Below are 112,787 nucleotides of genomic sequence, written 5' to 3' on the forward strand. Positions count from 1 at the left end.
GCTCGGGGTGGGAGGACTGCTCGATCGTCGGCCGCGGGCGCTTTCCGGCGGCGAGAAGCAGCGGGTCGCGCTCGGCCGGGCGCTGCTGGCGCAGCCCCGCCTGCTGCTGATGGACGAGCCACTTGCGGCGCTCGACGCCGGCCGCAAAGCCGAAATCCTGCCTTATATCGAGCGACTGCGCGACGATCTGGGTATTCCCATCGTCTACGTCAGCCATGCCGTCGAAGAGGTAGCCCGACTCGCCGATGCGGTCGTCGTGCTCGCAGGCGGACGCGTTGTCGCGTCCGGCGATGTTGCCGCGGTGATGTCGCGGCTTGATGTGTTTCCGTCGGCAAGCCCGTTCGAGGCCGGTGCGGTCGTGCCAGTGCGAATCGCCGGTCATGACGACGCCTACGCCCTGACCACGCTTGCCTTCGACGGCGGAAGCTTGCGCGTGCCGCGCATCGAGCGTCCGGTCGGTGATCGCTTGCGCATCCGCGTGCGCGCTCGCGACGTGATGCTCGCCCTCAATCGTCCCGACGGCTTGAGCGCGCTCAATATTCTGCCGGCGATCATCGATGACGTTCTGGTCGAGGAGGGCTGCTACGCCTCGGCGCGGATCGCCGTTGGCAGCGCCCGCCTGGTCGCCCGACTCACCCGCCTGTCCGCCGAGCGCCTTGCCCTAAGGCCGGGCCAGACGGTCTATGCCGTGGTCAAGTCCGTCGCCATCGATGGCCGCGGACTTGGAACTGTCCAACACGACGCCTGACGATCCGGGCAACGGGCGGATGTTTGACCGGCCGGAGCGTGTCCTTCGGTTCGCGGCTATTTGACAATAATCATATAATAGAATATATTCCTATTGCCGCGGATATTCCCGGATTGCGGGCCTGTTGGGGTGAACAGTGGTCCGCGACACGAACGCCCGCAAGGCGAGCGCGGTGGGGGAGGCGTCGCTTTGCTGCACGGTCGAGCAGAGGATGCGTACGATGAGCATGGATCAAGCGCCTTATGTCGACATTCGCAAGATGCTGGCGACCGGCGATCTGTCCGGCGCCCGTGCCGCGCGCATCGGCTCGCTGTTTAATGGCTCGGCACTGATGAACGCCGCTGACGCGGCCGTGGCGCAGGTAAGGGACAGCGTGGTGAACTGGCCGGGGCCGGTTTCCTACTATGCCGACCCGCTGCACCTCTATCTTTGCGTCACCAACATGCGTGGGGTGCCGTATGTCGTGCGCATGGTGGCGGACGAGACGATGCGCGGGCATCGTGTGGTCAATCATGGCGATTATGCTCACTTTATCGTCCACGGCGCCGGTCCGGCGAATGTGACGGCGCCGTTTCCGGGCGCCTTCGATATCAACCGGTCCGATCTGGCCAGCGATGGCTGGGACGTTCTGCGCGACGCTGCGCTGGCGACGTCAGCTTTTCCCGGCGGCTTTCCGGCACGACCGTTTCGCAACACGGTCGATATGTACCGGCAGCGGACGTGGACCGGGCGCGCGCGCAATCGCGCGTCCTGTCCGTCCTCGGTGCTCCTCGATTTGCCCGATGACGTGAGCGACCGCTACGATTTCTGGTGCGTCGATGGTGGTCTGATCTACAACGAGCCGATCGAATATGCCCGGACCGCGCTCCTTGGCTGCGCCGACCAGAGCAGCAACCGGGACGGGCACTCCGCCAATCGCACGGTGCTGCTCATTGACCCCTTTCCGGACGACCTGGAATGGCGTGGCAAGCCGGCTGCCAAGGCCGACGGCCCGGATGTTCTTGATGCGTTGCTTTCCTTGATTCCGATGTTACGGGCTCAATCGGCATTCCGTCCCGAGGATCTGACGCTGGCCCTCTCCGAGGACGTGCACACGCGCTATCTGATCGCGCCAATTCGATCGTCGAAGCTGGCGGGCGAGAGCGACCTCGCGTCCTCCGGCCTCGCCGGTTTCGCCGGTTTCGTTCACGAGCAGCTTCGCATGCATGACTTCCAGCTCGGCCGGCGCAATTGCCAGAAGTTTCTCAAGGACCGCTTCTTCCTACATGCCGACAACCCGGTGTTCGCCGGCTGGCGAAACCGGCTCAAGGCGCATCCGGAGTGGTTCGAGGCGTATCGTCCGGCGTCAGGTTGCACCAGCGGCGCGTCGCGCGGCGGCCAGGATCTCTTCCAGGTCATCCCGCTGGTCCCTGCGGTCAGCGCGCCGATCCGTCCCCGCCCGTGGCCGAAGCTGCGCCGGCAGGAGGATCTCGAGCCGATCGCGCGCCTCGCGCGTGATCGCACCGAACTCGTCGTCCCCCAACTGATCCGCACGCTGCTCCAACGCGCCGGGATCGAGGAGCGGCGCATGCTCTCGCGCATGATGCGCAAGATCGCCTGCGACGTCATCACCCGCAAGGCCGCATCTTCGGCCATCACCGCGGTCGAAAGCGACCTCAGGGCACGCCATCTGATTGCATAGGCCGTCTGCCGGCCAGAGATCGCCGCCAGCGCGTCAATCTTGCGAACAGGTTCCGCAAGGGGTGCGACCTCGGCTAGGATGCGCGGCGACGGGATGATCGGAGCAGGGGACGACCATGACACCGACAATTGCGCAAGGATGGGGACGGACGGCGTGCCGGGCGATGTTCGCGCTGATCTGCACCGCGGTTCTCGCGGGCTGCGGGATCAACGAGATCCCGACCCGCCAGGAACAGGCGAAAGCGGCGTGGGCGCAGGTGCAAAACCAGTATCAGCGCCGGGCCGACCTGATCCCTAATCTCGTCGAGACGGTCAAGGGCGCGGCAGCGTTCGAGCGCGAGACACTGCAGGCGGTCATTGAGGCGCGCAGTCGCGTCGCCCAGACGACGGTCCCGCCCGACGTGACGACCAATCCGGACGCGTTCAAGACCTATGAGCAGAACCAGGCGGCGTTGGGCTCGGCCCTGTCCCGGTTGCTGGTCGTCGTCGAGCGCTATCCCGATCTCAAGGCGAACCAGAACTTCGTTGTCCTGCAATCGCAGATCGAGGGCACCGAAAACCGTATCGCCGTCGCCCGGCGCGACTACATCGAGGCCGTACGGGTGTTCAACACCGAAATCACCACATTCCCGGGGCGGATCTGGGCGATGATTCTCTATTCGGATGCGCAGCCGATGCAGACCTTTACCGCCGCGGAGGACGCTGCCAAGGCGCCGCAGGTCAAGTTCTGAGCCCGGCGATGCGGCGCCAGCTGCCCGTCCCGCCTCCCGGAATGCCGCCTGGGATGCCTTTCATCGCACCTCCGCGCCGGCTGCCGACGCTCGTGTGCGCGGTCCTGCTGATCGTGGCCACGGTTGGCGCGGCGATCGCCGCCGGCCTCGCGTTTCCCGCGCTTTCCGGTCGCGTCGTCGACGAGGCCGGCCTGTTGACGCCGGCGGAACGGCAGAGCCTGAGCGAAGCGCTCAAGGCGCACGAGGATGCGACGGGCAATCAGGTCGTCGTGGTGACGCTGCGCTCGCTTCAGGGCACGAGCATCGAGGACTACGGCAATCAGCTCGCCCGTCAGTGGGGCATCGGGCGGCACGGCAAGGACGATGGCGCGCTGCTGATCGTCGCGCCCACCGAACGCAAGGTTCGCATCGAGGTAGGCTACGGCCTTGAAGGCGTTCTCACCGATGCCGCCTCGCGGCTGATCATCGAGCGGATCATCCTGCCGTCCTTCCGCTCCGGCCAGTTTGGTCCCGGCATTGTCGCCGGCACCCAGGCGATCTTGAAGCTACTCTCGGGCGACGAGGCGACGGCGCCCGACCGGGCGGCAGCCGCACCGGCGGCGAAGGCGACGCGGATCGCACCGCCGATCCTGATGATCCTGGCGTTTCTCGCCTTCGCCTGGATGACCTCCCGACGGCGGGGCACGCGTGCCGCCCGCGGCTTTGGGCGGCACGGCCCGTGGATTGGTGGAGGGATCGGCGGGCTCGGTGGTGGCGGGTTCGGCGGCGGCTCGGGCAGCGGCGGCGGCTTCGGTGGCGGCGGCGGCGGCTTTGGCGGCGGGGGCGCATCGGGCGGATGGTAAGGCGGGGCGACGAACGATGACGTTCCTCACGGCTTCGGATCGCGAGCGGATTGAGGCCGCGGTGGCGGCGGCGGAAGCGCGGACCGCCGCCGAGTTCGTTACCGTCGTCACGCCGGCGAGCGGTCGCTACTTGTACTTACCCACGCTTGCCGCCGCGGCGGCGACGCTGGCGCTATCCGGAGTGGCGCTGCTGATTCCCTGGTCGGAGCCACCGACGCTCGAGGCGTTCTTTCTGGCGCAGGTTGGAGGATTTTCCGCGCTGTTCGCGCTGTTCGCCTGGCGGGTGGTCCGCCATCGCCTGGTGCCGCGCGCGGAGCAGGCCGCCTGTGCCAAGGCGCGCGCCCATCAGCTCTTCCTTGACCTCGGTCTGGCGGCGACGCGGGATCGGACCGGCGTTCTGTTCTTTGTCTCCGTCGGCGAGCACTACGTCGAGATCGTCACCGATGTCGGCATCAAGGCGTTGATCGACGATGCGACGTGGGTGCGGACGGTTGAGCGGTTCACCCAAGCGGTCGGCCACGGGCGCATCGCCGACGGCTTCATCGAGGCGATCGAGGCGTGCGGGCGCGTCCTTGCCGAGCGCCTGCCCGTACGGCCGGACGACCGCAACGAGCTGCCCGATTGCCCGGTCGAGGTGTGATCTTCGCTCACAGGAACCGCCACAGGACGTACACGCAGGCGATCAGCACCTGCCCCAGCATCAGCGGAAACGCCAGCTTGAGAAAACTTACGAAGTGAAACGGAACGCCGCTGCGCTCGGCGATCCCGGCGACGGTGAGGTTGGCCGAGGCGCCGATCAGCGTGCCGTTGCCGCCGAGGCAGGCGCCGAGGGAGAGCGCCCACCACAGCGGCGCAAGGCCCTCCGGTCCGCCGAAGCTGGGCGCCATCGATTTGATCAGCGGGATCATCGTCGCCACGAAGGGAATGTTGTCGACGATCGCCGAGAGAACCGCTGACGCCCAGAGCACGCCCATCGTTGTCACTGACAGGTCTCCGCCGGTCAGCGCGACGAGTTCGTCGGCGAGCAGCAGCAGCAGCCCGGAATGCTCAACCCCGGCGATGACGACGAACAGTCCGACGAAGAAGAAGATCGTGATCCATTCGACCTCGTGAAATACATGGGTCACGTTCTCCGACTGGGTCTCGGCCGCCTTGCCGATGTTGTCGAGTGCCAGCAGGACCGCGGCACCGGTCAGGGCGATGACGCCGGGCTCGATGCCGAGCGAGCGCGATAATGCGAAGCAGACGATGACGACGAAAATCACCGCCAGCGATTGCTTAAGAAGGCGTGGATTGCTGATCGAGCGGCGCGGATCGAAGGCCATCACCAGGGCGCGGGCCCGTTCCGAGGCGTGCAGGCGCCGACCCCAGATCAGGTGCATCGCGGCGACGTGCACGGCGAGTATGATCAGGACCACCGGCGCGAGGTTGGCGACGAACTGATTGAAGGTCAGGCCGACTTGGGTTCCGATCAGGATGTTGGGCGGATCGCCGATCAGGGTCGCGGTTCCGCCGATGTTCGAGGCGAGAATCTGCGAGAAGAGGTACGGATAGGCGTCGATCTTGAGTTCTTCGGTGACGACAAGGGTCACCGGGACGACAAGCAGGACCGTGGTGACGTTATCGAGAAGGGCGGAGAGGATCGCGGTGACGATCGCCAGCATGGCAAGGATGCCGGCCGGGCTGGCCTTGACCTGTTTCGCCGACCAGATGGCGAGATATTCGAAGATGCCGCACTTTCTCGTCACCGAGACGATGATCATCATCCCGATCAGCAGGCCGATGGTGTTGAAGTCGATACTCGCGATCGCCTGTTCCTGGCTCAGGATGCCGAACCAGACCATCAGCATCGCGCCCACCAGGGCGATGATCGCCCGGTTCAGCCGCTCGCTGATGATCACCGCGTAGGTGAATACCAGTACGGCGGTCGACAGCCACAGGGCGTCGAAGCCGAACAGGACATGCTGAGCCACGCTCGCGCCGTGCTCGTGCATTGCTGTCTCCTTTCTTGTCTCTCGTTACGACGGCGCCGCATCGCCGGCGGCCACTTGCGCGCGCGAGGACGCAAAGGCCGGACGGCGCCACCCCTCCCATCGGGGCAAGGGCGGCGCCGTCCGGTCTGGGATCAGCGATCAGAGAAATCGCCAGAGAAGGTAGGCGTTACAGATGGCGACGTGGATGATCATCAGCGGAAAGGCGATCTTGGTAAAGGTTACGAAGCGGAACGGAATACCGTTGCGCTCGGCGATGCCGGCGACGGTGAGGTTGGCCGAGGCGCCGATCAGCGTGCCGTTGCCGCCGAGGCAGGCACCGAGGGAGAGTGCCCACCACAGCGGCACCAGGCCGTCCGGACCGCCGAAGGTGGGAGCCATCGCCTTGATCAGCGGGATCATCGTCGCCACGAAGGGGATGTTGTCGACGATCGCCGAGAGAACCGCCGAGGCCCACATCACCCCGAGGCCGGTGACCTCGAGATCGCCGCCGGTCACCTCGATGAGCTTATGGGCAAGCAGTTCGAGAGCGCCGGTATGCTCGACGCCGGCGATGACCATGAACAGGCCGAGGAAGAAAAAGATGGTGATCCATTCGACTTCGCCGAACACCTTGGTGACATTTTCCGTCTGATGCTCGGACGACTTGCCGAGGTTGTCGAGCAGCATGAGGATCGCCGCGCCGGCCATGCCGATGGCGCCGGCTTCAAGGCCGATGAAGCGCGAGGTGACGAAGGCGGCGATGACCAGCGCGAGCACGCCAAGCGACTGCTTGAGCAACTGGTGGTCGGTAATCGCCTTCTTCTCGTCGAACGCCATGACCCGGGCGCGGGCTTCCGCTGTCGCCTGCATCGAGCGGCCCCAGATCAGGTGCATCGAAATCACGTGCACGGCGAGGATGAGCAGAATGACCGGCGCGAGGTTGACGACGAACTGGTTGAACGTAAGGCCAACCTGCGTGCCGATGAGGATGTTGGGCGGATCGCCGATCAAGGTCGCGGTTCCGCCGATGTTCGAGGCGAGGATCTGCGAGAACAAGAACGGATAGGGTTTGACCTTGAGCTGTTCGGTGATCACCAGGGTCACCGGCACGACGAGCAGGACGGTCGTGACGTTGTCGAGCAAGGCGGAGACGACGGCGGTGACGATCGCCAGCATGGCGAGGATGCCGGCGGGGCTGGCATTAACCAGTTTTGCCGTCCAGATCGCCATGTATTCGAACACGCCGGATTTGCGCGTGATCGAGACGATGATCATCATCCCGACGAGCAGGCCGATGGTGTTGAAATCGATCCCCTTGATCGCTTCCTCCTGGGAGAGGATGCCGAGGATGATCATCAGTAGCGCGCCCAGAAGGGCGACGATCGAGCGGTTGATTTTTTCGCTCATGACGCCAGCGTAGGTGGCGACGAGCACCCCTACGGCGATCAGCATCGAGTTCATGACGGCGTGGTCCTTGGCTCCGGTAAAATCATTGGTCCCGAATGGCTCGCTTGAGCCGGTACGAACGCACCGATTACCGGGCGGGGGGGCGGGCGATTCGTTGCAGAATGTCCCAGGTGGAAACGACCCCCAAAAGCCGGCCGGAGGCTTTCTCGACGACGGGCAGGTAGGTCCGGGTCCGATAGAGGAAGAGCACGGCGTTCATCACCGGCGTTTCGGGATGAAGGACCTGGCCCTCCGTTTCCAGGTATTCGCTGACCGGCTCGCCGGCGACGGCGCGAAATCGCTCGTTGGCGTCGTCGAGCGTATCGGACATGAAGCCGACTTCGACAAGGCGGGCAATTTCGGGGATCTGGCCCTCGAGCGCGACGATCTTCGGCAGCAGCAGGGCGACGAGCCGGCTGCGCAGGAACATGCCGAGATACCGCTCCGCCTCGTCGACCACCGGCAGCGCCAGCAGTTTGTCCTCAAGTAGCCGATGCAGCGCGGTCTCGATGGTGTCCCCGCTCTTGAGAACCGCGGGGGTGGTGGTCATGATGGAACGACAGGTCTGCGACGCGGGTACAGTCACCGCGATCTCCCTTGTCAGAGTGATGGATGGGGCGTCGGCACATCCGTGATCGCGCGCCGTTCGCAAAGAGACGATCGACCGACGTGCGCCGGTCGAGCACCGCCATCGGCGCGATGATCAGGAAGATCGGCGAATCGAAGTCCTACCGCACACACCATCGCCTAGCCCTCCCTGACGCGGCCGCGTCGAGGGTACTTGCGGCGAGACGACAAGCACGGCATGGACGAGTGCCGCGTCGCTCGATGCACGTTTCGGGAAAAGCGCCGTTTGGCGGTCCCTGCCCCTGTCGGCCGTTTGTTTTCGCGTCGGACATTCGTGCCCGATCCGCGCCGACGCTAGCGTCCGCGCGGTGCAATGGCAAGGGCGACAAATGGCGGGTGCAAACGCGCAGCGGACGTGCTCGAAATCAAAGGATGGTCGTCGCCGCGAACCAGGCGACGATCGCAAGGCGTGCCGCCAGTCGCACGCCGGGCGTTACTTCGGGATGTCCCGAGCTGCGCCAGATGCCGACGGTCACGAGGACGCTGTAGGGCAGAGGCAGGACATGGAGCAGAGAGGCCAGCCAAGCGAGCTTGCCGGCTCCGTCATCCCCGGCGGTGACCAGCAGCGCCAGTGCGCCGATGGTGGCGGCGAGGTTGATCAGGACCCCCCAGAAGATCGCATAGTTCCAGAACGCCTCGGCGAGCGGCAGGCGGCCGAACCACAGATCCGAAAGTCGTGACGTCACCGGCCGGTGGGCTCCGTCTTTGGCGGTTGCGCGGTGATCGCCGCGCGGCGCCGAGTGCATCAATACGCATATTGTGTCAGCCTGGGCGCACTTTGCCCGCCAGCGGGGGAACGTGGCGCGGTCTGCTCAGTTTTCCTGATTGGTCGCGGCGCGTATCGAGCAGGCGAATCGCCTACAGCCCGTGTCGACCGTGCGCCACCGATACCGATATGTCAATTTCCCACGCACGGGTGCCTTCGATGTCTCTGTTGCGATCCTTCATGACCGTCACCGTGCTCGGCCTATCCTCGATGCTTGGCGGGTGCGCCGGCCTCGCCGAACTCGCCCCCGAGGCGGCCGGCCTTGGCGCCGGCGCCGGCGCCGGGGTATTGACCGCAAATCCGCTGATCGGCGTCGCCGTCGGCATCGGCGCACGGCTGGCCGCCGCCGAAGCTCTGGATTATGCGAAGGACGAACGCAAACGTCGCATCTATGGGGCAATCGCCCGTGCGGCGGGGCAGTCCGAGACTTCGGCAGCGGTGCCGTGGGCAAGCCGCCCGGATACTCTGTTCGATACCGTGTTCGGCCAGGCGAGCGGCTACGTACAGGTGGTGCGCGCGTTCGGCGGTCGAATTCCCTGCAAGGAAATCATCTATACGCTCGAAGAAGGCACCGACGTCGCCGAGGGCGAGGCATCGTCGCCAAACTCCGGCGACGCCGGCGATGCGCGGGCCGTGCCGCGTGAAGGATCTGAGGATTCCGCGCTGACCGCAGCGCCTGCACCCTCGCCGGCCTCTTCGCCGGCCACCCCGCCGGCGAATGACGGCGACGACGACGGCTGGCCGGAGGCGATCATCGCTCCGATTGCCACCGCCGTTGTCTGCGAGGGTCCCCTCGGCTGGCAATGGGCGGCGGGGCCCGCAGCGCCATCGCGCTGACAAAGGTCCGGCGCGCGGATCATCCAGTCCGGCGAGTTGACGATTGTCGCCCCTGCGACAGTGGGTAATATCGCAGCAAGCAAAAACAAAAAGAACACGCATGGACAAGGAGAGGGACCATGACCAAGGTAACGGTGACGACAAAGCTGACGGCTCCCGCCGAGGAAGTCTGGCGTCTGGTCGGCGCATGGAACGCGCTTCCCGAATGGCATCCGGCAATACAGACCAGCGAGCTGGAGGAGGGGGGGGCGCCGGCGGCGGCTGAGGCTCGTTGATGGTGGCGAAATCACCGAGGAGCTGGAGACGTTCGACGGCCAACGGCGCATGTACTCTTATTCCATCGTCGCCGGTTCGCTGCCGGTCTCGGACTATCGTTCGACTGTCAGCGTCAACCGCGCGGGGGAAGAGTCGACGATCGAATGGACGACGACCTTCAAGCCGCTCGGAGTCGCCGAATCCGAGATTAGTCAATCGCTGGAGGACTTTTACCAGGCGGGGTTCGATAATCTGCGCAAGCTCCTGGGAATCCCGCGATGACTCTCAGGCCCGCCATGCCGGGCATTCACAAAAGGGACGATATTGGCAAGGGGCCACCGGCCTTTCTCGGCTATGGCTTCCGCCCGTTTTTTTTCCTCGCGGGCTTTGCCGGAATCTTCGGCGTCGTGCTCTGGCTGGCGAGCATAAGCGGGGCCATCACCCTGCCGAGCGCGTTCGCGCCGTCACTCTGGCACGCGCACGAGATGCTGTTCGGGTTTGTGACCGCGGCGATTGCGGGTTTCCTGCTCACCGCGATTCCCAGTTGGACCGGTCGGCCCCCGGTGCGCGGCGCGATGCTGGGCGGCCTTGTCCTCTTGTGGATCGCAGGCCGGCTGGCGGTTGCCACCTCCGCGATCATCGGGACGGGGACGGCCGCGGTCATCGACCTTGCCTTCCTCGCGGCCTTGCTGCTTGTCGTTGTGCGTGAACTTGTCGCGGCGAAGAACCGGCGAAACCTGCCCATGGCGGCCGCGCTATTTGTGCTGCTCATCGCCAACGGGCTGATGCACGCCGACGTCCTCTCGCTGGATGTCGTTACCGGCAGCGGCTGGCGGCTCGGTTTTATCGTCGCGACCCTGTTGGTCGTTTTGATCGGCGGGCGGATCATTCCGAATTTCACCGCCAATTGGCTGACGAGGCAAGGTGGCTCCGGCTCCGCGCCCGCACCGTTCGGCTGGATCGATAAGGCGACGCTCGTCGCCACCGCTCTTGCCCTCACCGCTTGGATCACCATTCCCGGGACGATCGCCGCCGTCCTGCTCGGCGCAATTGCCGCCTTTGCCAACGCTATTCGCCTCACCCGCTGGTGCGGCTGGCGGACGCGACGCGATCCGTTGCTGTTCGTCCTCCACGTGGGCTATGCCTGGGTGCCCGTCGCTCTGGTGCTTCTGGCGCTGTCGCAGGCGAACGACCTAGTGCCGGAGAGTGCCGCGGTCCACGCCCTGGGCGCTGGCGTGTTTGGTACGATGATCGCGGCGGTGATGACACGCGCGACACTGGGTCATACCGGCCGGCCGCTGCGGGCGGGAAGCAGCACGGTCGCCCTCTACGTTTTAATCACCATCGCCGCCGTGGCGCGGGTGGGCGCAACGCTGTGGCTCAACGCCGCCGATGGTCTGCTGGACGTGTCCGGGGCGGCTTGGACCGGCGCGTTCGTGCTCTTTATCGGCGTTTATGGCTCCGCCTTGCTCCGTCCACGATCCGACGGCAAGCCCGGCTGACCACAGGTCCTTAGATCCTTCTCCCCCCGCGGGCTGGGTCGCGGGGGGAGAAGGTGCTGTCAAGCCTCCCTGTGGACTTACGGACAGCCTTCTTGTCCTGCCGCGTCCGCCTCTATTGTGACGGATGGGAACGCGCAGGAACCGGTACGGCAAAGCGCGCTGCCGCCCGGATTCGTTATACCGTGCCGCGAACCAGCTTTAGCTGGCTCTTGTGGGTGAACTGGCGGAGCGTCTCCCGTTGCCGATCCCGTGCGTCGGCGCTGGCGCTTCGCCCGAATGAACGCGCCGCCTGTGCTAGGGCGTGCGGATCGGCGGGCACGTAATCGGCAATGCCCGGATGTGTCGCGCCCAGGCTATTGATCCGGCGCAATTCCTTCAGCACCGGGCTGCGCTCCAGCTTGTCACGGTAGAGCGAAAGATGCCGCGCGTTCATCGGCCGGTGATGTCGGGTGAGTTCGGCTATCGTCTCGCCCGCCAGCCGTCCGGAGGTCAGCGCCAGGCTCGAGCCATGCCGGTAGGACGCGTCGCTCAACTGGGTCGCATCGCCGCAGGTCAGCCAGCCATCGCCGTAGAGCCGCGGTCGCACGCGATAGCCGCCTTCGGGCATCAATTGAGCCGCGAACTCGACGACCTCGCTTCCCTGCAACAGGCTGCGGATCGACGGATGCTGTTTGAACGCGGCAAGCAGTTCGGACGGCGTGATATCGCTTTCGACGATTTCACCAACGAGACAGCTGACACCGACCGACAGGGAGTCCCGGTTGGTGTAGATGAACCCGCTGCCGGAAATCGTCGCCGAAAACCATCCCGCAGCCTCGACGACGACGCCCTCGTTCCTGCCGATACCGAATCGCTCGTCGAGCATCTCGGCCGGCATCGAGCGCTTTTCCTTGACGGTCAGCGCCACGTCGCTCGGCTCAAGCGATTCGCGCAGGCCGGATCGGCGGGCGATCATCGCCTCGATGCCGTCGCCGAGGACGACGACGTCGGCGAAGAACTCATCGCCGGCTTCGGTCCGCACGCCGACCGCGCGCCCGTCCGTCTCGCGGACGAGGTCGGCGACGGACGTCCCGTAGAGGACGCGAACGCCGGCCTCCTTGATGACGCCGGCGAACCACGCATCGAACGTCGAGCGCAGAACCGTGTAACGGTCGGCATCGATTCGCCCGGCGGCCCCGGCGGCCCCGGCGGCATAGTCGTCCCCAACCCTGCGGGCCAGGGCGGCGCTGTGGCCGTCCTTATCGAGTGTCCAGATGCGATGTTCGACGATGTGACGTTCAAGGGGGGCTTTGCTGCGGAAATCAGCGACCAGTTCTTCCATCGCCGGCGCGAAGAGGATCGCGCCGTGAGGGTTTTTCGCGCCAGGATATTCGGCGCGTTCGAGCTGCAGGACGCATCGCCCCGCCTGGGCAAGCGTCAACGCCGCCGCGTTGCCCGCAGGGCCAGCGCCGACGACGATCGCCTCGTAATGATCTGACACGGGCAGAACTCCTATTGTCTGTCCTACCTCGGCGGATCTGGGGTCGCATTGGGGAATTGCTCATGACCGTTTTGTGCAACGCACAATCGTCTGTGCAAAACCTAAAGCAATCCGGCCTTGCCCGCCTGCCAACGGTCGTATTCAGTCGTCAGCAGAGCCACGTGTTCGCGCTCCTCTGCCGCCAGTTCGTAATAAAGTTGTCGCTCGACCGATCCGGCCGGAGCTTTCTCGCCTTGTGTCGTGAAGTAGTCCACCGCCCGTTGCTCGAACGAAATCGCGATGCGAATGAGGTTGCCCGGGTCCTCCGGGCGGTTTTCGAGGCCGGCATAGATCGCTGCCCGGTCGAGGCGGAAGTCGTCCGACGGCATCGCCACGTCGGCATGGTAGCGGCGCGACAGCGTTTCGATATGCTCGCCCTCCATTTCGGCGAACCGCTCGAATAGATCACGCAGCGCCGGTTCCTTTGCTTGCAGCGCGGCCCGGCTGTAGAACGCCTGACCGCCGAGTTCGATTTCGAAGGCCGTGCGGATGGCGTCGAGCGCGGCGGCACCTTCGATATCGCGATCGCCGAGCATCTCCAGCTTGCCCGAGCACAGTGGGCACATGCCGTAAGGAAAGGCAAATCCTTCGCTGACCTTGCCGCAGTCGGTGCACCGCCATTGCAACTTCGCGCCGGCGCAGCAGATGTACTGCTCGTCACCCTCGATTGGCTGATGGCACTTCGGACAAACCAGCCCCGCGTCCATATTGACGTTCATCGCCTACCCCTCTTCATTCCGCCGCGGAGGCGGTTACGGACTCGCTCAGCGGCTTCGGTGGTACGAACGCCGCGACATCTTCGGGCGTGATCGGCCACGCCTTGCTCTGCAGGTAGGCACCGATCGCCTTCGCCGCCCGACGGCCCGCGCCCATCGCCAGGATCACCGTCGCGCCACCGGTCACGATATCGCCACCGGCGAACACGCCCGGAAGATTGGTCGCCTGCGTGGCGTCGTCGGCGACGATGTAGCCCCACTTGTTCAAGCCGAGGCCGGTGGTGGACTGACCGACGATCGGATTGGCATTGGTGCCCAGCGCGTAGATCACCGTATCGCAATCGAGTTCGACGAATTCATCGAGCGCGATGGGCTTGCGGCGGCCTTTCTCGTCGGGCTCGCCAAGCATCATCTTCTGCACCTTCATGCCGCTGACGTCACCCTCGGCATTGGTATGGATCTCGACCGGCGTGTGCAGGAAGAAAAATTCGATGCCCTCTTCCTTGGCGTGGCGAAGCTCCTCAATGCGGGCGGGCGCCTCCGCTTCGGAGCGGCGGTAGACGCAGCGGACGGTCGGCGCGCCAAGTCGCTTGGCGACGCGCAGGCAGTCCATCGCGGTGTTGCCGGCACCGATGACGACGACGCTCTTGCCGAGGCTGATCGGCGTATCGAGATAGGGGAACTTATCGCCACCCATCAGGTTGACGCGGGTGAGGAACTCGTTGGCCGAGTAGACCTGACCTGCGAACTCGCCGGGGATGCCGAGGAACGAGGGCGCGCCGGCACCGGCGCCGACGAACACGGCATCGAAGCCCATATCGGTCTTCAACTGTTCGATGGTGAACGTCTTGCCGACAACCTTGTTGGTCTCGAAGCGCACGCCCATGTCTTTCAACCGCTGTACCTCGCGGTCGATGATATCGCGCGGCAGGCGGAAGGAGGGGATGCCGTAGCGCAGCACACCGCCGACCACGTGCAGTGCCTCGTAGACGGTCACCTCGGCGCCGAAGCGCAGCAGGTCGGCGGCGGCGGCGAGGCCAGCCGGCCCTGAGCCGACGACGGCGACCCGGCCCAAGGGGGCCTCGAAACGCAGCGGCACCGCCTTCGGCGACTTCGCGTGATCACCGACGAAGCGTTCCAGGCGACCGATCGCCACCGATTCCATCTTCCGGTTGATCACGCACTGGCTTTCGCACTGCGCTTCCTGCGGACACACCCGCCCGCAAACCGATGGAAAGAGATTGCTCTCGTTGATCACGGAGAGCGCGCCGTCCAGATCGCGAACAAGCAGATGGCGGATGAAGCGCGGGATATCGATCGAGACCGGACAGCCGGACATGCACGTCGGCTTCTTGCACTGGATACAGCGCTCGGCTTCGGCGAAGGCCTCGTGCATCGAATAGCCGAGATTGACTTCCTTGAAATTGCGCGCCCGCTCGCTGGCGTCGCGCTCCGGCATCTTCACCTGGTGCGGAGCAAGTTCGACGAGCTTCTTGTAGCCGCGCTTGCCATCTTCGAAGAGCTGCTTCTCGACGTTACAGACGTGTCCGTAGCTATCGCTGGCGACCGTTTCCTGACCCTTGAAGCGGCGCTGGCGGGTCATCAGTTCGCGGAAATCGACCTTGTGGCCATCGAAGTCCGGCCCGTCGACGCAGGCGAACTTGACCACGTTGTCCACCGTCACCCGGCACGAGCCGCACATGCCGGTGCCGTCGACCATGATGGCGTTGAGCGAGACCATCGTCTTCACGCCGAACGGCCGCGTCGTCTCGACGCAGGCGTTCATCATCGGCAGCGGGCCGATGGCGACGACGAGGTCGGGCGGATCGGTCTCGAGCAGCCGCTGCAGGGCCGCGGTGACGAAACCGGGCGTCCCATAGCTGCCGTCGTCGGTGCAGACGATCAGATCGTCGCAGTAGGCCCGGAACTTGTCTTCCCAGAAGACGAGATCCTTGTTGCGAAAGCCGATGATGCCGGTGGTGCGGTTGCCCGCCTCTTTAAAAGCGCGCAGCTGCGGATAGACCGGCGCCACGCCCAGGCCGCCGCCGACGAGCACCACATGTCCGAACGCGCCGATGTGCTGTGGCAGCCCGAGGGGGCCGACGAAATCCTCGAACTCCGCGCCTTCGGCGTAGCGGTCGCGCATTTCCACCGTCGTCTTGCCCAGCGACTGGATGACCATGGTGATGGTCCCGCGGTCGCGATCGAAGTCGGCGACGGTCAGTGGAATACGCTCGCCGCCATCGTGCAGGCGAAGCATGACAAAATGGCCGGGCTGTGCCGACCGGGCGACGTCGGGCGCCAGCACCTCCCAGAGAAATGTCGTATCGGAGAATGCCTCGCGGCGGATGATTTTATACATTGCCCGTATGGTCCTCGTGGCTTCGTTCAGGTCGGCGTTCTTTGTCCTGGACGGGCGCGGGTTATGCCGCTGCCTTAGGTTTTTGCGCGTACGGGGGTGATCACCTCATCAAGCGGCACGAAGGCGCGGCCGGGAACCGGCTCGGGCCGCTCGGGCGCGTCCTTCAACACCTTGAACACCCGCTCCGTCAGCGGATCGGACCGGACGAAATCACCGTAGGCGCGCTCGAGAAGACCGGCAAGCACCGGCTTGAGCGCGGCTTCATCGCCGGCAAAGTCCTCCGTTTCGAGATACTCGTGAAATCTTTGGAGGATATGCAAACGCGAGACATGCATGACTTTCGGATCGAATGTGACGCCGAAGTAATCAAAATATTCCTCGGCGTCGGTCAGGTCCTTCAGGTCCTTTGGTAGGGTAATCGACATTTAGGCAGCCTCTTCGCGAAGGTGACGGGTACGTTCGTAGAAATGGCGCAGGACATCCGCCGACGGTGCCGCCTTGCGGCGCTCCGCCCAATGACGAATCAGCGCCAGCACCGCGTCCGCTTGCAGCGGCGGCAGTGCAAGGCCCATCTCGCCATACACGTGATGCACGGCGGCGAGGCCCGAATGCTTGCCGAGAACGACGCGGTGTTCACGCCCGACGTCGATGGGATCGAGCGCCTGATAGGTCTCCTGGTCCCGCAGCAGTCCGTGGACGTGCAGGCCCGCCTCGTGGGTGAAGGCGCAGGCACCGACAATGCTCTTGCCCGGCGGAATGGGCCGGCCCGAGGCGCCGGCGACGAGTGCCGAGATGCGCGGCAGATGCTTGGAATTGATGCCGGTCGGCCGGCGGTAAAGCTGCTGCAGGGCGACGACGATTTCCTCCAGCGGCGCATTTCCGGCGCGCTCGCCGAGACCGTTGACGGTCGTGCTCACATGTGTCGCGCCGCCACGCACGGCGGCGAGGGAGGTCGCCGTTGCAAGGCCGAGATCGTCGTGGGCGTGGATTTCCAACTCGATACGGCAGCGGCGACGCAGGTCGCGGAACGCATCGAGCGCGGCGAAGGGATCGAGCACGCCCAGCGTGTCGGCATAGCGAAACCGCACGGCGCCTGACCGTTCCGCGGCCTCGAGCACACGCCACAGGAAATCCGTATCGGCACGCGACGAGTCCTCGCCGCCGATATGCACCCGCAATCCCCTGTAGCGCGCGTATTCGGTGATTTCAATCACCTGACCCAGTAACCAGGCCCGGTCGCGACCAAGTTTGCCGGCGATCTGGCGGTCCGAAACCGGCACGGACACATTCACGGTCTCAAGCCCACAGGCGACGGCCGCATCAACGTCACTGCGCCTGGCGCGGCACCAGCCGATTGCCCGCGCGGAAAGCCCGAGATCGAGAATGGCGCGGATGGCGTCACGCTCTTCCTCGCCCATCGCCGGCATGCCGACTTCCAGCTCGGGTACGCCGGCAGCATCGAGCGCGGCGGCGATAGCGATTTTCTCGCCGAGATTGAAGGCGACACCAGCGGTCTGCTCACCGTCGCGCAAGGTGGTGTCGTTGATGAAGATGGGAGCGTGTCTGGACGCCGCGAGCCGGTCGTTCATGGGAGTGTCAGACCTCGACCGAAAACCGTCAGGAAAACGACTTACCGCAACTGCAGGTGTTGCCGGCGTTCGGATTGTCGAAAACGAAGCCGGAGGTCTCGAGCGAGTCGACGAAATCGATGTTCATGCCCTCGATGATCGGCAGGCTCAACGGATCGACGAACAGCTTCACGCCGTCGAACTCGTAGACCTCGTCGTCGGCGTTGGCGGAGGTATCAAGACCAAGTTTGTACTGCATGCCGGCGCAGCCGCCCTGCTCGACCATGATGCGCAGGCCCGTCGCACCGTCCTTGCTCTGATCGATAAGCCGGCGGATGACGGACTTGGCGCTTTCGCTGATCGCTACCATGGTATCCTCCACGACAAACGGTTGGTTATCGCTATGGGGCAAAGCAATTCGCATGCCAGCAACGAATGCCCTGTTCTAGATGAAATCTACCGCGACGGCCGGTCAAGCGCGCACGACACCACCGTCGGTTTTGTTGGAAAATCGACGCGGCGACAGGCGCTCCTGGCTGCTGGACAGGAGAGCGGACGCTAGGAGCTAGGTGCGCATGTCGGGAAACTGCAGCCGCGCCAGAGGCTCGCCCTGCTCGTCGCCGAAGCAATGGGCGTAATCAGAGCAAACATCACAGACCGGCGACTTGCAGATGAGCACACCCTCGCGCAGGCACAGCTCGCGATAGAAGAACTTCTTCCACTTCATGTCCCCCTGATTGCGGCAGGCAAGGGCTTCGAAGTGGCGATGGAGCAGGCGACTGAGATCCGAGCGGTTAAACAGGCCGAGGTCCTGCCAGAGATGGTTGGGGCGCAGCGAGCGTCGGGCGATGATCGCGGCGAGCCACTGTTCCTCGATCGTGCCCCGGCGGCAGTGCTCAAGCAGCAGGCGGCGCAGATCCGGCTCTTCGATCGAGTCTTCGCCCGGCCCGGCGCTCGGTGGGAGCGGCGGGATGAGACTGGCGCCATCGGGGAAGTAGGCGTTGAACAGACGGGTGAGGTTCGAGGGGGTGAGCCCCAGTGCTTCGGTCAGAGGACGTTCCTGCTCGGCCGCTCCCACCGAGACGGCGCAGGCGAAGACGTGCCGGTCGAACGCATCGCCCTTGCCGTGGGCGACGAGTTCGACATAAAGAGTCCGACCGCCGGATGGGCTGCCGAGCAGGGTCATCACAGTGCAGAGGCTGGGATGTGGTTGATCGCCTTCGATCCGCAGACCATCGAACAGGCGTTGCATCCGATGCACTTGCCCTTCTGGACGACGATGGTTACGATCCGCTCCATCTCCTCGTCACCGACCGGGCAGGTCTCGCCCTCCTCGGTGAGGCCCTGCATGTCAAGCACGCCGTGGGCGCAGACCTTTTGGCAGCGGCCGCAGCCGATGCATTTTTCCTCGTCGACGGATTCGATGTAGAGCGGAACCCACGGTGTTCCGTCTCGGGTCAGTGGTTGTGCTTCCATTAATTCCTCTCCCTTACGCTGGAGTGGTGGCCCGTCAGGCCTGGGCCACTTCCGGATAGGCTTCGATGTTCTTCGCCGCGTCGGCCACGAGTTTCTCGCCCTCGGCGGCGAGCACGGCGAGCGATTCGAAACCGAAACGATTGACGTCGCGCAGCACGCGGCTGGTGACGACGAGTTTGCCGACGATCAGCACCACCCGCCCGAATCCCTCGTGAGTGAGCTTGATGATCGGCGTTGCGATCATGCCGACCCGCTGTTCAAGCGCGAGGCCGACGGCGGCGTAATATTGGTCGATGCGCCACAGCAGCTTGGCGTCCGGATCGCCGATGATCGGCATGGTCCGGCGTTGGGCGCGGGTGACGATGTAGCCGGCGAGGAGTTCGCTGTCCGACTTTCGCTCCCAGAAGCCGGTGGTATCGTGCGCACGCATCTGACGAACGAGCGCGCGAATGAACGGCGTGGCGAGCGCGGCGGCCTCGGAGTCGTCTTCGCTCGAGAGCGGTGCGTCGGGAGTCATTCCTCGTCCTCGTCGATAAAGTCGTGATTGGCCGTAACGCCCCCCTTGAGAGCCTTGCGCAACCACGGCGGCGGGGTGCCATTCAGCATCGTGCGCAGGCGCTCGAGAATGTCGCCAATCGGCTCCGGCTTCGGCAGTTTGACCGGATGGATCTGATGGCTGACGACCTTCGCCGCCGCCGGTCCGCCGATCGCCAGCACGAACAGCAGCGAGCAGCCGTCGATGGCTTCCAGGCGCGATGCCAGTCGGTCGTCGCCGGTCCCGTGCTGGCCGTCCTCGTTGCTTGCCTGATCGAACCGCACCGCCTCGACGAACTTGTACCCCTCTTGCGAAAGGTCGTAGATCGCGAGGTTGCGGGCGCCGCCAAAGTGGGCGTCCATCGTGTGCAGGTCCTGTGTCGCGAACGCGACCTTCATGTGTCCTCCTTGTCCCTCAGCGGTTGGCCGGCTCATCGGCTCCGCGTTTGTGTCAACCAGCTTGAGCCTGAGCATGGTGTTCTTCCTCGAGAAGTTCGTGCGCGTTCCCGCCCACCGCCGCGTGAGCGCCGGCTGCGTGATCGAGCAAGAGATTGGCGAGATCAAAGATCAGGCAGCGCGTCCCGCGATAGCCGACGGAAACGCGCTGCGGGCCGCCCAGTCGGTCGAACACCGGAAAACCAAGGCGAAACAGCGGAAGGCCAAGACGCTCGGCCAGCTCACGCGCGTGGCTGTTGGCGATGACGAGATCGCAGCCGTGCGCCGCCTTCTCCAGGTCGCCCAGGTCGCCGACGAGGACCCGCGCCGCCGGCACGCGTGCCGCCGCCGGTGATGGGCAGGGAATGACAGCCGCGCCGACGTGCGCGCCCATTGCGGCGAGCAAGGCGGCGACGGCGAGCAGCAGGTCGCTCTCCGCGGCGATGGCGATGTGTTTGCCTTCGAAGAAAAAGTGGCCATCGAGCATGGCGTCGATCAGCCGGGAGCGCTCGCGTTTGACCCGTTCCGGCGCCGGCGTTCCGCTCACCTCCATCAGCGCGGCGATGAAGGCATCGCTGGCGGCAAGACCGGTGACGTGATCGAACAGGCGAAAGGGAACCCCCGTCCGGCGGGTCAGGGCTTCGGCCGCCGGGCGCATGTGCTCGCCCATGGCGAAGGTCACGGCTGACCGGCCGAGTTCGCGGATCGCCGCCGGCGGCGTGCCGCCGAGCGACGTCGGGATGTGATGGTCGGGAACGTGTCCATCGAGCGAGCCGGCGAGGTCGGGCAGGATCAGCGGCGATAATCCGAAACTCTCGATGATCTCGCGGATCTCCTCGGCGTCCGCGGGGGTTAGGTGGCTGCCGGCGAGCACGTTGACCTGGCGCAGGGTCCGCGGTCCGCGCTCTTCGGGCACGAGCGTCTCGATCATCGCCTTAACCGACGCGCCCCAGCCCTCCTCGAGGCTGCCGCCATAATCCGGGGTCGAGGCGTAAACGAGGTCGAGATCGTGCCATTCGGGGTGACGCTCGCGCATCGCCTTGAGTTCGGCGCCAATGTCCTCGCCGCGGGTCTCGGTCAGGGCGGTCGATAAGATGCCGATCAGCTTCGGCTGGTTGCGCTCGCGGATGTTGCCGATCGCCGCCTCGACGTTGTCGGCGCCGCCGAGGATCGTCGTCAGCTCGCTCATCGCCGTCGTCTGCAGCGGGATCGCCTCGTGGAAATGGCGGACCATCAGCACCAGGGCGAACGCCGTGCAGCCCTGGCTGCCGTGGAACAGCGGCAGCGATCCGTCGACGCCGAGGAAGGCCATCGCCCCGCCGAGGGCCGGACTCACCTTCAGCGGGTTGACGGCACAAGCCTTCGTGGAGGGAACGACCTCGGTCATGCATGCATCTCCGCCGCAACCGGCTCGGCTTCGCCAGCCGACCCGAAGGCGGCATCCCAGGGCGCCGGTCGGCGGATTTCCGGCCAGACTGGATTGTTCAGCTCGCCGTCGATGCGCCGGACCAGCTCGATCATGCCGTCGTAGCCGGCGTAGGCGTGATGGCGCTCCTGGTTGATGTCGAGCCACGGGGTCTTGGTCTTCAGCGCCACGAACTGCGTGCGGCCGCCCGACATCAGGATGTCGGCCTCACCGTCGGAGAGCATCTTGTACATCTGCTTGGCGGGGATCTGGTCGACCATCGGCGCGTCTTCGCCCATCAGTTCCCTGATCCGCTCCTTGTCCTCGTCGGTCGACTTGCGCACCGAGGTTCCGACGATGACCATGCCGATCTCGTGCAGCGCCGAGACCACCGACCACGACTTGACGCCGCCGGTGTAGAGCAGCACGCGCTTGCCGGCGAGGCGTTCGCGGTAGGGGGCGAGCGCGGCGAAGGCGCGGGCCTCTTCTTCGGCGATCAGCGCTTCGGTGCGCTCGAGCAGGTCCGCCGGCGCGCCGCGGGAAATGAGAAGGCGGGCCAGCGTGCGCAGGCTCATCGATGTATCGGCGATGCCGTAGAACGAGCCCTCGAAATAGGGGATCTCCCAACGCTCCTGCATCTGCCGGGCGAGGGAGACGAGTGCCTGCGAGCAGACCACCATGTTGACGCGGGCGCGATGCGCCGCCGCAACCTGGTGATAGCGGGCGTCGCCGGTAATCGGCGCCAGGATGCGAATGCCGAGGCGGGCGAACAGCGGCTGCACCTGCCAGAGCTCGCCGGCGACATTGTACTCGCCGAGAACGTTGATATCGAACGGAGTGGTCGTCTCCGGCTCGAGCGTGCCGATCACATGATCAAGCAAGGCCTCGCCAGCGAGCTTGTTGCCGAGATTCTTCGAGCCGGCAAAGCCGGGTGCGTTGACCGGGATCACCGGTGTGCCGAGCCGCTCGCTCGCCGCCCGGCAGACCGCCTCGACGTCGTCACCGATGAGCGCGGTCACGCAGGTGACATAGACGAAGACGGCGGGAGGATGACGCTCGTGCACGATCTCCTTGATCGCGCGGTAAAGCTTTTTCTCGCCGCCGTGAATGATGTCGAGCTCGCCAAGGTCGGTGGTGAAGCCGGTGCGGTAGAGGGTGGGGCCGCTGGATGCCGAATTGCGGCTGTCCCAGCTATTGCCCTCGCAGGCGATCGGTCCGTGCACTAGGTGCGCCGCGTCGGTGATCGGCTGCAACGCAATCTTGGCGCCGTCGAAGGCGCAGCCGCCGGCGGCGGCGCCCGGGGTCAACGACTTGGCTGAACATCCGCGCTTGCGTTCCTTCTCCGATTTCTCCTGATTGTGGGAACAGCCGGGCTCGTTGAAGACCTTGGCGAGCTTGTCCTTCAGCATGTGGGCTCTCCCCGGGAAAGCGTCGGTCGTACTGCGGGTCATCTTCCCCCCGCCGCGAGCCTCCCCCGTATACGGGAGAGGGCGGGCGAGGCGGTGGGTTGACGTGGCGATATCAGCGGGTCAGATCGAAGCTGACATCGGTCTTGCCGGCGATGTTGGTCTCGCTGTCCATCACGTCGAACACCTTGTCGAGGATTTGAACGAGAACGCGGATCGCACCTTCGTAGCCGAATTGCGGGAAGCGGTGGTGGTGGTGACGGTCGAAGATCGGGAAGTTGAGCCGGATCAGCGGGATACCGCAATCGCGTTCAAGATACTTGCCGTAGCTGTTGCCGATCAGGAACTCGCTGGGCTCGGTGTGGAGCAGCGAGCGCATCGCCCACAGATCCTTGCCGGGCCAGATTTGGGCGCGCTTGCCGTACGGCGAGGCATCGACGATCGCCTTCATCTTCTTCGCCCAGGGCTTGGTGCCGTTGCTGCAAACGATGTGCATCGGCTCGGCGCCCATCTCGAGAAGGAACCGGGTCATGCCCATGCAGAAGTCGGGATCACCGAACAGGCTGAACGTCTTGCCGTGAACGTAGGCCATCGAGTCGGTCAGCGCGTCGATCAGGCGTCCGCGTTCCAGCTCGAGCTGCTTGGGGATCGGCTTGCCGGTGAGCTCCGAGATCTTCATCAGGAATTCGTCGGTGCCGGCGATGCCGAGCGGGTAGTGGAAGTTGACGACTTCTTGCTCGTTGGCCTTGCACAGCGCCAGGGACTTTTTCGAACAGTACTCCTGCAGGCTCACCGTCGCCTTGGCGTTGATCGCGTCCTTGCACTCGGCGATGGTGGTGCCGCCGGCGTACATGGTGAATTCGCCATTGACCGGCATGTCGTAGACGTCCGACGGATCGCAAAGGATCGTCGCCTCGACACCCATCAGCGCGAGGATGCGCTTGAGTTCGCGGATGTTGCCGACGCAATAGCCGTCGAAGCCGGGGATGATGTTGATCTTCTCAGTCGGCGTCGTGCGCGACTTGCCTTCCCAGAAGTTCTTCAGGATGCCTTCGAGCATGTTGTCGTAGCCGTCGACGTGGCTGCCGACGAACGACGGGGTGTGTGCGTAGGCGACGTCGAAGTCCTCGGGCACAGAGCCTTGCTGCTTGGCCTTGGCGACGAAGGCCTGCAGGTCGTCGCCGATGACCTCGGCGATGCAGGTCGTCGAAACGGCGATGATCTCCGGCTTGTATAGGGTGTACGAGTTCTTCAGCCCTTCGACCATGTTGTTGAGGCCACCGAACACCGCGGCATCCTCGGTCATGTTCGACGATACCGCCGACGACGGCTCCTTGAAGTGGCGTGACAGGTGCGAGCGGAAGTAGGCAGCGCAACCCTGCGAGCCGTGCACGAACGACAGCGACTTCTCGAAGCCGGCGGCACAGAAGACGGCGCCCAGCGGCTGGCAGGCGCGCGCCGGATTGACGGTCAGGGATTCGCGAGCGAGGTTCTTCTCACGATACTCCCAGCCCTTCATCCATTCGGCGACTTCTTGCACCTTCTCTTCGGACGGGCGGCATTCGAATTCCTCACGCTTGCGCGCGAACATCTCCTGATATTCAGGCTCCTTGAATAGAGCGACGTGATCTTTGATCTGTTCTGCATTCTGCGGCATTTAATCTTCTCCTAGCGGCTGTGCTTGCCCGACCTTCCCTCCCGCATCGCGGTAGGGAAGGCGGCCGGTGTGGCCTCAAGGCGGGCAAGACAGTCGAGACGGCGTCTCTCCGGGGGGTTATTCCGCTGCGGCTGCGGGCACCGTCCACGGGGCGTTCATCATCGACCAGGACGGGTTGTTCACGGCCATGTCCATGTCGCGGGCGAAGATGGCGAAGCCGTCGTAGCCGTGGTAGGGGCCGGAATAGTCCCAAGAGTGAAGCTGGCGGAAGGGAATGCCCATCTTTTGCGTCGCGTACTTCTCCTTGATGCCGGAGCCGACGAGGTCGGGACGGATGCGCTTGACGAAGTTCTCGAGCTCGTAGGCGGTGACGTCGTCGTAGATCAGCGTGCCTTCCTTGACGTAGTCCATCGTCCGCTGATAGTCGTCCTTGTGGGCGAACTCGTAGCCCGCGCCGACGATGTGCATGCCGAGGTCCTCGTAGGCGTTGACCATGTGCCGGGGGCGCAGGCCGCCGACGTAGAGCATCACCTTCTTGCCTTCGAGGCGGGGCTTGAAGCGCTCGATCACCGCGTCGGCCATCGGCCGGTACTTGGCGATGACCTTCTCGGCGCCTTCCTTGATCTTGTCGTCGAAGTGCTCGGCGACGGCACGCAGCGACATCTCGATCCGTGACGGCCCGAACAGGTTGAACTCGAACCACGGCGTGCCGTAGGTCTCTTCCATGTGCCGGGAAATGTAGTTCATCGACCGGTAGCAGTGGATGAGGTTGAGCTTGGCCTTGGGCGCCCGCTCCAGCTCGGCGAGGGTGGAATCACCGGTCCACTGGGCGATGACCCTGAGGCCCATCTCTTCGAGCAGGCGGCGCGACGACCAGGCGTCACCACCGATGTTGTAGTCGCCGATCAGAACGACGTCATACGGCGTCGACTCGAAGGTCTCCTCGTGCTTGCTCTTCTCGAAAATCCAGTCGCGCACCGCATCGTTGGCGATGTGGTGGCCGAGCGACTGGGAGACGCCGCGGAAACCCTCGCAGCGCACCGGCACCACCGGCTTTTCGATTTCCTTGTTCTTCTCCTTGGCGACCGACTCGATGTCGTCGCCGATGAGGCCGACCGGGCACTCGGACATGACCGAGATGCCCTTGTTCAGCGGAAACAACTCCTCGATCTCGTTGATCACCGCCTTCAGCTTCTTGTCGCCGCCGAAGACAATGTCCTTTTCCTTGAAGTCCGAGGTGAACTGCATCGTACCGAAGCTGTCGACGCCGGTCGTGCCGACGTAATAGTTACGCCGCTGCGACCAGGAATAATGCCCGCAGCCGACCGGGCCGTGGGAAATGTGAACCATGTCCTTCACCGGTCCCCACACCACGCCCTTGGCGCCGGCATAGGCACAACCGCGGATGGACATGACGCCGGGGATCGACTTGATGTTCGACTTCACGCCGCAATCCGAAGCGCCATCTTGCGCGACGGACAGGTGCTTGGCACGGCGAACCCTGGTCTTCTCCGGATATTCCGCGAGGACTTCTTCAATCAGTTTCTCGTGGAATTCCTTATCGTTCTTGTAATCAATGGTTTTGATGGCGGTCATCCGTCAATCCTCCTGCCTCGGTCGGTGAATCAGACGTTATTCCGCTGCGACGCGCTTGGCGGCGGCGGCGCCGTCGGTTGCCACCCGCTTGGCGATCGCTTCCTTGGCCTCGAGTTCGGCGATCATCTGCTCGTCCGACTTGATGATGCCGAAGTCCATCAGCATCTCTTCGAGTTCGTCCATGCCAACCGGGGTCGGGATGACGCCCTTGCCGGCGTTGGCGTGGATCTTCTTCGCCAGGGTCCGGTATTCCTCGGCCTGCGGATGATCCGGCTGATACTGCAGGACGGTCTGACGGCGCAGCTCGGCGTGCTGAACGACGTTGTCGCGCGGCACGAAGTGGATGAGCGTCGTGCCCAGCCGTTTCGCCATCGCTTCCGAGAGGTCGACCTCGCGGTCGGTCATGCGCGAGTTGCAGATCAGGCCGCCGAGGCGGACGGAGCCGGTCGTCGCATACTTGAGAATACCGCGGGAGATGTTGTTGCAGGCGTACAGCGCCATCATCTCGCCGGACATGACGATATAGATCTCTTGCGCCTTGTTCTCGCGGATCGGCATGGCGAAACCGCCGCACACCACGTCGCCGAGCACGTCGTACGAGATGTAGTCCATGTCGTCGTAGGCGCCGTTCTCCTCAAGGAAGTTGATGGCGGTGATAACGCCGCGACCGGCGCAGCCAACGCCCGGCTCCGGGCCGCCCGACTCGACGCAGCGGATGCCCTTAAATCCGACGCGAATAACCTCTTCCGGCTCCAAGTCTTCGACCGAGCCCTTGTCGGCGGCCATTTGCAGAACGGAAAGCTGAGCCTTTGAATTCAAGATCAGGCGGGTCGAGTCCGCTTTCGGATCGCATCCGACGATGAGGATCTTCTGGCCCATTTCGGCGAGGGCCGCGAGCGCATTCTGGGATGTGGTCGATTTACCGATACCACCTTTCCCATAAAACGCAATCTGACGAAGTCCGGCCATGTAACGCTCCTTTTCGTGCGTGCAATTTCCTGGGCTCGATGCCCTCGACAGGCTACGTACGCAAGTGCTGTGCCAAGCGCCGGCATGCATCGAGCCGATAAATGAAAATATAATGATTTCAGCAAGTTATCGCGGAGCGACACGAATGGCGCGGGGATAGGCAGCCGCTGTAACGAATCCGACAATCCTCGACACGTTGTCGAGTCCGACACAGCGGCGACGGCTTCGGCCGCTATCTTCTGGCATTCCGGCACGTGATTTGCTTCGATGCGCGGAAGATCCGGATCAGGGGCGTGGTGCGTGGCGGACTCGGTGGACGGTTTCTGGCGCCGAGGCGACGGCACCAACCTCGTCGGTGTTCCTTCGGGATTCGTCGGCAGCGCCGACTTCAACGCCCTCGATCGACCGCTGCACATTGCCGGTGTGCACGAGATGAACAGCGGCCTGTTCCGCTTGCTCGAGGCTTCGAGCAGTGCGGCGGAAGCCGAGGGCATTTTCGCCGTCTACATGGCGGCGATGTTCGGCCTCGCACCGCGCGGGGCGAACGAGGAGGAGAAGGGAGCGCGCCGTTCCTATCGGTCCAGCTATCTGCGCCTTCTGCGCGGCTGGGCCTACGACAGCAACTCGCCGGAAGGCGCCGTATTGAAGGGGTGGGTGGAGAGCCGCTTCGGGCTCTATCCGACCTTTCACAAGGCCCCGCTAAAGCGGGTCAGTTCGGAGGCATGGTCGCGCTACATCGAAGAAAAGATGGGGAGTCGCTTCCATAACAATGCGATCTACAGCCAGATCGATCTTCTCTATGAATTCGCGCAATGGTCGTTACGAAGACTGTATCCGGACGCGAAGCCTTTGCGTGTCTATCGCGGAGTTTATGATTTCGACGAGCACCAAATGATCGAACGGATCGATAAACGTCGCGTTATTCTCCGGCTTAACAATCTTGTGTCATTCACGACGGATCGCCACGTTGCAGAATGTTTTGGAGATAGAATACTGCAGACGGATGTCCCTCTGTCAAAAGTAGTATTTTTCCAGAATCTTATTCCGAAACATGCTTTGAAGGGAGAAGATGAGGTTCTTGTGATCGGTGGAGACTATCTCGTTTCGGCATCGTATTACTAACTATAATAGTTATATTTTCTATAACCATTTATTACCGGAGGGCCCGTGCCTGCAGAGCGTATCGATAACCAGGTTTTTGATCGTGCCCTGGGCGCTTTTTTGGGGTTTGCGATTGGCGATGCCTTGGGAGCGACCGTCGAGTTCATGACACCGCGCGAAATCGCCGCCGAATATGGCGTGCACTCGCGGATGATCGGCGGCGGCTGGCTCAAGCTGAAGCCGGGTCAGGTGACCGACGATACCGAGATGGCCTTGTGTGTCGGTCGCGCCATGGTCGCCGCCGGCGGCTGGGACCTCAAGGGCGTGTGCGATGAATTCGCCGCCTGGCTGAAGCGGATACCGGCGGATGTCGGCAATACGACGCGGCGGGGGATTCGCCGCTACATTGTCGAAGGCAATATGGAGTCACCGCCGCATGAAGGCGATGGCGGCAATGGCGCGTGCGTGCGCAATCTGCCGGTGGGATTGGCGAGTCTGCACGACGATCGCGCATTCGAGACATGGACGATCGAACAGTGTCACATCACCCACAACCATCTCCTGTCGGATCATGCGGCGCTGGCGACCGGGCGGATGCTGCGCCGGCTGGTGCTGGGCGGCGGTATCGCCGAGGCGCGAAAGGAGGCGCGCTGGCTGGTCGATACCCATCCGCAATTCCGCTTCGATAACTTCCGCGGGCCGTGCACCGGCTATATCGTCGATACCGTGTGTACGGTGCTGAAGATCTATTTCCTTAGCGACTCGATCCGCTCGTGCATTACCCAGACGGTGAACATGGGCGGCGATGCGGATTCCGCCGGGGCGCTGGCGGGCATGCTGGCCGGGGCCACGTACGGGGCGGAGACGATTCCTCAGGCGTGGCTGAAGCGCCTCGATCCCGCCGTCACCGACGAAATCCGCCAGCAGACGCGGGCCCTGCTCGAGATCAGCGCGGCTGCGGCACGAGACGACTGACCGCGGTCGATAAACCCGCCGTTAAGCACCCTGGCATTACCTTGACCGGCAGGACGAGGGGGCGGAGGCCGAGGACGCGCGAGCCAGGCCGGGCGGATCGATGATCGCCGCGGCAGGTGCGCACGGCTGACGCGCTCGCACGTCGCAGTCTTCCGCAAAGGGATGCTCGAGATGAACGACGATATGACCAGATCGCCCCGGCCCACCGCAGCGCCGGGGCGGCCCGACGCGACCGCCGATAGGGTCAGATGCGCGGCGACGCAGATGTTTTTTGCGGTCCCGGCCCCGGTTGCCGAGGTCCTGCTCGATCAGGCGCCGCTGGCGACGATCCATGCGGCGCAGCCGGTGGGCAGCGGGCCTGTCCTTGAGGATGTTGTCCGTGTTTTCGAAGAGGACGCGGCCAAGCGGATCGACGAGCTGGGCCACGCGATCGCGGCGGACGATGCGATCCGCGTATTTCGCGCCGCGCGCGCCCTGCGCGCAAGCAGCGTCGATCTCGGCGCGCTCCGCCTCGCGGCGGTCTCCCGTCAACTCGAAAACGCCGGCCGTCTCGGCACGACGACCAGCGCTGCATCGCTCCTGCGGGAGATTCACGGCTGTTTCCCGGCGACCCGCCGCGCCTTGCGCAGCGCCTGCCGGACCTTCGCCGTCTGATACACCTTGTGCCGGCCGCGGCTGGCGGAGTCCTCGCCCGCCCGGTCGGCCAGTTGGGCCGCTCGCCCGGGGTCAGCCCCGGGCGAGCTGACTGGTGCGTCGGTTCAGGTCTCGATGCGGAAGCCGACCTTGACCACCACCTGGTATTCGCTGACCTTGCCGTTCTCGACATGGCCGCGGGTCTCGACGACCTCGAACCAGGTCACATGCTGCAGGGACTTGCCCGCGGCGGCGATGGCATTGTCGATCGCTTCCGATATGCCCACCGGCGACGTTCCGACAAGTTCCACCTTCTTGTAAACGTTGTTCGCCATAAGCCTCTCCGGGGACTGATTATGCGTCTCGCTCGCCGGAAGATGGCGCACTTCGCCGATGGGATCAACCATCGCTTCGGTGACTTTGGTGTTGGCGGCCGCTGGAGCGAAGGCGGGGTTTCGGGAGGCGGGGACGTGACCGCGTCGGCGATGGAGCTGGTTGTTGATCGGATCGTGTGTTGCCAGGAATCGCTGGTCCGCCTTGCGGACCTGAACGCTCCATCTGTCGTTCTCGCCGTCTAGTCGGCTTGTGCGAGCTTTCTGCCCGGTCGTGCAGCCCCTTGCGCCGACGGCGCTCGACCGCTGACGGGAGACCCGATAGCCGACGAGCTTGTCGGTAATCATCCCCCGGCGCTTGCTCACGTCGCTTCAGGAGCCTGCAAAACAGCCACTTGGTGGCTTTCGCATCACGCCGGCGTGAACCAGGACGTCGAGGGCGAGGCCATGCTGGTCGACGGTGCGCCATAGCCAGTGCGTCGTCCCGGCGCTCGCCAAATTGACGGTGCCGGCCACTTGCCCATAGCAGCCGCACCATCCCGAGGGACATGACGCCGTTCATCATTGAATTGCGCTTTGAGGCCGTTTCCCACGTAACCGGTGACGCCCGGTGAGCTGTGACAAATAATGGACAATTGATACCAGCCGTAACGAAGCAATGACATGAATGCGCTATGCATTTTGTCCATAAGCTATAGCATAAACCGCCTATTAGCGTTGACAATGCCGGAAAAATGGAAAAGGTATGGAATCATGTTGAGAAAAAAAGTATCCCTCGCCGTTCTCGCGATCGGAGCTGTATTTTCAGGCTCCATCGGTACTGCTAGTGCTCACGGGCCCTGTGCGCCATTGGTGGGGACTTGGCTTTTGGACACGCACAGAAGTGAGAACCCCCGCGACCCCGCCGCCGTTCTCTTGCGCCCTGCGACTTTCACCGTCCACTAAGGGGGGACGGTGTCGGTCGCAAGCGCTCGGGGCGATGCTGCGCTAGGCTTTACCGCGACAAGTGGTCACCTAGGGGAATGTTCCCGTATCGGCCCCCATCTCTACCGTTTCATGCTCGAAGAGCTGCTGTATAAAAATGGATTTTTCGCGGGCAGGCTCCTGTTGGATCTGACGATCAAGCATGACCGCAATACGGACACGATCGAAGGTGTTTCAGGACAATCCCGGATGAAGTTTACGGTGTTCAGAACGACGCCTCCTCCTCCTCCTCCTCCTGCTCCCTGCATAAACAGCACAGCCGAGTTGCCGGCGGGAGATATGGTTCGTGAAGACGAGAATGAGCATGTCTGCAGAAGTGCGGATGACATCGAGCTGACAGGGAGGCGAATTGATACGGATAGTTTCTTCACACCATGATCGTTGTTAAGGTGTGGGGGGCGCCTTTTCTGCATAGATCCTGATCGCAAAACCGCTCCGTTGCAAAAAAACCTGGATGATGGGGATGCTTGGTTTCCGGTCGCAGATGCAGGGGGGGCTGAACGGCGGACGACGCGTTCAAGCGGCGACACTTTGTCGGCGAGGGGATCCCCTTGTGGGTACGCTGGTACTACCATTGCGGCATAAGGTACCGGTACTTCGCGGAGATGGTGAGCGAACGCGGCGTCACCGTTGACCACAAAGCCCACGCACGCGGCGATGGGCTCGCAACGGCGGGGGATGACGGGCAGGGGGAAGCGGGGCGAGTGGGCGGGCGATCATCGAGCGCCCGCGCATCACGCGGGTAGGTGCTACTCGGCGATCGCGAGCTTTGTTGCCTCGATGGTGATCGGCAGGCGGGTATCCGCCGCCTTTTCCGGCAGCGCGAGGCGCCAGCCATTGGCGAGATCGATCCAGCCGCCCCACAGTTCGGGCCGCTCCGAGGCGGTCACCGGAACCTCCAGGTCCTTCTTGGCGACGTAAATCGAATAGATATCGCCGCGCTTCGCCAGCGTTACTTTCATTCTGTCCTCGACGCTCTCGATTTCGTGCTCTCGCATCCCGACAATACGAGCCTTGGCGTAAAAATCTATCCCATAGATGTAATAGCTCTGCAGGAACAGGCCTATGGAGGCGACGTAGCCGACCTCGTCCTTGGGAATGAGGTAATCGCCGACGGCGCTGCCGGGGAAGCTGCCGTCGTTGCGCACGGCGACCCGCGCCCGCACCTTGTCGCCGACGTCAAAGAGCGGCGGACGATCGGTTTCTACGGCGCGCGGTTCGGCCATGGCGGCGACGCCCTCTTAGGTCAGGCGTGAATGATCGCGTCGGCCGGGCAGGCGGCGACACACTGCGGGAAGGCGAACTTGCCCTTGCACTCGGTGCACTTGTCCGGGTTGATCTCGAAGATGTCGCCCTTCGCCTTGATCGCCTTGTTCGGGCACTCCATCTCGCACGAGCCGCAGCCGGTGCAGCTCGACGGTACAATCTTGTAGGCCATGCGGTTTACTCCTTTCCTGGAGCCGGAGGCGCTCCGTGCGCCCCGGCGAGACTGGCCGGCGTTCTCGCGCCGGGGGTGGCTTTAGGCGCTGCAGACGACGTTGTCTTCCGCCGCCCGGTCGGCGAGATAGCGGGCAATCGCCGTCTCAATATACTCCAGACCATAATCGTCGGTCACCTCGATCCCCGCCTTATCCAGGCGCTGGCGCGGGCAGCGGCCGATCTTCGCCGTCAGCACCACGGAGACCCCTTCCAGCGCGGCGATCGTTGCCTCCAGAACGTCATCCTCGCCGTCGCCGCCGCCGCAGTAGCGCTCGACCCGGCGGTGGCCGACGAAGCGCGAGCCCGACTGCGAGACCTCGAAGATCTGGAACTCCTTGGCGTGACCGAAGTGCTGGTTGACCCGTCCGCCGCCCTTCGACGAGACGGCGACGAGCATCGCCTCCTCCGGCGCGAAGCGGCGCAGGGTCGCCCGGGCCTCGGCGGCGATCCGCCGGCGATCCTCGCGCTCCTTCTCGACGATCGCCCGATAAGCCTCGCGCTTCTCGGGATCGATCTGCGGGTCTTCCGGCAGCGAATCCATGCCGAAATCCTGCCCCTTGTCTTCGCCGAGCAGGCCGACGGCATCGGCGCGGCACTGGCGGCAGTGCTTCATCAGCCGCGCGCCATCGCCCAGCTGGTCCTGCAGTTCCTTGAGCTCGACCGGCGTCGGGCCGCGCTGTCCGGTCAGGCCGAAGTGGGTGCCGTGAGCCGGATCGGAAATCAGCGGCATGATGTTGTGCAGGAAGGCGCCGCGCTTTTTCATCTCGGCGTTGACCGTCTCGAGATGATGGTCGTTGATGCCGGGGATCAGCACCGAATTGATCTTCACCAGGATGCCCGCCTTGGTCAGCATCTCGATGCCTTCGAGCTGGCGGGCGATGATGATCCGCGCCGCGTCGACGCCGGTGAGCCGCTGGTGGTCGTAGAAGATCCAGGCATAAATCTTCGCGGCGATCTCGGGATCGATCGCGCTGACGGTAACGGTCACGTGGTTGATGCCGAGCTCGCGGATGGTCTCGACGTGATCGGGCAGGGCGAGACCGTTGGTCGACAGGCACAAGGTCAGGTCGGGCATGGTCTCGCGCAGCATGCGGAACGTCGCGAAGGTGCGCTCATGATCGGCGAGCGCGTCGCCGGGACCGGCGATGCCGACAACCGACAGGTGGGGCATCTCCGCCGCCACTGCCTGAACCTTATGCACCGCCTGCTCCGGGGTCAGCCGCTCGCTGACCACACCCGGGCGGCTTTCGTTGCTGCAATCGTACTTACGGTTGCAATAATTGCACTGAATGTTGCAGGCGGGCGCGACGGCGAGGTGGATGCGCGCGAAATAATGGTGTGCTTCCTCGCTGTAGCACGGGTGCTCCTTGATCTTCTCGCGCACGTGCTCCGGCAGGGCAGCGACATTGGACGGCGGCGAACAACCGTCGGACGAACAGCCTCCCGTTGGCGAACGCCCGGCCATTGCGTGTCCGACGGTCTCGAGCGAGACGACATTATCCGTCATGCGTTTCTCCTTCGCGGCAGCGCGTCGTCGCGCGTCAAATTTCGTTCAAGTAATGCAATTCGCGTGCCATAAGCGCAACATGTTGAAATTAAAAGAGTTTACGTAATCACGGGGCGCCGTCGCCTGTCGCTGAGTCGACAAGTGTCCGACAAGCGACAGGGAAGCCGGCTCGCCACCCGACGCTGGCATCCGTGTTGCCGCCTGCACGAGGCCAGCTATGCGAACGGAGCCGGGCGAAACCGGCACGCGCACACGCGCGCCGCCGGGCGGTCGCGGCGCGGGTGCGGAACGGCCTGTCCGGATCAGAGGCGTTTGATCTCAATGTTGTATTTGCGCAGCGCGTAGCCGATCTGGCGGGGGGTGAGGCCAAGCATGCGGGCCGCTTTCGCCTGAACCCAGCCGGATTTTTCCATGACGCGAATAAGACGCTCACGCTGCGGCAATGCTTCGAGATCGCCGAGATCATCAAGGCTGTGCCAGTCGGCGAGACCCGAAGCGTCGGCATCGCTCGGCGCGGGAAAACCGATCGTGGGCGGAGGCGCGCCGGCTCCAGGCATGCCGACGCCGGGCATACCGCTGCCGGCCGGACATCGGCCCGAAGTGCCGGTCGCGGGTCCACTGGCTGCGGCAGGCCCGCTAGAACCCGGTCCACCAGCAGCCTGTCCACCCGCTCCAGGTCCGCCCGTCGCCGGTCCGGTGGCCCCAGATCCGCCACCCGCCATTGGCACGGGGGATAACGCCGTCTGGGACATCAAGGACATGCACTGGCAGCGGTTCGTCTGACAGGGAACGTCGATTTCGTCGATGACATCGCCCTTGGTCATCGTCGCCACCCGGTTCACGCAGTTCTCCAACTCGCGCACGTTGCCGGGATAGTTGCAGCCGGCCAGGACGTTGAGCGCCCGTTCGGTAAAGCGGAGCGTGCGGGCATTGTCATCGTTGAAGGCGTTGAGGAAGTGCAGGGCGAGCAGCGGAATGTCGTCCGGCCGTTCGCGCAGGGCCGGAATGAACACCGGCACGACGTTGATGCGATAGTAGAGGTCGGCGCGGAAGTCGCCCTTCGCGACCATTTCTTCCAGGTTCCGGTTGGTCGCGCAGACGAGGCGGACGTCGACCTTGATCGTCTTGGTTCCGCCGACGCGCTCGAACTCGCGTTCCTGCAGCACCCGCAGCAGCTTCGCCTGGAACGAAGGAGAGACGTCACCGATCTCGTCGAGGAACAGCGTGCCGCCATCGGCCAGTTCGAAGCGGCCCTTGCGATCGTGCGTCGCGCCGGTAAACGCGCCTTTTTCGTGGCCGAACAGTTCCGATTCCAGCAGCGAGTCGGGCAACGCCGCGCAGTTGACCTTGATGAACGGCGCATCCTTGCGAGGGCTCAGAAGGTGTACGGCGCGGGCGATCCGCTCCTTGCCCGTGCCGCTCTCGCCGCGAAGAACGACGGTCGAGCGGGTCGGGGCGACAAGGTGGATCTGGGCAAAGACCTCCTGCATCGCCTTGGAGTGGCCGATGATGTTATCGATGGTGGTCGCGGCGCGCGGGGCGAACGACTTGGGACGTGGCGGCGTAGCCAGGCGCGGGGCGGCGACATCGCGGCCCGATTCGGCGCGCTGGTGCAGGACGACCGTCTGGGCGATCAGATTGGCGACCATGGTCAGGAAGCGGACATCGTTGCCGAAGCTGACCTCGTTGCCGTCCGTCCACATGCGGGCGATGGCGAGCACGCCGAACGGCCGGCCGACGGTCTTGATCGGCACGCCGATGAACGAGACACGCTCGTCGTCCAGCGCCCCTGAGGGTCCGATGTAATCGACGAGCAGCGGATGATCGGCGACGTTCTCGGTCACGAACGGCATCTGTCCGGAGAGGATGCGTGCCGCCACCGCCTCGGGCAGGTCAGCCACGCCGCTCTCGATTGCCGATGGCGCGAGGCACGCGGCGGCGACGACGTCGAGGGAGCCGTCCTCGGCGAGGATGGCGACGACGCCGCGGCGCATTTCCATGTACGACGACATCAGATTGAGAACGGCGCGCAGCGACGCCTCGAGGCTGGCCGACGCGGTCAGAATCTTGCTGATCTCATACATGCTGAGAAGAGACAGCGAGGCGGAATTGGCGCGTTCTACGAGCATCCTGCTCATCCCTGTGGCGCGCTTGGCCTCGAGCCCGGCGCCGTGAACCTGCGGTCCCTTCCTGCTGAAAGGCCGACGCGTGGGAGTAGGGCGATCCGTAATGTGGTTATTGAGCATAACGCATCGCTGACATCATTGTTCGATGAAATTTGCACCATTGCCGCGTCGCGCGACTGGCTCCTGACAGCGGGAATGAGCGGCAATCGTTCAAAAACAAACCTCCCCTAACTCGGCGAGCGAGTGGACCTTTGTTTCAGGAGCATGCAAGTCTCGGACCAAGACCAGAGAATGGAATTGCAGTTAAAATTCAGTCATGTACGCGACGAGCCAATGTGGCTGGGGCGCTACGGCTGGTGATTTCGCGGGCACATCACGGGAGTATGCCCACATCTGGGGCAATTTCGACCGGGTGGTCCGCGCCGCGTCATCGGTTAATGCCAATTCCCACACCCATGCCCACGCCGACACTCGTGCCGCCGCCGAGCTGAAGCCCGAAACCCGGCCGAAGCCCTGGCGGTTCAGCGAAGAGATCCTGCGTCGCCTGTTGCATCAGCGCTGCGAAGCGCGGATCGTCGACGCCGGTGGAGGTCTCGATTGAACCACGGGTGTTGGCCAGCAGATCGCCGCTGCCACAAAAGCTCGCGGTGAGCTGAACCGCGCCCTGCGGCTGCGCGCCGCCACCGGTGCTCTTGCCGCTGCACTGCGCGCTGGCCGAGACCGTCGCCGCTCTCGCAGCTCCATTGCCGGCAGCACCATTGCCGACGGGGCCATTGCCGGCGGGGCCATTGAACGTCAGCACCACGACGAGCGAAGGCACGCGCGCGGCGGTGGGATCGGTGGTCAGTCGCGGCGTCGCTGTCCATGACATCGCCTGGCTCATCGCCGCAAGCGTGACCCGCGCGATCTTGTCCGCAGAGGCCGGATAGGGAGCGCCTTCGATCCGCACCAGCATTGGCCCGTCGGCCATTGCGCTCTGCGCGAAGCTGCGTGAATCGGGGTTCTGGTACGACGGGCTGGTCACGGGGCCATCGGCGCAAGCCGACAGTGCCACGACAGCGAGCGCCGCTGCCACCCGCACCCGTCGCCCGTCCCGTGCGAAGCCGTCCCGCATCACCTGTTCCTCGCGCAACGCCGTGCGGTCAGCGCCGCAGTGGACCTGCTCGATCCGCATGCGCTTGAGATGGGGCGTTTGCCAGCCAATGCCACCGGCGGCGGTCTGGGTCACGTGTTGGCGGCGTTTACGATTTCTTTGCTGTTTTTGGCGGTTAATGGCCGGAGATCGCGCTATGCGAGCATATAGCCCGGAGTGATCTTCCGTGAGGTGCATTGCGGCAGCATCGGCCAAAAAACCACGACGGTGGAGGCGATCGCGGCTCCTTGTGCGCGGCGCCACGCTCATCCGCCCGATGCTCGCATTGTTTGCCCTTACCGTCATCCTCACCGCGGTCTCCTCGCCGGCGCTGGCCGGCGGCCAGCTTCAGCAGGCATCGGTTCCCGGTGTTTTTGATACGCTCGAAGTCCGCGCTGATGACCTCTCGCCGTTCTACAAGTGGCAGTCGATGCTCGCCCGCTACGCGGCGGAGAGCAAGGGAGCGGCAGACGCCGACTGTTCGCCGGGATCGACGGCGCCCTGCGGTTATCGCGAATGGGGTGCGTTTCTCGATGGCATCCGCCACGCCAGCCGGTGGCGGCAACTCCTCGCCGTCAATCAGGAGATGAACAGGCATCGCTACATTTCAGATGAACTGAATTGGGGCGTTGAAGACTTCTGGGCTACGCCAGGAGAGTTCTTCGCCCGCTCTGGGGACTGCGAAGACTTTGCCATCGTCAAATATTTTTCGCTGAAGCGCCTGGGATGGAGCGACGATGAATTGCGGATCGTTGCTGTCCGCGATCTCAAGTTGCGGATTGGCCATGCCGTTCTCGTCGCCTTCCTCGACGGAAAGGTATGGCTGCTGGATAATCAGGTTCGTCAGGTCACCGATACCGCCACGATCAGCTACTATCAGCCAGTTTATTCAATCAATGAGCATTTTTGGTGGCGGCACCACGCCCGATCATAACCCGATCATAGATTGTTGTCGCCTGGGTTGCTTTTCGCCATAATTCAGGATGAGGGCGCGCTGCGGCCTATCGATGCCGTGGGCGCCAGTGACGACGCAAGTCTATCTGTTCCGCGCCAAAGCCTACGAGCGCAATATCGCCAAGTCGTCGATGACAAAGCGATGGTCAATCGGCGATTTCGCTCGTCTCCGCAATGCGCAATCCATAATGCGATATTTTCTCCCAATCCGCCCCAGACGGAACTTGACGGCACAACTGTAAATATTCTTTAAATGATACCGCGGAGGAGTCGCGGCATCGACCACCGCAGATAAAAAATCGAAACCGAAATGAACCTTGGGAGGAAAAAATGCTTTTTTTACGCGCCGCCGTCGCGGCGGTTCTGGCGTGCGTCATCGCCAATGGTGCCTCGGCCGCCGATCCGATCGTCATCAAGTTCAGCCACGTCGTTGCCATTGACACCCCGAAGGGGCGCGCGGCCGAAAAATTCAAGGAACTTGCTGAGAAGTACACGAACGGGCAAGTAAAAATCGAAATATACCCCAATAGCCAGCTCTATAAAGACAAAGAGGAACTCGAAGCGCTGCAATTGGGTTCCGTACAGATGCTGGCGCCGTCTCTCGCCAAGTTCGGCCCGCTCGGGGCCAAGGAATTCGAGGCGTTCGACCTGCCATGCCTGTTTCCCGACCGCGCCGGCCTGCATCGGATAACCGATGGCAAGATCGGCAAGGACCTGCTTGAGGGTCTCGAAGGCAAGGGCATTATCGGCCTCGCGTACTGGGATAATGGCTTTAAGATTTTTAGCGCCAACTCGCCAATCAAGACGGTCGAGGACTTCAAGGGCCTGAAGATGCGGGTGCAGTCCTCGAAGGTGCTTGAGGCCCAAATGCGCGCGCTTGGTGCCATTCCGCAGTCGATGCCGTTCTCGGAGGTCTATCAAGGATTGCAGACGGGCGTCGTCGACGGCACAGAAAACCCGCCGTCGAACATGTACACGCAGAAAATGTTTGAAGTACAAAAGTATGGAAACATTTCTCACCACGGGTATCTGGGCTACGCGGTGATCGTCAACAAGTCATTCTGGAATAAGCTGTCGCCGGATATTCGCGCATCGTTGGAAAAAGCGATGACCGAGGCGACAGAATACAACAACGAGATCGCCAAGAAGGACAATGACGATGCCCTCGAGGCGATGAAAGCCAGTGGTAAGACCGATTTCTTCCAGCCGACTGCGGCTGAGCGCGCCAAGCTCTGCAAGGCCATGGAGCCGGTCTACGAGGAGATGCAGAGCCGCATCGGCAAGGATCTGATCGCATCGATCCGCAAGGAGGCCGGCAGCATCGAGAGCCAGTAGGCGAAAAGCGATACTCAAGGCGCCCGCTTCGGCGGGCGCTTTTTGCTTTTTTCCGACGATTAGGCGGGATGCGAACAAATGCTAAGAATACTCGATCGCCTCGAGGAATGGCTCATCGCCACCCTCATGGCGGCCGCGACACTGGTCATCTTCGCGGCCGTTCTTCACCGCTACGGCTCGGGCGTGCCGATCCTGCAGGACTACCTGTTGAAGATCAACATGTCCTGGGCGCAGGAACTATGCATCTTCATGTTCATTTGGATGGCCAAGTTCGGCGCCGCCTACGGCGTGCGCACTGGCATCCATGTCGGCGTCGATGTGCTGGTCAATGCCGTCAACCCCCGATGGCGGTCCAGACTGATTGTCTTTTCCCTTCTGGCGGGCGCGTTGTTCACCGCCCTCGTCGGAACCTATGGCGTGATCTTCGTGCATCGGCTGATGCCGACCGAGCAGGTCTCCGCCGACCTCGAATGGCCGATGTGGATTGTCTATCTGTGCATTCCGATTGGCTCCTACCTGATGTGCTTCCGTTTTCTGCAGTCGGTCTATCTCTTCCTTAAGACCGGACACGTCGCGCGCGTCGATCACGCCCACGTCGAGGGGATCGACATGGATACCGATCCCGAGATCGCCGCGATCGATGCCGATAAGAACATCCGGATGGGAGGGAAGGAATGACCGCCGCGTTTCTCTTCATCATGCTCATCGCCCTGATGCTGACCGGCATGCCGGTCGCGATTTCGCTCGGCCTCACGGTGCTTGGCTTTCTTTATCTGTTTACCGACGTGCCGGCGGTGATCGTCGCTCAGAAGCTGTTCACCGGTATCGAGAAGTTCGAGATCATGGCCATCCCGTTCTTCATTCTCGCCGGTAATTTCCTGACCCATGGCGGCGTCGCGCGGCGGATGATCAACTTCGCCACCGCCTGCGTCGGCCATGTGCACGGCGGCCTCGGCGTCGCCGGCGTGCTGGCCTGCGCCCTGTTTGCCGCCGTGTCCGGATCGAGCCCGGCGACCGTCGTCGCCATCGGCGCGATCCTTTTGCCGGCAATGGTCAAGCTCGGCTATCCGAAGCGCTTCGGCGCCGGCGTGATCACCACCTCGGGAGCGCTCGGCATCCTCATTCCGCCGTCGATCGTCATGGTCATGTACGCGGTGGCGACCAATACCTCGATCGGCACACTGTTCATCGCCGGCATCATCCCCGGTGCCGTCCTCGCCACGATGCTGGCGGGAATGACCTGGTACCGGGCGTGGCGCGGCAACTTCCCGCGTCTGCCGCGGGCGGACTTCAGGACCGTCATCAAGGCGTTCAACGAGAGCGTCTGGGGGCTGCTGCTCATCGTCATCGTCATTGGCGGCATCTATGCCGGCTTGTTCACGCCGACCGAAGCCGCGGCGGTGAGCGCCGTCTACGCTTTCGTCGTCGCCGTCTTCATCTACAAGGACATGACGCTGCGTCAGGTGCCGAAGGTCCTGCTCGATTCGGCGAACATGAGCGCGATGCTGCTGTTCATCATCGCCAACGCCATTCTCTTCTCGTTCCTGATGACCAACGAGAATATCCCCCAGGCGATGGCGCAGTGGATGATTGATCAGAACCTCAGCGTCATCTTGTTCCTGCTCGGCGTGAATATCCTTTTGCTGCTCGCCGGCAACGTCATGGAGCCGTCGTCGATCACTTTGATCATGGCGCCGCTGCTGTTTCCGATCGCGGTCGGGCTTGGTATCGACCCGATCCACTTCGGCATTCTGATCACCGTCAACATGGAGGTCGGCATGTGCCATCCTCCCGTCGGCCTCAACTTGTTCGTCGCCAGTGGTATCACCAAGATGGGCATCACCGAGTTGACGGTCGCGGTCTGGCCGTGGCTGGGAACGATGTTGGCGTTTCTTATCCTGGTCACCTACTGGCCGGGCCTCACGCTGGGCCTTCCGAGGCTGCTCGGGCTGATAAACTGAGCCGTCGAAACGGCGCGCCAAGCGAACGGCCGCCCCGATGGGCGGCCGTTTTGTTTGATCGCGGGAGACAAAGATGTCGCAGGACTGGTGGCGTGGCGCGGTGATCTATCAGATCTATCCGTGGAGCTTTGCCGATGCCAACGGCGACGGCATCGGCGATCTTGCCGGCATCACCCGCAGGCTCGACTACGTCGCCGGCCTCGGTGTCGACGGTATCTGGCTGTCGCCATTCTTTGTCTCGCCGATGAAGGACTTCGGCTATGACGTCGCCGATTACTGCGACGTCGATCCGCTGTTCGGAACACTCGCCGACTTCGACGCCCTGCTCGCCGCAGCCCATCGGCTGGGCCTGAAGGTGATTATCGATCAGGTCTACTCGCACTCTTCCGATGCTCACCCGTGGTTCGCCGAGAGCCGGCAGAGCCGCGACAATCCCAAGGCAGACTGGTACGTCTGGGCCGATCCCAAGCCGGACGGCACGCCGCCCAACAACTGGCTCGCCGTATTCGGTGGCGCGGCGTGGACGTGGGATACCCGCCGCCGCCAGTACTACCTGCACAACTTCCTGCCGGAGCAGCCGGACCTCAATTTCCACAATAAGGACGTGCAGGACGCGGTGCTGGGCATCGCCGCGTTCTGGCTCGACCGTGGCGTCGATGGTTTTCGCATCGACGTCGCCAACCTCTTCTGCCACGACCGCCGCCTGACCGACAATCCGCCGAATCCGCAGCCGATCGGTGATCAGCCCTACCGGATGCAGCGCCCGCTCTACAATCGCGACCAGCCGGAGACGCTCGCCTTCGTCTCCCGCTTTCGCGCCCTGCTCGACAGGTATTCCGGACGGATGGCGGTGGCCGAACTCGCCTCGACCGACGATCAGATCGCAACGATGATCGCCTACATCGACGGCCCCGATCGCTACCATACCGCCTACAGCTTTCTTTTGATGCGCGAAGACGTATCCGTCGCACTGATCCGCGGTGCGCTCGAGGCGATGGCGCGGGGTTCGAAGGCGGCGTGGCCGGCGTGGGCGTTCTCCAATCACGATGTCGTTCGCGTCGCCAGCCGCTGGGCGGTGGCCACCGGCGCCACCGACGGCGATCCGCGCCTCGCCCGGCTGCTCATCGCCGTGCTCACCGCGCTGCGCGGTACGGTCTTTGTCTACCAGGGCGAGGAACTGGGCCTGCCACAGGCCGATGTTCCGTTCGCGCGCATCCGCGATCCGGAAGGACGCGCGTTCTGGCCGCGCAACCGCGGCCGCGATGGCGCGCGCACACCGATGCCGTGGCGGGCGAACGCGGAGAACGCCGGTTTCTGCCCTGCCGGCATCGAGCCGTGGCTGCCGGTCGATCCCCGTCATGCCATCCTCGCCGCCGACCGCCAGGACGCCGACAGCGCCTCGGTGCTCGCCTTCACCCGCCGCTTTCTTGCCTGGCGCAAGCGCCATCCCGCGCTGGTCCGCGGCGATATCCGCTTCCTCGATGCGCCCGAGCCCGTCCTCGCCTTCGAGCGCACGGCGGGCACGGACCGGGTGCTCTGCGCCTTCAACCTCGGCGCCGAGCCGCGATCCGTCGCGCTCGATCACACCGGAGCACAACCCCTCGACGCACCGGCGCTCGGCACACCCCCCGCCACCGTCGACGGCGGCCGCGCCCTTCTGCCGCCCTGGGGCGCCCTCATCTTAGAGTAAAGACAGCTCTGCCCGCCCACCGCGCGGTCTTTTTTGCCTGGCAAGCCGGGTTGGGGCCGAGGGGAAACGCATGCGACGAGTCAACGCGTTGCTTTAGACCCGTCCTACCCCAAAGGACCCGGACTACTGCACTTAATCCGGGCGACGCGCGCTGCGCATGGATGACAAACCGGGCGGCGGCGTTACAATCGCAAGACGCTGCGGACGCGCCGGGGGTTAAGCAATATGCCGCAAGGCACGAACCTCGTCGGCTTTCTCAGTTATGCGCGAGAAGACGACGACGACCAGCAGATTTCGCGATTGCGCGACGCGCTCGAGCGCGAGATCCGCAAGCTCGTCGGGCGGCGGATTCCGATTTTTCAGGACGTCAAGGATCTCGGCTGGGGGCGCGAATGGAGCCCGGGCATTAACGAAGCGCTCGATGCCAGCGTCTTCCTTTTTGTCGTTGCCACGCCGACCTATTTCGATCGCAGCGAATGCCGCCGCGAGCTGGAGCGCTTTCTCGCCCAGGCCAGCGTCGGCAAGGCGCGGCTGATCCTGCCGCTGCGTTACATCGCTCATCCGGCATTCACCCTGCCGCGCGAGAAGGTGAGCGATTCTCTTGTGCTGGCGATCTGGGAACGCACCTGGATCGACTGGCAGCCGCTACGGTTGAAGTCGCTGCGTTCGGTCGTGGTCAGGAAGAAGATCGCCGAAGCGGCGGAGCACGTCAGAAAGCTCGTCGAGGTCATCGACGGCGACGCGCCCGCCGATACCGGCGGCTTTGCGCCGTTGCCAAGAGGGAACGGCGAGCGGGAGGGCGAGCGGCGCGGGGGACGATCGGCGCAGGCCATCGATGCGATATCGCGCGAGCTGTCGTGCGATAGCCGCCGGGCGGTCGACTGGCTCGGAAACCTTCAGGAGGACAAGGGCGACGCCGTGGGCGGCTGGGGCCAGTTCGGAAACGACGATGCCAACAGCCTGAACACGGCGGAGGTGGTTCTCGCCCTGGTCGAATGCGGCGGCGACGCGCTGGTGATCGAAAGCGGCCTCGCGTTTCTCGTCCGTCAGCAGATGTCCGACGACGACGGCGATTTTCCCGGCCACGGCGGCGCCTGGGGCAGGCGCCCGAAGCGCCGCCCACACCAGGACTTCCGCGTGCCGGACACCGTCCGCACCTGCCATGCGCTGATGGCGCTGATCGCCGGCGGACGGGGATCGGATGCGCCCGCGGCCCGCACCGCCGTCAACCGGCTGCTGAAGTGCCAGACCGGCGGTCGTTGCGGCGGATGGGCGTTTCGCCCCTCGGCCGATTTTCCGCCCAAGGTCTTTCCTACGTCGCTGGCCCTGTGCGCGCTGCTGACCGCGCGCGATACGGACGGCGATGTTCGCTCCGAGCGCGGGATCCGGGCGATCAAGTGCGGCGTGCGCTATCTGCAGGGCGAGGCCAAGGGCGGGCATTTCGGCAACGACGAGGCCTGCAAGGTCGCCCATACCATCCACGCCTTGCGGGCACTGGGGCTTGCCCGCAAAACGGGATTCGCCGATCTCATCGATGACGATCAGGTCAGCCGATCGGAGGCCTGGTTGGCCGATCAGGGCGATGATCTCGCCCGGTTTAGCCACGAATGGATCGATCTCGCCGGTGAGAGCGGCGATAAAGCATTCAATTACCAGTATACGCATTACACTCCGGCGCTGTTCATCTCGGCGTTCGCAGCGGAGCTGGCTCCCGACGATCCGGCCGTTCGCATCTGCGCGGAAGCGATTTTGCGCAACCGCGATCCGCTCGATCATGGCTTTTCGGCGATGCGTTCGCTATCCTGGGCCACGGCGAAGTGCGTGGTCGCCGCCAAGACGCTGAATGATCGCCTTTCGCAGCCATAAGACGGTGTGATCGCGCCAGGCCGTCGGCGCGGGGCCGGGACCCGGCGAGGCCGGTGATGCGTTGTCCCGAGAGCGCGGCGTGTCCGCGCCGATGTTGCGCGGTAAGGGTCAGGTCCTTGGTAACGCAAAGGAGCCATCGATGTGGCGGGTGAAGATTTGCGGCAGCCGTCGCGCGGGTGATATCGACATCGCCCTCGACGCCGGTGCCGATGCCGTCGGCCTGATCGTCGGCGTCCGTCACTTGAGCGAGGATGCGCTGGCGCCCGATCGGGCACGGGCGCTGCTCGAGCGCATTCCACGCGGGGTGATGAGCGTGCTGGTCACCCACCTCGTCCGCGCCCAGCAGGTGCTCGCCTTGCACGAACAGGTGCCGACGGCGATGATCCAGTTGCATGACGAGATCGCCCCGGCGGACATCCGCCGCATTCGCCGGGCGCTGCCCCGGGTGGCGCTGATCAAGGCGGTTCACGTCACCGGCCCGCAGGCGATCGCGGAGGCGGAGGCGGTCGCGCGCGAAGTCGACGCCCTGCTGCTCGACAGCCGGACCGCCGAGCGGATCGGCGGCACCGGCGCGGTCCATGACTGGTCGATCAGCGCCGACGTGGTGCGCGCCATCGATCGGCCAGTGATCCTCGCCGGCGGCCTGACGCCGGAGAACGTCGCCGAGGCGATCGCCGCGGTTCAACCGTTCGGTGTCGACGTCAACAGCGGCGTCGATGGGACCAACGGCGATAAGGACCGGGACAAGGCCATCGCCTTCGTTCAGCGCGCGCGCGCGGCACTGCCGGCGCTGCCACCCGCCGAGACGAAGGCCGCGGCCGCCTCCGCCATCGCCGTCTGAGACGGTACTCAGTTCGTCGGCCGCTCGCCCCCGGGATTAACGCCACCGCCGGCACCGGCAGAATTAGCGCCATCACCGGCGCCGGGCTGGTCCGTGGACGGCGGCTCAGCGGCGAGCAGCGCCGCCAGCCGCCGCAGGTCGGCGGGCGCGGCGTCGGAGACGGCGATGAAGCGCAAACCGCGGGCGCGCCAGGACTCGATGGCGAATCCCTGATCGCTGCGCGGAACCGGCGGTCCGTCGCCGGTATCGGTCATGACGAAGACGTTGATGACGTGTCGGCGGTGCTGGTAGACGAGCGCCGCGACCGGCCGGCCGTCGAGGTAATCGAGGCGGCCGCCGATCAGGGCGAAACCGGACGTCGCCAGGTCCGTCGCCGGTGGAGCGACATCGACCTTGCCGGTGAACCACGGCTTGACCGTGTGCTGATCCGACGAGGCGACGTCCGTCAGATGCGCGGCGAGCAGCGAGCGGACGTGGGCGGAGACGACCTCGTCCGCCAGCCGCTGCCGGTCCGGCGGCACGGCGATCCACAAGGTCAGGGCGCTCGCCAGCACCGCGCCGGACAGCGCACTCGCCATCGGCCGTGCCCACCGTTCCTTCAGATGGCGCAGCCATGGCCGGCTCGCGCCCGATCCCGGGGTTGCTCCCGGAACTGTTTCCGGGGCCGCCGTCAGGGCGGCGTCGATGCGCGCATGAAGCGTCCGGGGGGCGGGATAGGCGCGGGCGAAGCGCCGCACGGCGTCGCCCATCCGCCGATCGGCGGCGACCGCGGCCCGGCATGCGGGGCAGGTTGCCAGATGCTGTTCGATGGCGTCCTGCTCGTCTGCCTTAAGGGCGCCGTCGAGCGCGGCATCGGCCTGCCGCCGGGCGTCGTCACAGCGCATTCGCGCCCGCTCCCTGCTGATGCCGCCGCCGCCACGCCTGGCGCAGCAGGCCGCGCGCCCGTGCCAGCCGCGACATCACCGTGCCGATCGGAACGGCGGCGACCTCGGCGATCTCGCGGTAGGACAGGTCCTCGATCTCACGCAGCACCAGCACCTCGCGATACTCGACCGGAAGCTCGGCGATGAGGGCGTTCAATAACTCCGTATCCCGCCGGCGCAAAAGCAGGGTCTCGGGATCGTCGGAGCCCTGATCGATCGAGCGGCTGGCAAGCGCGTCCATCGCATCGCTTTCATCGTCTGCGTCATCCCCGGCCTGGGTTTCCCGCCGCACCGATACCGTCTCCAGCCAGTCATAGCTGGCGCGGCGGACGATCTTCAGCAGCCACGCACGCGGATCGCCGCCGCGAAAGCCGTCGAAGTAGCGAAACGCCCGCAGATAGGCTTCCTGAACCACGTCTTGCGCCTGATCATCGTTGCGCGTCAGCCAGCGCGCGAGGTTATAGGCGGCGTCGAGGTGCGGCATCGCCAGGTCGCGGAACCGCCGCGCCTTGTCGTTGTCGCTCAAGACTTCACCTCTGGCCATCGCGGCCCTGACCACTGTGCTTCTGGCCAATCTGCCCCTTGCGAATGGGCCCCAGGCAACAGCGCGTCTCCACCAATCGCGCACCCGCACCAGACGGCGGAAGCGCGGTGATTATTCCCGTTACCGGCAAAAATATTCTTGGAAGAAAAATCACCGGGTCGTGGTCTGAGCGGTGGGTTCGAACAACGTGCTCGCAAGGAGACGGTGATGACGCAGGCAAGAGATCGACGCAAATTCCTGAAATGCATGGCGTGGGCCGGCACCGGGGTGGTGTGGACGATGGCAGGCGGCGTGCCGAAGGCGCTGGCGCTTGACGACGCCGCGTCGGTCACATCCGCCGCCGGCGGCAAGGACACGGCGGCGGCTCGTGCCTTTTCGTTCGTGCAGATCAGCGACAGCCACATCGGGTTCAACAAGGAAGCAAATCCGGACGTCGAGGCTACCCTGCGTCAGGCGATCACCAAGATCAATGGCATGACTCAACCGCCGACGTTCGTCGTCCATACCGGCGATGTCACCCATCTCTCCAAGCCGGGCGAGTTTGACGTCGCCGGCGAGGCCTTGCGCACGATCCACGTGGGTGACCTGCACGTTCTGCCGGGCGAGCACGACGTGATCGGCGATGACGGTGCGGCGTTTTTCGCCCGCTTTCCGCACGGCCGCGAGCGGGCGCCCTGGTACAGCTTCGATCAGGCCGGGGTTCATTTCATCGCGCTGGTTAACGTCATCGGCCTTGGCGCCGGCGGCCTCGGCCAGCTCGGCGGCCCGCAGCTCGAATGGCTGGAGGACGATCTGCGCGGGCGCACGGCAAGCACGCCGATCGTCGTCTTCGCCCACATGCCATTGTGGTCGATCTATCCACAGTGGGGGTGGGGCACGCAGGACAGCGATGCCGCGCTCGCCTACCTCAAGCGCTTTGGCTCGGTGACCGTTCTCAACGGCCACATCCACCAGATCGTGCAGAAGGTCGAAGGCAACATCGCCTTCTATACGGCCCGCGCCACCGCGTTTCCCCAGCCGGTGGCCGGCACCGCGCCGGCGCCGGGGCCGCTCAAGGTTCCGGCGGATCAGCTGGCGGCGAGCCTCGGCATCCGCTCCATCTCGGTTGCGCGCGCGCCAGGACCGCTGGCGGTGACCGATGCGAGCTTGGCAGACGACGCCTGAGCGGAGGGCAAAGATGACCATGCCTTCCGGTCCGCGCCGGCGTCGCGCCTGCCCGCTCGGGCGCCTGGCCGGCTACCTTGCCACCGGGATCAGCGCCGGGCTCTACGCCCTCGTCGTCCTCGGCGCGCTGGTGTGCGGGGCGAACCTGCTCGTCCACCGCAGCCACGCCGCCGCGCCCGAAGATGCGCTCATCGTTATCCGTAACTTCACCTTCGATCCGCCGACGCTGACCGTCGCGCCAGGCACGACAGTCACCTGGGTGAACGAGGACGATACGCCGCATACTGTGACCACGGCGAACCGTTCGATCAATTCTCCCGGGCTCGATGCGCAGGAGCGCTTTTCCATGACCTTTTCGTCGCCGGGGACGATCGAATACTTCTGCTCGCTTCATCCCCATATGCGCGGGGAGGTTGTCGTGCGCTGATCGTTCGGACGATCATGCGCCTCGCCGCCGCAACCCGGCGACGGCGAGGTCCACCTGGAAACCGCAGGCGCAAACCGCCACATCGCCATGCAACGTTGCAACAGGAGGAAACGCGGATGGCCGACCAGGACGATCTGATTCTCTATCATATCTCGCCTTCACGCTCGTCCATCGTGCTGTGGATGCTGGAGGAGATCGGGCAACCCTACGCGCTGCGCGTGCTGAACATGTCCAGGGGCGAAAATCGCGAGCCCGCGTATCTGTCGGTCAATCCGATGGGCAAGGTTCCGGCGCTGGTCCACCACGGCGCGGTGATCACCGAGACGGCGGCAATCTGCTGCTATCTCGCCGAGACCTTCAGCGCTGCGGGACTGGAGGTCCCGGCCGGCGATCCCCGGCGCGGCGCCTATCTGAAGTGGATGTTCTTCATGAACAGCTGCCTCGAGCCGGCCCTGCTCGACCGCATGCTGAAGCGGACCGATACGCCGCGGCAGGCGAGCGGCTACGGCGATTTCGAAACCTTGCTCTCGGTGCTGACCGGCGCGATCGAGCCCGGCCCCTTCCTGCTCGGCGAGGCATTTTCCGCCCCGGACGTGCTCATCGGATCGAGCCTGCGCTGGGGGCGGATGATCGATGCGATTCCGGACCGCCCCGAGATCGCCGCTTATATCGCGCGGCTGGAGGCACGCCCGGCTTGCCGGCGGGCGATGGAGCGGGATCGAGCGCTGGCGACGCCGGCCGAACCCGTGGCGTGACCGCTCTGCCTTCCGCGCGGCTCGCAGCCGTGCGGCGCCGGTGGCGATATCCGCTATCCGAACAGCGGTACCGCTGGTATCCGATCAGCGCCGCCCGTGGTTTTCATCGCGCCGTCGTCGCCGGTCCCGAGCGGGGTTCGGGGGGCCGGAGGCGACGGCGCCATGACGCTATCGCGCCACCTGTTCGATTGTCTGCAGCATCTCGTTGGCGGTGGAGATGACGCGGGCGTTGGCCGCGTAGGCCGATTGCGCCTGGATCATTTTGACCAGTTCGGACGAAACATCGACATTCGAGCCTTCAACGCTCGACGACTGGATGTTGCCGGTACCGTTGGCGCCGGCCGACAGCAGCGCTGGCGTACCGCTCTCCGACGAAGCGCTGAACGCGTTCCCGGGCTCCGACTGCAGGCCCTCGTAGTTCTGGAACTGCGCGATCGGCACCTGATAAACGGTCTTCTGATTGCCGTTGTCGTAGTTCAGCGTCACCATGCCGTCGTCGCTGATCGAAAGATTGCGGAACGATCCCGGCGGCAGGCCATCCTGTGTCGCGGAATTGAAGTCGATGTCGGTGCCGGTGAAGTTGGTGAGTTGCTGAGCGACCCCGTACGCGCCAAAATCGAGCGTGATCGACTGGGTATCGCCGTTGGCATAGGTGATCAGGAAGGAGATGTTGGCATCGGAGCCGACGGTTCCGGTTGCCGCGCCGTCGATGTTATCGATGCTGCCCGCCTGCGCGCCGGTGCCGGCATTGTTCGACGTGTAGAACTGGAGCGGAACCGGATCGTTGGTCGTCGTCGGCGCCACGGTGGTAATCGCCGCATCGGACGAGGCGAGGGCGAGCGACCAGGTGTCCGGCGTCGCCGAGTCCCACGACCACCCGAGTTCGATCACGTGCCCCGTGCCCTGGGGATCGTAGACGGTGACCGCTTGCGGCGGCATGTCGATGACGGCGTTCGCGCTATTGACGTCGAGGTTTGAATCGGGCTGGGTCGGCAGGTTCGCCGACAGGCTGATCGATGTCGTCTGCTGGGGATTGTCCTTGAGCTGCGTGACCTGGATCGGCAGGGTCGCGTTCTTGGAGACGATGCCGGTGGTGGTATCGACCGTCCAGCCGTTCAGGTAGTAGCCCGAACCGTTGACGAGGTAGCCCTGATCGTCGAGGCTGAAATCGCCCGCACGGGTGTAGAGCGGATCGGTGGCGAACGTCGGTGTGCCGCCCGACGTCGAGACGCCGGTCTTCTGACTGACGGCGAACATGCCTTCGCCGGCGATGGCAAGATTGGTGATCGTGCCGGTCGACTGGATCGTTCCCTGCACATTGTTCATGTATAGCGGCCGGCTGAGCACGCCTCCCGGTTCGTGATCGCGCGGCGTCGCCTGGGTAAGAAGGCTGGCGAACGAGGTTTCGACTCGCTTGTAGCCGGTCGTCTGCACATTGGCGACGTTGTCCGAAATGTTGCCAAGCGCCTTCGACTGGGCATTGATGCCGGTTACCGCCGTATTCATGGCGCCGGAAAGGCTCATCGTCTACTCTCCATGTACAAGGTTTCGCCCGCGTGCCGAAGACCGCAACCGCCGGCTCGTTAACCCGATCGCAATCGGCGTGCCTGAGCGCAAGTAACTGAATTCACGTAATTTCTGTGCTTGCCGCGCGAGGAGAAGGCGGGGATGCCGGTAAAAACGTCCCGCGCCGGGGGCAAAATCTGCCGGGTTGGCGGCGGCGGGGCGGGGGAGGGCCGGTTGGGGAGCGACGCCGTGCCGCGCGCTCACGGCGCCGGTATTTGCGTTTCGCAAGGTGCCGGCACTCACGTCACGCACCGTGCCGATATTTGCGCTTGGCGAACGGGATGTCACTGCGGTGCTCGCCGGCAAACATCGGTTGCGGCGAGTGCGCGGGCGCGAACGAGATAAGCAAGGGATCGCCCGCCGGAGTGCCGGTGAGGTGGGCGGGGGGCGGAGGGTTTGAGCCTTCGCCGTTGCGGCGGCGACCCTGTGTCGTCGCGACGTGCGGGCCGGCTCAGATCCGCATGCTGAAGGCATTGCGCAGGTCGGCCGATGACGTGGCCATCGCCAGATAGTGGGAGACAAATCCCTTCTGGCTTGCGACGGTCACACCGGTCTCGGGCGGGTGGCGCTCGATGACGAAAGCCCATTCTCCGGTGGCGGCGTCGAACGACGTGCTGGCGGAGTAAATCTCGGGCGTGTCCTGACGCTCGTCGTCCGTCCGTGCGCCGGCAGTGACCGCCGGAACCGCGGTCGTGACGCTTGCTTCCGTTGAAGCGGCGGACACGGCGTCCAGCGATGCCGCTGTCGAGCTGTTCGTCGTATCTCTCGAAAGCTCGGACACCGGGGACGCAACCGATCGTAAGGCGGCTACCGGTGACATTGACGTTACTCCTGATGCTCCTATGCCTACAACGTACGCAGGATAACAACAACTGATACGAGATTAGAATACATTAGCACTCTCGTCAAGTGTTTATAAACATGCATATGCAATTAATGGTACTCCATGCGCAGGCCAGATTGCCGTCGCCGGACTCACGGCTCGTCGCGCGCATGGTGAATGGCTGAAGGAGGATATCGTGAGCGAGCTGTCGTCAGACGGCGATCGCCGGGCGCTCGAGGTGGCCGTCGGCGAAACCGTGCGGAACGGCGGGGCTCTGAGCGCCCTGTTGCGCCGTGAAATTGCTCTGCTCAAGGCGGGTCGCTATCACGAGATTGGCGCGTTGAACGGTGAAAAGGAGTCTCTGCTTCGCAGCCTCGCGCACCATGCTCCAGCGCTTCGTGACGCCGGGCGCGATGGTATTTTGTCCCTCGCCGACGGCCCGACGCTGATCACCTGCCTGAAGGAGCTGGATGAAGCGACGGGTGCGGAACTCAAGGCACTGCGCGGCGCCATTCAGGCCTCTGACCGGATCGCGCAGATCATCGGCGGCGCGGTGGCGCGCGCACGACCGCTTGGCTATGGGCGAGACGGATCGCGTGGAACCGGCCCGAGCGGTGCGCTGACGATCAACGACGACATTTGATCACCGCTTTTTTGCGCGGCGCGCTCATCGCGGCGATCGTCCAGGCGCCCGGACAAGCCCGATATCGTTCCAGGTTCGACATTGCCCCGGGCCCGAGATTGCTCCGGGCCCGACATTGCTCTGGGCGCGGACAGACTCTACATCTCTCCCACCAAGACGAGCTGGATCGGAGAGGATTGGATGATCGGCGGGCTGATTTCGTTTCTCATCATCGGACTTCTGGCCGGATGGATCGCCGGACAGATCACCAAGGGCAGTGGCTTCGGGCTGCTGGGCAACCTCGTGGTCGGCGTGATCGGCGCGCTTTTGGGCGGGCTGGTATTCACCCTTCTCGGGTTGACGGCGCACAACCTTGTCGGCCAGATCGTCACCGCCGTGGTCGGTGCCGTCATTGCCTTGTTTATCGCCGCCAAGCTGAAGTCCCGCTGAACCCAAGGGTAGCAGCGGTTCGGCGCAGTTCTGCGGGGCTGCGCGGGCGCCGCGCCCGTGGCGATGCGATGCGTTGGGGCCGTTCGATGCATCTTTTGCGCGGAGTGCTCGTCGTTCTTATCGTTGTGGCAGGGTGTACACCGCTGCGCTGGGAGCGGGACGACACCGATGCACCGACAGCCGAGGCCGATCGCAAGGACTGCCGTGCGGCGGCGCGTAGCCGGGCGCAGGCACTGAACGAACAGCCGTTCCTCGTGCCCTATTTCGTCGGCGTGCAAAGCCCGAATGGGCGGAGCCATGCCATTCCGGTGGTTCCCTGGCAGCAGTTCGGACCGCCGGTATGGATGCCCTACGCTCCCAGCCTCGCCTTCGATCAGGTCACGCTCAAGTACGATCTCTTCGATCGCTGTATGCGGGCAAAGGGTTACCGGCGGGTACCGGACGACACGGAAGACGCGCCGCCGGCATAAGTCGGCTCACCTTATCGGCCCAGCGTTCTCGACCTTGGATTGGGCCGTTTCGCGGCGCTTATTCGCCATCTCCAGCCGCTTCGGCGCGGTATCGCTGCCAACCGGCGGCGCGGAGCCGGCAGGCGGGGCATTCCCCGCACCCGCGGCCCCAGTCGTGGCGCTGCGTCCGCTCGCCGAGGTAACAGGTGTGCGTCTCCTCGCGAACGAGGTCGATCAGCGCCGTGCCGCCGAGATCGTGCGCCAGCCGCCAGGTCGCCGCCTTGTCGAGCCACATCAACGGCGTGTGCACGACGAAGCGGCTTTCCATGCCGAGGTTGAGGGCGAGTTGCACCGCTTTGATCGTGTCATCCCGGCAGTCCGGGTAGCCGGAATAATCGGTCTCGCACATCCCGGCGACGATGTGTCGTACGCCGCAGCGGTAGGCGATGGCACCGGCGATGCTGAGGAACACGAGGTTGCGTCCGGGCACGAAGGTGTTCGGCAGGCCCTTTTCGGTCATGCGGATCGCCCGCTCGCGCGTCAGCGCGCTGTCGCCGATGTCGGCGAGCACGCCGAGATCAACGAGATGATCGGCGCCGAGCCGGCTTCTCCAGCCAGCGTCGAGCGCGCATAGGCCGGCGAGCACGGCGGCGCGACAGGACAGCTCCACGGCGTGGCGCTGCCGGTAATCAAAGCCGATGGTCTCGACGGTCTCGAAGCGATCGAGCGCCCAGGCAAGGCAGGTCGTCGAATCCTGTCCGCCTGAAAACAACACGAGCGCGCGAGCATCGCCCGCGTCCGTCTTCGCCACACCGCCCGGCTCATCCCTTCGCCCACGGTCTTGCGGCTCGCTCATTCATGCCTCCTTGGGCTTGTGGGGGGTACGCGGGGGGCGTGGGTGCATTAACCGGGGAATGCCGCCTGGCGGTCAAGACGTGATCCGGACCGGATTGCGATCCTCTTCCGTGCCATAGCCGCTACCGCGGAGACTCGTGCTCCGCTCCACGTGCCAGAGGTTACCGCCGCAGACAAGAATTCATCTGTATCGAAGCCGTCCCGTAGACTAAGTCGCGTCAGCCCGCGCGCAATATTTTACAAAACGTAAATAATTATAATATAATTAAATATATACCGAGTATATCCGAGATATAAATTTTCGTCATCTAAGTCTCATAAATCGGTCATGATAATTACACGTGATATGATCAGCTCTTATCCCTTTACATTCCGGCTGCATGTTGTGCGCACACCGCCGATTTTCTTAGCAAACCCCGGTCGGTCTGAAGGAAGGGAGCACCCGATGATCAAACGGACAAACTGCGCCGATCAGAGTGGCTGTTCGGTCGCTGGCGAAGAACGGCGCGATGCCGAAGCCGGAGTCAGCCGCCGCCGTGTGGTGCAGGGGGCGGGTGCCCTCGCCGGTATTCTTGCCGCGCCCGCCGTCCTTCGTGGCGGGCGCGCGCAGGCGAAAGAGCCCTCCGGTCTGTTCTCTCTCGGCGTCGCCTCGGGCGATCCGAGCGGCACCTCGGCGGTGCTGTGGACGCGCCTCGCCCCCGACCCGCTCAACGGCGGCGGCATGCCGCCGGCACCGGTGCCGGTGACCTGGACGGTTGCGAGCGATCCGGACATGGCCAACGTTATCGCCGGCGGCGTCGTCACCGCGCTCGCCCGCAACGGCCATGCCGTGCATGCGCCGGCCACCGGCCTGCCATCGAACGCGTGGCTCTACTACCGCTTTGAAGCACTTGGCGCACGCAGCCGCATCGGGCGGACGCGCACGTTCCCCCGGCCGGGACAAGTCAGCGAGCGGATGCGTTTCGCTCTCGTCTCCTGCCAGAACTACGAGCAAGGCTACTATCCCGCGTGGCGTGACATCGCTCACCGGCGCTATCACGAGGACAGCGCCATCGACTTCGTCGTGCACGTCGGCGATTACATCTACGAAGGTGGCCCGTCGCGCACGCCGGACCTGCCGGGCCGGGTCCATTCCGGCACGTCGGAGTGTTTTACCATCGCCGACTACCGGAACCGCTACGCGCAGTACCGGATCGATCACAACCTGCAGGATGCGCACGCCAATTTTCCCTTCATCGTTACGCCCGATGATCACGAGGTAGAAAACAATTACGCCGGCCTCTCGACCGAGGAGAGCGGCGATCTTCAGGGCGCGGATTTCCGCGCGCGCCGCGCCGGGGCGTACAAGGTCTATGCCGAGCAGATGCCGCTGCGACTGGAAAACCGCGTCGTCTCGGCCTCGGGCAATCTTGCGCTCCACCGCCGGCTGCAGTTCGGTGACCTCGCCGACATCCACGTGCTCGACACCCGGCAGTTCCGTTCCGATCAGCCGGCCGGCGACGGTTTCGGCTCGACCGATCCGCACAGCGCGGCGCTCGAAGCGGTGTTCGGCGAAGAGATCTACGATACCGACGGCATCAACGATCCCAACGCGACGATGATGGGCCAGGCGCAGGAATTATGGCTGGCTGACGGGCTGCGCCAGTCGACGTCGCGCTGGAACATCATCGCCCAGCAGGTGATGATGACCCGCTGGAACCTGATCGAGGCCGGACGGCTCGCCATCGCCAACAACGCCAGTATCCCCGCGTCGCTGAAGGGCCAGCTTCTGGCGGTCGCCGCGCAGGTGAGCAACCTTTACAACGTCGATGCCTGGGACGGCTATCCGGCGGCGCGTCAGCGGCTGTTCGATACGCTCGAAATCCTGCGGCCGAACAACCCCATCTTTGTGAGCGGCGATATCCACTCCGCCTGGGCCGCCAATCTCCTGCGCGACTTCGATGATCAGGGCTCGGACGCGCTGGCGGCGGAATTCGTCTGTACGTCCATCTCCTCGACGTTTCTCGATATCGACCCGCGAGCGAGCCATGTCGCGGTCAAGGCGAGCGTCGATGCGGACAATCCGCACATTCCCTACTTCAACGGCTTGTTCCGGGGCTACTGCTTCTGTGACGTCGACCACGACCGCTTCCGGACGGTTTATCGCGGCGTCGGAGATCCCTCCGCCCTCGCCAGTCCCGACCGGCTCGCCTTCGCGCCCCAGGAAACGACGCCGCTCTCAACCGACGCGGTCATCAGCATCGACGCCGGCTTCAATCTGCCCGGCAGCGGCAAGCGCCTGGTGACGCGCTACCGCCGCAGCCTTCCCGCGCCGTTCTGAGCCCAGGCGCCTTGCGGCGCGTCAGCGCCGGCCGGCCGCGGATTGCTCTTGCGCCGCCGCTGACACACCACTGCTGATACGCACTGGGCCGCGCGCGCAAATCTTGATCAAGGTCAACCCTGATCAGGACGGTTCAGGCGCTTCCGCTTGGCTCGCCAGCAGCGCGTCGTCGATTTCCCGCGCGCGGATCGCCGCCGGGCGGGCGCTGTGCCGCTCGCAATAGCGCTCGAATCTGGGGCGCCGTTCCACGGTACCGAACTGCATGCCCCAGCCGAGATGCGCGCTGGCATAGACGTCCGCGGCGGAAAAGCGGTCGCCGACAAGAAAATCGCGACCGGAAAGGGCGGCGTCGATCACCGCCAGTACCTCGTCAAGGCTGCCATAGCCGACAAACCCTCGCTTGTCCTCGGGTACCGTGACCCCCAGCATCTTGTTCGTGCTCGCAGCTTCAAGCGGACCCGCGAAGAAGAACAGCCAGCGGTAGTACGGCCCGCGCAGGCGATCGCCGGAGGCCGGCGCGAGCGCGGCGGCGGGGAACGCGTCGGCGAGATAAGCGCAGATCGCGGCGCACTCGGTGATCACGACGTTGCCGTGTTTCAGCGCGGGGACTTTACCCATTGGATTGATCGCGCGGTATTCGGGCGCCTTCATCGTCGCCCCGTATGGGACCAGCTCGGTTTGATAGGGGTGGCCGATCTCCTCGAGGATCCAACGCACGATGCGACCGCGTGACATCGGATTGGTGTAGAGGACAAGCTCGCTGGACATGGCGGGACACCTGGTCTGTCGGGTTTGTGCCGAAACGCCGTCTCGTGCGCTTCGGCTTGCGCCCGCAGGGTAGCGCGCGTCGCCGCGCCGGTCGTTCGATTCCTGCACCGGCGCCCGCCGTGGGGTGTCTTGCCGTATCACCGGCGCGGGCCGCGAGCGCCACCGCCGGTGAAGGCTGCGGCTCAGTGGTGGCGGAGCGCCTCGATCAACTCGGCCTTGGCCATGCGCGTGATCCCGTCAATGCCGATCTCCCGTGCTCGGGCGAGGAGGTCGCGCTTGCTCCAATCCTCATACGCCGGCGCCCGGCCGCCTTTTTTCGACGGGTCCTCACGATGAGGATCGGCCTTGGCGTTGGCGATGCGCGCCGCCTTTTCCTTACTCGCGCCCGACCGTCGCAAGGTTTCGTAGGTTTTGTCATCCTTAATGCTGGATCCGTGCCGCTCGCCCATCGCTCGTCTCCGAAAACTGGCATGCGATCGGATCAACGGCAGGCGGCGAGTGCTGGTTCCATCGCGCGGCTACGCGTGTCCTGGTTTTTTTATCGCGCGGCTACGCGCGTCCCGGTTTCGCCTGCGGCTACGCGCGTCCCGGTTTCGCTTGCGGCTACGCGCGTCCCGGTTTCGCCTGCGGCTACGCGCGCGCCTGACTGGGAGAGAACAGCGATGAATCGAAGCTGTTTTGCGAGATCGCCGGCATGTCTTCATCGCTGAGGTGCAGCCGCTTGAGCACGGCGTAGAATTCCATCAGCCGAAAGTGCGGCAGCGGCATATTGAAGTAATTACGGGTGAACAGTTTCCAGGTCAGCAGCGTCTGCTCGAGCTTTCCTAGAATCTCCGCCAGGCGCCAATAGTGCGAGTTACAACCGCGTAGAAAAGCACTGAACGTTTCGACATCGTCGTGATGAACATAGGCTTGGTAGGATTCGATATATCGCTTCCATATGTCCACCATCTCGGCCCAGTCTCCGCGCATTTTCATGCGCAGCTCACTCACGAAGGACGAGATACGCTCGCGTTCGACGGGGCGAAGAGCCTCTCGCGGCATGCAGAACTCGATGAGCCAGGTCGCGAACCTCTTCATGTCCTTCTGCAGGATCGCGTACTCGTATTCAAAATAGGTGATACCGATCCACGCCGACATTAATCGAATGGATTCGTCCGGTGGAATGCGAAGAACATCGATCAGCGGCATGATCTCCTTCGTATTGCGCAAGCTGAATAGCTTGTCGGTCATGTCCTCGATCATGAATTCGGCGTCGCTGGTGCTGCGCCCGAATGCCGCGACCGTCAGCGGGCGGATGCGGGCTTTGATGTGCTCGCGCAGCTTGACCCGCAGGTCGGGCGGGATATCGAGATAGGACTTGCGGATTGGCGTGCCGGCGCGTTCGAACGCGAGTTCGAGGATGAATGGACTGAAAGTCGGCACCGAATCGAAGATTATCAGTCGGAGAAAGTCCTCGCGCAGCGTCGGCAGGTCAATGTTGTCGCGCCGCATTTTATCGTTGAAGTACTGCCAGTAATTATCTTCATTAAATAGAAATTATTCTCCACCGTCACCCGGTTTATTGTGATCGTACGGAAAATAAACCAGCATATCTATTGGCTTATCTTCGACGGTATCGTGCAAACCGTCAAAATTCATGCATTTGAACAGTATGCTGGTATTGCAATATGACGTTCGAAACAGAAGATCGATTCCGCCCGGTTGCGAGAGCATGATGCGTCGCGTCACCCCGTTCACATCGAACTTCCGTGCCGGACCGGAACGCAGAAAATGGTGGAGGAGCTCTCGTTCCATCGTCAGCTCAAGGTGCGGGGGGCGGGCTTGCCGCCTTGTTATGCCGCCGGAGTTCGTAAGAACTGGTTAACGGGCCGGCTCTCCGCGAGCGGCGGCCAGACCGTGCCGTGCACGGCTGTCGCGACGGGCCGGGAAGTCCGTTGACCCGACTTAAGGGCGGTCGCCGTGCCGGTCGCCGATGCGCGGCTCGGTACCGCCGAGAAGGCGGCGAATATTGGCGTGGTGACGGGCGAACCCCAGCACCGCCAGCAGCGCCGCCAGGACGACATGGGCCGGACCGGCGAGGGCGAGCATCAGCAGCGGCGCGGCGGCCAGCGCCGCCAGGGCCGCCAGCGAGGAAATGCGGGAGAGCCACGCGACAAGCAGCCAGACGAGACAAGCGCCGACGCCCGCGGGCCAGGAAACGGCGAGCAAGACACCCAGCGTCGTCGCCACTCCCTTGCCGCCGCGAAAACCGAGCCAGACGGGAAAGCTGTGGCCGAGCACCGCGGCGCCGGCGGCGACGAGCGCTGCCGGCTCGCCGGCGAGGGCGCCGGCCGCGAGCGCCGCCCCCGCCCCCTTGCCGCCATCGAGCAGCAGGGTCGCCAGTGCCAGCAGCTTGTTTCCGGTCCGCAGCACGTTGGTCGCGCCGATGTTGCCCGAGCCGATCGAGCGAATGTCGCCATAGCCGGCGAGCCGCGATAAGAGGAGCCCGAAGGGAACGGAGCCCAGCAGGTAACCGCCAAGCGCGGCGAGCCCGGTGGCGAGAGAAATCCAGGGATCGGCCTCAGGCATGACGGTCAGCCGTCGAGGGTGAAAACGCGCCGACCGTCGACCACGGTCATGACCACGCGGCCCTGCACCGGCCGGTAGTCGAAGGGCGTGTTCTTCGATTTGGAGTAGAGCTCGTGCTCGCGGATCTGCCATGGTCGTTCCGGATCGAACACCGTCAGGTCCGCGCGTCCTCCCTTGGTCAGACGCCCGGCGGGCAGACCCATCAGGCTGGCGGGCTTGCAGGTGATCAGGCGCAGCACATCGAGCATCGAGAGGTGGCCGTTGTGGTACAGTGACAGCGAGATTGCCAGCAGCGTCTCGAGCCCGATGCCGCCGAAGGCGGCCTGGGCAAACGGCAGGCGCTTGGCGTCCTCGTCTTCCGGCGCATGGTCGGAGGCGATGGCGTCGATCGTGCCATCGAGCAGGCCGAGGATCACCGCCATGCGGTCTTCTTCCGTGCGCAGCGGTGGCGACAGTTTGGCGAACGTGCGGTATTCGCCGACGGCGTGCTCGTTCAGCGCGAAGTAGGGCGGCGCCGTATCGCAGGTGATCGCGAGCCCGCTCGCCTTCGCCTGGCGCACCGCATCGATCGCCGCCGCGGTCGACAGGTGGGAGAAGTGCAGCCGCCCGCCGGTCATCCGCACCAGATGGATATCGCGCTCGACCATGATCACCTCGGCCTCGCGCGGGATGCCGACGAGGCCAAGCCGGGTTGCGACCTCGCCCGCGTTCATCGCGCCACCGGCGGCAAGCGTCGGCTCTTCGGGGTGTTCGACGATGAGCAGGTCGAAGGTGCGGGCATAGAGCAGCGCCTGGCGCATCAGCTTGGCATTGGCGACGGCCTTGACCCCGTCGGTGAAGGCGACGGCGCCAGCCTCGGCCAGCATGCCCATCTCGGCGAGATCGCTGCCGTCCAGCCCCTTGGTGACGGCGGCGTACGGATAGACCTTGGTCAGCCCGAGCAGCCGGGCGCGCCGCGCCACGAACTCGACGACAGAGACGTCGTCGATCACCGGACGGGTGTTGGGCAGGCAGACCATCGAGGTAATGCCGCCGGCGGTCGCGGCGCGGCCGCCCGAGGCGAGTGTGCCCTTATGCTCCTCGCCCGGCTCGCGGAGCTGCACGCGGATATCGACGAGACCCGGCGCAAGGCACAGACCGCGACAGTCGACGATCTCGATGTCGGAAGAGAGTCCGTCCGCGATAACGTGCGGGCCAAGATCGACGATGTGCTCGCCCTCGGTGATCAGGCCGCCGGCGTTATCGAGGTTCGACGCGGGATCGAGCAGGCGGGCACCGACGTAGGCCACCCGCATCGCTGCCTCGCTCTTCACCGTCATGCGTGTTCGGCTCCCTGTTCGTCCCACAGAATCCTTCGGCGGAGTCCCGCGATCGCCGTCTCAGACGTTGCGCGGATCGTGCTCGATATCGCTGCGGGCCAGCAGATCGAGGCAGGCCATGCGCACTGCCACGCCCATCTCCACCTGCTCGCGGATCGCCGAGCGGCCGATATCGTCGGCGACGACGGAATCGATCTCAACTCCGCGGTTCATCGGTCCCGGATGCATGATCAACGCATCGGCGCTGGCACGATTGAGCTTCTCGTAATCAAGGCCGAAAAAGTGGAAATACTCCCGGATCGACGGAAAGTAGGTTCCCTGCATGCGTTCCGTCTGCAGCCGCAGCATCATCACGATGTCGCATCCGTCGATCCCGTCTTCCATCCGATGGAAGACCTCGACGCCGAGTCGCTCGACCGCGCGGGGCAGCAGCGTGCGCGGCGCGACGACGCGCACCTGCGCGCCCATGATGTTCAACAGGTGGATGTTGGAGCGGGCGACCCGCGAATGCAGAATGTCGCCGCAGATGGCAACCTTGAGGCCGTGCAGCCGCCCTTTGCGCCGGCGGATGGTCAAGGCATCGAGCAGCGCCTGCGTCGGGTGTTCGTGGCTACCGTCCCCGGCATTGATCACCGCACAATTCACCTTCTCCGACAGCAGCTTCACCGCCCCGGATTCGGGGTGGCGCACGACCAGCACGTCCGGGTGCATGGCGTTCAGCGTCATTGCCGTGTCGATGACGGTCTCGCCCTTGCGGATCGACGACGACGAAACCGACATCTCGATAACATCGGCACCGAGCCGCTTGCCGGCGAGCACGAACGAGGTGCTGGTGCGGGTCGACGCCTCGAAGAACAGGTTGATGATCGTCCGCCCGCGCAGCAGCGCCTGCTTCTTGTCGGCACGACGGTTCTGTTCGACGTAGACCTCCGAGAGGTCGAGAATCAGGCTGATCTCCGGCGGCACCAAGCCTTCGATGCCGAGGAGGTGTCGATGTCGGAAAAAGGGCGGGGGATCGCCGCTGCTCATGGCGCCAGACTTTATGCCGAGGGCCGGGCAGGCGCAAGGCACGCGCCATATTAAACCCATGAAGGGTATTCAAAGTGGCGGCCGGCAGGCATCGATGGGATTCGCCGGGCTTCTCGCCCCGCGGCCTACAGCCGTTCGGTCTATTCGTCCGGCGTCGCCGCATCGCCGCGCGCCACCGCGAGGCGAATCGCGTCGAGCGCGCCCTGGAGGATCCATGCGGCGGCGGCCCGGTCGACCACCGCGGAGCGCCGCTTGCGGCTGAGATCGGCCTCGCCGATCAAGGTGCGTTCGACCGCTGTGGTCGACAGCCGCTCGTCCCAGAATGCCAGCGGCAAGGACACGGCCCGGCTCAGATCTCGGGCGAACTGGCGCACGGACTGGCAGCGCCGGCCTTCGTTGCCGTCCATCTCCACCGGCAGGCCGATGACGAAACCGCCGACTTCGCGCTCCGCCACAAGCTGGCACAGGCTGTCGAGATCGCGGGCGAGGCGCGTCCGCCGCAGGGTCGTGATCGGCGTCGCCACCGACCAGGTGGCATCGGAAACGGCGCAGCCGATCGTCTTGGCGCCGACGTCGAGGCCAAGCAGGCGGGAGGGGGGGGCGATTATCGCCGCTAGGCGACGGACATCCAGCGCGCTCATTCCGGCCTAAATCGGCGGTCGCAAGCCAATGCCACGAAAGTGTCCGGCTGGCCGCTCATTTCTTGGTCATCTGCCCGCGCTCTGGTCATGATCGCCTATCCCGTAACGGGGCAATGTTGCCGCACATGCACAGTGCAAAACCCCGGAAATCCCTGGCCAAATCAAAATATCAAATAGATACGCTTATATATCAATGAATTACGTGACGGCGGCGGCGTGATATTAAGGCAACATGCGTGGTCCGCATATTGCCACAGATGACCGTCGACGCGCCAGGAACGGGTTGTTCCGTCGTGGCGTCCACAGAGAGGGATAGGATATGATCAACACGAAACAAATGCTCCCGATCGCCGTGGCACTGCTGGCGGCCACTTCGCCCGCTCTTGCCGACGAAAGCGAGGACGATGTCATTCCCGGCACCATTGCCGGTTCGGTCGCGCTCACCTCTGATTACATGTTCCGTGGCATCTCGCAAACCGACAACAAGCCGGCGGTGCAGGGCAGCCTCGAATATTCCTATGACACCGGCTTCAACGGCATCACCCCCTATATCGGTTTCTGGGGATCGAACGTCGATTTCAACGACAACAACAAGGCGACCGTCGAAATCGATACGGCCTTCGGCGTCCGCGGCGATCTTCTCGATACGGGCGTGTCCTGGGATCTCGGTGGCCTTTATTATGCCTATCCTGGTGCCAGCAAAAGCGGCGGACAGGCTCTGAACTACGACTACTGGGAAATTCCGTTCAAGCTGTCGTATTCTCCGATCGATATCGTCACCCTCGGCGCGTCGTACTATTATTCCCCGGACTTCTTCGGCTCGACCGGCACCGCCAATTACATCAACGGTAATATTACCGTAACGCCGGAAGTTCCTTATGTCGATCTGGCGCTGTTTGCGGCCGTCGGCTACCAGAACATCGCCGATACCAAGGACTATGTCGACTGGACCCTCGGCGGCAAGGTCACCTTCAAGGGTGTCGACTTCACCATCGCCTATGTCGATACCAACCTGACCCAGGGCGACCTCGGCGGCAACAAGCTCTCCGACGCGCGCGTCGTCTTTACCGTTGGCGCCTCGTTCTAAGTTCGCCGACCGAATACCGGGGCGGTGCCCCCGCAAGGGGCGCCGCCCGCCTAGGCAGTTTTACCCCGACAGTTGGACCCCCGGAGCCAAGAGTTTTGGGCCGCTCGCGCGGTTACCGATCCCGGCAGCCAAACGCCGCGTCGGCGCAGGTGCGCAGCACGTTCGGCCGGTCAGCTTTGTCGCCGTCTCGCTCGCGGGCTTGATCTGCGCTACGCTGTCCTGTCACCACATGACTTTGCCATCGATGTCTCGTCAGTTCCCGTTCGTCGTCAAGTCGGCTCAATGGCGGGCGTCTGATCTGCTAGCCGGATTATCCGAAGACGAGTCACTCTGGACGCGCTTGGCCAACTCTCCGTTGAGCCCGACGATCTGGCACGACACACTCTCCGAATATGATGCTCATCAACTTTATGAGTACCTCAAGCGCCGGCACTTCGCGGCGAGCGCGGAATTCGCCACCTTTCTGGAAAGGTGGATCGGCGATGAACGAAACCACTATGCTGGCTTTCGTTTCTTGTCGTCGCATGCCTTTGGCTACTCGGAATCAGACATCGATGCTTCGGTAAGAGGACGCAGTCCTGACTTTTCCGGCATCGAGCCTTGGATATGCGATGAGTTTCGCCTCTGCGTGCTGCTCTGTTACGATGAATGCACGACCGCACGCGGCTATAAGCTCGACGTGCCAGCCTACGACACGCTGGACCGGCCGTCGCTTTCGAAGTGGGTCAGGGCGGTCATGAGGGATGAGGTCTACCATTTCGCGAACCTCGCCTCCCTCATTCGCTTGAAGTTCAGTCACCGCGTCGGCGAAATCGAAAGGCTGCTCATCGATATTGCGAATTACCAGCGATCTCGCCCGGAATACCGGGCGACCTTTGTTCTGGATCAGTGTTCATCGACCGCTTTGGAAGTGAGCCGCGAAGGCGCAGGGTACGCCCTGTTGCGCGCTGTTGGCGCTAAAGGTCGCGAACCAGGCGAAATCCATGGTGAACGTCGCGTGTAAAGCGATCTTGACCGCAGCGCACCGCCGAGCGCGCTTCCGCCACTGGGTAACTGTATGAACCTCCACGCACAACCCGCTTCGAGTCATCGCCGCCGATTGTCCAGGCGCTGCCGTCGCACGGAGCCCCGACATAGCTGTCGTGCCAGACGTCTTCTACCCACTCCCATAAGTTGCCATGCATGTCGTAGAGCCCCCAGCGGTTGGCGGGAAACCGACCACTATCGGTCGTTTTCTTAACGATCCCATCCACGTTGGCGAACTTGCCGGTGATCGCGTCCCCGAAGGCGTAGCGGGTTGTCGTTCCGGCCCGGCAGGCGTACTCCCACTCTGCCTCGGTGGGCAGCCGATATCGGTGGCCGGTGACCGCGCTCAGCCATGCGGCATAGTCGCAGGCGTCCTGCCAGCTGACATTGAACACTGGCCGGCGTGCGCGGCCCCAGCCTTCGTCGAGAGGCCTGGTCTTGCCAGCCAGCTCGCAAAAGTGATCGTACTGCTCGAAGGTGATCATATATCGGGACATGGCAATCGGGTGTCTGATGGCAACGGCATGAGCCGGCTTTTCATCGGCGTAGGCGTCGACATCGGCGTCGGACGATCCCATGACGAACTGCCCTTTCGGCAGGACGGTGACCTCCGGGCACGACGGTGTTTCGAAATCGCGAAAGACCGCAAGCTCCGGCATTGCCGGTCGGGCGGGGAGCCGCTTAGGCGGTGCCGCGTCGGTCTGCGGACGATGGTTCAAGGTGAGGGCGCTGGCGTGAGACGCGCTCGCGGTCGGCGGTGGGGGTAACCCCAGTGTACCAGCCGCCGCATTCGCGGGCGCTCGTCCTCGCTCCGCGGACTCCTTAAGGACGGTCTTGAGCGATCTGATCAACCGGTCGCAGTCCGCCTTGAAATGGTCATGACTGAGACGCGTGGCCTGCAAGCGCACCAGGGGCCTGATCTCCTCCGGTAAGTCGTCCGCTCGCGGCATCGTGACGTCATCGATGAGCACTGGAATCACCCGCTTGCTCTGGCTGAGCGCCGCCGCGATCTCGATGCGTACGAAATCGTTGGGATGGTCGAGGCGGCGCTGGCCACCGGCGTTGGTCGCGGCGAGCCAGCCGCGGCCGATCACGGCGAGCAGGACCGCACACTCGGCGACGCGCGCCGCGAGAATCGAGGCAAAATCCTGGCCGGGCGCGATGCTGTCGACGTCCATGAACAGGCCATGGTTGCGAAAGGGGCGCTGCAACCGGTCGAACAATCGACCAGCAAAGCCCGCGTCCACGCCCCGGCGGTAGCTGATAAAGATGCTCGCGCCCATCGCTCCTCCCAACAATGCGCTGGCTCAGCACGTACCGGGCAGACTGAAAGCCCACCTTCCGGCAAGTGTCGCAGAAATGTCTTGTTCGTGCGACGACGGTCGGAACCGGCCTGGGATTGCGCCGCCGGTTCTGCGCGGCTGCCTTGCGTGGCGAGGGCGCGGCTGCTAGGCTCCGCGTTCATCGTTCGGTCGCCCCGCTGTGACCGAGACGCCTTCATTCCCAGCCGCGCGACGAAAAGCCCGTGTCCCTCGACCGCACGACCGTCAAGACCATCGCCACCCTGGCCCGCCTGCGCGTGGCCGACGACCACCTCGATGCCCTGGCGCAGGAGCTTTCGACGATCCTTCACTGGGTCGAGCAACTGCGTGAGGTCGACACCGACGGGGTCGTGCCGATGACCAGCGTCGCGGCGATGACGCTGCGCCAGCGCGAGGATGTCGTCACCGACGGCGGCGATCGCGGCGCCGTGCTCGCTAACGCGCCATCGCCGATCGATGACTACTTCGCCGTGCCGAAAGTCGTCGAATGACCAATGCGTTAACCGGACTGACCCTCGCCGCCGCCGGTGATGGCCTCGCGCGCGGTGCGTTCTCGTCGGTCGAGCTGACCCGCGCGTACCTCGACGCGATGGCGGCGGCGCGCGCGCTCAACGCCTTCATCACCGAGACCCCAGAGATCGCCCTCGCCCGCGCCGAAGCCTCCGACGCGCGGCGCGCCGCCGGCCGGGCGCGCGGGCGCATGGACGGCATTCCCATCGCGATCAAGGACCTCTTCTGTACCGAGGGAGTGCTCACCACCGCGGGCTCGCACGTGCTGGACGGCTTCGTGCCGACCTACGAATCGACGGTAACGGCGAACCTGCGCGACGCCGGCGCGGTCATGCTCGGTAAGACCAACCTCGACGAGTTCGCCATGGGCTCGTCGAACATGACGAGCTACTACGGGCCGGTGAAGAGCCCGTGGGGGCCGAAGGACGGCAAGGATCTCGTGCCCGGGGGCTCGTCCGGCGGGTCAGCGGCGGCGGTCGCCGCCCGCCTGTGCCTTGGCGCCACCGGAACCGATACCGGCGGCTCGATCCGTCAGCCGGCCTCGTTCTGCGGCATCGTCGGCATCAAGCCGACCTACGGGCGCTGCTCGCGCTGGGGCATCGTCGCCTTCGCCTCCTCGCTCGACCAAGCCGGCGCGATGACGCGCACCGTCGAGGATGCGGCAATCATGCTCGGCGTCATGGCGGGGCATGATGCCAAGGATTCGACGTCGATGCCGCTGGCGGTGCCCGACTTCACCGCGGCGCTGGGCGCCGGCGTGCGCGGGCTGACGGTCGGCATTCCCCGGGAGTACCGCATCGACGGGATGTCGGGCGAGATCGACGCCATCTGGCGGCAGGGCGTCGCCTGGCTGGAGGCGGCCGGCGCGCGGACCGTTGAGGTCTCATTGCCGCACACCGCCTATGCCCTCGCCACCTACTACATCATCGCTCCGGCGGAGGCGTCGTCCAACCTCGCGCGCTACGACGGCGTGCGCTTCGGCCTGCGCGTGCCGGCGGCGAGCCTCGATGAGATGTACCAGAACACCCGCGGTGAGGGGTTCGGCGCCGAGGTGCGCCGCCGGGTGCTGATCGGCACCTATGTGCTCTCGGCCGGCTACTACGATGCCTATTACCTCAAGGCGCAGAAGGTGCGGGCGCTGATCGCCCGCGACTTCGCCCGGGCGTTCGAGTCCGTCGACGTGATCCTGACGCCGACGGCGCCATCCGATGCGTTCGCGATCGGCGAGAATACCGACGATCCGATCACCATGTACCTCAACGACGTCTTCACCGTGCCGACCAGCCTCGCCGGTCTGCCGGGGATTTCGGTTCCCGCCGGCCTCAGCGCCCGCGGTCTGCCGCTTGGCCTGCAGCTCGTCGGCCGTCCGTTCGACGAGGAGACGGTCCTGCGCGCCGCCGCCGCGCTGGAAAGCGCCGCCGGCTTTCCCACTACCCTCCCCACGTCCGCGTCCGACCGCTAAGGCCGCCGTTCACGCGCAGGCGCCGTACACTGCCGGCGCGGGTGATAAGCATCAACCTGAACGAAAGACCGTCTGCGCGGCACAGGCGCGCGCAAGGCGGACTGGCGGGCCGTTTGTAGGGAAGAAGAGGGGAGGGGGATTGCGGCGCACCGGAACAGCCGGCGCGCCGTGGGATGTGGACTCGAAAGCTGGGCAGCCGGGGGATCTCGCGCGGCTGCGAGTCCGGTCGCCGGCCGTTCAGATCGTCGCGGCGAAGGCGGTGATGTCCGCCGGCGTTCCGATCGACAGCCCGCTGACTTCCCGATCGATGCGCCGGGCGAGGCCGGAGAGCACCTTGCCGGCGCCGAATTCAATCAGCTCGCGGACGCCGATGCTCTTCATGAACAGCACGCTCTCGCGCCAGCGGACCATGCCGGTGATCTGACGGACGAGCAGGCTGCGGATTTCGGCGGGGTTGGTCACGGCGCTGGCGGTGACGTTAGAAATCAACGGCAGCGACGGTGGCTGGATATTCACGTCGGCCAGAGCCTTGGCCATGACATCGGCGACGGGCGCCATCAGCGGGCAATGAAAGGGGCCGCTGACCGGCAGCATGATGCTGCGCTTGGAGCCGCGCAGCGCGGCGATCTCGATGGCGCGGACGACCGCGGAGCGGCTACCGCTGATCACCACCTGCCCGGGCGCGTTGTCGTTGGCGGCGACGCATACCGCGCCGTCGTAGGAATCGCGCGTGGCCTCGGCGGCGATCTCGTGTGCGGTGTCGAGGTCGAGCCCCATCATCGCCGCCATCGCGCCTTCGCCGACGGGAACCGCCGTCTGCATGGCGAGGCCGCGGATGCGCAGCAGGCGCGCCGCCTCGCCGAGGCCGAAGCTGCCGACTGCGGTCAGGGCCGTATATTCGCCGAGCGAATGGCCGGCGACGCACTGTCCGAGATCGCTCGCCTCGATGCCATATTCGCTGCGCAAGACCGCGAGCGTCGCCATGCTCACCGCCATCAGGGCGGGCTGGGCGTTCTCGGTCAGGACCAGCTCGGCTTCCGGCCCTTCGATCATCAGCCTCGAGAGGTGTTGGCCGAGGGCGTCGTCGACTTCCTGGAACACGCGACGGGCGACGCTGAACTGCTCCGCCAATTCCCGGCCCATGCCAACGGATTGGGATCCCTGGCCGGGAAACACCAGCGCCCGGCGCTGAGTCGGCCTATCGGCGACGACGGCCGCGGTGTTAACGCCGTGAGGGCGGGCATAGGACAGAGCTTCGTTCTCGGACATTGCCATATTGTGATTGCTCCCGCAGAAATATCACGAACGCGCAGACCCGGTATCCGCAGCAGTTACCAGCAAGGGATCCGGTGAACGATCATATCGTTGCCGTTGTCGCGAAGGGACGACGATGATCACGGGCTTTGACATTGCGGCCCGTAGCCCGCGTCCATTTCGCAGGTGCGAACGACATAGCGGTCAAAAAATTCTGTTGCAACAGAAAAATCACAATTCCCGGAGACGGGTGTGGACCTGTGATCTTTCGATACCGTAGCTGAACCGCCGTTCCGTGCGATGATCGGGGCGTCGGATCGTCACGCCAATGGGTTGTGCCTGCGGCTTAATTCGTGATGCAGTGTGTCAAGGACCGGGCGGAATCCATGGCGCGGCAAGGCGCTCATCGGTCGATACGCCGGCGGATAGGGGCCTCGATGGTGGGAGCAAAGATGGCGATTCGCTGACGGTGACGCTAATCAAGCTGTAGAATAGCCCATTTGAGGTAGGATGTTTCCGGCAGATGGGTGTGCACCGGATGGTCCGGCGCGGCACGGCCCTCGTGGATGATGCGGCCGGACCGCGCAGCGGAGGAAATGCCGTGGACGATTTCGCTGAGCAGAGCATCCGGCTCGACGTTGTGCGAGCAGGAGGCAATGAACAGGAAGCCTTGCGGCGCGACAAGCGGAGCGGCGAGCCGCGCCAGTTTGCGGTAGCCGCGCAGGCCGCTGGCCAGATCCTTGCGTGATTTGACGAACGCCGGCGGATCGGCGACGACGATACGAAAGCGTTCCTTGGAGCGAGCGAGGCGTTCGAGCTCGGTAAATGCGTCGGCGCGGCGAAACGCGCAGAGGTGCTCGACGCCGTTCGCCGCGGCAGCCCGTCGGGCCAGGTGAAGCGCAGGCTCCGACGAATCGACACCGACGACACTATGCGCGCCTGCGGCGGCGGCGCGGACGGCGAAGCCGCCGGTATGGCAGAAGACGTCGAGCAGGCTGCCGCCGGCTGAAAGCGGTGCGATGATGTCGCGGGCGTCGCGCTGATCAAAGAACCAGCCGGTCTTCTGACCGGCGAGAACGTCGGCGAAAAAGCAACACCCGCCCTCACGCACCATTATTGCGTCGTCGATCTGCCCCTTGGCGATGGTAACGCTGCCCGACAGACCTTCGCTGGCCCGTGCCGGGGAGTCGTTGCGCAGCACCACCGTGTGGGGTGCGAGCGCGTCATCGAGCGCGGCGAGGAGATCGTCGGTGAGCGCCTGCATGCCGGCGGTATTGATCTGGGCGACGAGTACGCCGTCGAGGCGGTCACAGATCAGTCCCGGCAGCCCATCTCCCTCCGCGTGCACGACGCGATAGAAGGGCGCGTCGAACAGCGTCTGGCGCAGGTTCAGCGCGCGGGTGATGCGGTTTGCGAGGAAGGCGCGATCGATCGTCGCGCTGGCGTCGCGACTAAGCAGGCGAAAGGCGATCAGCGTATGCGGATTGAAAGTGCCGAGGCCAAGCGGCTTGCCGTCGACGCGGTGAAGCGTGGCGAGAGAGCCGGGCGGCAGCGCCTTGGCGTCGGCATCGATGGTGATCTCGTTCGAATAGGCCCAAGGATGTCCAAGGGCGACGCGCCGGTCGCGTCCCGCCTGGAGGAAGACGCGTGGGAGCGCCGCTTGCGAATTGTCCATGCGCGGCAGTCTCGCGGCTCGCGGTCGGTTCGGCAAGGGGCAGGTTCGTGCACGATCGGCTTTAAGCCTCGGCGCCCTTCGTCGATGCAACTGCAATGGCGCTGGACCAAGGCACGGCTCAAACGAAGATGGAAAACCTTGATGATGGCAGATTATCTGACTATAATCCTATTATAAATGGCTTGGGGTCCTATCGGATGCCTGTGGTCTGCGCGCCGGCACCGCGGCGTGAAGCTGCCGGCTTCGACGAAGATCCAGGGGGAAGCGATGGCGGATGTCTTCATCAGCTATGCACGGTCGGATTGCGCCAAGGCGGAACGTCTCGCTCGGCTACTAACCAAGCGTGGCTGGTCGGTGTGGTGGGACAGCAGCCTCAAAGCCGGCGAGATCTGGGACGAGGTCATCGAGCGGCAACTGAACACGGCGCGCTGTGTACTCGTTTTGTGGTCACGACAGTCGGTTGCCCGGCGATGGGTGCGCGCCGAGGCGAGCGAGGGGTTGAGCCGCGGCATTCTCGTCCCGGCGGTCCTGGAGCCGGGCCGGATACCGTTGCAGTTCCGCCAGGTGCAGGCCGAGGACCTCACGGGCTGGGACGGATCGCCGACGCATCCGGGATTGCAACGTTTGCTGCAGGTGATCGCCATGCGCATCGGCAGCGCGAATGTGCTCGAGGGCGGGAGAGCGGCGATCGATGATCCCAAGGCTGCGGCGACGATTGCGGGCACGGCTGCGGCGCGGCGGACACCGTGGCGCGCGGATGATCCGTCGCTGCCGTGGGCGTTCCGCGACGTTGATGTTGCCTGGTGCCCCGAGCTGGTCGGCCTGCCTGCCGGAGGCTTTCTGATGGGATCACCGCCAAACGACCCGTCGTGCGCCGCCGACGAACGCCCGCAGCATCGGGTCGAACTGTCGCATCGCTTCGCGATCGGACGCTTTGCCGTGACATTCCAGGAATACGATCATTTCTGCGAGGTGGCCGGGCGAGAAAAGCCGGGCGATTTCGGCTGGGGGCGCGGCCGGCGGCCGGTGATCAAGGTGAACTGGGCGGATGCTCAAGCCTATGCCGGCTGGCTCAGCGAGGTTACAGGCCAGACCTACCGGCTGCCGAGCGAGGCCGAGTGGGAATACGCGTGTCGGGCGGGGACAACCTCACGCTATGCGTGCGGTGACGAACTGCGGGACGACGATGCGAATGTTGCCGGACGGCTGAGGTGCACGGCCGAGGTCGGCTCGCTTGCCGCCAATCCCTGGGGGCTGTTCGACATGCACGGCAACGTTTGGGAGTGGGTGGAAGATCATTGGCACGGCGATTATGAGGGCGCGCCGACGGATGGTTCCGCCTGGATCGATCCGCCCAGCGTCGGCCCAGATGACAAGCGGGTGCTGCGCGGCGGATCATGGAACAACTTTCCCCGCCATTGCCGCTCGGCCAACCGCGTCGCCTATCGCGCAATCTTCCGCTACAACAGCTTCGGTTTTCGAATTGCCCGCACCCTCGACTGACGTCGACAGGCGCCGCCGTGTCTACGATCGTCCTGTTCCTGGCCTGGAGGCGAGGCGCGTGAACGGACGGGCTATTTCTCCCGCACGTCCAGGGGGACGCCAAACAGTTCAAGACGGTGACCGACCAGCCGGTAGCCATGGCGTTCGGCGATCTGCCGCTGCAGTACCTCGATCTCGGGACTGCGGAACTCGATGACCTTTCCGGACTGGATATCGATCAGGTGATCGTGGTGGTCCTCGCTCGCTTCCTCATAACGGGAGCGACCGTCGCCAAAGTCGTGACGCTCGAGGATGCTGGCCTCCTCGAACAGGCGGACGGTACGGTAGACGGTGGCGATGCTGATCCGCGGATCAATGCGCACCGCCCGGCGATAAACCTCCTCGACGTCTGGGTGGTCGGTGGCGTCGGAAAGGACGCGAGCGATGATCCGGCGCTGGCCAGTCATCTTCATGCCCTTTTCCAAACACAGATGCTCAATCCGCGACAGCTGCGACATCACCCCTCCCGGCCTTTACGGCGACATGACACTTTATATCAAACCTTATAGTGTCAATGCGTCGAAGTTGCACTTCTTAACCGCGACGGGCGCTACGAAGGGGCAGACTCACGCGCCTTTGCCGCCCTGGCTCCGCCGGGTCGTGCCCAGGCCGATTTCTTTCGCGAGGTTGCTTCGGTGCTTCGCGTAATTCGGGGCGACCATTGGATATTCGGGCGGCAGACTCCAGCGATCGCGATACTCTTCGGGGGTCATGTCATACGCCGTCTTCAGGTGGCGCTTGAGCATCTTCAGCTTTTTGCCGTCTTCGAGACAGACGATGTAGTCTGGAAACACTGACCGCTTGACCGGCACCGCAGGTTTCGGCCGTTCCATCGACACTGGCTCCGAGCCCACCGAGGTCAAGGTCTGGTAAACGCTTTGGATCAAGTTCGGCAACTCTGCTGCGGCAATCGGATTGTTTCCAACATGAGCGGCGACGATCTCCGTCGTCAGTTCGAGCATTTCAGTAAAACCTGGCTTTTCGCGCATCCTACTTTCTACCTTCGACTTACCGCAGATTTCGACATATATAGTAAATACTCTCTACGGAAGCAAGTCACATTGATGTCAAATAGAGACGAGAAAACGAGCGAAAATTGCGCAGATTATTTCCTCGATATCTCAAACGAGGTCTGCCCACTCACTTTTGTGCGAACAAAGCTTCTCCTTGAGCGGATGGCGCCCGGCGAGATGGCTGATGTGTTGTTGCGGGGAGCCGAACCGCTCGCCAACGTTCCCAATGCCGTTGCCAGCCAGGGACACACGATCGTCGAGTTGGTTCCGCTCGCGGCGGATCATGTCGACCCCGCCATTCCGGCCAGCGCCGGGGTCCACCGCCTGAGGGTCCGCAAGATGCTTCCGCCTCACCGCATCAGAGGTCGAGACTCATGACGATGGCGTCCGCCGCCCCGGTGATTCGGCGATAGTATCGCCGCCTTCGGCCGATATCACTCAGGCCGCAGGCGGTGTACAGCGCCCGGGCGGCGGCATTGTCTTCGGCGACTTCTAGAAAGGCACGGCGGACTCCCCGCTGGCGCGCTTCGTCGAGCGCCGCCGTCAAGACGCGCATGCCAACGCCCTGCCGGCGGAACAGGGGGGATGACGCGCAGGACAGGATCTCGCATTCGTCGCCGACCGCCCGGCAGAGAACGAAACCGGCGATGGTGTCTGCCGACCAGGCTATGATCCCGATCGCGTGCGGTGGCGTCAGCAAGGTGTAGATCGATCGTGCATCCCATGCCTCGGAGAAGCACGCGGCATGGATTGCGGCGAGGACATAGCAGTCGGTCGGCGCCGCTGGCGTAAGGCGCATCGGATGCAAGCTCATCGTGACAAATCGCCATCGGCCGGCGGCTCGGCGTTGGTGCCGCCCACAGCTCCGCCCTGGGTTCTGGTCGCAGGTCCCGTGGCGGGTGGCGCGAGATAGAGTGGTGCCGGCGGCAAGGTGGGGCGCTCGCCGGCGAGCCAGCGCCGCTCGGCGCAGGCCGCGACGCACGCGGCTCGCGGATAATCCGTGCCGGCGATGATGGCGCCCTCCGTACCCACGGCGCGAAGTGCCTCGGCGAGCGCCGCCGCGCCGTTGCCGGCAAGATGCAGCGATCCGTGCTCCGCGCGATTCGCCCAGATCTCCGCCGCCGCTAACGGGGAAAGGCATTGAGGCGCCGCCATCGGCGCGCCCTGCTCGAACGCTTGCCCGAACGCTTGCCCGAACGCTTGGACGTAGAGATCGCCGCGTTTGCTGTCGAGCGCGACGAGCAGCCGACCTTCAGTGATCGCCGCCGCATCGGCGATCGATTCCAGTGTTGTGACACCAAGGCAGGGGATGCCGGCGGCCAGCGCGATACCCCTGGCGGTGGCCAACCCGACGCGCAGGCCGGTGAACCCCCCTGGTCCAACCGTCACCGCGATGAGGTCAAGCGCCGAAAAATCGCAGTGCTCGGCGTCGAGGGCACCCAGCACCATGGGCATCAGCGCCTCCGCGTGGCCGCGGGGCATCACCGCGAAGCGCTCGTATCCCGGACGGCCGTCACGCCGCAGCGCGACGGAACACGCGCCCGTCGCGGTATCGATGGCGAGTATTCTCATCCGGGGTTATGGTTCCGCCGTCGCAAGGAGAAGGGCGTGGCGATTGCCGCTCTTGCCGGGCGAGCGCGGCGCGCCGGGTCCGATGAGGCGGCAGGTGCCGAGGTGCCGAGGTGCCGTGCGCCAAGGTTACGCGAAGAGAAAAGCCTGGGAGTAGACGAATGCTGGTCGAGATCACACCGGAGGCGTTCGGCATCGAGATCGACCTGATTTATGCCACGGCGCGAAATTTCACTGGCGCGCCGATTTACCGCCATCCCGCCTGCCTTTTGCATGCCGATACGGCGGATTTGCTGCGCCGGGCGGTCGAACGCGCCGCGCCGCTGGGACTGCGCCTCAAGGTTTTCGATGCTTTTCGACCGTCGGAAGCGCAGTGGATGCTGTGGCGTTATCTCCCCGACGCGAATTACATCGGTGATCCGCGGCGGGGGTCGCCGCACAGCATGGGGGCGGCGGTCGACCTGACGCTCATCGATGCTGCCAGCGGCGCCGAACTCGACATGGGAACCGGGTTCGACGACATGCGGCCTCACTCGTGGCACGGCGACGGGACGATATCGGCGACGGCGCAGCGGAACCGCATGCTGCTTCTCGGCATCATGTCCTGCGCCGGGTTCGATTTTTTTCGCAACGAATGGTGGCATTATCAGCTTTTCAAACCGCGCGGGCGTTATCCGGTCCTTTCGGACAGCGCATCGCCGATTCGCATAATGTAGCGCGCGCAGGTCCAGCTTAAACCACCTGGCAGGCTTCGTCGAACCCAAGGCGGATATTGCGCGGCTTGAGCTTCGCGGCGTCGCCAAAGCCGAGGTTGCACAGAAAGTTCGATCGCACCGTTGTTCCGGCGAAAAACGCCGCGTCGACAGCGGCGCCGTCGAAGCCGGACATCGGGCCGCAGTCGAGCCCGAGGGCCCGCGCCGCCAGCATGAAATACGCACTTTGCAGCGAGCCGTTGCGAAAAGCCGTGGATTCGATCAGCGCATCGTTGCCGACGAACCACGCGCGGGCATCCGTGTGAGGAAAGAGCTGCGGCAAACGCTCATAGAACGCGAGGTCATGGGCGAAGATCGCCGTCGCCGGCGCCAGCATCGTTTTCTCGACGTTGCCCGGCAGGAGCGCGGGCTTCAGCTTCGCCTTCGCCTCCGGCGAGACTACGAAGACGATGCGGAGCGGGCTGCAGTTGGCGCTTGTGGGTCCGAGCTTGGCGAGGTCCCAAACCGCCTGCAGCCGTTCGACGCTTACCGTCCCCTCGGACCACGCACTGTGCGTGCGGCCGTGGCGAAACAGCGTATCAAGGGCAACGTCGTCCACTGGTGTCGTCACGCTTGGTCTCCTTTAATCGGGTAAGTGGGCCGATCTCTCGGGTTGGGCCGAGGCGATCCCTCGGCGATGATTTGTGGGGGTGGCTCAGACCGAGGATTTGTGGGGTGCGAGACGCGCGCCGTCGAAACGCTCCAGATGCTGCGCCGCTATCGTCTGGCGAATGACGTCTTCGCCGAGGACAGCGTCCGCCCTGGACGTCGGCAGAGCGCCGGTCAGTTGGCGCGAGTCGAGTGGCGCGCCCGCCAGCCGCATGCGACGCCGTTCATAACGGAACCCGGCATAGGCGGGGCGGGTATTCAGCGCATGAATAATGGCGCGTATCGCCTCGAGAAGCCGTGCACCGTCCTCGGTCGGCAGGGGGGCAGAGGCGATGGGCGGGTGTGACCGCGCCGCAGGCGATCGCTGCGCGAACGGCGCCTCGCCGCCGAGACGCGGCAGGGCATCGGCGATCGCCGTTCCCCAGCTGCTCGCCGTTGCCAGCGCGGCGATGATGATCGCCGGCGGAACGGCGTCGATTCGCAGCTCCAGTTCTTCAAAATCACCGTCGTCGACGTTGAACCCCTCGGCGAGGATCCGTATCCACAAGCGCTCGACCGCCGGCAGCGTTTCGCCCAAGGCGGCGCGTTGACGCAAGGACCAAAGCCGGCTGCGGTCGGCGAGGATCTCCTCGTTGGCGAAGAGAGCAAGCGGCAGAACGGAGCGGATGAAAGCCTGCTCGTTTCCCGGCGAATGCCCGCTCGCGCCGCCGGGCTCGCCGGTATTCGGCAAGGAAAGGCCGATCGCACTGCGCGGAACCGGCGCGCCGGCGGCGACCGCGTCGAGATCGTACGCATCGGCGGTGCTGGTGGCCGCACCGCCGGCCGCTTGCCCGGCGCTTGGAGCAGCCCCGACAGAAGCGGAGGCCTCGTCCGTCGAGGCCCGCCGCGACGGAGCCGATTCGATGGCCTCGGAACTGGCGCGGCGCTCGCCGGTCGGCGACCAAAAGACACCGCCGCCGATCACCGCGACAACAATGGCGAAAAGAAAGAGCAGCAAGGCGCGATGAAAGGCGCTCATCGCTGGGGCTGGAGCTGGGGGCGGCGGCCTGGGCACGTCGGCGCGACCGGCAAAAGCTCCGCCATCATGGCGCTGACCGACGCTCCGACCTGCGAGGTCGTAATCGCTGAAGCGTATCCTTTAATCGGCCGGGCGAACTTCGACGACCTCGGGAACATAATAGCGCAGCATGTTTTCAATGCCGTTGCGTAAGGTCGCCGTCGAGCTCGGGCACCCGGAGCAGGCGCCCTGCATGTGCAGATAGACGATCCCGTCCTCGAAGCTGCGAAAGATGATGTCGCCACCATCCTGAGCGACCGCCGGACGCACGCGCGTTTCGAGCAGTTCCTTGATCTGAGAGACGATTTCGTCGTCATCGCTGCCGTCGTGGCCGCCGATCGTGGCTCCCTCGACGATGATCGCGTCGCCGGAGGTGAAGTGGTCCATGATCGCGGCGAGAATGATCGGCTTCATGACGTCCCATTCCGGGGCCGAATCCTTCGTAACCGAGACGAAGTCGCTGCCGAGAAAGACACCGCACACGCCGTCGACAGCGAACAGGCGCGATGCCAGCGGCGAGCTGATGGCTTGGTCCAGCGCGGTGAAGTTCGCCGTGCCCTCGGGCATCACAGTGCGACCCGGCAGAAACTTCAACGTCGAAGGGTTAGGGGTAAGTTCGGTCTGGATGAACATCGCCTTCTCGCTCCCAGAGACGCTCCGACCGGGCCGATCCCGGTGGCTATTTGCCATAATACCATCTGGTCAGAACAAGACCGCGGATCAAGTGCATTGCGACGCGCTAGGGTCGAGGAAACCGAGGGTATCATAAACCTCACGTAGAATTGGCGCGGCGATGGCGGCAGCCCTGGCCGCGCCGTCCGCCAAAATCGCATCAAGATGAGCCGGTTCGGCCTCCAGGCGCCGCATTTCGGCGGCGATCGGCGCAAGTCGGTCGACGGCGAGATCGGCGAGTTGCTGCTTGAACGCCGAGAACATCGCGCCGGCGAAGCGGGCGCAGGTTTGCTCGAGCGTCTCGCCGGCGAGCGCCGCGTAGATACCGAGAAGATTGGCCGCCTCCGGGCGCGCCGTAAGTCCGTCCGGGGTCTCGGGCAAAAGGTCGGGGTCCGACGTCGCCTTTTGGATCTTGCGGCGAATGATATCGGCGTCGTCGGTCATATTGATCCGCGAATTCTCCGACGGATCGGACTTGCTCATCTTCGCCTTGCCGTCGCGCAGCGACATCACCCGGGTCGCCGGCCCGAAAATCAGCGGCTCGGGTATCGGAAAGACGTCCTTGGCGAAATCGGTGTTGAACTTCTGGGCAATGTCGCGGGTCAATTCCAGGTGCTGCTTCTGGTCCTCGCCGACCGGCACGTGCGTCGCCTTGTAGGCGAGAATGTCCGCCGCCATCAGGTTGGGATAGGCGTAAAGTCCGACGGAGGCGTTTTCCCGGTGCTTGCCGGCCTTCTCCTTGAACTGGGTCATCCGGTTGAGCCAGCCGAGGCGGGCGACGCAGTTGAACACCCAGGCAAGCTGGGCGTGGGCGGCAACCTGGCTCTGGTTGAAGACGATATGCCGTCGCGCATCGATGCCCGATGCCAGCATTGCCGCGGCGATTCTGCGGGTGTTCGCTCGCAGCTCGGCCGGGTCCTGCCAAACGGTGATCGCGTGCAGGTCGACGACGCAGAAAATGCACTCGAACTCGTCCTGCAACCGCACCCAATTATGGATGGCGCCCAAGTAGTTTCCGAGATGCAGGTGGCCGGTCGGCTGGATGCCGGAAAAGATGCGTTTCATCATCAAGATTGCGAACAGAAGAGCGGGCGGGTTATCGCCCGCGGCGGCGGGCGGGTCAAGCGGCGCGCTGGCCGCGGCGGAATAATGCCAGGACTTCCTCCCGTCGCACCGCTCCCAGCATGTGGGCGAACAGCCCGAAACTGGCGATGCCGGCGGCGATGAGCGCCGCCAGCACCGCCGCGCGGGCAACGAATGCGCCGGCGAGCCAGGGCTCCGTCAGCCGCCCCAGGCCCCACAGTGCGCCGGTCATCGCGGCGGTGGCGAGGAGCGTGCGCGGCACGCGGGCGCGCAGGCGCGCGTCGGTGCGCAAGAAGCCCCGCCGGTAGAGCACGACGGCGAGAAGGACGGCGTTCAGCCAGTTCGCGATCGACGCGGCAAGCGCGATGCCGACATGCTTCATTGGTCCCATCAATGCCGCCGCGACGGCGACGTTGACCACCGCGCTGAGGGCGGCGATTTTGACCGGCGTCGAGGTGTCTTCCCGGGCATAAAATCCCGGGGTCAACGATTTGACCAGCATCAACGCCGGCAGGCCGACGGCGAACGCGGCGAGCGCTGCTGCGGTTTCGCTCACGTCGGCGGGACTGAACGCCCCGCGGCGAAAGAGAACATCGATGATCGGCGCCGCCAGCACGACCAGCGCCGCCGCCGCCGGCAGCATGAGGAAGATGGCGAATTCCAGCGCCCGGTTTTGGCTGTGCAACGCCCCCGCCGCGTCGCCGGTGCGAAGCTGACGGGACAGAAGCGGCAGCAGCGCGGTGCTGACGGCAACGCCGATGATGCCATAGGGAAGCTGGCTCAGCCGGTCGGCGTAGAACAGGTAGGAAACGGCGCCGGACGGCAGCAGCGAGGCGAGCACGGTCCCCGTCATGACGTTGACCTGGTAGACTCCGGCCCCGAACGCCACCGGCAGGGCGCGTCGGAGCAGGCGCCGGACGTCCGGGGTCAGTCGCGGCGCCGGCATGCGCAGCCATACCCCCTCGCGCCCGCAACTGCCCATCAGCCACAGGAACTGCACAATTCCGGCGATCACCAGACCCCAGGCGAGCGCATGTCCCGGGGTCGGCATCAACGGGCCGGTTCCGGTCAACGCGGCGATCAGCGATAAGTTGAGCAGGATCGGCGTCGCTGCCGGCGCGGCGAATCGGCCGAGCGCGTTCAGTACGCCGCCTTGAAGCGCCGTCAGCGAGATGAACAGCAAATAAGGAAAGGTGAGCCGGGAAAACGTGACGGCAAGATCGAACGTCTGGGTGCCGATGAAGCCGGGCGCAAGGGCCATCATCGCCAGCGGCATCAGAATTTCGACGGCGAGCACGAAGACCAGCAGGACCGTCGTCAGCACCGCCATTGCCCGCTCGGCGAAGGCTAGCGCCTGATCGCGGCCGTCGGTGGTCAGTGTGCCGACGAAGATCGGCACGAACGCCGCGGAAAAGGCGCCTTCGGCGAACAGCGAGCGGAAGAGGTTGGGAAACCGCAAGGCGACAAAGAATGCATCGGCGACGGGTCCCGCACCGAGGAACGCTGCGATCAGCGTATCGCGGATGAAACCGAAGACCCGGCTGATCGACGTCAGGCCGCCGATGGTGAGGATGGAGCGGAGAAGCGACATGCTGGCCGTTTGCTGCATTGGGGCGGCGATTGCCCGCGTTCACCGGCGTTGCCCGGCGCCCCCGATCGGCTGGCGTGCCCGGACATCTGGGCCGGCCGCGTGGCCGCGAGCGCGAGTACTAGCGAGTTGCCCCGGGGAGCGAAACGCAAAAAGCGCGGCCTCGCTATTCCGCAGCGACCGATTCGGTTTGCGCTTCCTCGGCCATGCCGTCGCGTTCTTCGGCGGGCACGATGGCCTCGAGCAGGCGATGCTCCAGCCGGCGCAGCTTCTGGCCGTGTTCGATCTTCAGCCCGAAGACGTCCTTGACGTAAAAGACGTCGACGACGCGCTCGCCGTAGGTCGAGATGTGCGCGCTGACGATCTGAAGCCCGAGCGCGGTCAGCGTCGAGGTGACGTCGTGGAGGAAGCCGGGCCGGTCGCGGCCGTTGACCTCGATCACCGTATGGGTGGCCGACGCCTTGTTGTCGAAGATGACCCGAGGCGCGACCTTGAATACTCCCGTTCGGCTGGGAAGGGCACGCTCACGCATATCGCGCAGCTCTTGTGCCGGCTGCATGTTGCCGACGACCGCAGCTTCGATGCGCATGCTGAGGCGCTGCAGGCGATCGTCGCTGTCGAACGGGCGCCCGGACAGGTCTTGGATCAGAAAGACGTCGAGCGCCATGCTGTTGGCGAGCGTGACCACCTTCGCCCCCACGATCGAGGCGCTGGACAGCGAAATCGCCCCGGCGATCTGGGCGAACAGGCCGGCGTGATCGGGGGCATAGATGGTGATCTCGGTGACGTCGCGCGACGGGTGCGGGCGCGCCTGGACGCACAGGGCCGTGCCGGCGCGGTCGGCCCTGCGCATCAGCTCGAAGTGGCGCGCGTGCTCGTCGACGCGGAATCCTAGCCAGTAGTCGGAATAGCCGCGACTGATGTAGGTCTCGCGGGTCTCGTCATCCCAGTCGACGAGGACGTCGCGAAGCCGTCCCTTGGCCCGCTCGACGCGCTGCGTCCGCCGCACCGCCGGTTGGCCCGCCGCCATCTCCAGTTCCTCGAGCGCCCGGTAGTAGAGTTCGTCGAGCAGGCCGCACTTCCATGCGTTCCAAATGTTGGGGCCGACGGCGCGAATATCGACATTGGTCAGGATCAGCAGCATGCGCAGGCGCTCGGGCGACTGAACGTTGGCGGTAAAATCGACGACGGTCTTCCAGTCGTCGATATCGCGCTTGAACGCGGTCCGGCTCATCAGCAGGTGCCGGCGGACAAGCCACGCCACGGTTTCCGACTCCCAGTCGTCGAGGCCAAGGCGCGGCGCGAGCTGAAACGCGATGTCCGCGCCGAGTTCGCAATGCTCGCCGCCGCGCCCCTTGGCGATATCGTGCAGTAGAACGGCGAGATAAAGGGCGCGGCGTGAACGAATCTCGCCCAGCGCCGCCGTCGCCGCCGGATGCTGCTCGCGCAGCTCGCCGCGCTCGATCCGGTTCAAGATGCCGATCGCCCGGATGGTGTGCTCGTCCACGGTGTAGACGTGGTACATATCGTACTGCATCTGCGAGACGACCCGGCCGAAGTCGGGAATGAACCGGCCGAACACGCCGGCTTCCCCCAGGCGCTTCAGCGCTAGCTCCGCGCCGCTCTCGTGGGTCAGCATGCTGACGAACAGACGATTGGCTTCGGGTGAGGCGCGCAGCTTGGCATCGACCATGCGGAGGTTCTGATGCACCAGGCGCAGAGCCTGCGGGTGGATATCCAGACCCTGGCGCTGCGCCTCGTAGAACAGCCGCAGGAACAGTACGGGATCGCGCTCCAGTGCCTCCGCGCCATCGAGAGCAAGGCGGCCCCCATCGATGATCAATCCGGGGGGAAGCCTGCGAAACAGCGCGCGCGACAGCGACGGCAGGCGGAAGCGCCGCCGCGGCTTCTTGTGCTCGTCCTCGAGGACGGCGCAGAGGATTCGCGTCAGGTCGCCGACGGTCTTGGTGACGCGGAAGTAGTGCTTCATGAAGCGCTCGACGCCGCGTCCGGTCGGCCGGTCATGGTAGCCGAGGCGGTTGGCGATGAGTTCCTGCACGTTGAACGTCAGGCGCTCTTCCGGGCGGCCGGCGACGTAGTGCAGGCAGCAACGGACGGTCCACAGAAAATTCTCGGCGCGGCGGAACTGGCGGGCATCCGCCTCGGTGAAGACGCCGAGTTCGACCAGCCCACCCACGTTCTTGACGTGGTAAAGATACTTGACGATCCAGAACAGGGTCTGAAGATCGCGCAGGCCGCCCTTTCCCTCCTTGTTGTGCGGTTCGAGGACGTATCGGGAATCGCCCATGCGCTCATGCCGGGAATCCCGCTCGGCGAGCTTCTGCTCGACGAAGGCAACGCTGGTCCCGGCGACCACATCGCTGCGGAACCGCTGCTCGAAATGGTGGAACAGCGGCTTCGAGCCCCACAGCCAGCGTGTTTCGAGCAGGCTGGTGCGGATGGTCAAGTCGTCTTTCGACAGCCGCACGCACTCATCGATCGTCCGCGTCGCGTGACCGACCTGCAGTCCGGAATCCCAAAGGATGTAAAGGACGTACTCGACGATCCGCTCAAGCCGGCTCGTCGGCGCCGATAACAGGAACATCACGTCGATGTCGGAAAAGGGCGCGAGTTCGCCGCGCCCGTAGCCGCCTGTCGCGGTGATCGTCATCGTATCCGCCGCGTCCCCAGGGCCCGGTGGATAGACGGAAGTGCCGGCGAAGTCGTAGATGCAGCGAACGAGCTGGTCGACGAGAAACGCGTTCGCCTGGACGACCTCGGCGCCCTTTATGTGGTCGGCCTCGAACCGGCCGCGGATCTCGCCGACGCCGCGATAGAGCGCAGCCTTGAAGATTTGCAGGACATTGGCGCGCGCGCGGGCGCTGACCGATCCCCAGGAACGGACCTGCTCGTCAAGCTCGGCGATCAGCGCCTTTCGATTGATGATGGCGCGACGATTATGAATGCGGTACATGGCACCTGCGATCCTTCGCCCTGTATATAAAGGGCCGGCGGGCGTTCGCACGCGTTTCTTGCTGCGGGGAGCTATGACGGCAAGTCAGTTGCTCATCATCGATGTTCAAAACGGCTTTCTCACCGAATGGACGGCGCATGTGCCTGCGCGCGTCGCCTCGTTGCAGGAGAGTTTTGATTTCGTCGTTGCAACACGATTGTACAACCCGCAGAAATCATTGTACCGCAAGCTGATCGGTTGGACCGCTTTTTCCCTAGGCTCGAGCGATACGCAACTTGCCTTCACACCGCGCGACAATGCGACCATTATCGATAAATCGGTTTACTCCTGCGTAAACGAAGCGTTCGTCGAACGCCTGCGCCGTGAGGGCATTTCGCGAGTGCACCTGTGCGGAATCTCCACGGACGGCGGCGTGCTGGCGAGCGCCATCGACCTGTTCGAGGCGGGAATCGAGCCGGTGGTTCTGGCGCATGCCTGCGGATCGAGCGCCGGACACGCCGAACACCAGACGGGACTGCAGGTCTTGCGGCGAATGATCGGCGACAAGCAGGTCATCGGCTCGTAGCTGGTCCACATCAACCCGGCAGGGGCGACCCGGCAATGGCCCCGCGGGCGACCGACAGTCGGCCGCACGGGGGGGGGGCGAGCCTCGCCGCCGCCCCTGCGGTCCGTACGCGATGCCGGGGAATCGCCGCCAGCCCATGGATGGGATGGGCCGGGCAGGTCAGGCTGATCAGAACCGCAGACGGCGGCTGATCTCACCGCTCGTTCCGCACCTCGGCATCGAGGCCGGAGGGGCAGGTGAGTCCGGTGCCGCCGAGGCCGCAATAGCCATAAGGGTTCTTGGCCAGATACTGCTGGTGATAATCCTCGGCGTAATAGAACTTCGGCGCGTCGATGATCTCGGTGGTGATCGGCCCGAACCCGGCGCGGGTGAGCGTCTCCTGGAAGTGCTCGCGGGATGTTTCGGCGAGGACGCGTTGCGTCGGGACCGTGGCGTAGATCGCCGAGCGGTACTGCGTACCGACGTCGTTGCCCTGGCGCATGCCCTGCGTCGGGTCGTGACTCTCCCAGAAGACGGTCAGCAGGTCCTCGTAGCGGACGGTCCGCGGATCGAAGACGACGAGGACGACCTCGGCGTGACCGGTGCGGCCGCTGCATACCTCCTCGTAGGTGGGATTGGCGGTATGGCCGCCGGCGTAGCCGACCGCCGTCGTCCACACGCCGGAAACGGTCCAGAATTTGCGCTCGGCGCCCCAAAAGCAGCCGAGGCCGAAGATCGCCTGCTGCAACCCTTCGGGGAACGGCGGACGGAGCGGATGGCCGGTGACGACATGGCGGTCGGCGACCGTCATTTCTTCCTGCCGTCCCGGCAGCGCTTCGCTCAGCGTTGGCAGAACGGCCTTGGTCTTCGAACGCAACCACACGGTGGCAACCTCCTTCTGCACGGCGAGCGAGGATCGGACGGCATCACCGGCCCGGCCTCGCACTACGGCGTAATGTGGCCTTGCCACAGGGCGGCGGGAAGGGGCGGTGGCGCATTGGAACGATGTCGCCACCCTATCGGCCGCGCCCGCCCTTGCGACCCCGCCGTCGTGCCTCGGCGGAGCCGTTCCCCGGAGCCGCGAGGTTCAAGCACGTTTCTCTGATTGATCACGTTCCCTCGCGCACCGATGGAGAGGCGGCTGATCCGAGCAGTTCCTTGATCCCGGTGCGCCAAGGTCTATGTTCTAGTCTCGATCGCTCCGGGTTGAGCGGCTGTGGCGGGGAATTCGGCTTCGCGTCGCCGCGAGCCACTGGTGCTCCGGCGGTCATCGTTCAATAGGGGGGGCTGATTTATGACCAACATACTCCGTGTCAGTACCGCCGCTGACGGCACGCAAGGGAACAACCTTAGCGGTTATCATTCTCCCATATCGGCCGACGGACGCTACGTCGCTTTTTCCAGTACCGCCACCAACCTGGTGGCCGGGGATGACGCGGTCGCGGACGTCTTCGTCAAGGACTTGCAGACCGGGGCCATCACCCGCGTCAGTACCTCCGCCGACGGCCGCTCGGGGAACCAGGGGAGTTACTATTCGTCGATTTCCGCCGATGGGCAGCACGTCGCGTTCGAGAGCGCGGCCTCCAACCTGGTTCCGGGCGACGTTGCCAATACGTATGACGTCTTCGTCAAGGACGTGCACACCGGGGCGATTACCCGCACCGCCACCGGAGTACCGGCGATCGGTGCCAGCGTTCATTCGTCGATCTCGGCGGATGGCGGCTCCGTCGTGTTCGCAAGCCCGGGGAACCTCGTTGCGGGCGATACGAATGATTTTTGGGATGTGTACATCCAAGACCTGGGAACGGGCGAATTGAGGCTCGTCAACGTCGATGCTGCCGGCGCTCAGGGAAATGGATATGGCGACTACCCTTCGATCTCGGCGAGTGGGCGGTACGTCGCGTTTGACAGCTTCGCCTCCGACCTGGTTGCGGGCGATACCAACGGACGTGTCGATATCCTGGTCAAGGATCTGCAGACGGGCGCCGTTGCCCGGGTCAGCACATCGGCTCACGGCGCGCAGGCGAACGATCACAGCACCCAGGCGTCGATCTCCGCCGATGGGCGCTACGTGGCCTTCGCCAGCGATGCCTCCAATCTGGTGGCGGACGATACCAACGGGTTGACCGATATCTTCGTTAAAGACCTGCAGACCGGAGCGATCATCCGGGCGACCACGGGTGCCGACGGCACGCAGGCGAACGCCGACAGCACCCATGCGTCGATCTCCGCCGACGGGCGCTATGTGGCCTTCGCCAGCAATGCCTCCAACCTGGTTTCCGGCGACACCAACGGGGTGACCGATATCTTCGTTAAGGACCTGCAGTCCGGGGCGATCATTCGCTTGAGCACCGCCGACAACGGCGCGCAGGGCAACCACCCGAGTGTCGATCCCTTTCTGTCCGCTGACGGGCATTTTGTCGCATTCAACAGTAGCTCCAGCAATCTCGTTGCCGGCGATACCAACGCGCGCTCCGATATCTTCCGGGCGAAGGTGGACTTCGACGCTTTGTCACAGGGCGACGGAGCCAACAACCATCTCGTCGGCGGCGCGGACGACGACACCCTGATCGGCTACGCTGGCGCCGATACTTTGGAGGGAAATGGCGGTCAAGACGTTCTGCTCGGCGGCGAGGATCGCGACGTGCTGCTGGGCGGCAGCGGAGCCGATACCCTGGACGGCGGAACCGGCAACGACCGGCTGCACGGCGGCAACGGCGCCGACCATCTCGTCGGCGGCCGGGGGCATGATACGCTGATCGGCGGGCTCGGGCGGGACACCCTGGAGGGCGGCATCGGCCACGACCTCTTTGTCGTCAACGCCGACAACTCGCCCTTTGGCGGCGGCGATACCATCGCCGACTTCGCCAGCGGCGAGGACCGAATCGATCTTCGTGCCGTGAACGTCCACCTTTTCGTCGGCGCTGCCGCCTTCACCGGTGGCGACGGCGTGATCGAGGCCCGTATCGACCTATCCAGCCAGCAGCTTCAGGCGGACCTGAACGACGACGGCATCTTCGATGCCGGCGATCTGCAAATTCACGGTATCCACGCCATCGCCGCCGCCGATCTGCTTCTGGCGTAACCGCGTGCCGCTGCCCGCGCGCCCGGGTAGCGGCGCTTTTCAGGGTTCTTGCCGCTGGGTCTGGCTCTGGTGGGGTTCCCGGCTTTGCGGCGCGCTGTGTTGATCGCGCGTCACGGTCACGCGTACAGTCATCTCTTCGATGCCTCCGCCCTTGCGCATGCCGCGGATGGGCGCGGCGCCAAGGTAGTCGAACGCGATGGCAAGGCGCACATAGGCATCGGTCGCGCTCTGGCTGTTTGTCGGATCGAACGAGACCCAACCGAGATCCTCGACGAACGCCTCTGCCCAGGCGTGAGTGGCGACACTGCCGCGGCCACCTTCGTAGTCACAGAGATAGCCGCTCACGTATCGAGCGGGAATTCCGAGGACGCGCGCGCCGGCGATAAACAGGTGCGCATGGTCCTGGCACACACCCTTCCCGCGCTCCAAAGCCTCCGCCGCTGTCGTTTCCACGTCGGTGAAGCCGCCTTCGTAGGCAACCCCGTTGTGCAGAAGCCACATCAGCGCATGCAGCGCCGCGATGGCTCCCTCATCGTTCCGTCGTTCCAGCAGCGGGCGGGCGAGGGCGTCGATGCCGTCGTCGATCTCGGTGTATGGCGTCGGCCGCAGGAACATCAGCGGCGGCAGCCCGTCGTCGGCGGGGACGACGCCGAACGTATCGAGCGTTTCGATCTCACCGCGGACCATCACCGGTACTTCGTCGTGCACGCCGCTCTGCACCGAAATGTGCGCGAAGTTGCCGAAGCCATCGATCCAGCGGCGGACCTTTCCGGGTGTGGTCACCGACCATGAGAGCACCGATTGACAGGAATCGGCGCGGGGGGTCAGCCGCAGATACTGTGTCGTGTGATGGGCCGGCTCACCGAAGCGGTAGTGCGTTTCATGCTCGATCGACAGTCTCATAGCACCAACATAAACTCTTGCCCGATCATCCCGTGCAGCTCGTTGTTGCGGGCGATGAAGCCGTTGAGGAAGCGTGGCAGGCCTGAGCGAAGGATGCCGTCGATACGGTTGCGCTGCAGGCGTTCATTGATCTGACCGGAAACCCGCGTGCAGGCGGCGCTGCTGCGGAGCTGTTCGAGGATGTCGTGCACCTCGGTCGTGCACGCGAACAGTGAGCGCGGCATGTCGCGGCGCAAGACGAGCAGTTCGGCCACTCGACGCGGCTCGATGATCCCGGAATAGACCTCGCGATAGGCCTTGAAGGCGCTGAAGGCGCGCAGTAAGGCGCCCCAGCGGTAATAGTCCTCCGCCGCGAGAGGGCGTCCCGTCGGCGTCAGCATATCCCACTTGATGGCCAGAAACCGCGCCGTGTTGTCGGCGCGCTCGATGAACGTGCCCAGCCGCGAGAACGTGAAGGCATCCCCTCGTCGCATCGTGCCGTAAATCGCGCCACGGAAGAGATGCGATCGCTCCTTGACCCAATCAAAGAACTCGCGAAAGCCTTGGTCGACCATCTTCGGATACGACGTCGCCTCCAGCTCGAGGTAGGTCTGGTTGATACCTTCCCAAACCTCGGTGGTCAGCTCCGGGCGGGTCGCTCGCGCGTTTTCCCGGGCGAGGCGGATGCACGAGCGGATCGAAGAGAGGTTCGTCGGGTCCAGCGCCATATACGACAGGACGTTGCCCGAGGACGTCTCGCCGAAGCGGGCGGTGAAATCCGCGCGGTCGCCGGCAAGCTGCAAGGGCGCCTCCCACTGGCGCGCGTCGTTACCGCTGGCTGCCGGCATTAGCGACATGTGATAGGTGCTCGCCAGCAGGCGGGCGAGGTTCTCGGCCCGCTCGACATAACGGGCCATCCAGTAAACGTTGTTGGCGGTGCGGCCGAGCATTGGCGTCAGGCCTCCAACACCCAGGTATCTTTGGTGCCGCCGCCTTGCGATGAGTTGACGACGAGCGAGCCTTCGCGCAGAGCGACCCGGGTGAGACCACCCGGAACGACCTGCGTCGTCTCGCCGGTCAGCACATAGGGCCGCAGATCGACGTGACGCGGCTCGATCTTGCCGTCGACCATCGTCGGTACGGTTGAAAGGTTCAGCGTCGGCTGGGCGATGAAGTTCTCGGGATCTCCGAGCACCTTGGCGCGGAAGTCGTTGCGCTGCTCCGTGGTGCTCATCGGCCCGACCAGCATGCCGTAGCCGCCCGAGCCGCCGACTTCCTTGACGACCAGTTCATCAAGGTGATCGATGACGTAGGCACAGTCATCCGGCAGGGAACAGCGATACGTCGGGACGTTCTTCAAGATCGGCTTCTCGCCGAGATAGAACTCGATCATATCGGGAATGAAGCAGTAGATCGCCTTGTCGTCGGCAACGCCGGTTCCGATGGCATTCGCCAGCGTCACCCGGCCGTTGCGTACGACGGACAAAAGCCCGGGCACGCCCAGCATCGATTTCGAATCGAAGGTCAGCGGATCAATATAGTCATCGTCGATCCGCCGGTAGATGACGTCGACTCGACGCGGCCCGCTGGTCGTACGCATGAACACCGTGTCGTCCTCGACGAACATGTCCTGCCCTTCGACCAGTTCGACGCCCATCTGCATCGATAAGAAGGCATGCTCGAAGTACGCGCTGTTGAAGTGTCCCGGCGTCATCACCACGACGGTCGGATCGCCGATGCCCGGCGGCGCCACCGAGCGCAAGGTGCGCAGCAGCATCTCCGGATAATGGTTGACCGGCGCCACGGAATGCTGCGCGAACAACTCAGGGAACAGCTTCATCATCGTCTCGCGATTTTCCAGCATGTATGAGACGCCGGAAGGCACGCGCGCATTGTCCTCAAGGACATAGAACTCGTTGGCCGAGACGCGGACGACATCGACACCGGCGATGTGCACATAGACCCGGCGCGGCATGTCGAGACCTAGTACTTCCGGTCGGAAACCCGGGTTGTTCAACACCAGCGGCGCCGGAATGAGCCCGGCCTTGAGGATGTGCTGTTCGTGGTAGATGTCATCGAGGAAGGCGTTGATCGCGCGCACCCGCTGGCAGACCCCGGTGCCGACGATTCTCCACTCCTCGGCATCGAGAATGCGTGGAATTACGTCGAAGGGGATCAATCGCTCGACGCCCTCGTCGCTGCCGTACACCGAGAAGGTGATTCCCAGTCGGCGAAAGATCAGATCCGCCTGTTGATGCTTTTCCAGAAGCCGGCCGTGGGCGGTTGCGTCGAGCCATTCCTGATAGGCGCGATAGGCGTTGCGGACACCGTCCTGCGACCCGTGCATTTCGTCGAATGCGTTCCCGAGTTTCATGTTTCCCAGTACCATTGGTGGCCGAAACGTCTCCCTGTCGAACGCTCAGCAAACCGCGTGCCAGCGCTTCGCCGCCGGTCATCGACCGGAATCGGTGGCCACAACTCAGGATAAATCGCACGATTTGTTCCGGAAAGCTGTCGCCCGCCGATCAGCGTGACGCGAGATAGTGCACAAGCAAACGCCAAATGCAAGCGGGCGCCCGCTTCGTGTGCATCGTGTTTTTTGGGCCGATCGTGGCGCGTCAGCAATCTGCCGTGGTTTTCGCCACAGAGGGAATCCAGGCGGAGACATGGACGGCGCGGCCGGTCTGGGTCTTGAAGACACGCGCAAGGGGAGCTTTGGGGGTTTCGGCGATCTTGGTGCCACACCAAGATCTCATGTCGTCGAGCTCGATCGGCGCGTGCGTGCCCCGCGCCAGAGCCAGCCTGAACGCGTTCGACTGCGTCGTCAGCCGGAGCAGGGCATTGGTGGCGAGCCGCCCGTAGCGGCGCCAGACGTCTTCGATCACCGCTTCAACCGCCACGGGCAGCGGCTCGTTGATGTCGACGGCGGGCCGGCCGCGCGAGAAGGCGGCGTGCACGTTCGGCTCGAGAGGGCCGAGTTCGTCGGCGACAAAAATCGCAGGCATCAACGCCCGGCCGCCATGAACGGCGGCGTAGCGGCTTTGTGCCAGAAACAAGAGCTGCTGCAGCTTCATCGGCTGCATCATTTCGTCCATCAATCGCGCGCGGTCGCAAAACCAGAAGGCGATGGCGAATGCGGTTTTGACGGCTGCCGGCATGGTTTCCTCGGTGGATGCGAGATCAAAGGTTGGCCGCGATCTTAGCGAGGATGAAGCAAACGAAAGCTTAAGCGTGATCGATGTCATCGCAACGGGCAGCCTTGCCAACCGCAGGTTCAGGCAAGGCGCCCGGGCGTGATTCCGGGCTTGCCGGCAAACGCAATACCCCGCCCATCGGAGGTCGCGCTGCGCGTTACTCGGTCACGTAAAGGTGGATCGGGGTCGTTCCGGAGTGTTTCATGCCGAGTTCCTCGGCGGCTGCCTTCGAGACGTCGAGGATGCGGCCGCGCACGTACGGGCCGCGGTCATTGATCTCGACGTCGACCGACTTGCCGTTTTCGAGATTGATCACCGTCGCGTGGGTTCCCAGCGGAAGCTTGCGATGCGCCGCGGTCATTTTGTGCTGGTTGAAGCGCTCGCCGCTGGCCGTCTTCCTGCCATGAAGGCCGGGTCCGTACCAGGAGGCCTGTCCCTTCTGGCTATAAACGACCTCGGCCCGTTGCGCATACGCCGCATCATCAATCGCCGACATCGGCGCGATGGCGAGCACACCCGCGATGATCGCCCATTTGAGGTGGCGAAATTTCATTATGACCTCGATTTGATTAGTCCAAATGTAGTCGTCGTTGCGTTCCCGAAGCGTCTGCTATGGCGTCATCTAAGACTGATCAAACGAATGGCAAGAGGGTAAGGTTCCCCGGCGGGAACTGTTCGCATGGAGCTTTCGCCGGCCGTGGGAAATATGTCGCGTTTTGGGCGGCAGGATGTGATGGTTTCATCGACCCCGGAAAGCCGTAGTTTGTACTTGCCGACTTACCCTATTTCCCGCGCCCGAGTCCATAGCCGCTGACTCGGCGCATCGCGCGGACGGGTGGGTTGGATCGATTGAGCCGGGCCAAACGGCGCGTGTTTCAATGCCCCCGCCGCGGGGACGGGGGCTGTGAGAACGGGCTTATTGCTTGTAGTAACCGACGCCGCAGACCTGATCGCCGACCTTGGTGACGTAGACGACCTTCTGGACCGCCTCGGTCTCACCGGGCCGTGGCCACATGTAGGACACTTCGGTGATCTTGCCCGGCTGTGCGGCGGCATAGACCTCTTTTCCCAGGGGCTTTGGCGGTGTCCCCTTGTCCATCAGGTCCATCAGGCTCTGACCGACCAGTTTCGGGTGGGCGGTGAATTTCCCGTCCGGGCCCCCACAGTAGGGATAGAGGTCCTTTTCCTTAAAGCCGTCCTCGCCGGCGGTGAACTCCTGCAAGGCCGCCGCCTGGTTGGCCTTCAGCGCTATGGCCGCCTTTTCAAGCATCGCCTTGGCTTCGGCGGGCGTGCCGTAGTCCGTGGCGTAGGCGGGAGCGATGAAAGCGCCGATGAGCGCCGCTGCGAGGGCTGTCTTGACGTTCCGCATGTGGACGTGTCTCCCTAATTTTACTGGTTGTCGTTGATTTGTACTGTCGCCGGTCGAACCCGGAATGCCGGAGGTTGGTCTGTTGCGCGACCGGACGACGGACCGGATGTCGACCGGCCGCGCGGAATGTCGCTGCCGATCACGTCAAATGTGTGACGAAAAAGCGACGAAGGGTCAGTTAAAAATCAACGCCAAGGATCGGTCGCCGCCGGTGCGTGCGCCCCCGGTGCGCGTCTCGGTATCAGCGCTCCTCGGCTCGGAGCTCCGATGCTGGCCAGTGCACGCACAGCCAGACGGTGGGATGCAGCGGATCGGTCCAGGTGACCCGGTGGCGCCGGCCGGCCGGGATCAACAGCCAGTCTCCCGGCTGTAGACGGCGGGGTGCCGCTTCGTCTTCGAGCAGCAGCGCCGCGCCGCCGCTCACCAACAGCACCCACTCGTCCCAGTCCTGATCGTACCAGTCGCCCTCGGGGGTCGTCTGGCCGGTGGAGACGATGCGCTCGATGCGAACGCCGTCGCGTGTGGCGACAGGCTCGCAGTGCTCGGTCCCAGTTGGCGCGGCCCCAGTTGGCGCGGCCCCAGTTGGCGCGGCGGTATCGGGTGAGACTGCCTCGGTGCGAACGGGCAGACCGGCGAACAGATTGCCGGAGCGTAACGGAGTCATGCTCGACCTTTCTCAGGTGCCGCCTTGGCCGTGCCGCCACGTCGATGGGCGTGGTGACGGGCGTGGCGACCGGCGCGATGGCGCTGCTGCCCGCGGCGGCGATCATAGCCGAGGCGACGGCCGCCTCGCCAGCCGTGCGCGGGTCAGGCAGCGCCAGGCGCGTGCGGGGCAAAAGGCATTTTTATTAAAATTTTCCAGATGGTTGCCGGAAAATTGGGCCCGCCGGGCTGTGGCGCGTGTCACTGCGGCGGGCGGGCGAAACGCCGACCATGGCGATGGTTGCGAATGGCCCCTCATCTCTGGAAAGGCTTGCCCGCGTGGTATCGCCTTATGCGAGTTCCGCGTTCTCTTCGCTTGGCGCGACGAAAGATTACCGGATCGATGCGCTGCTGGGCGGAACGAAATGGGGCGGCGGCCGGGGTACCGGCGCCACCGTCACCTACAGCTTTGCCAATGCGGCAAGCGTATGGAAGGCCGGCTACGGCTCGGACGAGCCGTCCGGCCCCAATATCCACGCGCTCGACCCGGCCGGGCAGGCGGCGTTCAAGGCGGCGCTCGCGGCGTGGTCCGAGGTTGCCAACATCACCTTTACCAACGTCGCCGAGACGCCCAGCAGCGTCGGCGACATCCGCGTCGCCTATTCCGGCGCGCTGAGCGCTGGTGCCTACGCCTGGGCGTACTATCCGGGCGGGTACGCCGAAGCCGGCGATGTCTGGCTTAACGCCAACTATGCCTGGTCGTTCGGCGCCGGTTCCTACAGCCAGCTCGCGCTCATGCACGAACTCGGCCACGCGCTCGGCCTCAAGCACAGCTTCGAGGGTGCCAGGCATCTGAACGGCGCCGAGGACTCCCGCCGCTACACGGTCATGTCCTACACCGGCTACAGCGGCGCTGCGGGCGAGCCGATCACGCCGATGCTCTATGACATTCTCGCCATCCAGGCGATCTACGGCACTAACAAGACCACGCATATCGGCGATACCACCTACGCCTTCGCCGCCGGGCCGGTCGCGGCGCAGTGCATCTGGGACGCCGGCGGCACCGATACAATCGACTGTTCGGCGCAGACCATCGGCGCCAGCATCGATCTCGCCGCGGGCGGTTTCAGTTCGATCGGCACCCGCGGCGGGGGGGTCGCGGCGAGCCTCAACGTCGCCATTGCCTTCGGCGCCGTGATCGAGAACGCCACAGGCGGCAGTGGCGATGACACCCTCGCCGGCAATACCGCCGCCAACCAGTTGCTGGGCGGGATCGGCGCCGACCGGCTCAGTGGCCTCGCCGGCAACGATACCCTCGATGGCGGCGGTGGCATCGACGTCATGGCTGGCGGCGTCGGCAACGATACCTACATCGTTAGCAGCACCGGCGATCAGGTAAGCGAGGCGAGGGGGCAGGGAACGGACACGGTGCTCGCCGATGCGTCGTTCACCTTGCCGGCGAACGTCGAGAAGCTGATCCTGAGCGGCAGCGGCGCGATCGACGGGACCGGCAACGCGCTCGCCAATAGTCTCACCGGTAACGACGGGGCGAACGCCCTATCCGGTCTCGGCGGCAACGATACCCTCGACGGCGGAGGCGGTAACGATACCCTCGACGGGGGTCCGGGGGGCGACCGTCTTTACGGCGGCAGCGGCAATGATACCTACATCGTCGATGCCAGCGGCGATATCGTCAGCGAATTCGCCGGCCAGGGTACGGACTCCGTCTTCAGCCGCATCTCCTATCGCCTGACCGCCGACGTCGAGGCCCTGACGCTGACCGGCACCGCCGCAATCAACGCCACCGGCAACGACCTCGCCAACACCATCCTTGGCAACGGCGCGGCCAACAGGCTGACCGGCGGCGCCGGCGCCGATACGCTCGACGGCGGCGGCGGCGACGATCGCTTCGTCTACACCGCGGTAAGCGATTCGCGCCCGGATAGCCCCGACGTCATCATTGCGATCGTCGGAATCGGCGCCTCCGGCGGCGATCGCATTGATCTCGCGGCGATCGACGCCATTGCCGGCACCCGGCATAACGAGGCCTTTTCCTTCATCGGCACCGCCGCGTTCACCGCCGCCGGCCAGCTGCGGGTGAGCGAGTCCGGCACGGATACACTCGTTCAGGCCAATATCGATTCAGATCTTGCCGCCGACCTCGTCATTATTGTCCACGACGCCGCCATCCACGCCAGCGACTACGCCGCCGTCGACTTCATCCTCTAAGGGGCCAGTGCTTTAATTTATCACTAGCGCACGCCCCGCGCGCCCGGTGCCTAGACCGCCCGCACACCAAAACCGTCGCCCTCTGTCATCATCCGTCATCCAACGTCAACACCCGGTGCTGGACGAATAGAGCGCAGGCGGACCTCGTTATCCGCGTTTATAAGCAAAACGCAGCGATTGGCGATTTGATCGAGATGCTGCCGTTGCGGGTTCGGCGGAGTTGGCGGCCGACGGCGGTTCTGAGGACCGCAACGAGTTGCATAGCAGGCGGGATGCGGTCCCAGAGGGTTCGAACGTGCTCCCGTCCACGGGGTGACCGGCGGGTGGTCTGGCCCGCGACGACGCGCTGTGACCACCGGAAGCCCATCTCGTGGAAGTAGAGGTCGGCGTGCTCCGGACTGATATGATGGAACACGCCGGCGACGGTACGGCGGACGCGGGAATTGAACCCCTCGACGGAATTGGCGTGGACCGTGCCGCGCGCATATTCGCGCTTGGCATGCTGAACCGTATCGTGCGCTGCGAAGCTCTGGCCGACGGCGGCAAAGGTGCTCCACGCATCGCTCATCAGATGGGTCGCGGCCACGTCGATCTCCTTCTCGAGGACTCGTTCGGTCTCGACGGCAGAGAGGTCGACCACCACCGAGGCCCGTGCGCCACCCGCGACCGTCCCGATCTCCGCGTCACGCGGTCGTTCGACCACCGCGAGGACGCACGCCTTGGTCGTCCGCTTCTGGCCTTTCCGGCCACGGCCGACCGGCGGTGTGTCCCGCTGTTTGCGCGGACGGCCGCCAAGATAAAATTCGTCGATCTCGACCGTTCCCTCCAGCTGGGTCTCGCGCGCCATCATCAGCCGCAGGGCGTGCCCCATGCGCCAAGCCGTGGGTTGGCTCACGCCGAGGGCCTCGGCCAGGCGCACCGACGACAGCCCCTTATCGGATTGCAGGGTCAGCCACAGCGCCTTCAACCAAGTGGCGAGCGGCAGCTTGGTAGAGTGCAGCGGCGTTCGTGTCGTCACCGTGAACTGGAACCGGCAACTGCCGTTCGAGCACTGGTAGAGACCGGGTCTCGCCCGCCAATTCCCCATATCCCGCCCGGCGAGCGCGATCGAACGTCGGTATCCACACGCCGGACAGACCCGCCCGGTCGGCCAGATCATGCTTTCCATCAGGCGGCGGCAGCGCTCCTCGTCGCTGAACGCTCGCACCATGTCATCGACCGTCCTGATCCCAGCCAGCGTCGATCGAACCAAATCTGACATCGCCACCACCCGACTATCCCGAACGTCACTAGAATCAGCCAGAAAGCAGCTTTGTTCAACGATTTTGCTGCGTTTTGTTTGTAAACGCGGCGTTATCTTTAATGAACAAAAAGAGAACATAGCAAATGCGCCCGCCGCCGTCAACGCCCGTACGGCCATCGGCAAGAGGCTTGCTTGCGGACGGCGGCCGCCCCCGTCATCCCGTCAACCAGGGTTGTGGTGGAGCGGACTCCGATTTTAGCGCCGGGGGCATGATTGGATCTGGGTCGGCTCCGTCGTGGTAGACGGAGAAGAAGCCGAGGCGGAGGCTCGATGCGGGCTGAAGGCGAAAATTGTCCAGGAGACGCTGCGGGAGCAGGCGGCGGTGGCGGATCTCGCGGTGCGCTATGAGGTCCACCCGAACCAGACCCATGCCTGGAAGCAGCAGCTGCTGGACATCGCGGCCCGCGCCTTTAACCCCGGCGCCGGCATTGACGCGGACGAGGCGCGCGAGCGGGAGATCGAGAAGCTGCGCGCGAAGATCGGGCAGCGGAAAGTGGAGAACTCTTTTTTAGCGCGGAGGTCCGGACGATGAGGCCGCCGGACCCCGATGGCGGTGTGGCGCGACGGCATCCACGGCACTCTGCCCGGCAACGCCGTGGACATGACATTTCGTCTGGACGACGCTGCCGCGTCGCCCACACGCCCACCGCGACAACAACAGCAGCAGACGCCTCGAGTGGCGTGATCAAGGAGGTCGGAGCCGGCCACCCTTCCAATCAGGAACGATACTCCAGTGGTCCCACCAAAGGGGTCCACTTCAGCTGGGCTAACTCGTGATGACTTCGATAGAAACGCGATTGTATCACTCGCCATCGGCCCGACCGATTCGCCGAAAGTGTTCCCGGCCGTGCGACCGCCACTCGATCGCGAGCTTGCGCTGCTCGGGAAGGAACGATGGCGCGTGCATCAACATATGCCGCTGGCCGTCCCGATGAGCATGCTCATGCGTGCGCTTGCACCTTTGAGTTGTCGCGTTCTCGAACGTCACGGTCGTCAAAGCATGTCGGGAAACGATCGTCGATCGCTGGGAAGTGGCAAGGTGCGGCCTCCGCCGGAGCCGGGTCTCGCGCCAGGGACCGTGATCGTATAGCGTTGCGGCATGACTTCGATCGTGGCTTTCAGTCCGGCCACAGCGGCGTCGCCGGAGATTCCGGCCGACGCGCCGCTGGTGTGGCTTCTCATGGGGCACAAGGCCGGCGACAACGCTCAGGTCCTGGCGCTGGCCGAAGCACTCGACTGGCCGTTCGAGATCAAGCAGTTCGTCTACCGGCGTTGGGAAGCTCTTCCGAACCTGACACTGGGCGCCACTATGGCGGGAATCAGGGTGGAGGGATCGAGCCACCTCCAGCCGCCATGGCCGGCGCTCGTCATCTCTGCCGGGCGCCGCAACGAGCCAATCGCGCGCTGGATCAGAAAACGGGCGAGCGCCGAAGGTCGTCGGGTGCGGCTTGTCCATCTCGGCCGTCCGTGGAGCCCGCTGCATTGCTTCGACCTGATCGTAACGACGCCGCAGTACCGGCTGCCGGACCGGGAGAACATTCTGCAGAACCAGGCGCCGCTACACCGCGTCACCCCGCGCCGCTTGCAGGAGTCGACGACCGAGTGGGCACCCCGCTTCGCGCACCTACCGCGTCCCTGGATCACCGTGCTCATCGGCGGTGGGATCACCCCGCACGTCTTTGACCACGAGACGGCGGCGAGGTTGGCCGCCGGAGCTTCCGCCCTGGCCGGCCCCTCTGGCGGTTCCGTCCTGGTCTCCACCAGCCCGCGAACGCCGGCCCCGACGATCGACACCCTCTGCGCCGGGTTGACGGTGCCGTCCTATATCTTCCGCTGGAGCAAGGAGGCCGCCGAGAATCCCTTCTACGGGATGCTGGCGGTGGCCGACGCCCTTATCGTCACCGGCGACAGCATGTCGATGCTGGCGGAAGCCTGCGCGACCGGCCGGCCGGTCCACCTCTTCGATCTCGGTACGGGCGCGCAGAGCATGCGCTCCACCGCCGCTGCCTCCGCGCCATCGCCCGTCGGACCGCGGAACGTGGCCGTGCGCATCGAGACCGCCCTGCTCCGACTGGTGAAACGGCTGACGCCGCGGCGCCTGAGCCGGGACATCAGTGCCATTCATCGTCATTTCGTCGATGCCGGCGCCGCCGTCTGGCTCGGCGATCCGTTCCCGGCGCGGAGTTCACTGCCCGATTTCGACGGTCTCGCGAGCGCGGTCGCGCGCGTCCGCGCCTTGTTCGCGCACCGGGACTTCGAGGGCGTCGACTGACCAACCTGTTCCCCGTTCCGCTGCCGATCCGGCTGCGAACCGTTCTGATGCCATTTTGTTGGGCGTCTTGCCAGTCAGTTTGGTGGTCGCGACCATCGGCAATGGCGTAGCGCTTCTGGGCGCCGAACATCCGTCTCTTTCCACGCAGATGATCATTCAACCGTGAGACTTCGCGCCGGTGCTCGGCCTCGCGGTTCTCGCGATTCTGCCGCCTCTGATCAGGAAAGTACGCGAAGCTTCGCGTCGATGAGGCGGCAAGGCGCGCGGTTCGGCATTGTTCGGCCCGAGTGCCGCCTTCATGTCGGCCGTCTGCATCGCCGCCGCCGTCATCTTCTGGCTCAATCAATCAGTCCCCAACCTAAGCTCATTCCAGCAGTTGGCTGACTGCCGGCGAGGCGACGATGGTACCCGAAGTGGCGAAGGCCTCGTGGTTGCGCTCGATGTCCGCACGGTCGTAGAGGTAGTTGACCATCAATCCGGCCGCCTGCTGCAGGCCCTTCGGCGAAACGTCGCCAAGCCAGTTGATCCGCTCCAGGCGGGCGCCGTTGCGCAAGTGGAAGCGCGCGACCGGATCGACGGGCTCGCCCCGCGCCGTCTTGGCTCTCAGGAAGTAATGCGCGGCAAGCGGCAACAGGCGCTCCTTCAACGACGAGGCAACCTCCTTGTCGGCAAACCACTTTGGGCTCTCCAGCGCTGCTCTGTCTTCGGCGGTCAATCTCGACGCCGCCACCTCGGCGCCGGACTTTCCGAGCCAGGACATGAACGCGGGGACGGGCGAGAGGGTGACGAAAGTCCTGATCTGAGGCAGATCCCGGGCCAGTTCCTCGACCACCTGCTTGATCAGGAAATGGCCGAACGAGATCCCCTGCAGCCCCGCCTGGCAGTTCGAGATCGAGTAGAAGGCTGCAGTATCGGCCTGATCGGGCGACGCCTCCTGTCGGGACGGATCCAAGATCGGGCCGATGGCATCGGGAATTCCCCGGGTGAGCGCAACCTGGACGAAGATGAGCGGCTCGTCGACGAGGGCGGGATGGAAGAAGGCATAGCAACGCCGATCCGGTGGGTCGATACGACTGCGGAGTTCGCGCCAGCCGTTGATTTCGTGAACAGCCTCGTACTGGATGATTTTTTCGAGAACCACCGCCGGCATCGTCCAGTCGATCCGCTTGACCACGAGAAAGCCGCGGTTGAACCAGGACGAAAACAAATGGGCAAAATCGGTGTCGACGACGCCAAGCGCTGGATCACCCTTGAGGCGCCTCAGGAGATCTTCGCGCATGGCAACCAGCATTGCCGTGCCGCCACCAGCGAGGTTCAGGCGGCGGATGAGTTCCTGCCGGCGCGGCTCGGCGGCTTCGTGCAACGCATGCGCGGCGTTATCCGATGGATCGTCCTGGAAGGATCGGATCGCCTGATCGAGCCGGTCGCGGGCCGGACCGAACCGCGACAGCAGGCCTGCAAAGAACGCCGTCTTCGCTTCGCCGTCGAGATCGCGATAGGCGGCGAGAAAATCTCGCGCGAGGGCCACGCCCGACGCTTCGCCGCGATCCGAGAGAAGCGAGTCCGCCAGCCGGAGCAGGTCCTGTGGCCCGGCGCCGCTCCCTTTCGGGAGGCGCGCCGCTTGAGCGCGCTCCCGTTTCGTGACGGTCGAGAGGATCCGGTCAAGAAAGGGCAGGTTCAATGAGGGGCTCCACTGCATGACTTCTGTCCTTTCGATGAGTTAATTCACAAAGCGGCTGGGCGGGCTGTAGAGCCCGTGGGACGCATCGACGAGATCGCCGATCGACTGGGCGGCGAGCAGGGTCCGGTTCGCTTGCTTTGGATCGATGTCGAGATCCTCGGCGCGGAGGATGGCGCCCCGTTCGCGCAGGGTGGCGACGGTCGGCTGGTGGTGCCGCTGCCCGATGGGTGTGTTGCCGGCGACGCCGCGAAGCGCCTGCTCGCGCTCGTGGGCGTTTCGGCACAACAACAGGTTGGCGATGCCTTCCTCGGTGACCACGTGGGTCACGTCATCGCCGTAGATCATGATTGGCGGATTGTGCACGCCCATCTTTTCCGCCACGTCCCAGGCATCGAGACGTTCGACGAAGGCGGATTGACCCTTGTTGTTGACGAGGCGGACCATCTGGACGACCAGCTTGCGGCCACGTGGAACGGCGAAGTCCGCGCGCGCCTGTTCTCCGGCTTTCAGCCATGCCGGACTTTCATGGCGCCGGCCGCGGGCGTCCGAGCCCATGTTCGGAGCGCCGCCGAAGCCGGCGATGCGGCCGTGGGTTGCGGTCGAGCTGTTGCCCTGCAGATCCATCTGCAGCGTGGCGCCGATGAACAGGTCGCAGGCATAAAGTCCAGCGGCTTGCGAGAAGGCCCGGTTCGAGCGCAGCGAGCCATCGGGGCCGGTGAAGAAGATGTCTGGGCGGGCCCTGACGTACTGTTCCATGCCCACTTCCGAGCCGAAGCAATGGACCGCCTCAACGAAGCCGGCTTCGATCGCCGGGATCAGCGTCGGGTGTGGATTGAGCGCCCAGTGGGTGCAGATCTTGCCCTTCAGCCCGAGGCCGGCAGCAAAGGTCGGCAGCAACAGTTCGATCGCCGCGGTATCGAAGCCGATGCCATGGTTCAAACTGGTCACGCCGTAGGCGGCGTAAATGCCCTTGATGACCATCATCGCCATCAGCACCTGGGTATCGGTGATCTTGGCCGGATCACGGGTGAACAGCGGCTCGACATGATTGGGGCGTGGCGCGGCGACGACGAAATCAACCCAGTCGCCGGGAATGTCGACGCGCGGCAGGGACTCGCGGATTTCGTTGACCTGGGCAATGACGATCCCGCCCTTGAACGCCGTCGCCTCGGCGATGACCGGCGTCTCCTCAGTATTGGGGCCGGTATAGAGATTGCCTGACGCATCGGCGGCTTGCGCGGCGATGAGCGCCACGTTGGGGGTCAGATCGAGGAAATAGCGGGCGTAGAGCTCCAGGTAGGTATGGATGGCGTTGATGCGGATTTTCTGCTGCGTCACCAGGCTCGCCAGCTCGGCGCTTTGCGGCCCGGAGAACGAGAAGTCGATCTCCCTGGCAATCCCTTTGGCGAACAGCGCGACGTGCGAGGGCAGCGAGACCGCCGACTGCAGCATGTGGAGATCGTGAATGATCTGCGGATCGACGCTCGCCAGCGACTCGGCGAGAAAATCGGCCTGCTTCTGGTTATTACCCTCGAGACAGACCCGATCGCCCGGGCGGATCACCCGTTCGAGCAGGGCGATGGTGTCGGAGGCAGACACGACCTTATTGCGGGCAATGGCGTCTGCCTGGGTGAGGCGGCCGGCTTTGTCGGTAACTCGTGAATTCACAGAAGAGATCAGCATCGAAGCACTCCCGAATTTCTGCTGTGGCGACGATGACGCGGAGTCAACTTGCCTGCGGGCAGGCGCGCCGTCCGTGCGCCTGCAAGTCGTGGTTTCCTCTTGGCGTGGGATGGTCGGGCAGACCGAACCCGGAACCGCGGCGTGCTCCACAGCTCCGGGCTGAGCCGGCGCTATCCGACCAAAGCCCGGATTGCGAGAAAGAGGACGGATGGACCCAAGAGGCAGCCGAGACCGGTGTAGAAGGTCGCGGTCATCGCGCCGTAGGGAACGAGCTTGGGATCGGTTGCCGCGAGGCCACCGGCGACGCCGCTGGTGGTGCCCATGAGGCCGCCGTAGACCATCGCCGAGCGGGGGTTATCGAGGCCGATGTATCGGGCGACAAGCGGCGTGCCGGTCATCACCAGGACCGATTTGACCAGCCCGGCGGCGACGCTGAGTGCAATCAGCTCGGAGCTGGCGCCGATGGCGGCTCCGGTCACCGGCCCGACGATATAGGTCGCGGCTCCGGCGCCGATCGTTGTCAGACTGACGGCGTCGGTGTAGCCGAATGCCACGGCGACCAGGGCACCGACCACAAAGGAAACGAGCACCCCTGCAAAGAGGGAGATGACGCCGCTCATCCCGGCTTTCTTGATTTCAGAGAAGCTGACGCCGAAGGCGGTCGAGACGATGGCGAAATCGCGGAGCATCGCCCCGCCCATCAGCCCGATTCCGGCGAATATCGGAACGTCGGCCAGACCTTTTGTCCCGCCCGCCATCAGGCCACCGGCGTAGGCGAGGACGAGACCCAGGAGAATGGCGATCGCCGAGCCATGAATTCGGCCGCTGGTCAGTTTGGTGGAGACGACGTACGAGAACCAAACCGTGGCGCCCACGACCGCAAACGCTGCGACGAGGCCATTCTTGGTCAAAAGACTTATGGCTGCATCGATCATGGTGGCTATTTCACCTCCTCGACCACGGGAACATCGACGTTGCTGGAACCCATCCGGCTGAGGACGGGAACCAGCGCGAAACTTGCCGCGACAGCAAGGACGCCGGCCAAGAGCGCGACCGGTCCCGCGCCGATGGCGGCGACGACGTTCTGCTGCGCAGCCATGGCCACGACGATGGGGATGTACATCGCGCTCCAGAAGGCGACGCCCTGCTGCGAGCAGACGCTCAGCTTCAGGTCCTTCTTCAACCGATCGGTCACCAGGATCAGCAGCAGCATGGCGAAGCCGACACCGCCGACGTTGGCCTTGATGCCGAGCAGAAGGCCCAGAGCATCGCCGGCGAAAAGGCCGGTGAGGAAGCACGCCGCCAAAATGGCGACACCATAGATAACCATCACCGCCCTCCTCCGGCAGAAATCAGCAGGCGGGAACGATACGCACACGGGACTATGCAACCGTGCGTGGCGGCGATGGACTGTGCTTGGGGCTGTTCGTCCGGCCCATTAATCAGGCGGCACCCCGCGAATAGCGGAATCATTTCGACTTCTCCTCGAACGTGACGGGGCACCGCATGCATTCTTGTTTCGCGAGGCGTTTGGCTGCGGCGCCCTCTCCCTATGCATACCAGGTATACGAATTTGGATATTGCGTCAACAATCTTGTATACAAGAAATGCGTTTGAAGATTTTTTGTTCTGGAAAAGGTATGCGCAACCGCGTGCTGGGGATTATCACTTAGCGCTAGGCGTGCTATATCCAATTTGTCGAATGGACGCCCCCGATCGATACCGCACCAATCACGACAGGGGCGCATAGAGGTGTCATGATTGCGAAAGGCAAACGTCTTGCCGACCGTGTGCGGCTGAGACTCGAACAGCAGATCGTGACCGGCGAACTGATGCCTGGCACCAAGATCGACGAGCAGCAGCTCGCCGATGAATTTCAGATCTCGCGAACCCCTGTGCGCGAGGCTCTGAATCAGCTTGCCTCGATTGGCCTTCTCGAGACCAAACCACGCCAGGGCGCAACCGTCGCCATCCTCTCGTTACGCGACCTGGTCGATATGTTCGATGTGATGGCCGAGCTCGAGGGCATGTGCGCACGGCTCGCTGCACGACGCCTGTCGCGGGCGGAGCGGAACGAGATCTTGGCAGCGCACTCCAAAGCGGCCGCATTGGTCGAGATCGGTGACGCTGACGCGTATTACATCGCCAACGCTCGCCTGCACGAACGCATCTATGCGGCGTCCCATAATGCATTTCTTGAGAATATGGTGCAGGGCATTCGTAACCGCTGCGCCCCCTATCGGCGGCTGCAGCTGTACCAGGGTGGCCGCCTTTCCAGATCCAGCGCCGAACACGATGCGATCGTGAATGCGATTTTGTCCGGGGATGAGGAGCGCGCCGATCAGCTCGCCCGGGCACATATCCTGGTTCAGGGGGACGTCTTCAACGACTTCGTTGCTGCGCTTCCGGCAGCGTTGCTCGGCGAGAGTAGTGCTTGAGAGCGCATTGTCGAACCGCCATGGACACCGTCGGCGCTGTCATGTGTGAACGCTCCCGGGTCTGCAAGGGTTGAAATGCGGTGGCGAGATCTCGATGGTTTGCGGTTATGTGTCCGGCCTGATTACGCGGCATGATGGCCGCTGGCCCTGATGGCATCCGCGTGCCGGTTCCCCAATCAGACTAGCGGGCGGTGACGCCCTGACGGTACCTCGGGGTACCCGGCGGCGGTCCTGTTCGATCATCATTAACCACGTTTGCCCTGGCATTCGATCCAGCGACGCTGCTCCGAGGGAGTTCAGGCGGCGTGCAAAACTGGCCCTTTTTCGAGCGGGGTGGGGGCTTGTCCAGGTGGCAAACGGGAGGGACTAGCGCGTTGATTTTCTCCCGGGAAAGTGGACGCTGGGTTATGTGACCTGGGTTTTAATTTGTTCAGGGGTGCGATATCCGAGGGCGGAGCGGAGCCGCTGACGGTTGTCGTAGGTCTCGATATAGGCGAACAGGTGCGGGACGCACCCTACAGCCCGCACCCTACAGCCCGCGAAAGCGAGCAAGTGCATAAGGAAGCCTCAAGTGACCCTTCCGGGATTGATCAGAGGGTGAGGGCAGCGACGCGGCGGGTTACGTGCGGCATGAGGGCCGTTCGATCGACGATGGCTCCGCGCTGACTGGTGCTCGCACCGAGCCGCGCTGGCGGCTCAGCCCACGGGCACGTTGTCGATCAGGCGGGTGGTGCCGAGGCGGGCGGCGGCGAGGACGCGGCCGGGGCGGGCGGGGTCCTGCCAGGAGGCGAGGGTTTCGGCGTCGCGCACGGTGACATAGTCCACCGAGGCGAAGCCGGCGCGCAGTAGTTCCGCCTCACCCCAGTCGCCAAGCTCGATGGCGTCCGAGCCCGCGGCGACACCCCGCGCCACCGTCTGTAAGATCTGGTTGAGCGCGGGCGCGATCGCCCGCTCCTCGGCCGAAAGGTAGGCATTGCGCGAGGATCGGGCGAGACCATCCGCCTCCCGTGCCGTCGGCACGCCTTCGATGACGGTGGGAAGGCACAGATCGAGCGCCAGCCGGCGCACGACGAGAAGTTGCTGATAGTCTTTTTCGCCGAACACCGCGACGTCGGGTAGAACCTGCACCAGCAGTTTGCCGACGACGGTGGCAACGCCGGTAAAGAAACCCGGCCGGAACTCGCCCTCGAGCAGATCGCCCAGTCCAGGCACGGAAATCCGCGTCATCGCCCCGTCCGGATACATCTCCTCGACCGACGGCGCGAATAACAGGTGCGCGCAGCCGAGTTCCGCGAGCTTTGCCGCATCGGCAGCCTCGTTGCGCGGGTAGATCGTATAGTCCTCGTTGGGACCGAACTGGGTGGGATTGACGAACAGCGAGACGCACACCCGATCGGCCAGCGTCGCGGCGTGACGAACGAGCGTCAGGTGGCCTTCATGCAGCGCGCCCATCGTCGGCACCAGAGCGACGCGCGCGCCGCCGCATCGCCAGTCGCCGAGGCAAGCGCGCAACCCGGCAACGCTGCGGGCGATCGCGATTGGCTCCGTTCCGACGAACTCCGTCATCCGGGTGTCTCCTCGTCGCTTACGCCGGCTCGCGCTTCGGCGCCTTGGTGCCGAAGCAATGCTCGAGGGACGGAAAACGCCGTGCGCGGACCTCGTCGGCGTAGGCCTTGCCGGCCTCGGCGATGGCGAGGCCGAGTTCGGCATAGCGCTTGACGAACTTCGGCTTGAAATCGGAGAAAAGGCCGGTGAGATCTTCGGTGACCAGGATCTGGCCATCGCAGGCGGGCGAAGCGCCGATGCCGATCGTCGGAATCGGCAGCATCTGGCTGATCTGCCGGGCAAGCGGTTCGATCGTGCCCTCGATGACGGTGGCGAATGCGCCCGCCTCCGCGACCGCGTTGGCATCTTCGATGATATCCGCGGCTTCCTTTTCGCCACGGCCGAGCGAGCGGAAGCCGCCCGCCGTGTTCACCGACTGCGGCAAGAGGCCAATATGGCCGAGGACGGGAATGCCACGCTCGACCAGGAAGCGGATGGTATCCGCCATTTCACAACCGCCCTCGAGCTTGACGCCGGAGCAGCCGACCTCCTTCATCACCCGCGCGGCGTTGCGAAACGCCTGTTCGCGCGATTCCTGATAGCTGCCGAACGGCAGGTCGACGATGACGCACGCCTTCTTCGAGCCACGCATGACCGCCTGGCCGTGGGCGATCATCATCTCCAGGGTCACGCCGAGGGTACTCTCCATGCCGTAGAGCACCATGCCGAGCGAATCGCCGACAAGCAGCAGATCGACGTTGTCATCGAGGAGCACGGCCGTCAACGACGTGTACGCGGTCAGGCAGACGATCGGCTCGCCTCCCTTCATCGCGGCGATGTGCGGGGTGGTGATCCGCTTCTGCCTGCCTTCGACGCTCACGCTTCGTTCCTCCAAGACCCGTGGCGGGAATTTAGGGCTGCCCTGCGGCGGGGCAAGGACTTATTCGTACGCCCTGTCATGTCGCCCGTCGTTGTGCCTGCGGGTTCAGCCTGCTACCACATATATCGGGTGATCCGCGAGGTCACTCGAACGGCAGAGGCCGGAAGACCGCCGGGAGACCAAGGTGGCCAACGAAGACGACGGGCGGTTGTTCCGCGTGCAAGGCGAGCACGCGGCGTTGCATTCCACCGGGCTCTTGCCGGCCCAGGACTTGCGCGCGCTGATCCGCAGTCACGAAGTGCAGTCCGTCGATGAGATTGGCGAGGCACAAGTTCAGCCGGCGAGCATCGATCTGCGCCTGGGCGACGAGGCATGGCGGGTTCGCGCCAGCTTTCTGCCGGGCCCCGAGGCCAGCGTCGAGGAACGACTCGCCGCTTTCGCCATGCACCGCATCGACCTCAGTGGCGGACCGGGGTGCGGTGCGGTGCTGGAGAAAGGCTGCGTTTACGTCGTACCCTTGCTGGAGAGCCTGGCGCTGAAGAGCCGTACCTCGGGGATCGCCAACCCAAAGAGCTCGATCGGTCGCCTGGACGTCTTCACGCGGCTGATCACCGACCGCTCGGCGGTTTTCGACCAGGTTGCCGCCGGTTACAAGGGGCGGCTCTATGCCGAGATCAGCCCGCGCACCTTCAGCGTTGTCGTCCGCCGCGGCACCTCGCTCAGCCAGCTTCGCTTGCGTCGCGGCAGCCCTTCCGCTTCGGACACGGCGTTGCGCCGGCTCAACGAACAGGTGCGGCTGGTCGACGCGGGGCAGAATGCCGCCGATATCGACGCCGGGATCGCGGTAACGGTTGATCTCGCGGGCAAGAGCGGGCGGCCGATCGGCTGGCGTGCCAGGCGACACGCCGATCTGATCGACCTGGAGAAGATTGGCCATTATGATCCCGATGCCTTCTGGGAGCCGGTTTTTGCCGACCGGCACGGCAGTGTCGTTCTCAACCCCGGCGACTTCTACATCCTTGCCTCGAAGGAAGCGGTGACGGTGCCGCCCGACTACGCCGCCGAGATGCGCCCCTACGATACCCGCGTCGGCGAATTCCGCGTGCACTACGCCGGCTTTTTCGACCCCGGGTTCGGTTTCGCCGAGGCCGGTGGAACCGGCTCGCGCGCCGTGCTCGAAATCCGCTCGTTCGAAGTACCGTTCGCGCTGCGCGACGCTCAGGTCGTCGGTCGCCTGGTTTACGAACGGCTCACCGCCGTTCCCGACAAGCTCTATGGCAGCGGCATCGGCTCGTCCTACCAGCGCCAGGGCTTGCAGTTGGCCAAGCACTTCCGGCCGCCGGACGCTGGTTGAGACCGCGGTGGAGCTTTTTCGCGGGATGCGCCGCGCCGTCGGTCATGAAACCGTATGCGAGGCTTGACGGTAACCGCGCAGGCGTGCTTATACGAACGATCTCGCGGCGTGCCCTCAGGCGGCCATGCGCGGACAATGATAATCGCTTGTACCGCAGCGGCGATGCGCCTTGCAGGCGCGGCCAGAACAGCGGCAGGGGAGAACACGACGGGCCATGGCAACGACGACGGCGAACGAGACGTGGACGCTCTCGGCCATTTCCGACCTTTATGACATGCCCCTGCTCGACCTCGTCTTCCAGGCGGCGAGCGTGCACCGCAAGTACCATGATCCGCGCGAGGTGCAGCTGTGCACCTTGCTGTCGATCAAGACCGGCGGCTGCCCTGAGGATTGCTCCTACTGCCCCCAATCGTCGAAATACGACACCGGCATCGATACGGGCCGGATGTTGAAGGTCGAGGAGGTCCTGGCGGCGGCCCGCGAGGCAAAGGACGCCGGCTCGACACGGTTTTGCATGGGCGCCGCTTGGCGCGAGGTGACCGACGGCCGGGCGTTCGATCGGGTCATCGATGTGGTCAAGGGCGTGCGCGAACTCGGGATGGAGGCTTGCTGCACCCTCGGAATGCTCTCCGAGGATCAGGCGAAGCGGCTCGCCGATGCCGGACTGTCCGCCTACAATCATAATCTCGATACCTCGGAAGAGTACTATGGTGCGATCGTCACCACGCGCACCTACGAGGACCGTCTGAAGACCATCGCCAACGTCTCCAAGGCCGGCATCTCGGTCTGCTCGGGGGGAATTCTTGGCATGGGCGAAAGCAACCTCGACCGTATCAAGCTCCTGCACACCCTCGCCAACCTCTCGCCGCAACCGGAGAGCGTACCGATCAACGCGCTAGTGCCGGTCGAGGGAACACCGCTGGAAGAATCGTCTCAGCTCGATACCTTCGATTGGATCCGGGCGATTGCCGTCGCCCGCATTCTGCTGCCGCGGGCCATGGTGCGGCTCAGCGCCGGGCGACTGTCGATCCCGCGCGAGGCTCAGGCGCTCGCCTTTCTTGCCGGTGCCAACTCGATTTTTACCGGCGAAAAGCTGCTGACGACGCCGAACCCCGAGACCGACTTCGATCGCACGTTGCTGGCGGAGCTCGGCTTGATGGGACGGGTGCCGGACAAGCACGACTGTCCGAAGGAGCACGATGCAACGGCTGGCGCACGATCTCGATCGGCTGAAGAGCGCATCACGGTATCGCTCGCTTAGCCTGCCGCGCGGCGTCGACTTTACCTCGAACGACTATCTCGGTCTCGCCGGGCACCCCGCGCTGAGACAAGCGGTGATGGATGCGCTGGCGGAGGACGCACTCGCCGGTGCGGCGGGATCGCGTTTACTCCGTGGCCATCTGCGTCAACACGCCGAACTCGAAGACTTCGCCGCGCGCTTTTTCCGGGCGGAAAGGGCGCTCTATTTTTCGACCGGCTTTCTCGCCAATTTTGCCCTGTTCACCACGCTGCCCCACCGGCACGACGCGGTCGTCTTCGACGAGTTCGTACATGCGAGCGTCAAGGAAGGCGTGCATGCCGGCCTCGCGGCTCGCTTCAAGGCGCGGCACAACGATGTGGACGCTTTCGCCGATGCGGTTCGCCGCGCCCGCCGCGCCGGGGCCCGCGATGTCTGGCTGGCGGTCGAAAGCGTCTACAGCATGGATGGCGATGTTGCGCCGGTCGCCGAATTGCATGCCCTCGCCCACGATCTCGACGCGATGCTCATCGTCGATGAAGCGCATGCCTCGGGTATATTCGGCGCGACGGGCCGCGGCTTTACCGAAGACCGATATGATGATCGCCTGATCACCTTGCACACCTGCGGCAAAGGGTTGGGAGTGGCCGGTGGCCTGCTGGTCGGCCCCGCCCTGGTCATGGACTACATGATCAACGCCGCACGTCCGTTCATCTACTCGACCGCGCCACCACCCTACGTCGCCGCGGCGGTCAGGCGTGCGCTCGAACTCGTCGATGCCGAGCCATGGCGGCGGCGGCGCCTTCTTGAACTGGCGACGCACGCCGCCAGTGCTCTGGCAAAAACGACAGGGCGCGCGGCCAGTACGGGCTCCACCCAGATCATCCCGGTGATCCTCGGAGCCGACGCCACCGCAGTCAGCGCGGCCGAGGCGCTGCAGCGCGCCGGCTTCGACGTGCGCGCGATCCGCCCGCCGACGGTACCCGTCGGCACCGCGCGCCTACGCATCTCGATCGGCCTTGATCGCAGCGAAGGCGAAATCACCGCGTTGGCCGACGCGCTTGCTGGCGTGTTGCAGAAGGCGATCGCATGAGCACGATCATCGTCACCGGCACCGATACGGGCATCGGCAAAACCGTCGTCGCCGCGATGCTGACCTTGGCGCTAGAGGGCGTGTATTGGAAGCCGGTGCAGTCGGGCACCGTCGACGGAACCGATGCCGCGACCGTAGCGACGCTCACCGGCCTCGGCCCCGAGCGCTTCATTCTCGAGCGCTACCAGCTGCGTGAGCCCCTCTCGCCGCATCTTGCGGCGGAAATCGACGGTATCGAGATCGATCCCCACACATTGGAACTTCCGGCGCGAACTGAAGGTCGGCGTCTGCTGATCGTCGAAGCCGCAGGCGGGCTGATGGTGCCGCTGACCCGGCGTGTTCTTTATATCGACGTCATGCAGCGCTGGGGCGTGCCAGTGGTGTTGTGCGCACCGACCCGCCTCGGCTGCATCAACCACGCGCTGCTTTCCCTTGAGGCGCTGCGCACGCGGAACATTCCGCTGCTGGGCGTCGTTTTCATCGGCGACGAAGCCGCGGACAGCGAGCGGACGATTTGCGCCTTCACCTCGGCGCGCCGCCTCGGCCGACTGCCGCGACTAAAGAGCCTGACGCCGGAGACGCTGCAGGCGGCGTTCGACGCGGGTTTCCTGCGCGAGGACTTTCCCACCCGATGACGCGGACCTGCGGCGCATCGCCCATCTGGCACCCATTTACCCAGCATGCCACCGCCGGGCCAGCGATCGAGATCGCCCGCGGCAAGGGCGCCTGGCTCGAAGCCAGCGACGGCCGCCGCATTCTCGATGCGATTTCCTCGTGGTGGGTGATCACCCACGGCCACGGCCATCCGGCGATCGCCGCCGCCATCGCCGAACAGGCACAGGCACTCGACCAGGTGATCTTCGCCGGATTCACCCATCCGCCGGCGGAGCGCCTCGCCCGCGGGCTGCGGGCGGTGACGCCAGAGGCGCTGGAGTACGTCTTCTTTTCCGATTCCGGCTCCACCGCGGT

Annotated in this window: 108 protein-coding genes and 2 pseudogenes (2 of these 110 cut by a window edge); 45 read left to right on the forward strand and 65 right to left on the reverse strand. The window is 64.5% G+C overall.

The window, feature by feature from the left end:
* The 5 genes from modC to IPK66_14020 all read left to right on the forward strand — a co-directional run.
* Positions 1-748: the 3' portion of a molybdenum ABC transporter ATP-binding protein gene (gene modC, locus IPK66_14000; protein MBK8176328.1), read on the forward strand. The gene continues 368 nt to the left of window position 1, outside the view; 748 of the gene's 1,116 nt are visible here — the last part of the coding sequence; its start codon lies off the left edge, out of view; the stop codon is at positions 746-748.
* Between the two features lie 220 nt (positions 749-968).
* Complete coding sequence (locus IPK66_14005; protein ID MBK8176329.1) at positions 969-2,429, forward strand: hypothetical protein; 1,461 nt, start codon at positions 969-971, stop codon at positions 2,427-2,429.
* Positions 2,430-2,544: 115 nt separating this feature from the next.
* Complete coding sequence (locus tag IPK66_14010; GenBank protein MBK8176330.1) at positions 2,545-3,159, forward strand: LemA family protein; 615 nt, start codon at positions 2,545-2,547, stop codon at positions 3,157-3,159.
* Positions 3,160-3,212: 53 nt separating this feature from the next.
* Positions 3,213-4,001 carry a TPM domain-containing protein gene (locus IPK66_14015; protein ID MBK8176331.1) on the forward strand — a complete coding sequence of 263 codons (789 nt, stop codon included), beginning with the start codon at positions 3,213-3,215 and terminating at the stop codon, positions 3,999-4,001.
* 16 nt (positions 4,002-4,017) lie between these two features.
* Positions 4,018-4,641 carry a TPM domain-containing protein gene (locus IPK66_14020; GenBank protein ID MBK8176332.1) on the forward strand — a complete coding sequence of 208 codons (624 nt, stop codon included), beginning with the start codon at positions 4,018-4,020 and terminating at the stop codon, positions 4,639-4,641.
* A 7-nt stretch (positions 4,642-4,648) separates the two neighbouring features.
* On the opposite strand, the gene IPK66_14025 is transcribed toward IPK66_14020, so the two are convergent.
* The 4 genes from IPK66_14025 to IPK66_14040 form a co-directional block, all read right to left on the reverse strand.
* Positions 4,649-5,995: an ArsB/NhaD family transporter gene (locus IPK66_14025; protein MBK8176333.1), complete on the reverse strand. Its 1,347-nt coding sequence runs from the start codon at positions 5,993-5,995 to the stop codon at positions 4,649-4,651.
* 138 nt (positions 5,996-6,133) lie between these two features.
* Complete coding sequence (locus tag IPK66_14030) at positions 6,134-7,426, reverse strand: ArsB/NhaD family transporter (GenBank protein ID MBK8176334.1); 1,293 nt, start codon at positions 7,424-7,426, stop codon at positions 6,134-6,136.
* 82 nt (positions 7,427-7,508) lie between these two features.
* Entirely contained in the window at positions 7,509-8,006 is a 498-nt protein-coding gene (locus tag IPK66_14035; GenBank protein ID MBK8176335.1) for a CBS domain-containing protein, read from the reverse strand.
* Positions 8,007-8,412: 406 nt separating this feature from the next.
* Entirely contained in the window at positions 8,413-8,733 is a 321-nt protein-coding gene (locus IPK66_14040) for a hypothetical protein (protein ID MBK8176336.1), read from the reverse strand.
* Positions 8,734-8,972: 239 nt separating this feature from the next.
* Here IPK66_14040 and IPK66_14045 point away from each other — a divergent pair, with 239 nt between their 5' ends.
* From IPK66_14045 to IPK66_14060, 4 genes are all read left to right on the forward strand, one after another.
* Positions 8,973-9,650 carry a hypothetical protein gene (locus IPK66_14045; GenBank protein MBK8176337.1) on the forward strand — a complete coding sequence of 226 codons (678 nt, stop codon included), beginning with the start codon at positions 8,973-8,975 and terminating at the stop codon, positions 9,648-9,650.
* Between the two features lie 119 nt (positions 9,651-9,769).
* Positions 9,770-9,925: an SRPBCC family protein gene (locus tag IPK66_14050; protein ID MBK8176338.1), complete on the forward strand. Its 156-nt coding sequence runs from the start codon at positions 9,770-9,772 to the stop codon at positions 9,923-9,925.
* On the forward strand, positions 9,861-10,187 hold the full coding sequence (locus IPK66_14055; protein ID MBK8176339.1) for an SRPBCC family protein: 327 nt from the start codon (positions 9,861-9,863) through the stop codon (positions 10,185-10,187). Before IPK66_14050 ends, IPK66_14055 begins: the two co-directional genes overlap by 65 nt.
* Before the next feature lie 14 nt (positions 10,188-10,201).
* The gene (locus IPK66_14060) at positions 10,202-11,407 is read left to right on the forward strand and encodes an NnrS family protein (protein MBK8176340.1); all 1,206 of its coding nucleotides are present in this window, start codon (positions 10,202-10,204) and stop codon (positions 11,405-11,407) included.
* Between the two features lie 175 nt (positions 11,408-11,582).
* On the opposite strand, the gene IPK66_14065 is transcribed toward IPK66_14060, so the two are convergent.
* From IPK66_14065 to nifH, 14 genes and pseudogenes are all read right to left on the reverse strand, one after another.
* Positions 11,583-12,887 carry an FAD-dependent oxidoreductase gene (locus IPK66_14065; GenBank protein ID MBK8176341.1) on the reverse strand — a complete coding sequence of 435 codons (1,305 nt, stop codon included), beginning with the start codon at positions 12,885-12,887 and terminating at the stop codon, positions 11,583-11,585.
* A 101-nt stretch (positions 12,888-12,988) separates the two neighbouring features.
* Positions 12,989-16,004: pseudogene (gene gltA, locus IPK66_14070) on the reverse strand (NADPH-dependent glutamate synthase).
* A gap of 74 nt (positions 16,005-16,078) precedes the next feature.
* Positions 16,079-16,429, reverse strand: a complete 351-nt coding sequence (locus tag IPK66_14075) for a nitrogenase-stabilizing/protective protein NifW (GenBank protein MBK8176342.1) — start codon at positions 16,427-16,429, stop codon at positions 16,079-16,081.
* Complete coding sequence (gene nifV / locus IPK66_14080) at positions 16,430-17,593, reverse strand: homocitrate synthase (protein MBK8176343.1); 1,164 nt, start codon at positions 17,591-17,593, stop codon at positions 16,430-16,432.
* Between the two features lie 28 nt (positions 17,594-17,621).
* Positions 17,622-17,942 carry an iron-sulfur cluster assembly accessory protein gene (locus IPK66_14085; GenBank protein MBK8176344.1) on the reverse strand — a complete coding sequence of 107 codons (321 nt, stop codon included), beginning with the start codon at positions 17,940-17,942 and terminating at the stop codon, positions 17,622-17,624.
* A gap of 195 nt (positions 17,943-18,137) precedes the next feature.
* A complete protein-coding gene (locus IPK66_14090; protein MBK8176345.1) occupies positions 18,138-18,758 on the reverse strand; it encodes a nitrogen fixation protein NifQ in 621 nt (206 codons plus the stop codon).
* The gene (gene fdxB / locus IPK66_14095) at positions 18,758-19,048 is read right to left on the reverse strand and encodes a ferredoxin III, nif-specific (protein MBK8176346.1); all 291 of its coding nucleotides are present in this window, start codon (positions 19,046-19,048) and stop codon (positions 18,758-18,760) included. Before fdxB ends, IPK66_14090 begins: the two co-directional genes overlap by 1 nt.
* Positions 19,049-19,082: 34 nt before the next feature.
* On the reverse strand, positions 19,083-19,565 hold the full coding sequence (locus tag IPK66_14100; protein MBK8176347.1) for a NifX-associated nitrogen fixation protein: 483 nt from the start codon (positions 19,563-19,565) through the stop codon (positions 19,083-19,085).
* Complete coding sequence (gene nifX / locus IPK66_14105; protein MBK8176348.1) at positions 19,562-19,981, reverse strand: nitrogen fixation protein NifX; 420 nt, start codon at positions 19,979-19,981, stop codon at positions 19,562-19,564. Before nifX ends, IPK66_14100 begins: the two co-directional genes overlap by 4 nt.
* A gap of 52 nt (positions 19,982-20,033) precedes the next feature.
* Positions 20,034-21,404 carry a nitrogenase iron-molybdenum cofactor biosynthesis protein NifN gene (gene nifN, locus IPK66_14110; GenBank protein ID MBK8176349.1) on the reverse strand — a complete coding sequence of 457 codons (1,371 nt, stop codon included), beginning with the start codon at positions 21,402-21,404 and terminating at the stop codon, positions 20,034-20,036.
* Complete coding sequence (gene nifE, locus IPK66_14115) at positions 21,401-22,831, reverse strand: nitrogenase iron-molybdenum cofactor biosynthesis protein NifE (protein ID MBK8176350.1); 1,431 nt, start codon at positions 22,829-22,831, stop codon at positions 21,401-21,403. Before nifE ends, nifN begins: the two co-directional genes overlap by 4 nt.
* Before the next feature lie 112 nt (positions 22,832-22,943).
* A complete protein-coding gene (nifK, locus tag IPK66_14120; GenBank protein MBK8176351.1) occupies positions 22,944-24,485 on the reverse strand; it encodes a nitrogenase molybdenum-iron protein subunit beta in 1,542 nt (513 codons plus the stop codon).
* 117 nt (positions 24,486-24,602) lie between these two features.
* Complete coding sequence (nifD, locus tag IPK66_14125; protein MBK8176352.1) at positions 24,603-26,081, reverse strand: nitrogenase molybdenum-iron protein alpha chain; 1,479 nt, start codon at positions 26,079-26,081, stop codon at positions 24,603-24,605.
* 36 nt (positions 26,082-26,117) lie between these two features.
* Positions 26,118-27,050 carry a nitrogenase iron protein gene (gene nifH / locus IPK66_14130; protein MBK8176353.1) on the reverse strand — a complete coding sequence of 311 codons (933 nt, stop codon included), beginning with the start codon at positions 27,048-27,050 and terminating at the stop codon, positions 26,118-26,120.
* Positions 27,051-27,317: 267 nt separating this feature from the next.
* Between nifH and IPK66_14135 the strand changes: the two genes are divergently transcribed.
* From IPK66_14135 to IPK66_14145, 3 genes are all read left to right on the forward strand, one after another.
* The gene (locus tag IPK66_14135) at positions 27,318-28,172 is read left to right on the forward strand and encodes an NAD(+)--dinitrogen-reductase ADP-D-ribosyltransferase (protein MBK8176354.1); all 855 of its coding nucleotides are present in this window, start codon (positions 27,318-27,320) and stop codon (positions 28,170-28,172) included.
* A gap of 60 nt (positions 28,173-28,232) precedes the next feature.
* Positions 28,233-29,126 (forward strand): ADP-ribosyl-[dinitrogen reductase] hydrolase, encoded by an 894-nt coding sequence (gene draG, locus IPK66_14140; protein MBK8176355.1) that lies wholly within the window; start codon positions 28,233-28,235, stop codon positions 29,124-29,126.
* A 264-nt stretch (positions 29,127-29,390) separates the two neighbouring features.
* Positions 29,391-29,780, forward strand: a complete 390-nt coding sequence (locus IPK66_14145) for an Hpt domain-containing protein (GenBank protein MBK8176356.1) — start codon at positions 29,391-29,393, stop codon at positions 29,778-29,780.
* A 104-nt stretch (positions 29,781-29,884) separates the two neighbouring features.
* On the opposite strand, the gene IPK66_14150 is transcribed toward IPK66_14145, so the two are convergent.
* A complete protein-coding gene (locus IPK66_14150) occupies positions 29,885-30,094 on the reverse strand; it encodes a dodecin family protein (GenBank protein MBK8176357.1) in 210 nt (69 codons plus the stop codon).
* A 951-nt stretch (positions 30,095-31,045) separates the two neighbouring features.
* Between IPK66_14150 and IPK66_14155 the strand changes: the two genes are divergently transcribed.
* A complete protein-coding gene (locus IPK66_14155; protein MBK8176358.1) occupies positions 31,046-31,453 on the forward strand; it encodes a hypothetical protein in 408 nt (135 codons plus the stop codon).
* Positions 31,454-31,824: 371 nt separating this feature from the next.
* Here the strand turns inward: IPK66_14155 and nifT are convergent, their stop codons facing one another.
* The 6 genes and pseudogenes from nifT to IPK66_14185 all read right to left on the reverse strand — a co-directional run bounded on the left by nifT (position 31,825) and on the right by IPK66_14185 (position 37,415).
* Positions 31,825-32,037: a putative nitrogen fixation protein NifT gene (gene nifT, locus IPK66_14160; GenBank protein MBK8176359.1), complete on the reverse strand. Its 213-nt coding sequence runs from the start codon at positions 32,035-32,037 to the stop codon at positions 31,825-31,827.
* Positions 32,038-32,043: 6 nt separating this feature from the next.
* Positions 32,044-32,301: pseudogene (locus IPK66_14165) on the reverse strand (nitrogen fixation protein NifZ).
* Between the two features lie 20 nt (positions 32,302-32,321).
* Entirely contained in the window at positions 32,322-32,513 is a 192-nt protein-coding gene (locus IPK66_14170; GenBank protein ID MBK8176360.1) for a 4Fe-4S binding protein, read from the reverse strand.
* Between the two features lie 81 nt (positions 32,514-32,594).
* Positions 32,595-34,061: a nitrogenase cofactor biosynthesis protein NifB gene (nifB, locus tag IPK66_14175; protein ID MBK8176361.1), complete on the reverse strand. Its 1,467-nt coding sequence runs from the start codon at positions 34,059-34,061 to the stop codon at positions 32,595-32,597.
* A gap of 302 nt (positions 34,062-34,363) precedes the next feature.
* A complete protein-coding gene (gene nifA / locus IPK66_14180) occupies positions 34,364-36,190 on the reverse strand; it encodes a nif-specific transcriptional activator NifA (protein MBK8176362.1) in 1,827 nt (608 codons plus the stop codon).
* A 424-nt stretch (positions 36,191-36,614) separates the two neighbouring features.
* Positions 36,615-37,415 carry a hypothetical protein gene (locus tag IPK66_14185; GenBank protein ID MBK8176363.1) on the reverse strand — a complete coding sequence of 267 codons (801 nt, stop codon included), beginning with the start codon at positions 37,413-37,415 and terminating at the stop codon, positions 36,615-36,617.
* Between the two features lie 154 nt (positions 37,416-37,569).
* Here IPK66_14185 and IPK66_14190 point away from each other — a divergent pair, with 154 nt between their 5' ends.
* From IPK66_14190 to IPK66_14220, 7 genes are all read left to right on the forward strand, one after another.
* Positions 37,570-38,253 carry a transglutaminase-like cysteine peptidase gene (locus IPK66_14190; GenBank protein ID MBK8176364.1) on the forward strand — a complete coding sequence of 228 codons (684 nt, stop codon included), beginning with the start codon at positions 37,570-37,572 and terminating at the stop codon, positions 38,251-38,253.
* Between the two features lie 350 nt (positions 38,254-38,603).
* Entirely contained in the window at positions 38,604-39,608 is a 1,005-nt protein-coding gene (locus IPK66_14195) for a TRAP transporter substrate-binding protein (GenBank protein ID MBK8176365.1), read from the forward strand.
* A gap of 78 nt (positions 39,609-39,686) precedes the next feature.
* Positions 39,687-40,286 carry a TRAP transporter small permease gene (locus tag IPK66_14200; protein MBK8176366.1) on the forward strand — a complete coding sequence of 200 codons (600 nt, stop codon included), beginning with the start codon at positions 39,687-39,689 and terminating at the stop codon, positions 40,284-40,286.
* On the forward strand, positions 40,283-41,569 hold the full coding sequence (locus IPK66_14205; GenBank protein MBK8176367.1) for a TRAP transporter large permease subunit: 1,287 nt from the start codon (positions 40,283-40,285) through the stop codon (positions 41,567-41,569). Before IPK66_14200 ends, IPK66_14205 begins: the two co-directional genes overlap by 4 nt.
* 73 nt (positions 41,570-41,642) lie before the next feature.
* Positions 41,643-43,259 (forward strand): alpha-glucosidase, encoded by a 1,617-nt coding sequence (locus tag IPK66_14210; protein ID MBK8176368.1) that lies wholly within the window; start codon positions 41,643-41,645, stop codon positions 43,257-43,259.
* A 225-nt stretch (positions 43,260-43,484) separates the two neighbouring features.
* Positions 43,485-45,125 (forward strand): TIR domain-containing protein, encoded by a 1,641-nt coding sequence (locus IPK66_14215; protein ID MBK8176369.1) that lies wholly within the window; start codon positions 43,485-43,487, stop codon positions 45,123-45,125.
* Positions 45,126-45,264: 139 nt separating this feature from the next.
* Positions 45,265-45,966 carry a phosphoribosylanthranilate isomerase gene (locus IPK66_14220; protein ID MBK8176370.1) on the forward strand — a complete coding sequence of 234 codons (702 nt, stop codon included), beginning with the start codon at positions 45,265-45,267 and terminating at the stop codon, positions 45,964-45,966.
* Between the two features lie 8 nt (positions 45,967-45,974).
* Here IPK66_14220 and IPK66_14225 read toward each other — a convergent pair whose 3' ends face one another.
* Together IPK66_14225 and IPK66_14230 are read right to left on the reverse strand one after the other, a co-directional pair.
* Positions 45,975-46,850 (reverse strand): anti-sigma factor, encoded by an 876-nt coding sequence (locus IPK66_14225; protein MBK8176371.1) that lies wholly within the window; start codon positions 46,848-46,850, stop codon positions 45,975-45,977.
* The gene (locus IPK66_14230; protein MBK8176372.1) at positions 46,840-47,433 is read right to left on the reverse strand and encodes a sigma-70 family RNA polymerase sigma factor; all 594 of its coding nucleotides are present in this window, start codon (positions 47,431-47,433) and stop codon (positions 46,840-46,842) included. The genes IPK66_14225 and IPK66_14230 overlap by 11 nt, the downstream gene beginning before the upstream one ends.
* Before the next feature lie 207 nt (positions 47,434-47,640).
* Between IPK66_14230 and IPK66_14235 the strand changes: the two genes are divergently transcribed.
* The 3 genes from IPK66_14235 to IPK66_14245 all read left to right on the forward strand — a co-directional run bounded on the left by IPK66_14235 (position 47,641) and on the right by IPK66_14245 (position 49,779).
* Entirely contained in the window at positions 47,641-48,597 is a 957-nt protein-coding gene (locus IPK66_14235) for a metallophosphoesterase (GenBank protein MBK8176373.1), read from the forward strand.
* Positions 48,598-48,616: 19 nt separating this feature from the next.
* On the forward strand, positions 48,617-49,024 hold the full coding sequence (locus IPK66_14240) for a cupredoxin family copper-binding protein (protein MBK8176374.1): 408 nt from the start codon (positions 48,617-48,619) through the stop codon (positions 49,022-49,024).
* A 116-nt stretch (positions 49,025-49,140) separates the two neighbouring features.
* On the forward strand, positions 49,141-49,779 hold the full coding sequence (locus tag IPK66_14245; protein ID MBK8176375.1) for a glutathione S-transferase family protein: 639 nt from the start codon (positions 49,141-49,143) through the stop codon (positions 49,777-49,779).
* Between the two features lie 168 nt (positions 49,780-49,947).
* Here IPK66_14245 and IPK66_14250 read toward each other — a convergent pair whose 3' ends face one another.
* Together IPK66_14250 and IPK66_14255 are read right to left on the reverse strand one after the other, a co-directional pair.
* On the reverse strand, positions 49,948-51,303 hold the full coding sequence (locus tag IPK66_14250) for a flagellar hook protein FlgE (GenBank protein MBK8176376.1): 1,356 nt from the start codon (positions 51,301-51,303) through the stop codon (positions 49,948-49,950).
* Positions 51,304-51,796: 493 nt separating this feature from the next.
* Positions 51,797-52,165 carry a hypothetical protein gene (locus tag IPK66_14255; protein MBK8176377.1) on the reverse strand — a complete coding sequence of 123 codons (369 nt, stop codon included), beginning with the start codon at positions 52,163-52,165 and terminating at the stop codon, positions 51,797-51,799.
* Between the two features lie 199 nt (positions 52,166-52,364).
* On the opposite strand from IPK66_14255, the gene IPK66_14260 reads away from it, so the two are divergent.
* The 3 genes from IPK66_14260 (at position 52,365) to IPK66_14270 (ending at position 53,710) form a co-directional block, all read left to right on the forward strand.
* Positions 52,365-52,811, forward strand: coding sequence for a hypothetical protein (locus IPK66_14260; GenBank protein ID MBK8176378.1), 447 nt, complete (start codon positions 52,365-52,367; stop codon positions 52,809-52,811).
* 180 nt (positions 52,812-52,991) lie between these two features.
* Positions 52,992-53,240, forward strand: coding sequence for a GlsB/YeaQ/YmgE family stress response membrane protein (locus IPK66_14265; GenBank protein ID MBK8176379.1), 249 nt, complete (start codon positions 52,992-52,994; stop codon positions 53,238-53,240).
* Between the two features lie 86 nt (positions 53,241-53,326).
* Positions 53,327-53,710: a hypothetical protein gene (locus tag IPK66_14270; GenBank protein ID MBK8176380.1), complete on the forward strand. Its 384-nt coding sequence runs from the start codon at positions 53,327-53,329 to the stop codon at positions 53,708-53,710.
* Positions 53,711-53,768: 58 nt separating this feature from the next.
* Here the strand turns inward: IPK66_14270 and queC are convergent, their stop codons facing one another.
* Positions 53,769-54,545, reverse strand: coding sequence for a 7-cyano-7-deazaguanine synthase QueC (queC, locus tag IPK66_14275; protein MBK8176381.1), 777 nt, complete (start codon positions 54,543-54,545; stop codon positions 53,769-53,771).
* Positions 54,546-54,989: 444 nt separating this feature from the next.
* Here queC and IPK66_14280 point away from each other — a divergent pair, with 444 nt between their 5' ends.
* On the forward strand, positions 54,990-56,864 hold the full coding sequence (locus IPK66_14280; protein MBK8176382.1) for an alkaline phosphatase D family protein: 1,875 nt from the start codon (positions 54,990-54,992) through the stop codon (positions 56,862-56,864).
* Between the two features lie 123 nt (positions 56,865-56,987).
* On the opposite strand, the gene IPK66_14285 is transcribed toward IPK66_14280, so the two are convergent.
* The 7 genes from IPK66_14285 to ruvX form a co-directional block, all read right to left on the reverse strand.
* The gene (locus tag IPK66_14285; protein MBK8176383.1) at positions 56,988-57,632 is read right to left on the reverse strand and encodes a glutathione S-transferase family protein; all 645 of its coding nucleotides are present in this window, start codon (positions 57,630-57,632) and stop codon (positions 56,988-56,990) included.
* Between the two features lie 182 nt (positions 57,633-57,814).
* The gene (locus IPK66_14290; GenBank protein ID MBK8176384.1) at positions 57,815-58,081 is read right to left on the reverse strand and encodes a Rho termination factor; all 267 of its coding nucleotides are present in this window, start codon (positions 58,079-58,081) and stop codon (positions 57,815-57,817) included.
* 181 nt (positions 58,082-58,262) lie between these two features.
* Complete coding sequence (locus tag IPK66_14295; GenBank protein MBK8176385.1) at positions 58,263-59,126, reverse strand: hypothetical protein; 864 nt, start codon at positions 59,124-59,126, stop codon at positions 58,263-58,265.
* Between the two features lie 453 nt (positions 59,127-59,579).
* On the reverse strand, positions 59,580-60,203 hold the full coding sequence (plsY, locus tag IPK66_14300; protein ID MBK8176386.1) for a glycerol-3-phosphate 1-O-acyltransferase PlsY: 624 nt from the start codon (positions 60,201-60,203) through the stop codon (positions 59,580-59,582).
* Between the two features lie 5 nt (positions 60,204-60,208).
* Positions 60,209-61,522: a dihydroorotase gene (gene pyrC / locus IPK66_14305; protein ID MBK8176387.1), complete on the reverse strand. Its 1,314-nt coding sequence runs from the start codon at positions 61,520-61,522 to the stop codon at positions 60,209-60,211.
* Positions 61,523-61,582: 60 nt separating this feature from the next.
* On the reverse strand, positions 61,583-62,551 hold the full coding sequence (locus IPK66_14310) for an aspartate carbamoyltransferase catalytic subunit (GenBank protein MBK8176388.1): 969 nt from the start codon (positions 62,549-62,551) through the stop codon (positions 61,583-61,585).
* Between the two features lie 140 nt (positions 62,552-62,691).
* Positions 62,692-63,192, reverse strand: coding sequence for a Holliday junction resolvase RuvX (ruvX, locus tag IPK66_14315; protein ID MBK8176389.1), 501 nt, complete (start codon positions 63,190-63,192; stop codon positions 62,692-62,694).
* Between the two features lie 319 nt (positions 63,193-63,511).
* On the opposite strand from ruvX, the gene IPK66_14320 reads away from it, so the two are divergent.
* Positions 63,512-64,279: a hypothetical protein gene (locus IPK66_14320; GenBank protein ID MBK8176390.1), complete on the forward strand. Its 768-nt coding sequence runs from the start codon at positions 63,512-63,514 to the stop codon at positions 64,277-64,279.
* A 244-nt stretch (positions 64,280-64,523) separates the two neighbouring features.
* Entirely contained in the window at positions 64,524-65,282 is a 759-nt protein-coding gene (locus tag IPK66_14325) for a hypothetical protein (protein ID MBK8176391.1), read from the forward strand.
* Here the strand turns inward: IPK66_14325 and IPK66_14330 are convergent.
* Complete coding sequence (locus IPK66_14330) at positions 65,236-66,588, reverse strand: SUMF1/EgtB/PvdO family nonheme iron enzyme (protein MBK8176392.1); 1,353 nt, start codon at positions 66,586-66,588, stop codon at positions 65,236-65,238. The two genes, IPK66_14325 and IPK66_14330, sit on opposite strands and share 47 nt — an antisense overlap.
* Positions 66,589-66,830: 242 nt before the next feature.
* Here IPK66_14330 and gatC point away from each other — a divergent pair, with 242 nt between their 5' ends.
* Positions 66,831-67,118, forward strand: a complete 288-nt coding sequence (gatC, locus tag IPK66_14335; protein ID MBK8176393.1) for an Asp-tRNA(Asn)/Glu-tRNA(Gln) amidotransferase subunit GatC — start codon at positions 66,831-66,833, stop codon at positions 67,116-67,118.
* Positions 67,115-68,599, forward strand: a complete 1,485-nt coding sequence (gatA, locus tag IPK66_14340; protein ID MBK8176394.1) for an Asp-tRNA(Asn)/Glu-tRNA(Gln) amidotransferase subunit GatA — start codon at positions 67,115-67,117, stop codon at positions 68,597-68,599. Before gatC ends, gatA begins: the two co-directional genes overlap by 4 nt.
* 237 nt (positions 68,600-68,836) lie before the next feature.
* Here gatA and fabD read toward each other — a convergent pair whose 3' ends face one another.
* Both fabD and IPK66_14350 read right to left on the reverse strand, forming a co-directional pair.
* Positions 68,837-69,868: an ACP S-malonyltransferase gene (gene fabD, locus IPK66_14345; protein ID MBK8176395.1), complete on the reverse strand. Its 1,032-nt coding sequence runs from the start codon at positions 69,866-69,868 to the stop codon at positions 68,837-68,839.
* Between the two features lie 460 nt (positions 69,869-70,328).
* Positions 70,329-71,528: a class I SAM-dependent rRNA methyltransferase gene (locus IPK66_14350; protein ID MBK8176396.1), complete on the reverse strand. Its 1,200-nt coding sequence runs from the start codon at positions 71,526-71,528 to the stop codon at positions 70,329-70,331.
* A gap of 228 nt (positions 71,529-71,756) precedes the next feature.
* On the opposite strand from IPK66_14350, the gene IPK66_14355 reads away from it, so the two are divergent.
* A complete protein-coding gene (locus IPK66_14355; protein ID MBK8176397.1) occupies positions 71,757-73,031 on the forward strand; it encodes an SUMF1/EgtB/PvdO family nonheme iron enzyme in 1,275 nt (424 codons plus the stop codon).
* Between the two features lie 71 nt (positions 73,032-73,102).
* Here the strand turns inward: IPK66_14355 and IPK66_14360 are convergent, their stop codons facing one another.
* Together IPK66_14360 and IPK66_14365 are read right to left on the reverse strand one after the other, a co-directional pair.
* On the reverse strand, positions 73,103-73,528 hold the full coding sequence (locus tag IPK66_14360; protein MBK8176398.1) for a transcriptional repressor: 426 nt from the start codon (positions 73,526-73,528) through the stop codon (positions 73,103-73,105).
* A 108-nt stretch (positions 73,529-73,636) separates the two neighbouring features.
* Positions 73,637-74,059, reverse strand: coding sequence for a MucR family transcriptional regulator (locus tag IPK66_14365; protein MBK8176399.1), 423 nt, complete (start codon positions 74,057-74,059; stop codon positions 73,637-73,639).
* 75 nt (positions 74,060-74,134) lie between these two features.
* On the opposite strand from IPK66_14365, the gene IPK66_14370 reads away from it, so the two are divergent.
* Positions 74,135-74,461 carry a sulfurtransferase TusA family protein gene (locus IPK66_14370; protein ID MBK8176400.1) on the forward strand — a complete coding sequence of 109 codons (327 nt, stop codon included), beginning with the start codon at positions 74,135-74,137 and terminating at the stop codon, positions 74,459-74,461.
* Here IPK66_14370 and IPK66_14375 read toward each other — a convergent pair.
* The gene (locus tag IPK66_14375) at positions 74,442-74,897 is read right to left on the reverse strand and encodes a GNAT family N-acetyltransferase (GenBank protein ID MBK8176401.1); all 456 of its coding nucleotides are present in this window, start codon (positions 74,895-74,897) and stop codon (positions 74,442-74,444) included. The two genes, IPK66_14370 and IPK66_14375, sit on opposite strands and share 20 nt — an antisense overlap.
* Positions 74,894-75,655, reverse strand: coding sequence for a tRNA (adenosine(37)-N6)-threonylcarbamoyltransferase complex dimerization subunit type 1 TsaB (tsaB, locus tag IPK66_14380; GenBank protein ID MBK8176402.1), 762 nt, complete (start codon positions 75,653-75,655; stop codon positions 74,894-74,896). The genes IPK66_14375 and tsaB overlap by 4 nt, the downstream gene beginning before the upstream one ends.
* Positions 75,656-75,813: 158 nt before the next feature.
* Here tsaB and ddpX point away from each other — a divergent pair, with 158 nt between their 5' ends.
* Positions 75,814-76,368, forward strand: coding sequence for a D-alanyl-D-alanine dipeptidase (gene ddpX / locus IPK66_14385; protein MBK8176403.1), 555 nt, complete (start codon positions 75,814-75,816; stop codon positions 76,366-76,368).
* A 16-nt stretch (positions 76,369-76,384) separates the two neighbouring features.
* Here ddpX and IPK66_14390 read toward each other — a convergent pair whose 3' ends face one another.
* From IPK66_14390 to IPK66_14415, 6 genes are all read right to left on the reverse strand, one after another.
* Positions 76,385-76,975 carry a malonic semialdehyde reductase gene (locus IPK66_14390; GenBank protein MBK8176404.1) on the reverse strand — a complete coding sequence of 197 codons (591 nt, stop codon included), beginning with the start codon at positions 76,973-76,975 and terminating at the stop codon, positions 76,385-76,387.
* Between the two features lie 84 nt (positions 76,976-77,059).
* Complete coding sequence (locus tag IPK66_14395; protein ID MBK8176405.1) at positions 77,060-78,031, reverse strand: hypothetical protein; 972 nt, start codon at positions 78,029-78,031, stop codon at positions 77,060-77,062.
* Between the two features lie 120 nt (positions 78,032-78,151).
* The gene (locus IPK66_14400) at positions 78,152-78,703 is read right to left on the reverse strand and encodes a NifU family protein (GenBank protein ID MBK8176406.1); all 552 of its coding nucleotides are present in this window, start codon (positions 78,701-78,703) and stop codon (positions 78,152-78,154) included.
* Between the two features lie 87 nt (positions 78,704-78,790).
* Positions 78,791-79,807 (reverse strand): tryptophan--tRNA ligase, encoded by a 1,017-nt coding sequence (gene trpS / locus IPK66_14405; protein MBK8176407.1) that lies wholly within the window; start codon positions 79,805-79,807, stop codon positions 78,791-78,793.
* 55 nt (positions 79,808-79,862) lie between these two features.
* On the reverse strand, positions 79,863-81,416 hold the full coding sequence (gene murJ / locus IPK66_14410; GenBank protein ID MBK8176408.1) for a murein biosynthesis integral membrane protein MurJ: 1,554 nt from the start codon (positions 81,414-81,416) through the stop codon (positions 79,863-79,865).
* A 163-nt stretch (positions 81,417-81,579) separates the two neighbouring features.
* The gene (locus IPK66_14415) at positions 81,580-84,387 is read right to left on the reverse strand and encodes a [protein-PII] uridylyltransferase (protein ID MBK8176409.1); all 2,808 of its coding nucleotides are present in this window, start codon (positions 84,385-84,387) and stop codon (positions 81,580-81,582) included.
* Positions 84,388-84,460: 73 nt separating this feature from the next.
* Between IPK66_14415 and IPK66_14420 the strand changes: the two genes are divergently transcribed.
* Positions 84,461-84,952: a cysteine hydrolase gene (locus IPK66_14420; protein ID MBK8176410.1), complete on the forward strand. Its 492-nt coding sequence runs from the start codon at positions 84,461-84,463 to the stop codon at positions 84,950-84,952.
* 193 nt (positions 84,953-85,145) lie between these two features.
* Here IPK66_14420 and msrA read toward each other — a convergent pair whose 3' ends face one another.
* Entirely contained in the window at positions 85,146-85,814 is a 669-nt protein-coding gene (msrA, locus tag IPK66_14425) for a peptide-methionine (S)-S-oxide reductase MsrA (GenBank protein ID MBK8176411.1), read from the reverse strand.
* A 411-nt stretch (positions 85,815-86,225) separates the two neighbouring features.
* Between msrA and IPK66_14430 the strand changes: the two genes are divergently transcribed.
* On the forward strand, positions 86,226-88,016 hold the full coding sequence (locus IPK66_14430; protein MBK8176412.1) for a PD40 domain-containing protein: 1,791 nt from the start codon (positions 86,226-86,228) through the stop codon (positions 88,014-88,016).
* Positions 88,017-88,055: 39 nt separating this feature from the next.
* Here the strand turns inward: IPK66_14430 and IPK66_14435 are convergent, their stop codons facing one another.
* From IPK66_14435 to IPK66_14465, 7 genes are all read right to left on the reverse strand, one after another.
* Positions 88,056-88,919: a transglutaminase family protein gene (locus IPK66_14435; GenBank protein ID MBK8176413.1), complete on the reverse strand. Its 864-nt coding sequence runs from the start codon at positions 88,917-88,919 to the stop codon at positions 88,056-88,058.
* A complete protein-coding gene (locus tag IPK66_14440; protein MBK8176414.1) occupies positions 88,916-89,848 on the reverse strand; it encodes an alpha-E domain-containing protein in 933 nt (310 codons plus the stop codon). The genes IPK66_14435 and IPK66_14440 overlap by 4 nt, the downstream gene beginning before the upstream one ends.
* Before the next feature lie 5 nt (positions 89,849-89,853).
* Positions 89,854-91,272 (reverse strand): circularly permuted type 2 ATP-grasp protein, encoded by a 1,419-nt coding sequence (locus IPK66_14445; GenBank protein MBK8176415.1) that lies wholly within the window; start codon positions 91,270-91,272, stop codon positions 89,854-89,856.
* Between the two features lie 244 nt (positions 91,273-91,516).
* Positions 91,517-92,056 (reverse strand): hypothetical protein, encoded by a 540-nt coding sequence (locus tag IPK66_14450; GenBank protein ID MBK8176416.1) that lies wholly within the window; start codon positions 92,054-92,056, stop codon positions 91,517-91,519.
* A 193-nt stretch (positions 92,057-92,249) separates the two neighbouring features.
* A complete protein-coding gene (locus IPK66_14455; protein MBK8176417.1) occupies positions 92,250-92,645 on the reverse strand; it encodes a septal ring lytic transglycosylase RlpA family protein in 396 nt (131 codons plus the stop codon).
* Positions 92,646-93,008: 363 nt separating this feature from the next.
* The gene (locus IPK66_14460; GenBank protein MBK8176418.1) at positions 93,009-93,461 is read right to left on the reverse strand and encodes a cache domain-containing protein; all 453 of its coding nucleotides are present in this window, start codon (positions 93,459-93,461) and stop codon (positions 93,009-93,011) included.
* Between the two features lie 241 nt (positions 93,462-93,702).
* Positions 93,703-94,125 (reverse strand): cupin domain-containing protein, encoded by a 423-nt coding sequence (locus tag IPK66_14465; GenBank protein ID MBK8176419.1) that lies wholly within the window; start codon positions 94,123-94,125, stop codon positions 93,703-93,705.
* Positions 94,126-94,442: 317 nt separating this feature from the next.
* On the opposite strand from IPK66_14465, the gene IPK66_14470 reads away from it, so the two are divergent.
* Positions 94,443-96,332 carry a M10 family metallopeptidase C-terminal domain-containing protein gene (locus tag IPK66_14470; GenBank protein ID MBK8176420.1) on the forward strand — a complete coding sequence of 630 codons (1,890 nt, stop codon included), beginning with the start codon at positions 94,443-94,445 and terminating at the stop codon, positions 96,330-96,332.
* A 157-nt stretch (positions 96,333-96,489) separates the two neighbouring features.
* Here IPK66_14470 and IPK66_14475 read toward each other — a convergent pair whose 3' ends face one another.
* The gene (locus IPK66_14475) at positions 96,490-97,593 is read right to left on the reverse strand and encodes an IS1595 family transposase (protein ID MBK8176421.1); all 1,104 of its coding nucleotides are present in this window, start codon (positions 97,591-97,593) and stop codon (positions 96,490-96,492) included.
* Between the two features lie 277 nt (positions 97,594-97,870).
* On the opposite strand from IPK66_14475, the gene IPK66_14480 reads away from it, so the two are divergent.
* Positions 97,871-98,167, forward strand: coding sequence for a transposase (locus IPK66_14480; GenBank protein MBK8176422.1), 297 nt, complete (start codon positions 97,871-97,873; stop codon positions 98,165-98,167).
* A gap of 567 nt (positions 98,168-98,734) precedes the next feature.
* On the forward strand, positions 98,735-99,907 hold the full coding sequence (locus IPK66_14485) for a mitochondrial fission ELM1 family protein (GenBank protein MBK8176423.1): 1,173 nt from the start codon (positions 98,735-98,737) through the stop codon (positions 99,905-99,907).
* A gap of 364 nt (positions 99,908-100,271) precedes the next feature.
* Here IPK66_14485 and IPK66_14490 read toward each other — a convergent pair whose 3' ends face one another.
* The 4 genes from IPK66_14490 to madL all read right to left on the reverse strand — a co-directional run bounded on the left by IPK66_14490 (position 100,272) and on the right by madL (position 104,601).
* Positions 100,272-101,606, reverse strand: coding sequence for a malonyl-CoA decarboxylase (locus IPK66_14490; GenBank protein ID MBK8176424.1), 1,335 nt, complete (start codon positions 101,604-101,606; stop codon positions 100,272-100,274).
* A gap of 21 nt (positions 101,607-101,627) precedes the next feature.
* Positions 101,628-103,271 (reverse strand): malonate decarboxylase subunit alpha, encoded by a 1,644-nt coding sequence (gene mdcA / locus IPK66_14495; GenBank protein ID MBK8176425.1) that lies wholly within the window; start codon positions 103,269-103,271, stop codon positions 101,628-101,630.
* Between the two features lie 170 nt (positions 103,272-103,441).
* A complete protein-coding gene (gene madM, locus IPK66_14500) occupies positions 103,442-104,206 on the reverse strand; it encodes a malonate transporter subunit MadM (protein MBK8176426.1) in 765 nt (254 codons plus the stop codon).
* Positions 104,207-104,211: 5 nt separating this feature from the next.
* On the reverse strand, positions 104,212-104,601 hold the full coding sequence (gene madL / locus IPK66_14505) for a malonate transporter subunit MadL (GenBank protein MBK8176427.1): 390 nt from the start codon (positions 104,599-104,601) through the stop codon (positions 104,212-104,214).
* A gap of 427 nt (positions 104,602-105,028) precedes the next feature.
* Here madL and IPK66_14510 point away from each other — a divergent pair, with 427 nt between their 5' ends.
* Positions 105,029-105,709 (forward strand): GntR family transcriptional regulator, encoded by a 681-nt coding sequence (locus IPK66_14510; GenBank protein ID MBK8176428.1) that lies wholly within the window; start codon positions 105,029-105,031, stop codon positions 105,707-105,709.
* 696 nt (positions 105,710-106,405) lie between these two features.
* Here the strand turns inward: IPK66_14510 and IPK66_14515 are convergent.
* Positions 106,406-107,275 (reverse strand): pantoate--beta-alanine ligase, encoded by an 870-nt coding sequence (locus IPK66_14515; protein ID MBK8176429.1) that lies wholly within the window; start codon positions 107,273-107,275, stop codon positions 106,406-106,408.
* 19 nt (positions 107,276-107,294) lie between these two features.
* Positions 107,295-108,134, reverse strand: coding sequence for a 3-methyl-2-oxobutanoate hydroxymethyltransferase (panB, locus tag IPK66_14520; GenBank protein ID MBK8176430.1), 840 nt, complete (start codon positions 108,132-108,134; stop codon positions 107,295-107,297).
* Between the two features lie 238 nt (positions 108,135-108,372).
* Between panB and IPK66_14525 the strand changes: the two genes are divergently transcribed.
* The 5 genes from IPK66_14525 to IPK66_14545 form a co-directional block, all read left to right on the forward strand.
* Positions 108,373-109,488, forward strand: coding sequence for a 2'-deoxycytidine 5'-triphosphate deaminase (locus IPK66_14525; protein ID MBK8176431.1), 1,116 nt, complete (start codon positions 108,373-108,375; stop codon positions 109,486-109,488).
* Positions 109,489-109,702: 214 nt separating this feature from the next.
* Positions 109,703-110,749 (forward strand): biotin synthase BioB, encoded by a 1,047-nt coding sequence (gene bioB, locus IPK66_14530; protein ID MBK8176432.1) that lies wholly within the window; start codon positions 109,703-109,705, stop codon positions 110,747-110,749.
* Positions 110,688-111,818 carry an 8-amino-7-oxononanoate synthase gene (locus IPK66_14535; GenBank protein MBK8176433.1) on the forward strand — a complete coding sequence of 377 codons (1,131 nt, stop codon included), beginning with the start codon at positions 110,688-110,690 and terminating at the stop codon, positions 111,816-111,818. The genes bioB and IPK66_14535 overlap by 62 nt, the downstream gene beginning before the upstream one ends.
* On the forward strand, positions 111,815-112,453 hold the full coding sequence (gene bioD, locus IPK66_14540) for an ATP-dependent dethiobiotin synthetase BioD (protein ID MBK8176434.1): 639 nt from the start codon (positions 111,815-111,817) through the stop codon (positions 112,451-112,453). The genes IPK66_14535 and bioD overlap by 4 nt, the downstream gene beginning before the upstream one ends.
* On the forward strand, positions 112,450-112,787 hold the 5' end (the start) of the coding sequence (locus tag IPK66_14545; GenBank protein ID MBK8176435.1) for an adenosylmethionine--8-amino-7-oxononanoate transaminase. Its footprint extends 949 nt past the window's final position; only the first 338 of its 1,287 coding nucleotides appear in the window; the start codon lies at positions 112,450-112,452; the stop codon falls past the right edge of the window. Before bioD ends, IPK66_14545 begins: the two co-directional genes overlap by 4 nt.

The organism is Rhodospirillales bacterium, from assembly GCA_016712595.1.
GTDB lineage: Bacteria > Pseudomonadota > Alphaproteobacteria > Rhodospirillales > Defluviicoccaceae > Defluviicoccus.

Excerpts from the sequence above, each read along its gene's own strand:
- IPK66_14005 (MBK8176329.1), top strand. The coding sequence starts at position 969 with ATGAGCATGGATCAAGCGCCTTATGTCGACATTCGCAAGATGCTGGCG.
- IPK66_14010 (MBK8176330.1), top strand. The coding sequence starts at position 2,545 with ATGACACCGACAATTGCGCAAGGATGGGGACGGACGGCGTGCCGGGCG.
- IPK66_14015 (MBK8176331.1), top strand. The coding sequence starts at position 3,213 with ATGCCTTTCATCGCACCTCCGCGCCGGCTGCCGACGCTCGTGTGCGCG.
- IPK66_14020 (MBK8176332.1), top strand. The coding sequence starts at position 4,018 with ATGACGTTCCTCACGGCTTCGGATCGCGAGCGGATTGAGGCCGCGGTG.
- IPK66_14025 (MBK8176333.1), bottom strand. The coding sequence starts at position 5,995 with ATGCACGAGCACGGCGCGAGCGTGGCTCAGCATGTCCTGTTCGGCTTC.
- IPK66_14030 (MBK8176334.1), bottom strand. The coding sequence starts at position 7,426 with ATGCTGATCGCCGTAGGGGTGCTCGTCGCCACCTACGCTGGCGTCATG.
- IPK66_14045 (MBK8176337.1), top strand. The coding sequence starts at position 8,973 with ATGTCTCTGTTGCGATCCTTCATGACCGTCACCGTGCTCGGCCTATCC.
- IPK66_14050 (MBK8176338.1), top strand. The coding sequence starts at position 9,770 with ATGACCAAGGTAACGGTGACGACAAAGCTGACGGCTCCCGCCGAGGAA.
- IPK66_14060 (MBK8176340.1), top strand. The coding sequence starts at position 10,202 with ATGCCGGGCATTCACAAAAGGGACGATATTGGCAAGGGGCCACCGGCC.
- IPK66_14075 (MBK8176342.1), bottom strand. The coding sequence starts at position 16,429 with ATGTCGATTACCCTACCAAAGGACCTGAAGGACCTGACCGACGCCGAG.
- nifV (MBK8176343.1), bottom strand. The coding sequence starts at position 17,593 with ATGAACGACCGGCTCGCGGCGTCCAGACACGCTCCCATCTTCATCAAC.
- IPK66_14085 (MBK8176344.1), bottom strand. The coding sequence starts at position 17,942 with ATGGTAGCGATCAGCGAAAGCGCCAAGTCCGTCATCCGCCGGCTTATC.
- IPK66_14090 (MBK8176345.1), bottom strand. The coding sequence starts at position 18,758 with ATGACCCTGCTCGGCAGCCCATCCGGCGGTCGGACTCTTTATGTCGAA.
- fdxB (MBK8176346.1), bottom strand. The coding sequence starts at position 19,048 with ATGGAAGCACAACCACTGACCCGAGACGGAACACCGTGGGTTCCGCTC.
- IPK66_14100 (MBK8176347.1), bottom strand. The coding sequence starts at position 19,565 with ATGACTCCCGACGCACCGCTCTCGAGCGAAGACGACTCCGAGGCCGCC.
- nifX (MBK8176348.1), bottom strand. The coding sequence starts at position 19,981 with ATGAAGGTCGCGTTCGCGACACAGGACCTGCACACGATGGACGCCCAC.
- nifN (MBK8176349.1), bottom strand. The coding sequence starts at position 21,404 with ATGACCGAGGTCGTTCCCTCCACGAAGGCTTGTGCCGTCAACCCGCTG.
- nifE (MBK8176350.1), bottom strand. The coding sequence starts at position 22,831 with ATGCTGAAGGACAAGCTCGCCAAGGTCTTCAACGAGCCCGGCTGTTCC.
- nifK (MBK8176351.1), bottom strand. The coding sequence starts at position 24,485 with ATGCCGCAGAATGCAGAACAGATCAAAGATCACGTCGCTCTATTCAAG.
- nifD (MBK8176352.1), bottom strand. The coding sequence starts at position 26,081 with ATGACCGCCATCAAAACCATTGATTACAAGAACGATAAGGAATTCCAC.
- nifH (MBK8176353.1), bottom strand. The coding sequence starts at position 27,050 with ATGGCCGGACTTCGTCAGATTGCGTTTTATGGGAAAGGTGGTATCGGT.
- IPK66_14135 (MBK8176354.1), top strand. The coding sequence starts at position 27,318 with ATGCGCGGAAGATCCGGATCAGGGGCGTGGTGCGTGGCGGACTCGGTG.
- IPK66_14145 (MBK8176356.1), top strand. The coding sequence starts at position 29,391 with ATGTTTTTTGCGGTCCCGGCCCCGGTTGCCGAGGTCCTGCTCGATCAG.
- IPK66_14150 (MBK8176357.1), bottom strand. The coding sequence starts at position 30,094 with ATGGCGAACAACGTTTACAAGAAGGTGGAACTTGTCGGAACGTCGCCG.
- nifT (MBK8176359.1), bottom strand. The coding sequence starts at position 32,037 with ATGAAAGTAACGCTGGCGAAGCGCGGCGATATCTATTCGATTTACGTC.
- IPK66_14170 (MBK8176360.1), bottom strand. The coding sequence starts at position 32,513 with ATGGCCTACAAGATTGTACCGTCGAGCTGCACCGGCTGCGGCTCGTGC.
- nifB (MBK8176361.1), bottom strand. The coding sequence starts at position 34,061 with ATGACGGATAATGTCGTCTCGCTCGAGACCGTCGGACACGCAATGGCC.
- nifA (MBK8176362.1), bottom strand. The coding sequence starts at position 36,190 with ATGCTCGTAGAACGCGCCAATTCCGCCTCGCTGTCTCTTCTCAGCATG.
- IPK66_14195 (MBK8176365.1), top strand. The coding sequence starts at position 38,604 with ATGCTTTTTTTACGCGCCGCCGTCGCGGCGGTTCTGGCGTGCGTCATC.
- IPK66_14200 (MBK8176366.1), top strand. The coding sequence starts at position 39,687 with ATGCTAAGAATACTCGATCGCCTCGAGGAATGGCTCATCGCCACCCTC.
- IPK66_14205 (MBK8176367.1), top strand. The coding sequence starts at position 40,283 with ATGACCGCCGCGTTTCTCTTCATCATGCTCATCGCCCTGATGCTGACC.
- IPK66_14210 (MBK8176368.1), top strand. The coding sequence starts at position 41,643 with ATGTCGCAGGACTGGTGGCGTGGCGCGGTGATCTATCAGATCTATCCG.
- IPK66_14215 (MBK8176369.1), top strand. The coding sequence starts at position 43,485 with ATGCCGCAAGGCACGAACCTCGTCGGCTTTCTCAGTTATGCGCGAGAA.
- IPK66_14220 (MBK8176370.1), top strand. The coding sequence starts at position 45,265 with ATGTGGCGGGTGAAGATTTGCGGCAGCCGTCGCGCGGGTGATATCGAC.
- IPK66_14225 (MBK8176371.1), bottom strand. The coding sequence starts at position 46,850 with ATGCGCTGTGACGACGCCCGGCGGCAGGCCGATGCCGCGCTCGACGGC.
- IPK66_14230 (MBK8176372.1), bottom strand. The coding sequence starts at position 47,433 with ATGGCCAGAGGTGAAGTCTTGAGCGACAACGACAAGGCGCGGCGGTTC.
- IPK66_14235 (MBK8176373.1), top strand. The coding sequence starts at position 47,641 with ATGACGCAGGCAAGAGATCGACGCAAATTCCTGAAATGCATGGCGTGG.
- IPK66_14240 (MBK8176374.1), top strand. The coding sequence starts at position 48,617 with ATGCCTTCCGGTCCGCGCCGGCGTCGCGCCTGCCCGCTCGGGCGCCTG.
- IPK66_14245 (MBK8176375.1), top strand. The coding sequence starts at position 49,141 with ATGGCCGACCAGGACGATCTGATTCTCTATCATATCTCGCCTTCACGC.
- IPK66_14250 (MBK8176376.1), bottom strand. The coding sequence starts at position 51,303 with ATGAGCCTTTCCGGCGCCATGAATACGGCGGTAACCGGCATCAATGCC.
- IPK66_14255 (MBK8176377.1), bottom strand. The coding sequence starts at position 52,165 with ATGTCACCGGTAGCCGCCTTACGATCGGTTGCGTCCCCGGTGTCCGAG.
- IPK66_14265 (MBK8176379.1), top strand. The coding sequence starts at position 52,992 with ATGATCGGCGGGCTGATTTCGTTTCTCATCATCGGACTTCTGGCCGGA.
- IPK66_14270 (MBK8176380.1), top strand. The coding sequence starts at position 53,327 with ATGCATCTTTTGCGCGGAGTGCTCGTCGTTCTTATCGTTGTGGCAGGG.
- queC (MBK8176381.1), bottom strand. The coding sequence starts at position 54,545 with ATGAGCGAGCCGCAAGACCGTGGGCGAAGGGATGAGCCGGGCGGTGTG.
- IPK66_14280 (MBK8176382.1), top strand. The coding sequence starts at position 54,990 with ATGATCAAACGGACAAACTGCGCCGATCAGAGTGGCTGTTCGGTCGCT.
- IPK66_14285 (MBK8176383.1), bottom strand. The coding sequence starts at position 57,632 with ATGTCCAGCGAGCTTGTCCTCTACACCAATCCGATGTCACGCGGTCGC.
- IPK66_14290 (MBK8176384.1), bottom strand. The coding sequence starts at position 58,081 with ATGGGCGAGCGGCACGGATCCAGCATTAAGGATGACAAAACCTACGAA.
- IPK66_14295 (MBK8176385.1), bottom strand. The coding sequence starts at position 59,126 with ATGCGGCGCGACAACATTGACCTGCCGACGCTGCGCGAGGACTTTCTC.
- plsY (MBK8176386.1), bottom strand. The coding sequence starts at position 60,203 with ATGCCTGAGGCCGATCCCTGGATTTCTCTCGCCACCGGGCTCGCCGCG.
- pyrC (MBK8176387.1), bottom strand. The coding sequence starts at position 61,522 with ATGACGGTGAAGAGCGAGGCAGCGATGCGGGTGGCCTACGTCGGTGCC.
- IPK66_14310 (MBK8176388.1), bottom strand. The coding sequence starts at position 62,551 with ATGAGCAGCGGCGATCCCCCGCCCTTTTTCCGACATCGACACCTCCTC.
- ruvX (MBK8176389.1), bottom strand. The coding sequence starts at position 63,192 with ATGAGCGCGCTGGATGTCCGTCGCCTAGCGGCGATAATCGCCCCCCCC.
- IPK66_14320 (MBK8176390.1), top strand. The coding sequence starts at position 63,512 with ATGATCAACACGAAACAAATGCTCCCGATCGCCGTGGCACTGCTGGCG.
- IPK66_14325 (MBK8176391.1), top strand. The coding sequence starts at position 64,524 with ATGTCTCGTCAGTTCCCGTTCGTCGTCAAGTCGGCTCAATGGCGGGCG.
- IPK66_14330 (MBK8176392.1), bottom strand. The coding sequence starts at position 66,588 with ATGGGCGCGAGCATCTTTATCAGCTACCGCCGGGGCGTGGACGCGGGC.
- gatA (MBK8176394.1), top strand. The coding sequence starts at position 67,115 with ATGACCAATGCGTTAACCGGACTGACCCTCGCCGCCGCCGGTGATGGC.
- fabD (MBK8176395.1), bottom strand. The coding sequence starts at position 69,868 with ATGTCCGAGAACGAAGCTCTGTCCTATGCCCGCCCTCACGGCGTTAAC.
- IPK66_14350 (MBK8176396.1), bottom strand. The coding sequence starts at position 71,528 with ATGGACAATTCGCAAGCGGCGCTCCCACGCGTCTTCCTCCAGGCGGGA.
- IPK66_14360 (MBK8176398.1), bottom strand. The coding sequence starts at position 73,528 with ATGTCGCAGCTGTCGCGGATTGAGCATCTGTGTTTGGAAAAGGGCATG.
- IPK66_14365 (MBK8176399.1), bottom strand. The coding sequence starts at position 74,059 with ATGCGCGAAAAGCCAGGTTTTACTGAAATGCTCGAACTGACGACGGAG.
- IPK66_14370 (MBK8176400.1), top strand. The coding sequence starts at position 74,135 with ATGTCAAATAGAGACGAGAAAACGAGCGAAAATTGCGCAGATTATTTC.
- IPK66_14375 (MBK8176401.1), bottom strand. The coding sequence starts at position 74,897 with ATGAGCTTGCATCCGATGCGCCTTACGCCAGCGGCGCCGACCGACTGC.
- tsaB (MBK8176402.1), bottom strand. The coding sequence starts at position 75,655 with ATGAGAATACTCGCCATCGATACCGCGACGGGCGCGTGTTCCGTCGCG.
- ddpX (MBK8176403.1), top strand. The coding sequence starts at position 75,814 with ATGCTGGTCGAGATCACACCGGAGGCGTTCGGCATCGAGATCGACCTG.
- IPK66_14395 (MBK8176405.1), bottom strand. The coding sequence starts at position 78,031 with ATGAGCGCCTTTCATCGCGCCTTGCTGCTCTTTCTTTTCGCCATTGTT.
- IPK66_14400 (MBK8176406.1), bottom strand. The coding sequence starts at position 78,703 with ATGTTCATCCAGACCGAACTTACCCCTAACCCTTCGACGTTGAAGTTT.
- trpS (MBK8176407.1), bottom strand. The coding sequence starts at position 79,807 with ATGAAACGCATCTTTTCCGGCATCCAGCCGACCGGCCACCTGCATCTC.
- murJ (MBK8176408.1), bottom strand. The coding sequence starts at position 81,416 with ATGTCGCTTCTCCGCTCCATCCTCACCATCGGCGGCCTGACGTCGATC.
- IPK66_14415 (MBK8176409.1), bottom strand. The coding sequence starts at position 84,387 with ATGTACCGCATTCATAATCGTCGCGCCATCATCAATCGAAAGGCGCTG.
- IPK66_14420 (MBK8176410.1), top strand. The coding sequence starts at position 84,461 with ATGACGGCAAGTCAGTTGCTCATCATCGATGTTCAAAACGGCTTTCTC.
- IPK66_14430 (MBK8176412.1), top strand. The coding sequence starts at position 86,226 with ATGACCAACATACTCCGTGTCAGTACCGCCGCTGACGGCACGCAAGGG.
- IPK66_14435 (MBK8176413.1), bottom strand. The coding sequence starts at position 88,919 with ATGAGACTGTCGATCGAGCATGAAACGCACTACCGCTTCGGTGAGCCG.
- IPK66_14440 (MBK8176414.1), bottom strand. The coding sequence starts at position 89,848 with ATGCTCGGCCGCACCGCCAACAACGTTTACTGGATGGCCCGTTATGTC.
- IPK66_14445 (MBK8176415.1), bottom strand. The coding sequence starts at position 91,272 with ATGAAACTCGGGAACGCATTCGACGAAATGCACGGGTCGCAGGACGGT.
- IPK66_14450 (MBK8176416.1), bottom strand. The coding sequence starts at position 92,056 with ATGCCGGCAGCCGTCAAAACCGCATTCGCCATCGCCTTCTGGTTTTGC.
- IPK66_14455 (MBK8176417.1), bottom strand. The coding sequence starts at position 92,645 with ATGAAATTTCGCCACCTCAAATGGGCGATCATCGCGGGTGTGCTCGCC.
- IPK66_14460 (MBK8176418.1), bottom strand. The coding sequence starts at position 93,461 with ATGCGGAACGTCAAGACAGCCCTCGCAGCGGCGCTCATCGGCGCTTTC.
- IPK66_14465 (MBK8176419.1), bottom strand. The coding sequence starts at position 94,125 with ATGACTCCGTTACGCTCCGGCAATCTGTTCGCCGGTCTGCCCGTTCGC.
- IPK66_14475 (MBK8176421.1), bottom strand. The coding sequence starts at position 97,593 with ATGTCAGATTTGGTTCGATCGACGCTGGCTGGGATCAGGACGGTCGAT.
- IPK66_14485 (MBK8176423.1), top strand. The coding sequence starts at position 98,735 with ATGACTTCGATCGTGGCTTTCAGTCCGGCCACAGCGGCGTCGCCGGAG.
- IPK66_14490 (MBK8176424.1), bottom strand. The coding sequence starts at position 101,606 with ATGCAGTGGAGCCCCTCATTGAACCTGCCCTTTCTTGACCGGATCCTC.
- mdcA (MBK8176425.1), bottom strand. The coding sequence starts at position 103,271 with ATGCTGATCTCTTCTGTGAATTCACGAGTTACCGACAAAGCCGGCCGC.
- madM (MBK8176426.1), bottom strand. The coding sequence starts at position 104,206 with ATGATCGATGCAGCCATAAGTCTTTTGACCAAGAATGGCCTCGTCGCA.
- madL (MBK8176427.1), bottom strand. The coding sequence starts at position 104,601 with ATGGTTATCTATGGTGTCGCCATTTTGGCGGCGTGCTTCCTCACCGGC.
- IPK66_14510 (MBK8176428.1), top strand. The coding sequence starts at position 105,029 with ATGATTGCGAAAGGCAAACGTCTTGCCGACCGTGTGCGGCTGAGACTC.
- IPK66_14515 (MBK8176429.1), bottom strand. The coding sequence starts at position 107,275 with ATGACGGAGTTCGTCGGAACGGAGCCAATCGCGATCGCCCGCAGCGTT.
- bioB (MBK8176432.1), top strand. The coding sequence starts at position 109,703 with ATGGCAACGACGACGGCGAACGAGACGTGGACGCTCTCGGCCATTTCC.
- IPK66_14535 (MBK8176433.1), top strand. The coding sequence starts at position 110,688 with ATGCAACGGCTGGCGCACGATCTCGATCGGCTGAAGAGCGCATCACGG.
- bioD (MBK8176434.1), top strand. The coding sequence starts at position 111,815 with ATGAGCACGATCATCGTCACCGGCACCGATACGGGCATCGGCAAAACC.